Source organism: Streptomyces sp. NPDC107575 (assembly GCF_055657265.1).
The window spans coordinates 844,869-960,211 of the sequence record NZ_JBVKBG010000003.1; the positions used below are offsets into that span (position 1 = coordinate 844,869).

Sequence of the window (115,343 nt, forward strand, 5' to 3'; positions counted from 1 at the left end):
CGGCCCTCGCCCTGTCCGAGCGGCCCGGCCCCGAGTATCTGCTCGGCCTGTGGGGCTGCGCGACCGCGGCCCTCTCGCAGGGCGACACGGAGGCGGGCCTGAAGGTGGCGGGGATGTTCCGCGATCTGACCCAGCCGGACCCGTCACCGGCCCAGGTGATGGCGGTGGCCTACCTGGAGAGCACCTCGCTGTGTCTGATGGGACGGCTCCCGGAGGCCGCCGAGGTCATCGACGCGGCACCCGATCTGCGCGGATACACCGGCCCCTACGACTCCGCCTGGTGTCTGACGACGGCCGGACGCGCACTCGTGCACGTCCTGTCCGGCGAGTTCACGGAGGCCGCCGTGGTGGCGCGCAGGCTGGAGGAGGAGTGCGGCCGGCGGGGCGAGCGGTGGTCGCACACCTGGGCCAGCTGGGCGGCGGCCCTCGCCGCCAACGGCCAGGGGCGCCCCGACGAGGCGGCGCGGCAGGCGCTGGCCACCATCGCGGGCAAGTCCCGGTTCCGCGACCGGGTCGGCGTCGCGCTGGCGGTCGACGCCCTGGCCTCCTCGCTGAGCACGCTCGGCACGTCCCACCGCGCCGCCCGGCTGCTCGGCATCGGCCAGCGCATGTGGGAGAGCCTCGGCCGTCCCCAGCTGGGCTCACCCGAACTGGTGGCCGCCCGTAACAGCACCGAGCGCCGCATCCGGGAGTCCGTCGGCGACAGCGCGTACGAGTCGCAGTACGCGGCGGGCCTGGAGATGGACACCGCGGACGGCATCGCCTACAGCCTGGCCACGGAAGCCGGTGTCGACACCGGCTGACCGGGCCCCGCGCCGCTACGCTCGCCCGCATGATCACAGGCGCGCACACGATCCTCTACTCCACCGACGCGGACGCCGACCGGGCCTTCTTCCGCGACGTGCTCGGCTTTCCGCACGTCGACGCCGGCGGCGGCTGGCTGATCTTCGCGGCGCCGCCCTCCGAGATCGCGATGCACCCGACGGAGGGCGCGCCCAAGCACGAGCTGACGCTGATGTGCGACGACGTGGACCGCACGATCGCCGAACTGACCGCCAAGGGCGTCGAGTTCACGTCCCCCGTCCAGGACCTGCGCTGGGGCCGCCTCACCTCCCTGCGCCTGCCGGGCGGCGGCGAACTGGGCCTGTACGAGCCCCTGCACCGAACGGCACACGACTCCTAGGCGCTCGCGCCCCGGCAGCGGAAGTCCGCACTTCAGCCCCGCGCGGGGTCCGGCGGCGGAAGTCCGCACTTCAAGCCGCGCGCGAGGTCCGGCAGCGGAAGTCCGCACTTCAAGCCCCGCCGGCGATTGAGGCGCGGGGTCCGGGGCAGAGCCCCGAGTCGTAGGACCGGCTCAGCTGGGCGTCCGCGAGGCCGCAGCCAACAACTCGCCCACCTCATCCGTGCACAAGGTCAACGCCGCGCCCACCGTGCCGAGCACATCCCGCTCCCCCGCCGAATACATCCCGTCCGCGAGAGCAATCCGCGCCCCCTGCAACAGGATCGACTCCCGCCCCGCCGGAGCGAGATGCTGCGCCAGCGGATCGAGCGCCTCGTGCAGCTCTATGGCGAGCCCGGCCCCCGCCCCGCACTGCTCGGCGATCCGCCCCGCGTCGGTGACCAACGCCTCCACGAGCGCGGCGAGTTGTTCCTCGGAGGTGTCCTCGAACCCGGCGTCCCGCAGCGTACCCACCGCGCATTCGAGCGCCAGCGGAGACGTTCCGCCGCCCGCGAGCACCGCCAGCACGACCGTGTGCACGGCGTCCCGCAGCATCGCCGAGAAGCGGTGCGTGGTCGGATGGTCGAGCGCGTCCGTGCCGAACCGCCCCTCGCAGGCGGCGCATTCGACGACCGGGCCGTCCTGCCCGCGCGGCACGACGGGAACACCGAGCAGCACAAGGCGGCGTTTGCCGGTCCGCCGTTGGTAGTTGCGATCGCCGCCGCAGCCGGGACAGAAGAACTCGCCGTCACCCACGGTGGTCCATATGGTGTGCACCCCGAACACCCGCGAGAGCCCGGTCAGTCCCATGCGTCCATGATTCGGCAGCACGTCGCACACCTCCCGTCGTGGCGCCGCATCATCGCGGCGTTGGCGTGATGTTAGCCACATTGTTGATGCGGCGTCAGTACCTTGGTCACGCCGAGGTCACGGAACTTGTCGTTCCTGGCCTGGATGCGACGCGGCCCCGGGCACCCACAAAAGGTGCACGGGGCCGGGAAACCGCAGCTCAACTGCCTCAGCGGCTGGCTCGGTTGACCGCGGAGACGACCGCCTTCAGCGAGGCACGTGTCGTGTTCGCATCGGTGCCGATGCCCCACAGAACCTTGTCCTCGATGGCGACCTCGATGTACGAGGCGGCGACCGCGGAGGCGCCCTCGCTCATCGTGTGCTCCTGGTAGTCCAGGAGCCGGGCGTCGATGCCGATGCCCTGCAGGGCGTGGAAGAACGCGGAGATCGGTCCGTTGCCGGTGCCCACCAGCACCTGCTCGACGCCGTCCACCTCGGCCTCGACGGTCAGCGTGTCCACGCCGTCCGTGTCGGTCGTGGTCTGGCCCGTCTTGACCTGGATGCGGCCCCACGGGTTGGACGGGTTGGGCAGGTACTCGTCCTGGAAGACGGCCCAGATGTCCTTGGGCGTGACCTCGCCGCCCTCGGCGTCCGTCTTCTGCTGGATGACCTTGGAGAACTCGACCTGCATACGGCGCGGCAGGTCCAGGTTGTGGCCGTCCTTCAGGACGTACGCGATGCCGCCCTTGCCGGACTGCGAGTTGACCCGGATGACGGCCTCGTAGGAGCGGCCGACGTCCTTCGGGTCGATCGGCAGGTACGGGACGGCCCACTCGATGTCGTCGACGGTGACGCCCTTGGCCTTGGCGTCGGCCTCCATGGCGTCGAAGCCCTTCTTGATGGCGTCCTGGTGGGAGCCGGAGAAGGACGTGTAGACCAGGTCGCCCACGTACGGGTGGCGCGGGTGGACCTCCATCTGGTTGCAGTACTCCCACGTACGACGGATCTCGTCGATGTCGGAGAAGTCGATCTGCGGGTCGACGCCCTGCGAGAACAGGTTCATGCCCAGCGTGACCAGGTCGACGTTGCCGGTGCGCTCGCCCTGACCGAACAGACAGCCCTCGACGCGGTCGCCGCCCGCCATGACGCCCAGCTCGGCGGCGGCGACGGCGGTGCCGCGGTCGTTGTGCGGGTGGATGGACAGGCAGACGTACTCGCGGCGCGACAGGTTGCGGGACATCCACTCGAAGCGGTCCGCGTGCGTGGACGGCGTCGAGCGCTCCACCGTGGCCGGCAGGTTGAGGATGATCTCGCGGTCCGGGCCCGGCTGGTAGACGTCCATGACGGCCTCGCAGACCTCCAGGGCGAACTCCAGCTCGGTGTCCGTGAAGATCTCGGGGCTGTACTGGTAGCCGAACTTGGTCTCCGGGCCCAGCAGCTTCTCCGCGTACTTCATGACCAGGCGGGTGCCGTCGACGGCGATCTGCTTGATCTCTTCCTTGGAGCCGCGGAAGACGACGCGGCGGAAGACCGGCGCCGTGGCGTTGTACAGGTGGACCGTGGCGTTCTTGGCGCCCTTCAGGGACTCCACGGTCCGCTCGATCAGGTCCTCACGGGCCTGGGTCAGTACGGAGATCGTGACGTCGTCCGGGATGGCGTCCGGGTCCTCGACGATCGAGCGTACGAAGTCGAAGTCCGTCTGCCCCGAGGCGGGGAAGCCGACCTCGATCTCCTTGTAGCCCATCTTGACCAGCAGGTCGAACATCGCCCGCTTGCGGGCCGGGGACATCGGGTCGATCAGCGCCTGGTTGCCGTCGCGCAGGTCCGTGGAGAGCCAGCGGGGGGCGGTGGTGATCCGCTTGCCGGGCCACGTGCGGTCCGGGATGTCGACCTGGTCGTACTGGCCGTACTTGTGGATCGGCATGGAACTGGGCTGCTGGCGGTTTGCCATGATGCGTGGGCTCCTCGGAGGTGGCCTTGAAGGCGGCCGACGGCGCAACACCAAACTCCGCGGGGAGGGAGCCGGCCTTGTCTACAGGCCCTCGCCGCGGCAGCTAAGGAGAAGCAGCCCGAAACGCATGATGCAGTGCACCTTAGTCGAGTCTCGTCGTTCGCGAAGGCCCGTATCAGTATGCGGGACCGTGGACAGGTAACGGGTAAGAGGTGATCAATACCTCTATTTCGCTAATCATGGTGGCAGGTAGTGACAGCGGCATGACCCGGTGCCACATTGCCTCGCATGACCGCCAACCAAACGGGGAACCCAGCGGGGTTCGAGCCCGTTTTCTGCACCATCGTGCCGCCCCACGTCCTCGACAAGGCAGCTCAGAGCGAGGACTCCGCGATCGCCGCCAGGGCCCGCCGCTCCCTGGAGCGCGACGCCTTCGAGCGCACGCACCGCCGGATGACGACCGTCATCGGCGCGCCCTCCGTCGCCCCGCCCGCGGGCCTGGAGGGCCAGAAGCCGCACCGCACCATCTACGACGCCCGGCACCGCACGGAGCTGCCGGGGCGGAAGGTGCGCGGCGAGGGGGACAAGCCGGGCAAGGACGCGACCGTCAACCGCGCGTACGCGGGGCTCGGCGCGACGTTCGAGCTGTACCTGGAGAAGTTCTCCCGCCACTCGATCGACGGCAACGGTCTGCCGCTGAACGCGACGGTGCACTACTCCGAGGACTACAACAACGCCTTCTGGAACGGCGAGCAGATGGTGTTCGGCGACGGTGACGGCGAGATCTTCCTCGACTTCACCATCCCCGTCGACGTCATCGGCCACGAGCTGACCCACGGCGTCACGCAGTACACGGCGAACCTGACGTACTTCGGCCAGCCCGGCGCGCTCAACGAGTCGATGTCGGACGTCTTCGGCTCGCTGATCAAGCAGTACACGCTGGGCCAGACCGCCTCCGAGGCCGACTGGCTGATCGGCGCGGGCCTGCTCGCCCCGCGTGTCACGGGGGTCGCCCTGCGTTCCATGAAGGCGCCCGGCACCGCGTACGACGACGACGTGCTCGGCAAGGACCCGCAGCCCGCCGACATGGAGCACTTCGTGAGGACGGGCCGTGACAACGGCGGCGTGCACATCAACTCCGGCATCCCCAACCACGCGTTCTACATCCTGGCCGAGTCGCTCGGCGGGCACGCGTGGGAGCGGGCGGGCCAGATCTGGTTCGACACGCTCACCGGCGGCGAGCTGAAGCACGACTGCCTCTTCGCCGACTTCGCCAAGGCGACGGTGAAGGCGGCGCAGGCCCGCTACGGCGGCGGCGAGGAGTACCAGTCGGTGCTCAAGGCCTGGGAACAGGTCGGCGTTCCTACCCAGTAGGCACGGCTTGGAGTAGACAGGGACCCATGCGTATTCACGTAGCGCGCACGGGCGGATTCGCCGGCATCGACCGGCACGCCGAGGTGGACACGGCGGGCCGGTCCGATGCCCACGAGTGGCACGACCTGGCCGAGAAGGCGGTGGCCTCCGGACGGAGCACGCCGCCGATAGGGGTGCCCGACGGCTTCAGCTACACGATCACGGTGGACGGGGAGACGGTGTACTGCGCGGACCCCCGGCTCACGGACGAACAGCGCAGGCTCATCACCCGGGTACTGAAGGAAGGGGCGTAACAAGCCCCGGCCGCACGGGCGTTGACTTCCTACCGGCGGGTACGGATGATCGCGCCCATGACAGCGACCGAGGCACCGCTCCCCGCTTTCCCGCCCGGTTTCCTGTGGGGCGTCTCCACATCGGCCCACCAGATCGAGGGCGCCGTCGACGGGCGCACACCCTCGGTCTGGGACGCGTTCGGCGCCGAGCCGGGCCGGATCAAGGACGGCTCGACGGCGGCGGTGGCCTGCGACCACGTGGCCCGCTACCGGGAGGACGTGGCGCTCGTCCGTGACCTGGGCGTGGACGCGTACCGCTTCTCCGTCTCGTGGCCCCGGGTGCTCGCCCCGGGCGGCCTGGACTTCTACGACCGGCTCGTCGACGAGCTGTGCGCGCAGGGCGTGCGGCCCGTCCCCACGCTCTTCCACTGGGACCTGCCGCTCTCCCTCCAGGAGGCGGGCGGCTGGCTGGAGCGGGACACCGCGTCCCGGTTCGCCGAGTACGCGGCGACGGTCGCGGCCCGGCTCGGCGACCGCGTCAGCAAGTGGATCACCCTCAACGAACCCGCGGAGCACACCCTGCTCGGGCACGCGCTCGGCGAGCACGCCCCCGGCAAGAAGCTGCTCTTCGACGCGCTGCCCGTGGCCCACCACCAGCTCCTCGCCCACGGCCTCGCGGCGCGGGCGCTGCGCGCGGCGGGCGCCCGCGACATCGGGATCGCCAACTCGCACGGCCCGACCTGGCCCGCCTCCGCCGACCCCGCCGACACCGGGGCCGCCGACCTGTACGACGTGATCCTCAACCGGCTCTTCTCGGACCCGCTGCTGCTGGGCCGGTACCCGGACGGGTTCGGGGAGCTGATGCCCGGCGCCGACGTGGCCGCCGACCTGAAGGTGATCTCCGAGGACACCCTCGACTGGTACGGGATCAACTTCTACCAGCCGACGAAGGTGGGCGCGCCCGGCGCCGCCGACGTGGACTTCTCCGGCATCACCCTCCCCGCCGAACTCCCCTTCTCCGTAAGGGATATCGAAGGCTGCCCGACGACGGACTTCGGCTGGTCCGTGGTGCCCGACGCGCTCACCGAGCTCCTCGTGGACTTCCGCGAGCGCTACGGCGACCGGCTGCCGCCGCTCGTGATCACGGAGAACGGCTGCGCGTACGAGGGGCTCGACGACCAGGACCGCATCGCGTACCTGGACGGCCACATCCGGGCGGTGCACCGGGCCGTCACGGCCGGCGTCGACGTGCGCGGCTACTTCGTCTGGTCGCTGCTCGACAACTTCGAATGGGCGGAGGGCTACTCGAAGCGCTTCGGGCTCGTGCACGTCGACTACGCGACGCAGAAGCGCACGCCCAAGGCGTCGTACGGCTGGCTGCAAGGCGCCCTGCGGGCCCGCCGGGCATGACGGACCTCGCCCTTCAGGAGCCCTCCGGGCGGGTCGGACGCGGCTGGACGGCGGCCCTTTCGCTGGCCAACGGGGCGATCTGGGTGGGCTGGTACGGGCCGCTGCAGATCCTCCTCGCCCGGCAGTCCGAGCACTTCGCGCCGGGCACGGGCCTGTCGAAGGAGTCGCTGCTCGCCTGGGTGACGGGCGTCGGCGCGGTGGTGTCCCTGGCGGCGAATCCGCTCTTCGGCGCCCTCTCGGACCGCACGGTGTCGCGGTACGGGCGGCGCACGCCGTGGATCGTGGCGGGCGCGGCGGGCGGCGCCCTGTCGCTGCTGCTGCTCGGGGGCGCGGGCGCGGTGTGGGTGCTGTTCGCGGGCTGGTGCCTGGTGCAGCTGGCCCTGAACGCGGCGTTCGCGGCGGTCACGGCGGCCGTCCCCGACCGGGTGCCGCGGCGGCAGCGGGGCGCGGTGGGCGGCTGGCTGGGGGCGGCGCAGATCCTGGGCGTGGTCGTCGGCACGGGGCTCGCGACGGTGGCGGGCGGGGTCGGCGCCGGGTACGCGGCCTGCGCCGCCTTCACGCTCCTCGGCGTGGCCCCGTACGTGCTGCGCCACCCGGACCTGCGGCTCGCGCCGGCCGACCGTCCGCCGTGGTCGTGGCGCCGGTTCGCCGCGGGGTTCTGGCTGAGCCCGCGGCGCCACCCGGACCTCGGCTGGGCGTGGCTGACCCGCTTCCTGATCAACCTGGGAAACGCGCTGGTCCTGCTCTACCTCTACTACTACCTGCGCGACCGGCTGCACCTCGACGACCCGGACTCGGGGGTCCTCGTGCTGACCGCGGTGAACGGGGTGACGCTGCTCGCCACCGTCGTGGTGGGCGGCGCCTGGTCGGACCGGGTGGGCCGGCGCAAACCGTTCGTGCTGTGGTCGGGCGTACTGATGGCGGCGGCGACCGGGATGCTCGCCGGGTGGCAGACCTGGACCGGCGCGATCGTCGCGGCGGCCGTCCTCGGCGTCGGCTTCGGCGTGTTCACCTCGGTCGACTTCGCGCTGATGACCGACGTCCTGCCGAAGGCGCTCGACCGCGGCAAGGACCTCGGTGTCATCAACATCGCCAACTCCCTCCCCCAGGTCGCCGCCCCCGCGCTCGCCGCCCCACTGGTGAACCAGCTGGGCGGGTACCGGGTGCTGTACCTGGTGGCGGCGGGGGTGGGGCTCGCGGGGGCGCTGCTGGTGCGGCGGATCAAGGGAGTGGCCTGAGGCGCCGCCCCCGCTACAGCACCCCGGCGTCCCGTGCCGTCCACACCGACGGGTGGATCGGGCGGAAGCCCAGCTCGTGCCGGATGCGGCCCGTCGACATCACGGAGTGCCAGGGGTCCGGGGCCTCCTTCTCGTACACCTCCGGAGGCACCGGGAGGCCGCCGAGCTGGAAGAGGTCGACCGTGGTCACCGGGGCGTCGTCGGCGATGTTGTAGACGCCGGACGCCCCGGCCGCGTACAGCAGGCGCCGCAGGCCCTGGGCCACATCGGCGTGGTGGCCCATGTGGAGGCGCTGCATCGCGGGCCAGGACGGCGCCCACTCGAGCGCGTTGTCGATGTGCGGGTCGCCGTCGCCGTACACGAAGGGCAGCCGCCCGATCCGCAGGTCGTCGAGCCCGTCCATGGCGCCGAGCGCCCGCTCCGCCTCCCACTTGGACTGCGGGTAGGCGCCCCACAGGTGCCCGCCCGGCCGCGTCTCGTCGTCCTCCACCAACGGCCTGCCGCGTCCCGCGCCGTACACGAGACCCGTGCTGACCTGCACGAACCGTCGTACGCCCGAGGCCGCCGCGGCCCGGCCGAGCTCGATCGCGGCGTCCCGGTTGACCGCCCGCGCCTCCTCGTCCGGCACCCCGCGGAACGCGGCGGCCACGTTCACCACGGAGTCCACTCCGGCCGTCGCCTTGCCCAGCGCGTCGACGTCCCGCAGATCGCCGACGATCACCTCGGCGCCGAGCTCCGCGAAGCGCTCGCCGCGCGCCTCGTCCCGTACGAGCACCCGCACCCGGTCGCCCTCCGGCGCGCCCCGCAGCAGCCGGGGCACGAAGCGCCGCCCGACCTGTCCCGTCGCACCCGTCACCAGTGTCAGCATGGCCGCCTCCTCGATAGCGATGTCGTAGCCATGCCTGAAGCCTGTGGCGGCGACGGCCGCGGCGGGAGAGACGCGTTCATCCAGGGACCGGCACTCCCTGGATACGCACTGGATCGCGGCCCGGTGCCGGGCGATCCTGAAGAGGTGAACCGATCCGAGCTCGCCGACTTCCTGCGCCGCTGCCGCACCCGGCTGAACCCGTCCGACGTGGGGCTGACGGCGGGGCCGCGGCGCCGCACTCCGGGCCTGCGCCGCGAGGAGGTGGCGCAGCTCGCCGGGATGTCCACGGACTACTACACGCGGCTCGAACAGCGTCGGGGCTCGCACCCCTCGCGGCAGATGCTCACCGCGCTGGCCCGCGCGCTGCGCCTGACCGACGCCGAGCGCGACCACCTGTTCCATCTGGCGGGAGAGGAGCCGCCGCGGCCGGGCGGCTCATCGGCGCATGTCCGGCCGGGGCTGCTGCTGATCCTGGACCGGCTGCACGATCTGCCGGCGAGCGTGATGAGCGACTGGGGCGAGATGCTCGCGCAGAACGCGATGTCGGTGGCGCTGACCGGCGACCACACGGGGGCCAATCTGATCCGCCGCTGGTTCACGGACCCGGCGGGCCGCACCCTGGCGCCGGCCGAGAAGCACGCGGAGCACAGCCGGGCCCACGTGGCGAGCCTGCGGGCGGTCAGCGCGGCCCGCCCGAAGGACCCGGGACCTGCCGCGCTCGTCGCCGAGCTGCGGGCCGCGTCGAAGGAGTTCGAGGAGCTGTGGGCCTCGCACGAGGTGGTGGTGCGCCGCCCGTCGCCGAAGCGGTTCCTGCATCCCGTGGTCGGCGCCCTCGACCTGGACTGCGAGGTCCTGGTCGGCGACGGGCACAGCCAGCAGCTCGTCGTGCACTCGGCGCGGCCGGGCACGGAGACGTACGAACGCCTTGAACTGCTGCGGGTGATAGGGCTCCAGGACCTCAGCCCCGCAGGAGGGTGATCAGAAGCCGAGCTTGCGCAGCTGGCGCGGGTCGCGCTGCCAGTCCTTGGCGACCTTGACGTGCAGGTCCAGGTAGACCGGCGTGCCGAGGAGCGCCTCGATCTGCTTGCGGGACTTGATGCCGACGTCCTTGAGGCGCTTGCCCTTCGGGCCGATGATGATGCCCTTCTGGCTGGGCCGCTCGATGTAGACGAACGCGTGGATGTCGAGGAGCGGCTTGTCCTTCGGCCGGTCCTCGCGCGGCAGCATCTCCTCCACCACGACGGCGATGGAGTGCGGCAGCTCGTCCCGCACGCCCTCAAGGGCGGCCTCGCGGATCAGCTCCGCGACCATGACCTGCTCGGGCTCGTCCGTGAGGTCGCCCTCCGGGTAGAGCATCGGCCCCTCGGGCAGCATCGGGATCAGCAGATCGGCCAGCAGGTCGACCTGCTTCTCGCCGACCGCCGACACCGGCACGATCTCCGCCCACTCGATGCCCAGCTCCTTGCCGAGCTGGTCGATGGCGATGAGCTGCTCGGCGAGCGCCTTGCTGTCGACGAGGTCCGTCTTGGTGACGATGGCGACCTTCGGCGTCTTCTTGATCGACGCGAGTTCCTTGGCGATGAACTTGTCACCGGGGCCGAGCTTCTGGTCGGCGGGCAGGCAGAAGCCGATCACGTCGACCTCGGCCCACGTGGTGCGCACCACGTCGTTGAGTCGCTCGCCCAGCAGGGTGCGCGGCTTGTGCAGGCCGGGGGTGTCCACCAGGATCAGCTGCGCGTCCTCGCGGTGCACGATGCCGCGCACGGTGTGCCGCGTGGTCTGCGGCTGGTCGGCGGTGATGGCCACCTTCTTGCCGACCAGAGCGTTCGTGAGAGTGGACTTGCCCGCGTTGGGGCGGCCGACGAAGCAGGCGAAGCCGGCGCGGTGCGCGGGCTCCGAGGAATTCGACGACTGGGACTGCTGGGTACGAGCGCTCATGGCGCCCATTGTCCCCGATGGCGGGGGTGCCGCAGCACAGTGAGGCCCCGGTAACCGCCCGGCAACAAGAAACACGGCGGAAACCCGCGAGTGCGGTTCCGGAAACGCGGACCCGTGACGCTGATCCGCATGCCTGCCACGACCGTGCCCCTCGCCGCCCCCGCACTCGATACCGGCGACACCGCCTGGCTGCTCGCCGCCACCGCGCTCGTCCTGCTCATGACACCGGGGCTCGCGCTCTTCTACGGCGGCATGGTCCGCACGAAGAGCGTCCTCAACATGCTGATGATGAGCTTCGTGTCGATCGCCCTCGTGACGGTGGTGTGGCTGGTCGCGGGCTACTCGCTCGCCTTCGGGGACGACGCCTTCGCGGGCCTGATCGGCGGCCTCCAGCACGCGGGCATGGCCGGCATCGGCCCGTCCGACGTCACCGGCACGGTTCCCACCTTCCTCTTCACGACCTTCCAGCTGACCTTCGCGATCCTCACCGCGGCGCTGATCAGCGGGGCGGTCGCGGACCGTACGAAGTTCGGGGCGTGGCTGGTCTTCGTACCCGTGTGGGCGCTGCTCGTATACGTTCCCGTGGCGCACTGGGTGTGGGGCCCGGGCGGCTGGATCAGCACGCACCTGGGCGCGCTCGACTTCGCGGGCGGCCTCGTCGTGGAGATCGCGTCCGGCGCCTCCGGTCTCGCCCTCTGCCTGGTCCTCGGCCCGCGCATCGGCTTCAAGAAGGACGCGATGCGCCCGCACAACCTGCCGATGGTGGTCATGGGCGCGGGCCTGCTGTGGTTCGGCTGGCTGGGCTTCAACGGCGGCTCGGCGCTCGGCGCGAACGGCATCGCCGCGGCGTCCCTCTTCAACACCCTGATCGCGGGCTGCACGGGCCTGCTGGGCTGGCTGTTCGTCGAGCAGAAGCGGGACGGGCACCCGACGACGTTCGGCGCGGCCTCGGGCGCGGTGGCCGGACTGGTCGCGATCACCCCGGCCTGCGGGGTCGTGGGCGTGCCGGGCGCGGCCGTCGTCGGGCTCGCGGCGGGTGTCGTCTGCTCGTACGCCGTCGCCTGGAAGCTGCGTTTCCACTACGACGACTCCCTCGACGTCGTCGGCGTGCACTTCATCGGCGGCGTGATCGGCACGGTCCTCATCGGCCTCTTCGCGACGTCCGCGATGACCGGCTCCGCGGCCAAGGAGGGCCTCTTCTACGGCGGCGGGTTCGGGCAGCTCGGCAAGCAGCTGCTCGCGGTGCTCGTGGTCGCGGCCTACACCTTCCTCGTCACGTACGGGATCGGGAAGGCCATCGACCGGCTGATGGGCTTCCGCGCCTCGGCCGACGAGGAGACGACCGGGCTCGACCAGACGGCGCACGCGGAGAGTGCGTACGATCACGGCGTCCTGAGTGCCGCCCCCGTCTCCCGAAAGGTCGCGCCATGAAGCTGATCACCGCGGTCGTGAAGCCGTTCCGCCTCGACGAGGTCAAGACCGCGCTGCGCGAGCTGGGCGTGGACGGCCTGACCGTGACCGAGGCGAGCGGCTACGGCCGTCAGCGCGGGCACACGGAGGTGTACCGGGGCGCGGAGTACCAGGTCGACCTGGTGCCGAAGGCGCGGATCGAGGTCGTCGTCGAGGACGCGGACCTGGAACCGGCGATGGAGGCGATCGTGCGGGCCGCACGGACCGGGAAGATCGGCGACGGCAAGGTGTGGGCGGTGCCGGTGGACACGATCATCCGCGTCCGCACGGGCGACCGGGGCCCGGACGCGATCTGACCCGATCAAGCCCCTGCGGCGATTGAGCAGCGGGGTCCGGGGCAGAGCCCCGAATCTTTCGCCCCGGCGGGGTTGACGTCTCGGGGCTCTGCCCCGGACCCCGCGCCTCAATCGCCGGCGGGGCTCAAGTGGCCCGGTTCAGAGACCCGCCTTCGCGCCGCAGACCGGCCAGGCGCTCGGGCCCTGGTCGGCGAGGACCTTGTTGGCGACGGACATCTGCTCCTGCGGAGTGGCCTGGTGAGCAGCGGACGCGTACTGCGTACCGCCGTACGCGGCCCACGTCGACGGCGTGAACTGCAGACCGCCGGAGAACCCGTTCCCCGTGTTCGCGGCCCAGTTCCCACTGGCCTCGCACTGGGCGACGGCCTGCCACTGGGACGCCGACGCCCCGGTGGCGGCCGAGGCGCTGCCGGTACCGGCGAGCACCAGCATCCCGCTGGCCCCTGCCAGGACCGCGGCGGTGCCGAGACGGCGGGTACGGGACATACGGGCGGCGGGACGACGAAGCACGGCGGAGAACACGAAGCAGAACCTTTGTTTGGGGACGTGGTGAGTCGCCCGGTGCGGCGGCCGGTCGGTCGGCTGCCGCAGCGGGCGACCTCTCCACCGTGAGCCACGCCGAGCCCCCGTCCCAGGGGCCGCCCGACCCACCGGCCCACCCTTCGGTCCCCGCCCGGAACCCCGTCCCACCGGGCCCTGCGCCCCGGGCCGAACGTCCCGCCGACCGCTCCCGGAGCCCCCGCGCCCGCACGCACGACGCCCGCCGCCCCCGGGCCCTCGGACCCGGGTGTGCGGCGGGCGTGAGCGTGCTCACAGAGCCTTGCCGGACACGGCTCTTCAGCCGGCCGCCAGCGACTCCTTCACCGTGCCGTCGCCCCCGGCCAGGAACACCGGCGTACCGGCCCCGCCCAGGTCACGTACGGCCGCGAGGTCCTCGGCCGGCAGCTCGTCGGACGCGGAGACGACGGCCGCCGCCTCCAGGGACTGCGCACCGGACGCCACCGCCATGGCGACGGCCGTCTGCAGCGCGCTCAGCTTCAGGGAGTCGAGGGCGACGGTGCCCGCGACGTAGGTGCGCCCCGTCTCGTCCCGCACGGCCGCGCCCTCGGGCACGCCGTTGCGGGCCCGCGTGGAGCGGGCCAGGGTGACGATCTTGCGGTCCTCGGGGCCGAGGTCGGTGCTCTCAGTCATGGGGTGAGCATAGGGAAGACGCCCACCAGGGTCTTCACCCGGCCACCGGGTACATCGCCCCGCGCCGCCCCGCCGGCGAGGCCAGCCACTCCAGCTTCGCCGCGGTGTCCGCCTCGGCAAGCGGCGTGTGCAGCACGACGGTCAGGTCCGGCCGCGCGGGGATCTTCATGGCGGTCGACTCCAGGTGAAGGAGCCCGGCCACGGGATGCGTCAGCTCCTTGCGGACCTGCCCCTGCGCCTTGATGTCACGGCGCTCCCACAGCTCGACGAACTCCGGGCTCACCGCCTTCAGTTCGGCGACCACCTCGCGGAACCCCTCGTCGTCGGGGCTCTCCGAGCAGGCGGCACGGAACTGGGCGACGACCGTCGCCGCGTTCTGCTCCCAACTCTCGCTGCGGGCGCGGTAGAGGGAGTCGGTGAAGAAGTCGATGACGCAGTTCTGCCGGTTCTCAGGACGCATCGCGAGGACGATCGACGCCGCGTCGTTGTACATCACGCAGTTGTAGTACGCGTCCATGATGTGCGCGGGGAACGGCATCCAGGCGTCGATGAGCCGCTGCAGCCCGTCGCACATCTGCTGATCGCCCGGCTCCACCTCGTACGCGGGCGGGTTGAGCCCCGCGAGTACGTACAGGTGGCGACGCTCGGAGCTGCTCATCTTCAGGACCCGCGCCACGGAGTCGAGCACCTGCGGCGACACCGAGATGTCCCTGCCCTGCTCCAGCCACTGGTACCAGGAGGCACCGACGCCCGCGAGCACCGCGACCTCCTCGCGGCGCAGACCCGGCGTGCGCCTGCGGGCACCCCCGTCGGGCAGCCCCGCCTCGGCGGGCGAGACCCGCGCCCGCCGGCTCATCAGGAACTCCCGCAACTCGCTGAGCCGGTGCTTCTTGAGCGCTGCGCTCTCGGCCACGTACGACTCCCCCCGTTGTCTGGTGGTGCGACCACCAGCATAAGTTCCCACTCTCCACGGTTATTCCGGTCGTACGAGGCTCTTGGCCATGGCGATCGACACCGCAACCTCCACGGCTCCCCTGCCCCAACCACCCACCGCGCCCCGCCTCTCGGCCCGCGACAAGCTCGTCCTCTTCGTGCTCTGCGCCGCCCAGTTCATGGTGGCGCTCGACTTCTCCGTGCTGAACGTGGCGCTGCCGGTGCTCGGTCCCGACCTCGGCATGAGCACCTCCGCGCTGCAGTGGGCGGTCACCGCGTTCGCCCTGCCGTCCGGCGGCTTCCTGCTCCTCTTCGGACGGATCGGCGACCTGTACGGGAGGCGCCGGATCTTCCTGACCGGACTCGCCCTGTTCGGCGCGGCCTCACTGCTCGCGACGTTCGCCTGGGACCCGGCGTCCTTCCTCGCGGGCCGCGCGCTGCAGGGCGTGGGCGCGGCGGCGATCGTGCCCACCGGCATGTCACTGCTGACCACGACGTTCCCGGAGGGCCCGCAGCGCGACCGTGCCCTCGGCATCTCCGGAACGCTGCTCTCCCTCGGCTTCACCGTCGGCATGGTGCTCGGCGGCGTCCTGACCGACACGCTCGGCTGGCGCTCCACCATGGGCCTGCTGACGGTCTTCGCGCTGATCGTGCTGGTGCTCGCCCCCGGACTGCTGCCCGAGTCCCGCACCCCGGACCAGCCGCGCCTCGACGTCCCCGGCGCCGTCACGGTCACCGGCGGCCTGCTCGCCCTGATCTACGCGCTGTCCACGGCGGCGGAGGTCGGCTTCGGCCGCGCCGACGTCCTCGTCACGCTGGTCGCGGGCCTCGCCCTGCTCGCCGCGTTCGGCCGCATCGAGTCCCGCACCGCCCAGCCGCTGGTCTCACTGCCGATGCTGCGCCGCCGCACCATCGCGTGGGGCAACGTGGGCGGCCTGATCACCTTCTCCATGATGACGACGGTCGTCTTCGTCCTGACCCTCTACCTCCAGGACGTACTGCACCTCTCGGCGTTCCGGACCGGACTCGTCTTCGGCGTCCAGGGCGTCCTGTCGGCGGTCGCGGGCGCGTACGTCCCGAAGGTCGTCGGCCGCTTCGGCGCCCGCCGCACCCTGGTCGGCTCGCTCGTCGGACAGGGCGTGCTCGTCGCCGCGCTCCTGGGCATCGGCACCGGCGGCGTCTCGGTGTGGCTCGCGACGGCCGCCGTCTCGCTGGCCAGCATGTGCCACCTCGGCGCGATCATCTCGTACGGCCTCACCGTCACCTCCGGCGTCCCGGACGCGGAACAGGGCCTCGCCACTGGCCTGGTCACCTCGACCCAGCAGGTCGGCATGACGGTCGGCATCCCGCTCCTCGGCGTCCTCGCGACGACGTCCACGGACCTGCTGACCGGAGTGCACACGGTGATCGCCCTGGACGCGGCGCTCGTCCTGGTGGCGGCGGCGCTGGTCGCGCTGGGGCTGCGGACGAAGCGGGCCTAGGACGTGCCTAGGACCGGTCGAGGCGCAGCCGCTCGGCCTTCGGCAGGCCCGCCACCACCAGGTCGTAGGAATCCTCGATGAGCTCCCGGACCACCCGGTCCGGGAGTTCGTCGGGCCGGTCCACGGTCACCGTGTTCCAGTGCCGCTTGTTCATGTGCCAGCCGGGCACGATGACGCCCTCGTACTCGCCGCGCAGCCGCAGCGCGTCCTCGGGGTCGCACTTGAGGTTGATGGTCAGCGGGCTTCCGTCCAGGTGCGAGAGCGCGAACATCTTGCCGAGCACCTTGAAGACCGACGTCTCCGGATTGAACGGGAAGTCCTCCACCGCCGCGTTGAACGACAGGCAGAACGACCGCAGCTCCTGAGGTGTCACCCGGCGACCTCCTCCTTGTCCTCGCCGACCGGCTCCGAGAGCACGGTCACGATCTTGTTCCGGCGGCCCGCCGCGGCCTCCGCCGTCAGCCGCAGCTCCCGCCCGTCGGGCAGCGTGACCAGCGACGAGGCCCCGGCGATCGGCACCCGGCCAAGAGCCTTGGCGAGCAGCCCGCCCACCGTCTCCACGTCCTCGTCGTCGAACTCCTCGATGCCGTACAGCTCACCGAGATCCCCGATGTCGAGGCGGGACGTCACCCGGAACCGCTCGTCGCCCAGCTCCTCCACGGAGGACACCTCGCGGTCGTACTCGTCGGTGATCTCGCCGACGATCTCCTCGAGGATGTCCTCGATGGTGACGATGCCCGCCGTGCCGCCGTACTCGTCGATCACGACGGCGACGTGCGTGCGCAACTGCTGCATCTCGCGCAGCAGATCGCCCGCGTTCTTGGTGTCCGGCACGAAGGTCGCGGGCCGCATCGCGGTGGACACCAGCTCGGCCTCGGCGTCGCGATTGATGTGCGTCTTGCGCGAAAGGTCCTTCAGGTAGACGACGCCGACGACGTCGTCCTCGCTCTCCCCGACCACCGGGATCCGGGAGAAGCCCGACCTGAGCGCGAGCGTGAGGGCCTGCCGGATGGTCTTGTACCGCTCGATGACGACGAGGTCGGTGCGCGGCACCATCACCTCCCGCACGAGGGTGTCGCCCAGCTCGAAGACGGAGTGCACCATGCGGCGCTCCTCGTCCTCGATGAGGGACTCCTTCTCGGCGAGGTCGACCAGCGCCCGCAGCTCCGCCTCGGAGGCGAACGGGCCGCGCCGGAAACCCTTGCCGGGCGTCAGCGCGTTACCGATCAGGATCAGGAGCGGCGGGATCGGCCCCATGATCCGGGCGAGCGGCAGCAGCACGTACGCCGCCGCCGTCGCGGTGTTCAGCGGGTGCTGCCGGCCGATGGTGCGCGGCGACACCCCGACCGCCACGTACGACACCAGCACCATCACGCCGATGGCGACCAGCAACGCCTGCCAGGTCTCCCGGAACTCCTCCAGGCACGCGTACGTGACGAGCGCGGCCGCGGCCATCTCGCAGGCGACGCGCACCAGGAGCGCCACGTTCAGATAGCGCGTCGGGTCGGCGGCCACCTGCGAGAGCTTGGCGCTGCCGCGCCGCCCGGACCGGACGGCCTCCTCGGCGCGGAAGCTCGACACCCGGGCGAGACCGGCCTCGGCGCAGGCGGCGAGCCAGGCGATCACGACCAGCGCGACGGCCCCGGCGATCAGCGAGAAACTCATGACACGGTCGGCGCCGGCGACGGCCCCGTCAGTCCCTTCTCCGCACGCCAGCCGTCCACGATGCCCGCCTGGAGACCGAACATCTCGGCCTTCTCGTCGGGCTCCTCGTGGTCGTAACCGAGCAGGTGCAGCACCCCGTGCACGGTCAGGAGCTGGAGCTCCTCGTTCATGGAGTGCTGCGTGGGCGCGTCCTCACCCTGCTTCTTGGCGACCTCCGGGCACAGCACGATGTCGCCGAGCAGACCCTGCGGGGCCTCCTCCTCGTCCTTCATCGGCGGCCGCAGCTCGTCCATCGGGAACGACATCACGTCCGTCGGCCCCGGCAGGTCCATCCACTGCACGTGCAGCTGCTCCATGGCGTCGGCGTCCACGACGATCACGGACAGCTCGGACAGGGGGTGGATCCGCATCCGGCCGAGCGCGTAGCGGGCGATGTCGAGGATCGCCTGCTCATCGACCTCGGTTCCGGACTCGTTGTTGACGTCGATCGACATGGCGCTGTTGTTCTACTTCCCTCTGGGGCGGCTCTTGCGGGAGCCGTTCTCCGTACCGTGCTCGGTGTCGTACTTCTCGTACGCGTCGACGATACGGCCGACGAGCTTGTGCCGGACGACATCCTGCGAGCTGAGCCGCGAGAAGTGCACGTCGTCGACGCCGTCCAGGATGTCCTGCACCTGCCGCAGACCGCTCTTCGTGCCGCCCGGCAGGTCGACCTGCGTCACGTCACCGGTGATGACGATCTTCGAGTCGAAGCCGAGGCGGGTGAGAAACATCTTCATCTGCTCGGGGCTGGTGTTCTGCGCCTCGTCGAGAATGATGAATGCATCATTCAACGTCCTTCCACGCATGTATGCCAGCGGTGCCACCTCGATGGTTCCCGCCGCCATCAGCCGCGGGATCGAGTCCGGGTCGAGCATGTCGTGCAGGGCGTCGTACAGCGGGCGCAGGTACGGGTCGATCTTCTCGTAGAGCGTGCCGGGCAGGAAGCCGAGGCGCTCCCCCGCCTCCACCGCGGGGCGGGTCAGGATGATGCGGTTGACCTGCTTGGACTGGAGGGCCTGGACCGCCTTGGCCATCGCGAGGTACGTCTTTCCGGTACCGGCGGGGCCGATGCCGAAGACGATCGTGTGCTTGTCGATCGCGTCGACGTAGCGCTTCTGGTTCAGCGTCTTGGGGCGGATGGTGCGGCCGCGCGACGACAGGATGTTCTGCGTGAGCACCTCGGCCGGGGTCTCCTGGCCGTCACCCCCGCCGTTCTGCGTCGTCTTCAGCATGGCGATGGAGCGCTCCACGGCGTCCTCTGTCATCGGTGCCCCCGTCCTCAGTACCAGCATCATCTCGTCGAACAGGCGCTGGATGAGGGCGACTTCCCCCGGCTCTCCCGTCGCGCTGATCTCATTGCCCCGGACGTGGATGTCGGCCTCCGGGAAGGCCTTCTCGATCACTCGCAGCAGCGCGTCCCCGGATCCCAGCACCTCGACCATGGGGTGCTTCGGCGGAACGGTGAACTGTGCGCGGGCGCTGGATGGTGTCTGCGTCATGAGCCGGGCCGATGGCCCTTGCTTCCTCCCCGTACGGGACTTTCTCTGCGGGTTTTTCTGCGGTGTTGTCCTGCACCGTCAAGGGTACGGCGCGGGTACGACATCGCCGAGTGGGTTTGGGGTACGGCTGTCAGGCGTCGAGCCGGATGTAGCGGCGGGTGCCGCGTGGGCGGAAGCCGACGCGCTCGTACACGCGCCGGGAGTCGTTCCCGCCGTACTCCAGCCATACGGAGGCGGCGCCGCGCTCGTGCAGCAGCACGCGGGCCAGTTCGGCGGTGACGGCGGCCGCGATGCCGGTGCCCCGGTGGGCGGGGCGGGTGCCGACGCCGGCCAGTTCGGCGGTGCCCTCGGCGGGCGCGCTGCACTGGGCTCCGCCCGCGACGGTGCCGTCCTCGGCCCGCACGAGGCGGACGGCGCCGCCGTCCTCCTCGGTGCGCCGCAGCCGCGCGGCCCCTTCGGGGGACGACCGGAACTCGCCGCTGAACGCCTCGGCGAGCGCGGCGTCGAGCGCGAGATAGTCGGCGTCGTCGGCCGGGGTCTCGACCGCGGGCCGCGGGGGCACGACCAGCGTGTCCTTCGTGCACACGAGGTACGTGTGCTCGGCCTCGGGCGTGAACCCGGCGGCGTCGAGCGCCGCCGCGGCCTCGGGAGCGGCGTCCGGCACGAATTCCAGACGCGGTACGAGTCCCCGCTCCCGGAATCCGGCGACCAGGGCGCGCACGTCGGCGGCGGTGGGTGCGGCGCCGGGCAGCGGTGTCGCGTAGTTGACGTACGGGCTGGTGGTGGTCGGATCGAACCCGAGCACGAAGCCGGCCGTCTCCACGGTCTCGGCACGGCGGCGCAGGTGGGCGACGGTGAAGCGCTGGACGTCGATGTCCATGGTGATGGTGGTGTCCTCACGTGAAAGAAGCGCACGGCTGACTGGTGACGTGTGCGTGGGGCCGCCGTGAGGAGTGAGTCCCCGGAGTCGAGGGGGCTCAGCGCGGACGACGGCCGCTGCGGGTCGCCGAGATCATGGGCTTCAGTCCCTGGAAATCCGAAGGTGGTGGGCCGCCGGTTGGCGCCGTCGGCCAATTTCGCACGCACACCACTCCACGGCCAACCCATTTACGCTCCCGCGCTGAGTTACCCGTCCGAACCCGACCGCCGCCACCGCAGCCTCGACGGGAGCCTCCGCCCGGGACCACTCCCGAGGAGGCCCAAGCCCCCGGAGGGGGCGGGCGGGTGGGAGATGGGCGGGCAACGGGCAGAGGGGCCGGACCAGGCCGGACGTCGGACCGGGCCGGGCCGGAGGCATGAGGCTGGGCAGCAGCGCACCGGGCCAGACCGGGGCACCGGACCGGGCGGAGGGGCCCGCCCCGTAGTGGCACCGGACCCGCAGCGGCATCGGCCCCCGCCGCGGCGGCAGCCGACCCCTGCCCCTTACGCCGAGCGGCCGAAGCCGATGGTGGGGACTGCGCGGCGCAGGGGCCAGGCGCGGGAGGTTTCCGGGAGGACCGGGTCCAGGAAGGTGTAGCGGTCCAGGGCGCAGGTGTTCTGGTGGTCGTTCGAGCGGGCCTCCTTCCACCAGGCCGCGATCTCCGACCACCCCGGCGCCGACAGAGAGCCGCCGAACTCCTGGACGGAGAGGGCCGCGGTGAGGCCGGCGAAGGCGAGGCGGTCGGCGAGCGGCCAGCCCGCGAGCGTCGCCGTGACGAACCCGGCCACGAAGACGTCTCCGGCCCCGGTCGGGTCGAGCGCCTCGACCTCGATCGCCGGGACGGAGGCCGTCTCGCCGGTCCGCCCGTCCACCGCGTACGCGCCTTCGGCGCCGAGCGTCACCACGGCCACCGGCACGTGTTCGGTGAGCGCGTGCGCCGCGGCGCGGGGACAGGACGTACGGGTGTAGCGCATCGCCTCCTGCGCGTTCGGCAGGAACGCCTCGCAGTGCCGCAGCCCGGGCAGCGCCGCGAGGTCCCAGCGGCCGGTGTCGTCCCAGCCGACGTCGGCGAAGATCTTCGTCCCGGAGCGCGCGGCCGCCGCGACCCACGGCTCGTCGGCGCCTGGCACGAGCGAGGCGACGGCGGCCCTGGCGTGCGGCGGGCAGTCCGGCGCGGGCTCGACGGGCGGCGGCTCGTGCCCGTGGCTGACCATCGTGCGTTCGCCCTCGTACGCCATGGACACGGTGACGGGCGAGTGCCAGCCCGGCACGGTCCGCGCGTAGCTGAGGTCGATGCCCTCGCCGTGTTCGAGCGCGTCCCAGCAGTACTCGCCGTAGTGGTCGTCGCCGAAGGCCGCGGCGAGCGAGGTGCGCAGGCCGAGCCGCGCGAGCGCCGTCGCCATGTTCGCGATGCCGCCGGGGCTCGACCCCATGCCGCGCGCCCACGACTCCGTCCCCCGCACGGGCGCGCTGTCGAGGCCGGTGAAGATGATGTCGAGGAAGACCGTGCCGGTGAGATAGACGTCGTAGGGCGGGTCGGCCGTCGTGCGCAGCGCCGCGAGGGGGTCCGTTCTGGGTCGTGTGGAGGTCACGTCGCGCTCCCTGAGTGGTACGGGTCCGGACAGTGTGCACGACCGGTCCCCGTACCACGGCGGACGACATCAACCTGTCACGAAGCCGCCGCTCCGGCCTCCGGCGCCGCGGCGGGCCGCGCGGCCGCGGCCGCGCGCACCCGGTCGTTGCGCCCGCCGCCGCGCACGAGCAGCACGCTCAGCGCGGCCAGGAACCCGATCACGGTCAGCCCGACGAGTCCGCCCTTGGTCGACCCGGTGGTGTCCTCGATGATCCCGAACGCGGTGGGGGCGACGAACCCGCCCAGGTTTCCGATGGAGTTGATGAGCGCGATCCCTGGCGCCGCGGCCCGCGCGTCGAGGTAGCTCTGCGGGATCGTCCAGAAGATCGGCGAGGCCGGCTTGAACCCCATCGCCGCGACGCAGAGCGCGCCGAGCCCCACCCACGGCGACACGAACACGGCGAGCAGTGTTCCGGCGCCCCCGATGAGCAGCAGCGCGAACAGTACGGGCCGCCGTTTGCCGATCCGGTCGGAGAGCCGCCCGGAGACGTACAGGGCGAGCAGGGCGAAGAGCCAGGGGACGGCGGTGACCAGGCCGACCTGGAACTCGCTGAGTCCGCCGATGTCGCCGACGATCGAGGGCAGCCAGAACGTGACCGCGTACAGCGCGACGTTGATCGCGAAGTAGATCCACAGGAAGAGCAGCATCTGGGGGTCGGCGAGCAGCTTCCACCGGGAGACCTTCGCGGTGCCGCGGCCGTTCTCGCGTGCGCGCTGTTCGGCGTCGATGACGGCGACGAGTCCGTCCTTCTCCTCCTGGGTGAGCCATGTCGCGCTCTCGACGCTGGAGTCGAGGAAGCGGAAGACGACGAAGCCGAGGACGACCGAGGCGACGCCTTCGATGAAGAACATCCACTGCCAGCCCGAGTGCCCCCAGATGCCGTGCATTTCGAGCAGCGCGCCGGAGATCGGCCCGACGATGACGGTGGCGGTGCCGGACCCCATGAGGAAGATGGAGGTGGCCCGGCCGCGGTGCGAGTCGGGCAGCCAGCGCGAGAAGTAGTAGATGACGGCGGGGAAGAACCCGGCCTCCGCGACGCCGAGCAGGAAGCGCAGCGCGTAGAACATCTCCGCGCTGTTCACGAACGCCATGGCGGTGGCGACGACGCCCCAGCTGATCATGATGCGGGTGAGCCAGACCTTGGCCCCGTAGCGCTCCATGAGCATGTTGCTGGGGACTTCGAAGATGGCGTACGCGATGAAGAAGATGCCGGCGCCGAGCCCGAAGGCGGCGGCGGAAAGCCCTACGTCGGCCCGGAGTTGGTCCTGGGCGAAGCCCAGGTTGACCCGGTCCATGTAGTTGGCGACGAACATGACGAAGAAGAGCGGGACGACCCGCCTGAATATCTTGCGGACGGCCGACTGAACTGCTGCGGACACGAGCGACTCCGGTCGTGGGGCAGGCGGGGGACGAGGAGAGCTGTCTTCATATGTAGATGTCCATGGATGCAGATGGAGATTAGATACGCGGACAGGCCGCGTCAATGGGTGTCCAGCAATGGCTGTTCACGGCCCTACTACGATCGGCACATGCCGGAGAGCCCGAACAGCGAGCCGCAGCGCGGAGTGCGCGAAGTGAAGTCGGCCGCCCGCACCGTCGATCTGCTCGACGTGCTCGCCGCCCGCGGCGACCGCCCGGCCCGCCTCCAGGAGCTCGCCGACGAACTCGCCGTGCCGCGCAGCTCCATGTACGCGCTGCTCCAGACGCTCATCGAGCGCGGCTGGGTGCGCACGGACGTGACGGGCTCGCTGTACGGCATCGGCATCCGCGCGCTGCTGACCGGCACCAGCTACCTGGACACGGATCCGTACGTGCGCTCCGTGCGCCCGTTCCTCGACGAGGCGTCGGACGCGCTCGGCGAGACGATCCACCTGGGGCGGCTCGACGGTTTCGACGTGGCGTACCTGGCGACCCGCGAGTCGCACGAATACCTGCGCACGATCAGCCGCGTGGGCCGCAGACTGCCCGCGCACATCGGCGCGCTCGGCAAGGCGCTGCTCGCCGAACGCCCGGACGACGAGCTGCCGCCCGGCCCGTACGAGCCGACCACCCGGCGCACGCACACCACGCGCGAGGCGCTCGCGGCCGACCTCGCGGCGATCCGCGAGCGCGGCCACTCGGTCGACCGCGAGGAGGGCGTCGACGGCATCGTCGGCTTCGGCTTCGCGCTGCGCTACGCGACCCCGGCGCACGACGCGATCAGCTGCTCGGTGCCGGTGGTGCGGCTGACGCCGGAGCACGAGAAGCGGATCGTGGCGGTCATGGACGAGACCCGCGCGAAGATCGAGGCGACGGCCCACAGGGGGACATCCGGGGTCCCCGACTGGCGCTGAGAAGCACCTGACAAGCACCCGAGAAGCCCCTGAAGAACGCCACTTCTGCCCGGCGAAACACACCCCAAACCAAATGTGTCGCGCGTCACAGGGTCCCGCCTTCATGTGCCCCTCCTGGACTTGATACAAATTGGCCGCGCCCACGTCCCCGGTTCGGTCCCGTTCGCAAAGACGTCGCGCTCCCAACTCCCCTGCCGTAGCACCCCCTTGCCCAAAACAGCGTCCAAGGCAAGGGGCCGTTCATAGGAACGCCCGTGTCCTCGCGTACGTCCCGGCCCGCGCTCATAGCCCTCTTCACGGCCGGATACCTCGCCGCCTATCTCCTGCCCACCGTTGTCGGCCGAGTCGCCGACAGCCTGCGGCTCTCCCCCACTCAGGCCGGTCTCGTCGGCAGCGCCCTGCTGCTGAGCTCGGCCACCGCGGGCCTCACGCTCGCGGCCCGCGTCGAACGGGTCGGCGCCCGCCGCGCCGCCCGCACCGGACTGCTCCTCGCCACCGTCGGCTACGCCACCGCGGCCCTCGCCACCGCCACCCCGCTGGTCGTCGCGGGTGCGATGATCGGCGGCTTCGGCTCGGGCACGGCGACGGCGGTCGCCGCCACCGGGATCGCCGCCCAGAAGGACCCGCACCGCGCCTCCACGCTCGGCCTGCTGAGCGTCTCCGCGCTCGCGGGCGCCCTGTACCTGACCATCCCGCGGATCAGCGAGGGGCACGGCCTGCCGTTCGCCGCGCTCGCCGCGACCGCGCTCGCCGTGTGGCCCGCGACGAGCCGGCTCGAAGGACCCGCGACCCCGGACAACTGCGCCGCACCGGCCCCCAAGTCACCGCTCCCCCACGCCCGTTCGGGCCTGCTGCTCGCCGCGACGCTGGTCTGCTGGTCGATGGCGCAGAACGCGCTGTGGGGCGTCAGCAGCCGCATCGGCACCGAACAGGCAGGCCTTTCCGAGGTCACGGTCGGCTCGGTCTTCGCGGTGGGGCTCGGCGTCGGTCTGCTCGGGGTGATCGGCGCGGGCGCGGTCGGCGTCCGCCTCGGCCGCGCGCTGCCCATCGGGGCCGGCACGGCGACGATCGCCTGCTGCGTCGTGCTCAGCGCCCGCGCGGACGGCCTCGGCTCCTTCGCCGCGGGCGAGATCGCCTGGAACACCCTCTACCCGGTGGTCCTGTCCTACGTCCTCGGCCTCGCGGCCTCCCTCGACCCGCGCGGCCGCTGGGCGGTCCTCATCGGCTCGGCGTCCTCGCTGGGCACGGCGTGCGGGCCGCTGGCCGGCAGCGCGCTGGCCGAGTCGGCGGGCTTCCCCGTCATGGGCGCGGTGCTCGCCGCGGCCCTGCTGCTGCTCGCGGTGCCGCTGACCGCGGTGGCCGTGCACACCGGTGGCCGTCCGCTGTTCGCGGGGGCGGCACGGCGCCACAGCGGTGCCCCGGTCGGCGCGATCGTGCCGCCGTCCGGTGTGCTGGAGCAGCCGGTGGTCGAGCTGTTCGACCTCGAGACGACCGTCGAGACGCCCGTGTACACGGAGTTCACTGCGGTGGGCCCCGACGGCGTCGAGCCGGAGCCCCTCGCACAGGATCAGCCGGAGATGTCGTCCAGTTCGTACGCCTCGACCTCGGCGATGTAGCGCGCCCGGAGCGCTTCCTCCTCCTCGCTGCCGTCGAGGAAGGAGGCCACGAACGAGTTGCGGGCCAGTTCCCGCACTCGTTCGTGGTCGAGGCCGAGCGCCTCGTGGACGGCGTGGAAGGTGTCTCCGACGTAGCCGCCGAAGTAGGACGGGTCGTCGGAGTTCACGGTGCACAGCAGCCCCGCGTCCATCATCTTCACCAGCGGGTGGTCCTCCAGCATGTCGATGGCGCGCAGCCGCACGTTCGACAGCGGGCACAGCGTGAGCGGGATCCGGTCCCGTACGAGCCGGGTCACGAGCTCCGGGTCCTCCAGGGACCGCAGTCCGTGGTCGACGCGCTCGACGCCGAGGAGGTCCAGGGCCTCCCACACGTAGGACGGGTCGCCCTCCTCGCCCGCGTGCGCGACCTTGCGCAGGCCCAGCGCGTCGGCCGCCGCGTACACCTCGCGGAACTTGGACGCGGGGTTGCCGACCTCGGCGGAGTCGAGCCCGACGCCGACGATCCGGTCGAGGTACGGCTTCGCGGCCTCCAGGGTCTCCATCGCCGACTCGGCCGAATGGTCCCGCAGGAAGCACATGATGAGCTTCGTCGAGATCCCGTGCCGCTCCTCGCTGCGCGCGAGCGCCCGGTGCAGCCCCTCGACGACGGTCCCCATCGCCACGCCCCGCGCCGCGTGCGCCTGCGGGTCGAAGAAGATCTCGGCGTGCCGCACGCCCTGCTCGGCAGCGCGCGCGAGATAGGCGTCGGCGAGCGCCTCGAAGTCGTCCTCGGTGACGAGGACCGCCATCAGCGAGTAGTAGAGATCGAGGAAGGACTGCAGGTCGGCGAAGAGATACGCCTTCCGCAGTGCCTCGGTGTCGGCGTACGGCAGGGTGATGCCGTTGCGGCGGGCGAGTTCGAAGGCGAGCTCGGGTTCGAGGGTGCCTTCGATGTGCAGATGGAGCTCGGCCTTGGGGATGCGCGCGAGTGGTGCGAGTGACATCCGACCAGCGTACGCAGGGGTCGGTCCTTCGGCTCAGCGACGCTTCGGTACGGGGACGCGGTCCAGGTCGCGGGCGACCGTCAGCTCGCCCTCGAACCCGGCTGCGCGGGCCTGCCGGGCGAACTCCTGCGGGTCGGTGTAGCGCTGGCTGAAGTGCGTGAGGACGAGGTGCCGGACACCGACGTCGCGTGCGACGCGGGCGGCCTGGGACGCGGTCAAGTGGCCGTGATCGGTGGCCAGTTGCTCGTCCTGGTCCAGGAAGGTGGACTCGATGACGAGCAGGTCGCACCCTTCGGCGAGGGCGTGGACCCCGTCGCAGAGCCGGGTGTCCATCACGAACGCGACGCGCTGACCCCGCCGTACCTCGCTCACCTCGTCGAGGGCGACCCCGTTCAGGACCCCCTCCTTCTGCAGCCGGCCCACGTCGGGCCCCTTGATGCCGTGCGCGGCGAGCCGCTCGGGCAGCATGCGGCGCCCGTCGGGCTCCACGAGCCGGTAGCCGTACGACTCGACGGGGTGCGAAAGGCGACGGGCCTCCAGGCGGTACGCGGGGGTGTCGGCGAGCACCGCGCCCTCCCCGTCGACCGGTTCCTCCGCGATGTCGACGGTCTCCCGGTACGCGGTGGAGTACCGCAGCCGGTCGAAGAACCGCTGCCCGGACGCCGGGTAGTGGGCGGTCACGGGGTGCGGCACCCGGTCGAGGTTGATCCGCTGGATGACGCCCGCGAGGCCGAGGGAGTGGTCCCCGTGGAAGTGCGTGACGCAGATCCGGTTCAGGTCGTGCGCGGCCAGACCGGCGCGCAGCATCTGCCGCTGGGTGCCCTCGCCGGGATCGAAGAGGATGCCCTCGCTGTCCCAGCGGAGCAGGTAGCCGTTGTGGTTGCGGTGCCGGGTCGGCACCTGGCTCGCGGTGCCGAGCACGACGAATTCACGGACGGACATGAGGAATCGACTATCCGGGGGGCCACTGGAGGCCGCGGCCGCCGAGGACATGGGCGTGCGCGTGGAAGACGGTCTGGCCCGCGCCGCTGCCGGTGTTGAACACGATCCGGTAGCTGTCCAGCTTCTCGTCCTTGGCGACCTCGCCGGCCTCGCGCAGCACGTCGGCGGCGACGGCCGGTTCGGCGGCGGCGAGGGAGGCGGCGTCGGGGTGGTGGACGCGCGGGATGACCAGGACGTGGGTGGGGGCCTGGGGGTTGATGTCCCGGAACGCGACGGTGGACTCCGTCTCCCGGACCAGGGTGGCGGGGACGTCCCCGTTGGCGATCTTGCAGAACAGGCAGTCATCCATGCCCGCATCGTACCGATCACCCAACCGGCGTTACGGCCTCGGGGCTCCGCCCCGGACCCCGCGCCTCAATCGCCGGCGGAGCTTGATCTATCAAGCCCCTGCGGCGATTGAGCAGCGGGGTCCGGGGCGGAGCCCCGTGAGCGCAACCACTACTCCGTAGACGCTCGCGGCAGCGTCGGCGCAGCCTTCGCCGGGTTCTCCGCAAGCGCCGCCAACGCGATACGGATCGCCTCGTCGAGTTGCGGGTCACGCCCCACCGCCGCGTCCTGCGGGGTGAGGACCACCTCCACGTCCGGATCCACCCCGTGGTTCTCCAGGCCCCAGCCGTAACCCTCCATCCAGGTCGCATACTTCGGCTGCGTGACCAGCGTCCCGTCCACCAGCCGGTACCGGCTGTCGATCCCGATGACGCCGCCCCACGTCCGTACGCCCACCACCGGACCGATACCGAGCGCCTTGATCGCCGCGTTCACGATGTCGCCGTCCGAGCCGGAGAACTCGTTGGCCACCGCGACGACGGGCCCGCGCGGCGCGTCCATCGGATACGTGAAGGGGCGGCTGCCGCGCGGCAGGTCCCAGCCCACGACGCGGCGCGCCAGCTTCTCCACGACGAGCTGCGACGTGTGCCCGCCCCGGTTCTCCCTGACGTCGACGACCAGACCCTCCCGCGCGACCTCCACGCTCAGGTCCCGGTGGATCTGCGCCCAGCCCGGCGCCTGCATGTCGGGGACGTGCAGATAGCCGAGCCGTCCCTCCGAGTGCTCGTGGACGTACGCCCGCCGGTCCGCGACCCACGCGTGGTACCGCAGCGGTTCCTCGTCGTCGAGCGGCACGACGATCACATGGCGGGGGTCGCCGCCCCCGGCGGGCGAGACCGTCAGCTCCACCGGTTTGTCGGCCGTGCCGACCAGCAGCGGCGCGGGCCCGGTCACCGGATCGACCGGCCGCCCGCCCACCGCCACGATCGTGTCCCCGGCACGCACCGCGACGCCGGGCGCGGTGAGCGGGGAGCGGGCGCGCGGGTCGGAGGTCTCGGACGGCAGCACCCGGTCGACGACCCAACCGCCGTCCTCGTGCCGGGAGATGTCGGCGCCGAGCAGCCCCTGGCGGCGCGCGGCGGAGCCCCGCCCGCCCCTCGGCGTCACATACGCGTGCGAGGTCCCGAGCTCACCCTGCACCTCCCACAGCAGGTCGACCAGGTCGTCGTGCGTGGCGACCCGGTCGAGCACCGGCCGGTACCGCTCCAACACCCCGTCCCAGTCGACGCCGTTCATGTCGGCGCGCCAGAAGTTGTCCCGCATGAGGCGCCCGGCCTCGTCGTACATCTGCCGCCACTCGGCCGCCGGGTCGACGATCTGGCTGACCCGGGACAGGTCGACGGTGATGTTCGTGTCGCTGTCGTCGTCGTGGGCCGGACGCCGGTCGCTCGGGACCACCTTCAGGACCTCGCCGGTCCACAGCAGCACCCGCTTGCCGTCGCCCGTGACCTCGAAGTGGTCGGCGTCGGCGCCGATCTCCTCGATGCGCTGCTGGACCAGGTCGTAGCGCTCCAGGCGGGTCTTGGGCTCCGGCGCGTCGAGACCGGCGCGGGAGTCGCCGAGCACGCCGCGCACCGGGTGCCGCAGCCACAGCACGCCGTCCTTGGCGGTCCGCAGCCGGGAGTAGCGCGCCGCCTCCACGGGGAACGGCACGATGCGGTCGAGCAGTCCCTCCAGGTCGACGCGGGTCGCGGGCGCGCCCTCGCTGTCGGGCGTCTCGTCCTTGTCGGGGGCGTCGAAGGGACGGCCGTGGCGCTGCGGCCCGAACGGCGAGGGCGTCGTCGCGGCGAGCGTGATCAGGTGCGGCCGCGAGCCGCTGAGGAACGCGAGGTCGAAGGCGTGCTCGTCGTAGACCGGGTCGAAGGAGCGCGCCGACAGGAACGCCAGGTGCTTGCCGTCGAGCGTGAACGCGGGCGCGTAGTCCCGGAACCGCAGCGGCGTCGCCTCGCTGACCGACAGGTCGGTGGTGTTGGCGAGCTTGAGCTGGCGCAGGTCGTGCGGCCCCGGGTGCGACCAGGCGAGCCACGCCGAGTCCGGGGAGAACGCGAGTCCTGTGGCGTTCCCGTCCTCGCTGCGGTCCACTTCGCGTACGTCGCCGCTGTCGCGCTCGACGAGCAGGATCCGGCCGTCGTGGGAGGCCACGGCGACCCGGCCGCCGTCCGGCGCCACCGTCAGGGCGAGCACCCGGCCGAGGCGTCCGGCGCCGAGCCTGCGCGGGGTGGCGCCCGGCGCGGCGCCGGTGGCGGGCGCGAACTCCAGGGCGTCGTCGCCCTCGGCGTCCGTCACCCACACGACGTGTTCCTCGCCGTCGACGCGGAAGGTGTGCGGGAGCCGGGCCCGTACGCCGGGCTCGGCGGCGAGCGCCCGGGCGGGGCCCGCGCGGTGGGTCACCCAGTGCACGGCGCCGCGTACGTTGACGGCGCTGCCGCGTCCTGTGTGGTCGGGGGACGCGGCGCCGAACCAGTTCGCGGCGTCGACGGGCCGCGGCTGCATGTCGACGCGCTGCCCTCCGAGGCGTACGTCGAGCCGGCGCGGCTCCACGCCCTCGTCGAGGCCTTCGACGATCCACAGTTCACCGGCGCTCGCATACACGACGCGTGCGCCGTCGGTGGCCGCGTGCCGTGCGTAGAAGCTGTCCACGGCGGTGTGCCGCCGCAGGTCGGAGCCGTCGGGGAGGGAGGAGTACAGCGCGCCGACGCCCTCGTGGTCGCTGAGGAACGCGACGCGCTCCCCCACCCACATCGGGCACTCGATGTTCCCGTCGAGCTCGGCGTGCAGGCGCGCGAAGTCCCCGTCGCCGTCCCGGTCGATCCACAGCTTGCCCGCGGTGCCGCCCCGGTACCGCTTCCACCAGGCGGCCTCCCGGCCCATCGGCGCGGACAGCAGCAGCACTTGGGCGCCGGGGCCGTGCGCGACGCCGCCCACGGGACCGTACGGCAGGGTCTCGGCGGGGCCGCCGTCCAGCGGCACCGCCCGCGCCCAGCTGCGGCGCAGCGAGGCCTGGCCGTGCGTGGTGGTGGCGAGCACCCGCCCGTCGGTGGTCCAGCCGCGGACGTTCGTCGTCCAACTCCCCCAGTACGTCAGGCGCTTGGCGGAGCCGCCGGCCACCGGGGCGATGTGCACCTCCGGCGCTCCGTCGCGGCGCGAGGTCCAGGCGACCGTCTCGCCGTCCGGGGAGAGCCGGGGGTGTGCGACGGGCATGTTGTCGGCGCTGACCCGCCAGGCGCGGCCACCGTCGAGGGGCGCGGCCCAGACGTCGTCCTCGGCGGTGAAGACCACCAACTCGCCTTGCAGGTGCGGGAACCGGAGGTACGCAGGAGTCGTCACCCGGCCCAGCCTAAATTTGGCCGCGTGCCACGTCAGCCCGTCTGATCACTTGTGGTGGAAAGTCGGCGTCACTTGTTCTGCCACTTGCCCTGTCACTTGCCCTGGAAAGTCGGCGGCGGCGCCGTCACCGTGACGGTCTCGGTGACCGTGCTCGTGGAGCCCGGCTGCGGTTCCTGCGGCTTCGGCTCCTGCGGCTTCGGGTCCTCCGAGGGCGCCGGCTGCTGCGACTCCTGCGGGGCCGAAGGGCCGTCGGTCGCCGCGCAGTTGCCGAGCACCGCGTAGCTGAACCACACCTTGCCGTCGATGCGCGCGATGGTCTTCCCGCGCACGCACTTGCCGGAGACGACCCCGTACACCCACCCCTGCACGGTGATGTCCTTGCCGTCCTTGGTCTTGCCCCGGCAGTCGACCTTCACCTCGCTGGGCGCCGACTCGCCGGAGGGCGTGGGCCCGCTGTACACGGCCGTGCAGCTCAGCCAGGCGACCTTGCCGTGCTGCCGGTTCAGCTCATTGGTGGCCTGCTGGTCGGTGGTGACCGCGACCGCGGACGGGTTGAGGTCGCCCTCGATCGGCTGGCACGCGACGCCCGTGGCGACGACGGCAGCGACGAGGACCAGCCCGCCGAACCCCCTCGATCCCCGCATGCACGGCAGAATGCCAGTGGACGTACAGCGTCGGTAGTGCGGTTGCGGCCACTGTCGGCACAACTTGGGGGCGGGTGTCTAACCCCAGCGTCCCGTACGCCCCAGCAGCAACGCCACCGCCGCCGTTCCGGCCGTCGAGGTGCGCAGGACGCTCCGCCCGAGCCGCATCGGCAGCGCCCCGGCCTCCTCGAACACCGCCAACTCCTCGGGCGACACGCCGCCTTCGGGGCCGACGACGAGCACGATCTCGCCGCTGTCCGGGAGTTCGGCCGAGGCCAGCGCCCCGCTCGAGGCGTCCCGGTCCTCGTGCAGCACCGCCGCGAAGTCCGCCCCGGCGAGCAGCGCGGCGACCTCCTTCGTCGTCGCGGCCTCCTCGACGACCGGAAAACGCACCCGCCGCGACTGCTTCCCGGCCTCGCGCGCGGTGGCCTGCCACTTGCCGAGCGCCTTGAGCCCGCGGTCGCCGCGCCACTGCGTGATGCACCGGGACGCGGCCCACGGCACGATCGCGTCGACGCCGGTCTCGGTCATGGTCTCCACGGCGAGCTCGCCCCGGTCGCCCTTGGGCAGCGCCTGTACGACGGTGATCCGGGGCCGCTCCTCGGCCTCCACGTGCACGGGGCCCGCGTCGACCTGGAGCCGGTCCTTGCCCTCGCTGCCGGTGACGACGGCCTCGCACCACGAGCCGAGCCCGTCGGTGAGGGTCACGGTCTCGCCGGCCCGCAGCCGCTTCACGGAGACGGCGTGCCGCCCCTCGGGCCCGTCGAGCACATATGCGCGGTCGCCGGGGACGTCCCCCTCGACGACGAACACGGGAGCGGTCATCAGGCGGCACCCCGCTGCGTCAACGCGGCCTTCGCGGCGTCGAGTTCGGCGGCGAGGACCTCCACGAGCTGCCCGGCGGGAAGCTCCCGCGCGAGCCGGTGCCCCTGCCCCGCCCACAGCGCCATGCCCTGCGGGTCACCGGCCTTGGCCGCGGCCTTGCGCAGCGGCGACGTCATGTGGTGGACCTGCGGGTACGCGGCGGGGGCGTACGGGCCGTGCTCGCGCATGAACCGGTTGACGAGGCCGCGTGCGGGGCGGCCGGAGAAGGCGCGCGTCAGCTCGGTCCTGTTGAACAGCGGGTTGGTCATGGCCTGCTTGTGCGGCTCCGGCGCGCCGGACTCCGGCGTGACCAGGAATGCGGTGCCGAGCTGTGCGAGGTCGGCGCCGGCCGCGAGCACCGCGGCGATCTGCGTGCCGCGCATGATGCCGCCTGCGGCGATGATCGGCAGCTGCACGGCCTCGCGGACCTGCGCGATCAGCGACAGCAGTCCGATGCCGCTGCCGTCGGCCTCGGGGTTGTCCCGGTGCGTTCCCTGATGCCCGCCTGCCTCGATGCCCTGTACGCAGACCAGGTCGGCGCCGGCCTCCTGCGCGGCCTGCGCCTCCTCCACGGTCGTGACGGTGACGCCGACCTTCGTGCCGACGCGCTGCAGGGCCTGGACGACCGCGAGACGGGGGCAGCCGAAGGTGAAGGTGACCAGGGGGACGGGGTCGTCGACGAGGATGGCGAGCTTGGCGTCGTAGCCGTCGTCACTGCAGCTGTCGGTCTCGCCGAGCGGGGTGCGGTACCAGGTGGCCTCGCCGGACAGCTGGTTGCGGTAGACCTCGACGGTGGCCGGGTCCGCGTGTTCGGTCTGCGGCATGAAGAGGTTCACGCCGAAGGGGCGGCCGGTGAGCGCCCGCACCTGTTTGATCTCCTGGTACATCCCGTCGGCCGTCTTGTACCCGGCGGCGAGGAAGCCGAGCCCACCGGCCTCGGTCACGGCGGCGACCAGGGCGGGCCGGGAGGCGCCGCCCGCCATGGGGGCCTGCACGATCGGGAGGGGGCAGAGATCGGTCAGTGCGGAGGACATGCCCGCATCGTGCCACGTCCCCTCCGGGGTGCCGAATCGACCCGGGCCCCGTCCGCACACGTCACGGGGCTCCGCCCCGGACCCCGCGCCTCAATCGCCGGCGGGGCTTATTTGAAGCCCCTGCGGCGATTGAGCAGCGGGGTCCGGGGCGGAGCCCCGAGGCCGTGACGCCGGTGCGGCGATCAGCGACCGTTGAACGCGTCCTTCAGGCGGGAGAAAAGACCCTGCTGGCCCGGCTGGAACTGGCCCGTGGGCCGCTCCTCGCCGCGCAGCTTGGCCAGCTCGCGCAGCACCCGCTCCTGCTCCGGGTCCAACTTCTGCGGCGTCATGACCTCGACATGCACGATGAGGTCACCACGACCGCCGCCCCGCAGATGCGTGACACCGCGCCCGTGCAGCGGAACCGACTGGCCGGACTGGGTGCCGGGCCGGATGTCGATCTCCTCCGTGCCGTCGAGCGTCTCCAGCGGCACCTTCGTGCCGAGGGCCGCCGCCGTCATCGGGATGGTGACGGTGCAGTGCAGATCGTCGCCGCGCCGCTGGAACGTCGGGTGCGGCAGCTCGTGGATCTCCACGTACAGGTCACCGGCGGGGCCGCCACCGGGGCCGACCTCGCCCTCGCCCGCGAGCTGGATCCGCGTGCCGTTGTCCACACCGGCCGGGATCTTCACCGTGAGCGTGCGACGGGACCGGATCCGGCCGTCGCCCGCGCACTCGGGGCACGGCGTCGGGACGACCGTGCCGAAGCCCTGACACTGCGGGCACGGCCGCGAGGTCATGACCTGGCCGAGGAAGGACCGCGTCACCTGCGAGACCTCGCCGCGCCCGCGACACATGTCGCAGGTCTGCGCCGAGGTGCCGGGCGCGGCGCCCTCACCGCTGCAGGTCGTGCAGACCACAGCCGTGTCGACCTGAATGTCCTTGGTGGTGCCGAAGGCCGCCTCGTCCAGCTCGACCTCGAGCCGGATCATGGCGTCCTGACCACGGCGCGTGCGGGACCGGGGCCCCCGCTGCGACGCCGTGCCGAAGAAGGCATCCATGATGTCCGAGAAGTTCCCGAACCCGCCGGCGCCGAAGCCACCGGCCCCGCCGCCTCCGCCGGCCTGCGACAGGGGGTCGCCCCCGAGGTCGTAGACCTGCTTCTTCTGCGGGTCGGAGAGCACCTCGTAGGCGGCGTTGATCTCCTTGAAGCGCTCCTGAGTCTTCGGGTCCGGATTCACGTCCGGGTGAAGCTCACGCGCCAGCCTTCGGAAGGCCTTCTTGATTTCGTCCTGGGAAGCGTCGCGGCGCACGCCGAGTACGGCGTAGTAGTCCGTGGCCACTTACGACTCCGCCAGGATCTGTCCGACGTAACGTGCCACTGCGCGTACTGCTCCCATCGTTCCCGGGTAATCCATGCGGGTCGGGCCGACCACGCCGAGCTTGGCCACTGCCTCGCCGCCCGAACCGTAGCCGACCGACACGACGGACGTGGAGTTGAGTCCCTCATGGGCGTTCTCGTGACCGATCCGTACGGCCATGCCCGAATCTCCCAGCTCGCCAAGGAGCTTGAGGAGCACGACCTGCTCCTCCAAGGCTTCCAGAACGGGCCGGATGGTGAGGGGAAAATCATGTCCGAAGCGAGTGAGATTGGCGGTACCGCCGATCATCAGCCGCTCCTCGGTCTCCTCGACGAGTGTCTCCAGAAGCGTGGAGAGCACCGTGGAGACCGTGCCCCGGTCCTCCTGCTCGAAGGCCTCGGGCAGGTCCTGCACCAGCTGCGGCACGTCGGCGAACCTGCGGCCCGCGACACGGCTGTTCAGCCGGGCCCGCAGGTCCGCGAGGGAGGTCTCGCCGAACGGCGCCGGGCAGTCGATCATCCGCTGCTCCACGCGCCCGGTGTCCGTGATCAGTACGAGCATCAGACGGGCGGGCGCGAGCGACAGCAGCTCGACATGGCGCACGGTGGACCGGGTCAGGGACGGGTACTGGACGATCGCCACCTGCCGCGTGAGCTGCGCGAGCAGCCGCACGGTGCGTCCGACGACGTCGTCGAGATCGACGGCGCCGTCCAGGAAGTTCTGGATGGCGCGCCGCTCGGGCGCGGCCATCGGCTTCACGGCGGTGAGCTTGTCGACGAACAGGCGGTAGCCCTTGTCGGTGGGGATGCGCCCGGCACTGGTGTGCGGCTGGGCGATGAATCCCTCGTCCTCCAGGGCAGCCATGTCGTTGCGCACGGTCGCCGGCGAGACCCCGAGCTTGTGCCGCTCGGTGAGCGCCTTGGAGCCGACGGGCTCCTCGGTGCCGACGTAGTCCTGGACGATGGCGCGCAGCACTTCGAGCCTGCGTTCATTGAGCATCGGCGCACACCTCCAGAAACAGCCGTTGCGTTCGTCGCTTGCGATCTTCCTGCTTTGGCACTCCCTGTCGGCGAGTGCCAATCGTCCCCGGCTCAGTGTACGGCCGGTGGGTACGGGCCCGGCAAGGGCGCTAGCGTCGAGGTATGGAGCTTGCGCATCGGATCGACTGGGCCTCGGCGGGCTGGGAGGGGCTGGCGCCGAACGTGGGGCGGGTGCGGTTGCCCGGATGGGACTGCACGACCGGTCTCGTGGTCGGTGAAGACGCGGCGCTCTTGATCGACACGGGATCCTCACTCCGTGAAGGGGCCCGGCTGCGCGCCGACGCCCGCGCGCTCCTCGGGCCGCACCGGAGAGTGACGCATGTCGCGCTGACCCACCCCCATTTCGACCATGTGCTCGGCACCGCCGCGTTCGCGGGGGTCGAGGTGTACGGGGCGGTGGGCGTCGACGTCCTCTTCGAGCACGGTGCCGAGGGGCTGCGCGCCGACGCCGTGCGGCACGGGGTCGCCCCGGAGGAGGCGGCCGAGGCGGTCGACATCCTCGTCACGCCGCCGCACCGGGTGTGCGGCGAGTGGACGCTCGACCTGGGTGGCCTGACGGTGCTGCTGGCGAACATCGGTCCCGCGCACAGCGGCCACGACCTGGCGGTGCTGGTTCCTGGTACGCCGGAGATCGTCTTCTGCGGCGACCTGGTGGAGGAGTCCGGCGAACCGCAGGCGGGGCCGGACGCGGCTCCCCACCACTGGCCGGCGGCGCTCGACCGGCTCCTCGACCTCGGTGGCGAGGACGCGGTGTACGTGCCGGGGCACGGTTCGGTGGTGAATGCGGAGTTCGTCCGCGCGCAACGTGCCACATTGGCGACGCGTTTCGGCGTGTCGTAGCCGGGGACCTGGGACTTCTCTTATCGTCCCTCGAATGCGCCAGTACTCTGCCGACCTGACTCCCCCGTGGAAGCGGAACAAGCCGACCCCCGAGGTGCCGGCCGAACCGGACCTCGTCGTCGAGGAGGTCACCACGGGGTTCTGCGGAGCGGTGATCCGGGTGGAGAAGACGGCGCAGGGGCCGACGGTCACCCTGGAGGACCGCTTCGGCAAGCTCCGCGTGTTCCCGATGGAGCCGCGCGGCTTCATGATCGACGGCAAGGTCGTCACCCTCGTACGTCCCTCTGCGCCCGCCCCGACGCGACCGGCCCGCAGCGCGTCCGGTTCGGTGGCGGTGCCCGGTGCCCGCGCCCGGGTGGCCCGCGCGGGCCGCATCTACGTGGAGGGCAAGCACGACGCCGAGCTCATCGAGCGGGTCTGGGGCCACGACCTGCGCATCGAGGGCGTGGCGGTGGAGTTCCTCGAGGGCGTCGACGACCTCCCCGCGGTCGTCTCCGAGTTCGCGCCGGGGCCGGACGCGCGGCTCGGGGTGCTGGTGGACCACCTGGTGCAGGGCTCGAAGGAGTGGCGGATCGCCCAGTCGGTGACGAGTGAGCACGCGCTGGTCGTGGGTCACCCGTACATCGACATCTGGGAGGCGGTGAAGCCCTCGTCGGTGGGCATCGAGGCGTGGCCCCGCGTCCCGCGCGGGCAGGACTGGAAGACGGGGGTGTGCCGGGCGCTCGGCTGGCGGGTGGCGAACACGGGGGAGGCGTGGCAGCACATCCTGTCGCGGGTCCACTCCTACAAGGACCTGGAACCGGCGCTCCTGGGCCGCGTCGAAGAACTGATCGACTTCGTGACGGCCCCGGCGTAAGCCACCGCCGCACCGGCGTTGCACCCTGGGGCTCCGCCCCAGACCCCGCGCCTCAATCGCCGGCGGGGCTTGATTTGTCGGCACTGACCGACGCCGTACCGCCTTGGGCAATCTGCCGCCTTGGGCGGCAGGGTGGGCAAGGCGGCGCACGGTGCCGCGCAACAGGTACTACGGGCGCCGACCCCGGCACGGCGAAAGACCCCGGTACCGCGCAACACAGTCGACGGACCACACCACGACACGGCGAGAAAGCCCCGGTGCCCCGCAACACAGACGACGGCCCGAGGTCAGTCGACCAGGTCGCGGACCACCGCATCCGCCAGCAGGCGCCCTCGCAGCGTCAGGACCGCGCGGCCCGCCGCGAACGGTTCCCGTTCCAGGAGGCCATCCGCCAGCGACCTCTCCGCCGCCGCCAGGCCGTCCCGCCTGAGCAGCGACAACGGGCAACCCTCCCGCAGCCGCAGCTCCAGCAGGATCCGCTCGACCCGGCGGTCCTCCTCCGCCAGCGCCTCACGCCCGGCCCCGGGCGAACGCCCCTCCGCGAGCGCCGCCGCGTACGCGCCGGGGTGCTTGACGTTCCACCACCGCACACCACCGACGTGCGAGTGCGCCCCGGGACCCGCCCCCCACCAGTCGGCCCCCCGCCAGTACAGCTCGTTGTGGAGGCACCGCCCCGCCTCGGACGTCGCCCAGTTCGACACCTCGTACCAGTCGAATCCGGCCGCCCCGAGCACCTCGTCGGCGATCAGGTAGCGGTCCGCGTGCACGTCGTCGTCGGTCATCGGCACCTCGCCGCGCCGGATCCGCCGCGCCAGTTGCGTGCCCTCCTCGACGATCAGCGCGTACGCCGACACATGGTCGGGCCCCGCCCCGAGCGCCGCGTCCAGCGTGGCCCGCCAGTCGTCGTCCGTCTCCCCCGGCGTGCCGTAGATCAGGTCCAGGTTCACGTGGTCGAAGCCCGCCGCCCGCGCCTCCGCGACACAGGCCTCGGGCCGCCCCGGCGTATGCGTACGGTCGAGGACCTTCAGCACGTGCTGCCGGGCGCTCTGCATGCCGAACGAGATCCGGTTGAAGCCGCCCTCCCGCAGCGTCTCCAGGTACGCCGGGTCCACCGACTCCGGGTTCGCCTCGGTCGTGATCTCCGCGTCGTCCGCGAGCCCGAACTCGTCGCGGATCGACCCCAGCATCCGTACGAGATCGGCGGCCGGGAGCAGCGTCGGCGTACCGCCGCCGACGAAGACCGTGCGCACCTGGCGCGGGTCGTCGCCGAGGACCTTGCGCGCGAGGCGCACCTCGTCGACCAGCGTCTCCGCGTAGTTGTCGCGGGACGCGAGCACGCCGCCCGTGCCGCGCAGCTCGGTGGCCGTGTACGTGTTGAAGTCGCAGTAGCCGCAGCGCGTGGCGCAGTACGGGACGTGCAGATAGAAGCCGAGGGGCCGGGACCCGGCTCCGGCGAGGGCGGACGCGGGCAGCGAGCCGTCGTCGGGCACGGGCTCACCGTCGGGAAGTGCGGAAGGCATGTCCCCCATTGTCCCGCCTCGCGGAGACTCCGGAACGCACCGACCGTCCCGCCTCACTGCGCCTGGAGCACCAGCAGCGCCAGATCGTCGTCCGGCGGGCTGTCCCCGAAGGCGTGCACGAGACGCCTGATCCGCTCGGCGAGCAGCTGCGCCGTCAGGCCCGCGCACCCGGCGAGCGCCTGCGCGAGCCCGTCGCCGTCGTCGAACTGGAGGGCCCCGCGGCGCCGCTCCGTCACCCCGTCGGTGACGCCGAGGAGCGTGTCCCCGGTGCCCATCACGAACGTTTCGCTCGTGTAGTCCGGGTCGTCGACGACGCCGAGCAGCACCTGCGGCGTGGCCGCGGCGACGACCTCCCCGCCGGGCCGCATCAGCAGCGGCAGCGGATGCCCGGCGGAGGCGATGGTGCAGAGCACGCCGTCCTCGGTGGGCGTCAGCTCGCCGTAGAGGAGCGAGAGGAAGCGGGAGGTGGAGCCCTCCGGCGGCACGCCCCGCCCGTCGGCCGCGGCGAGCGCGCGGGCCGCGGCGTCCGAGGCCTCGGTCGCGTCGTCGAGCAGCAGCCTGTTCAGCCGGTCGAGGACCTGCGCCACCTGGTACTCCTCGCGCGCCAGGAGCCGCAGCCACGGGCGTACGAGGCCGATGACGACGGCGGCCTCGGGGCCCTTGCCCTGGACGTCGCCGAGCGCGAAGCACCAGCGTCCGTCGCCGGCCGGGAACACGTCGTAGAAGTCGCCGCCGGGGCCGCCCGCCTCCTTCGGCTCGTACACGAGGGCGGTCTTGACGCCGGGGATCTCGGCCATGGACGTGGGCAGCAGTCCGCTCTGCAGGATGCGGCTGATGGTGGCCTGCCGGGTGAAGCGTCGGGCCGCGCTGACGGCGAGGGCGACGCGCCGGCTGAAGTCCTCGACGAGCCCGGTGATCTCGTCGGGGAAGCGGTGCCGTCCGGCCCGCCCGATCAGCAGGATGCCGAGGGCGCGGCCGCCGGCGGAGAGCCGGTAGGCGAGCGCCGAGCCCGAGTCCTCCGTGCCGGCGCCGCCCTGCGCGTCGAAGGGCCAGGGCACGGGGACGGCGCCGGAGAGCCGGTCGGGCAGCCGAGGGGGCTCCTTCTCCAGGAGTCCGCGCAGCTCCTCGGTCCGCTGTTCATGGGTGTGCCAGACGCGGGCGAGCCGGGGCAGCTGCATCGGGCCCGCGCCCAGCACGTCGTGCTCGACGACGCCCGGCAGGCCGCGCCCCTCCTCCTCGTAGAACCAGATGGCGCACCAGTCGGCGAGCCGCGGGACGAGGAGCTGGCCGACGAGCGCGGCGACCATGTCCTCGTCGAGCTGGCCCGCGAGCAGGTCGGAGGCCTCGGCGAGGAAGGAGAGCGCGCCGCGGTTGATCCAGTCCTGGTCCTGGGGGGCGCGCCGGGACGCGGGGGCGAGTATCTCCGCGGCGCGCAAGCCCCTTTGCAGGCTGCGCACGCGGGCCGGAGTGTCGGGAATCTCGGCGGCGGCCGTCGGGGCGTCGGCGGGGATACGGGCCCAGACGGTCTTGGTGCCGTGCCCGTAGGTGATGCCCCACAACTCGGCGAGGGAGGCGACGAGTTGGAGCCCGCGGCCGTACTCGGGGGTCTCCGGGGAGCGGAAGGCCCGGTCGTTGCGGACGGCGCGGGCCGGGTGCCGGTCGGTGACCTCGAGGACGAGTCCGGCGGTGGCGCCGCCGTCGGGGGCGGGGCCCTCCAGTCGGCACAGCAGGTCGACGCCGGTGCCCGCGTGCACGACGGCGTTGGTGACGAGTTCGCTGAGCACGACGGTCGCGTCGTCCATGAGGCGGCCGTCGAGGGTCAGGGACACCGCCAGCTCGGGCAGTTCGGTCCAGTCGGCGAACGCGGCCCGCAGGAAACGGCGGGCGGCGGCGGGCGCGAGCGGGTTTCCCGGCAGCGACGTGCGCGCGACGATGGGCTCCCCGGCCGGGTGGTCCGGCACGTCCGGGGGGCCGAGGACGCTGTCCCGCTGGATCGGAATGGAACCCACGTTTCGGCTCCTGAGTAGTTGTGGCAAAGACGCCTCAGGCGACACCGACAGAGTGACAGACTGACCACGCCCATAAGCGCGGAGTTACCTAAGTAGGCCGCTATGAGTGAGAACAGTGGTATGCGTGCACCTCAGAAGGGCTACGGTGACGAAGCCATCCGCCCGAGCGATCTCCGGCCGTTGTTGGCCGCGCTGACGGCTGCCCGGGACGGCACGTTCACGCATGTGCCGTCCACCGCGGACGGGTTGGTCGGGGAACTCGGCGCGACATTCAATCAGCTCGCGGACCGCAGTCTGCATTTCAATTCCGAACTCGCGCGCGTGCGCAGAGAGATCACCCGGCACGGCCGCCTCGACGAGCGTCTCGACGCCAGTCCGGGGCAGGGCGCCTGGGTGACGCGGGTCGGCGACGTGAACACCATCGTCGACGCGCTCGTCGCGCCGACCGCGAACGCCACGCGGGTGCTGGAGGCGGTGGCGGGCGGCGATCTGACCCAGCGCGTGGACCTGCACGACGGCTCGCGTCAACTCCGGGGCGATCTGCGGCGGTTGGGGCGTTCGGTCAACAAGATGGTGGACCAGCTCTCCCTGTTCACCGGCGAGGTAACCCGGGTGGCCCGCGAGGTGGGCACCGAGGGCCGGCTCGGCGGCCGCGCCAAGGTGACGGGCCTGTCCGGGAGCTGGCGCGATGTGACCGAGGCGGTCAACACCATGGCGTCGCGGCTGACGGCGCAGGTGCGGGACATCGCGCTCGTGACGACGGCGGTGGCGCAGGGCGACCTCACGCGCACGGTGACGATCGAGGCGACGGGCGAGCTGCTCGAGCTGAAGCTGACCGTGAACACGATGGTCGACCAGCTCTCCGCGTTCGCCGACGAGGTGACGCGGGTGGCCCGCGAGGTCGGCACCGAGGGCCAGTTGGGCGGCCGCGCCCAGGTCCGCGGCGTATCGGGGGTGTGGAAGGACCTCACCGACAACGTCAACTTCATGGCGTCGAACCTGACCTCCCAGGTCCGCAACATCGCCCAGGTGACGACCGCCGTGGCCGACGGCGACCTGAGCCAGAAGATCACGGTCGACGCGCAGGGCGAGATCCTGGAGCTGAAGTCGACGATCAACACCATGGTCGACCAGCTCTCCGCCTTCGCCGACGAGGTCACCCGCGTCGCCCGCGAGGTCGGCACCGAGGGCCAGTTGGGCGGCCGCGCCCAGGTCCGCGGCGTCTCCGGCGTCTGGAAGGACCTCACCGACAACGTCAACTTCATGGCCGACAACCTGACCTCGCAGGTGCGCAACATCGCGCTCGTGTCGACGGCGGTGGCGCAGGGCGACCTCGGCAAGAAGATCACCGTCGAGGCGAAGGGCGAGATCCTCGAACTCAAGTCGACGATCAACACGATGGTCGACCAGCTCTCCGCCTTCGCCGACGAGGTCACCCGCGTCGCCCGCGAAGTCGGCACGGAAGGCAACCTCGGCGGGCAGGCGCAGGTCCGGGGTGTGTCCGGGGTCTGGAAGGACCTCACCGACAACGTCAACTTCATGGCGTCGAACCTGACCTCCCAGGTCCGCAACATCGCCCAGGTGACGACCGCCGTGGCGCAGGGCGACCTGTCGAAGATGATCTCGGTCGACGCGCGCGGCGAGATCCTGGAGCTGAAGGACACCGTCAACACGATGGTGGAGCAGCTGCGCGGCTTCGCCGACGAGGTGACCCGGGTGGCCCGCGAGGTCGGCACCGACGGCCGCCTCGGCGGGCGTGCAACCGTCCACGGCGTGTCGGGCGTCTGGAAGGACCTCACCGACAACGTCAACTACATGGCGGACAACCTGACCTCCCAAGTACGCAACATCGCGCAGGTCGCCACGGCCGTGGCCCAGGGCGACCTCTCCAAGAAGATCGACGTCGACGCGCGCGGCGAGATCCTCGAACTCAAGACGACCATCAACACGATGGTCGACACGCTCTCCTCGTTCTCCTCCGAGGTGACCCGCGTGGCCCGCGAGGTGGGCTCCCAGGGCCAGCTGGGCGGCCAGGCCCGGGTCGAGGGCGTGTACGGCACGTGGAAGCGCCTGACGACGAACGTGAACGAGCTGGCGCTGAATCTGACCACGCAGGTCCGCGCCATCGCCGAGGTCGCCTCCGCGGTCACCCAGGGCGACATGTCGCGCTCGATCACGGTCGACGCGCAGGGCGAGGTCGCCGAGCTCAAGGACAACATCAACCTGATGGTGGCCAACCTCCGCGAGACGACCCGCGCGAAGGACTGGCTGGAGTCGAACCTGGCGCGCCTCGCCGCCCTGATGCAGGGCCACCGCGACCTGATGGAGGTCGCCGACCTGATCCTGCGCGAGCTGACCCCGCTGGTGAACGCCCAGTACGGGGCCTTCTTCCTGGCGGAGGAGGACGAGGACGGCACGCGGCAGCCGACCGCCGTACCGACCAAGGGGCTCGCGTACATCGCGGGGTACGGCTCGGGCTCCGCCTCGGTCATCGACACGGGCGGGATGCCGGTGCACGGCCTCGTACGGCAGGCGGCGCTGGAGAAGAAGCGGATCCTGGTGGAGGAGGTGCCGCCGGACTACATCAACATCAACAGCGGGCTCGGCGAGGCGGCGCCCGCGTCCGTCGTGATCATCCCGATCCTCTTCGAGGACAAGCTCCTCGGCGTGATCGAGCTCGCGTCGTTCTCCCGCTTCTCCGACGTCCACCTCGCGTTCTTCGACCAGTTCGTGAACACCATCGGCGTCGCCATCAACACCATCATCGCCAACTCCCGTACGGAATCGCTGCTCGGCGAGTCCCAGCGGCTCGCCATTCAGCTCCAGGAGCGCTCGAACGAACTCCAGCGCCAGCAGGCCGAGTTGCAGCGGTCGAACGCTCAACTGGAGGAGAAGGCGGCCCTGTTGGCGACTTCATCGCAGTACAAGTCGGAGTTCCTGGCGAACATGTCGCACGAGCTGCGCACCCCGCTCAACTCGCTGCTCATCCTCGCCCGGCTGCTCTCCGACAACCCCGACGGTCATCTCAACGACCAGGAGGTCCAGTTCGCGACGACGATCCACCGCTCCGGCTCCGACCTGCTCCAGCTCATCACCGACATCCTCGACCTGTCGAAGATCGAGGCCGGCCGGATGGACGTACGCCCCAAGAAGCTCCCCCTCATCAAGGTCCTCGACTACGTCCACGCGACGTTCCGGCCCCTCACCCTCGACCGCGGCCTCGCCTTCGAGGTGTCGGTCGGCGAGGACGTGCCGCGCGAGATGTTCTCGGACGAGCAGCGGCTCCAGCAGATCCTGCGCAACCTCCTGTCGAACGCGATCAAGTTCACCGCGCAGGGCCGGGTCGAGCTGCGGGTCCGCCGGGTCAAGAGCCCCGAGGGGACGCAGCTGGGCGACAGCGACGACCTGCTGGCCTTCGCCGTCACCGACACCGGGATCGGCATCCAGCGCGACAAACTGGCCGTCGTCTTCGAGGCGTTCCAGCAGGCCGACGGCACGACGAACCGCAAGTACGGCGGCACGGGCCTCGGCCTGTCCATCAGCCGGGAGATCTCCGCGCTGCTCGGCGGCCACATCGTCGCGGAGAGCGAGCCCGGCGAGGGCTCCACCTTCACGCTGTACGTCCCCGTGCGCTGCCCGGGACACGAGCCGCCGCCCGGCCAGGAGCAGGAGCCGCCGGCCCTCCCGCAGGCGTCCCCCGTGCCCGAACAGGGCGCCCCCACGGACGCGTACACGGCCTCGCAGCCACCGGAACAGGAGGACAACTGGCCGGCGACGACGAAGCTGGAGCAGTGGAAGACGGGCAGGCCGGGCCAGGTCCTGCCGGGCCGCCGCGTCCTGATCGTCGACGACGACATCCGCAATGTCTTCGCGCTCACCCATGTGCTCGGCCGCGTCGGCATGCCGGTCCTGTACGCGGAGAACGGCCGCGAGGGCATCGAGACCCTGGAGAGCCACCCCGACGTCGAACTCGTCCTGATGGACATCATGATGCCCGAGATGGACGGCTACGAGACGATCTCCGTCATCCGTGGCACGCCGAGGTGGGCCGGCCTGCCCATCGTGGCGCTCACCGCCAAGGCCATGCCCGGCGACCGCGAGAAATCGATCGCCAAGGGCGCGAACGACTACGTACCGAAACCGGTGGACGTCGACCAGTTGCTGAACGTCGTGTGCGAGCTGCTGGCCCCCGAGGAGGCGGAGTCTCCCGCCACCGAGGTCTCCGGTATCCCGGCGACCACTGAGTGAGGCACCGTCAACATGACCACTGCAGAGTCCACTTCAGCGGATCGGGCCAGCATCCTCCTCGTCGACGACATGGAGGACAACCTGACCGCCCTCGAAGCCGTCCTGGGGCCGCTCAACGAGCCGCTGGTCAGGGCCCGTTCGGGCGAGGAGGCGATGAAGGCGCTGCTGCGCAGGCAGTTCGCCGTCGTCCTCCTGGACATCCGGATGCCCGGCATGGACGGCTTCGAGACGGCGACGAACATCAAGCGTCTCGACCAGACGAAGGACGTCCCGATCATCTTCCTGACCGGCACGGAGGCCGACACCGGCTACGCCTTCCGCGGCTACGCGACCGGCGCGGCCGACTATCTGACCAAGCCCTTCGACCCGTGGGTGCTGCGCGCGAAGGTCACCGTCTTCCTCGACCTGCACCGCAAGAACCGCCAGCTGCAGCGCCTCCTGACACGCGAGCACCGGCAGCTGGACGACCTCGCGGCCCGCATGGCGACGATGGAGCGCCGCCTGGCGGTGAACGAGAACCCCGATGTGCGCGAACTCCGCCACGACATCGGGGAGATGAAGGAGACGCTGCGGCTGATGCGCCGGGGGTAGGCGCTTGCCCAACCGCGGCGTCTCCCCGGGGCGTCAGCCCTCGCGGCTGCCGGAGTACATCTCGTCGAGCAGCTCCTTGTACTCGCGCTCGACGACCGGGCGCTTCAGCTTCAGGCTGGGCGTCAGCTCGCCGTGCTCGATGTCGAGGTCGCGCGGCAGGAGCTTGAACTTCTTGATGGTCTGCCAGCGCTGCAGGCCCTCGTTGAGCTCCTTCACGTAGCCCTCGATGAGCTGCACCGTCTGCGGCGCCGCGACGACCTCGGCGTAGGAGGCGCCGCTGAGGTCGTTCTCCTTGGCCCACTCCAGGATCGACGGCTCGTCGAGCGAGATGAGCGCCGTGCAGAAGTTCCGGTCCGCGCCGTGCACCAGGATGTTGGAGACGTACGGGCACACGGCCTTGAACTGGCCCTCGACCTCGGCGGGCGCGATGTACTTGCCGCCGGACGTCTTGATGAGGTCCTTCTTGCGGTCGGTGATCCGCAGGTAGCCGTCGTTGGACAGCTCGCCGATGTCGCCGGTGTGGAACCAGCCGTCGGACTCCAGGACCTCGGCCGTCTTGTCGGGGAGGCCGTGGTAGCCCTCCATGATGCCGGGGCCGCGCAGCAGGATCTCGCCGTCGTCCGCGATCCGCACCTCGGTGCCGGGGAGCGGCTTGCCGACGGTGCCGGTGCGGTACGCCTCACCGGGGTTCACGAAGGAGGCGGCGGAGGACTCGGTGAGCCCGTAGCCCTCCAGGATGTGCACGCCCGCGCCGGCGAAGAAGTAGCCGATCTCGGGAGCGAGCGCGGCGGACCCGGAGACGCAGGCCCGCAGCCGGCCGCCGAAGGCCTCGCGCAGCTTGCCGTAGACGAGCCGGTCGGCGGCCTTGTGCTTGGAGGCGAGCTTGAACGGCACCGAGGCGACGCCCGTACGCCGGAAGTTGTCCTGGCTGACCTTCGCGTACTCGCGCGCGACCCCGGCCGCCCACTGGAAGATCTTGTACTTGGCGCTGCCGCCGGCCCGCGCCTTCGCGGCGACGCCGTTGTAGACCTTCTCGAAGATGCGCGGCACGGCGGCCATGTACGTCGGCTGCACGACCGGCAGATTCTCGATGATCTTGTCGACGCGGCCGTCGACGGCGGTGACGTGCCCGACCTCGATCTGGCCGGAGGTCAGCACCTTGCCGAAGACGTGCGCGAGCGGCAGCCACAGGTACTGCACGTCCTCGCCGCTGACGAGGCCGGTCGCCGCGATGGCCTTCGCCATGTACGACCAGTTGTCGTGCGGGAGGCGGACGCCCTTGGGGCGGCCCGTGGTGCCGGAGGTGTAGATGAGCGTGGCGAGCTGGTCCTTGGTGATCGCCCCGACGCGCTCGGTGACGACGTCCGGGTTCTTCTCCAGGTACGCGGCGCCGCGCGCCTCCAGGTCCTCCAGGGTGAGCACCCAGCCGTCGGGGTCGGCGGCGTCCGGCTCGACGCCGGTCGCGTCGACCACCACGACGTGCCGCAGCTCGGGCAGCTCGGAGCGGCGGGCCCGCGCCTTGGCGAGCTGCGCGGCGTCCTCCGCGACCATCACCTTGGACTCGGAGTCGGACAGGATGAACGCCGACTCGTCCTCGTTGGTCTGCGGGTACACGGTCGTGGTCGCCGCGCCCGCGCACATGATGCCGAGGTCCGCGAGTATCCACTCGACGCGGGTCGAGGAGGCGAGCGCCACCCGCTCCTGCGGGCCCACGCCCAGCTCGACCAGGCCGGCGGCGATGGCGTAGACGCGCTGCGCGGCCTGCGCCCAGCTCAGCGACTTCCACTCGTCGGGGCCCGTGCCCGTGGCCGAGGGCACCGGATAGCGGTAGGCCTCGGCGTCCGGTGTCGCCGTCACGCGCTCCAGGAAGAGGTTCGCCACGGAGGGCGGACGGTTCTCGATCAAGGTCTGTGTGTCGCTCACGACGTCCTCCGGGCCCGCGGCAGCGCGGCTTGTTTCAGCGGCTTGTTTAACTGGTGAGTAACCATTGGGCAGTGATCAGGGTAAGGGTCACCCGGCCGCCGCGTAAGGGGCTCCGGCCTCCGACTTCACCCGACTGCGTGCTTCGTCCTCACCCCTCACAGGGCTTACACAAAAGCAGGGCCCGGCGGCGCGAACGCCTGCCGGACCCTGTGTGCTCAGTGGCTCACTTCTTGCTCTTGGAGCCGCCGCCGTCGTCACTGGAGAGCACCGAGATGAAGGCTTCCTGCGGCACCTCGACGGAGCCGACCATCTTCATCCGCTTCTTGCCCTCCTTCTGCTTCTCCAGAAGCTTGCGCTTACGGGAGATGTCACCGCCGTAGCACTTGGCGAGGACGTCCTTGCGGATGGCGCGGATGGTCTCGCGGGAGATGACGCGGGATCCGATGGCCGCCTGGACGGGGATCTCGAAGGCCTGCCGCGGAATGAGCTCCCGCAGCTTGGCCACCAGGCGCACGCCGTACGCGTACGCGGCGTCCTTGTGCGTGACGGCGGAGAACGCGTCGACGCGGTCGCCGTTCAGCAGGATGTCGACCTTCACCAGGTCGGAGGCCTGCTCGCCGGTGGGCTCGTAGTCCAGGGACGCGTAACCGCGGGTCTTGGACTTCAGCTGGTCGAAGAAGTCGAAGACGATCTCGGCGAGGGGGAGGGTGTAGCGGATCTCCACCCGGTCCTCGGAGAGGTAGTCCATGCCGAGGAGGGTGCCGCGGCGGGTCTGGCAGAGCTCCATGATCGCGCCGATGAACTCGCTGGGCGCGAGGAGCGTGGCGCGCACGACGGGCTCGTAGACCTTGTCGATCTTGCCCTCGGGGAACTCGCTCGGGTTGGTGACCTGGTGCTCGGTGCCGTCCTCCATGTCCACGCGGTAGACCACGTTGGGGGCGGTGGCGATGAGGTCGAGCCCGAACTCGCGCTCGAGCCGCTCACGGATCACGTCGAGGTGCAGCAGCCCCAGGAAGCCGACGCGGAAGCCGAAGCCGAGCGCGGCCGAGGTCTCCGGCTCGTAGACAAGCGCGGCATCGTTGAGCTGCAGCTTGTCGAGGGCCTCGCGCAGGTCCGGGTACTCCGAGCCGTCCAGCGGATACAGGCCCGAGAAGACCATCGGCTTCGGGTCCTTGTAACCGCCGAGGGGCTCGGTCGCGCCCTTGTTCAGCGAGGTGATCGTGTCACCGACCTTGGACTGACGGACGTCCTTCACGCCGGTGATGATGTAGCCCACCTCGCCGACGCCGATGCCGTCGGCCGGGGTCATCTCGGGGGACGACACACCGATCTCGAGCAGCTCGTGCGTGGCGCCGGTCGACATCATCCGGATTCGCTCACGCTTGTTGAGCTGGCCGTCGACGACACGGACGTACGTGACGACGCCGCGGTAGGAGTCGTAGACCGAGTCGAAGATCATCGCGCGGGCGGGGGCGTCGGCGACGCCGACCGGGGCCGGGACCTCGTGGACGACCTTGTCGAGCAGCGCCTCGACACCCATGCCGGTCTTCGCGGAGACCTTCAGCACGTCCTCGGGCTCACAGCCGATGAGGTTGGCGAGCTCCTCCGAGAACTTCTCCGGCTGGGCGGCCGGCAGGTCGATCTTGTTGAGCACCGGAACGATCTTGAGGTCGTTCTCCATCGCCAGGTAGAGGTTGGCGAGGGTCTGCGCCTCGATGCCCTGCGCCGCGTCGACCAGCAGGATCGTGCCCTCGCAGGCCGCGAGCGAGCGCGAGACCTCGTACGTGAAGTCCACGTGGCCCGGCGTGTCGATCATGTTGAGGATGTGGGTACTGCCCTTGTCGGGCCCCTCGGTCGGGGCCCAGGGCAGCCGCACCGCCTGGGACTTGATCGTGATGCCGCGCTCTCGCTCGATGTCCATCCGGTCGAGGTACTGAGCACGCATCTGCCGCTGCTCGACCACACCGGTCAGCTGGAGCATCCGGTCGGCGAGCGTGGACTTGCCGTGGTCGATGTGCGCGATGATGCAGAAGTTGCGAATCAGAGCCGGGTCGGTGCGGCTCGGCTCGGGCACATTTTTAGGGATCGCGGGCACGCAGGGTCCTGTCTCTTGAGGCCTTCTGCCTCAGGTCGGCCTCGGTTGGGATCAATACGTAGCCTCCATGGTCCCATGAGCGGGGGGCTGCGCTCGGTTTGGGCCGCCTGGAGGACGGCTGATACCGTGGGCAGCTGTGTCTCATGCCCTCTCAGCGCGAGGCACGCACTCAGTGACAATCACCGGTACGGGTCCTTCACCGGATCCGTGCCTGAACCTGAAAAGGCTCATTTCGTGGCGAACATCAAGTCCCAGATCAAGCGGATCAAGACCAACGAGAAGGCTCGGCTGCGCAACAAGGCCGTGAAGTCCTCCCTCAAGACCTCGATCCGCAAGGCCCGCGAGGCCGCTGCCTCCGGTGACGTCCAGAAGGCCGTCGAGGCCCAGCGCGCTGCCGCGCGTCAGCTCGACAAGGCCGTCTCCAAGGGCGTCATCCACAAGAACCAGGCCGCCAACAAGAAGTCGGCGCTTGCTTCGAAGGTCGCGTCCATCCAGGCCTGAACCTGACCTGACCTGATCGACCGTCGGTGGGACCCGGGCGGGCCCTCTCTTCCGCCCCCGACCGACACCCAGAGCCCGCACGCGATCTGCGTTCGCCACGCGGGTGCGGGCTCACACACAGCTTGACCCGAAGCCTCGCCCTTCCCCAGGGCGGGGCTTCGGTGCGTTCTGGCCCGTTGGGCGCCTCATCCCAGCCCGTCCGGGCGCCCATCTCCAGCCCGTCCGGACGCCCATCTCCAGCCCGTCCGGGCGCTCATCTCCAGCCCGTCCGGCGATTGAGGACACGGCCGAAGGCCGCAGGGGGTCTGGGGGCGCAGCCCCCAGGGATGGGACGGGTAGGGGCGGCGGGGGCGACCTTCTATCGCCCGCGCGCCCGGGCAGCCCGCGCCACGGTCACGACAGCCTTCTCCAACGCATACTCGGGATCGTCCCCGGCCCCCTTGACCCCGGCATCCGCCTCGGCAACCGCCCGCAACGCGACAGCGACCCCGTCCGGCGTCCATCCCCGCATCTGCTGCCGCACCCGATCGATCTTCCACGGCGGCATCCCCAACTCCCGCGCAAGATCCGCCGGCCGCCCCCCACGCGCCGACGACAACTTCCCGATCGCCCGCACCCCCTGCGCCAACGCCGACGTGATCAGCACCGGCGCCACCCCGGTCGACAGCGACCACCGCAACGCCTCGAGCGCCTCGGCCACCCGCCCCTCCACGGCCCGATCGGCGACGGTGAAGCTGGACGCCTCGGCCCGCCCCGTGTAGTACCGCCCGACGACGGCCTCGTCGATGGTCCCCTCGACATCGGCGGCGAGCTGCGACACGGCGGACGCCAGCTCCCGCAGATCGCTCCCGATCGCGTCGACGAGCGCCTGCGACGCCTCACCGGTCGCAGACCGCCCGAGCGCCCGGAACTCGGCCCGCACGAACGCCAGCCGATCCGCCGGCTTCGTCATCTTGGGGCAGGCGACCTCCCTGGCCCCGGCCTTGCGGGCCGCGTCAAGGAGCCCCTTCCCCTTGGCGCCGCCGGCGTGCAGCAGCACCAGCGTGATCTCCTCGGCGGGCGAGCCGATGTACGCCTTGACGTCCTTGACCGTGTCCGCCGACAGGTCTTGCGCATTGCGTACGACGACGACCTTGCGCTCGGCGAACAGCGAGGGACTGGTCAGCTCTGCCAGCGTCCCCGGCTGGAGCTGATCGGGGGTGAGGTCCCGTACGTCGGTGTCCGCGTCCGCGGCGCGCGCGGCCGCCACGATCTGCTGCACCGCGCGGTCGAGCAGCAGCTCCTCCTGCCCCACCGCGACGGTGAGGGGAGCGAGCGGTTCGTCGTTTGCACTCTTCCTGGCCATCGCGCCCAAGCATCCCACGCGCCACTGACAACAAGGGGCCTACGGGACGGGGGCGGGTTCGGGGACCGGCCGGAGGCGGGCCGCGCCGATGGGAGCCCTACGGCTCCTCGCGCCACCCGTCCCACTCGCCGGCGAACCCGTCCAGCTCCTCGGCGGCCAGCCGCCCCGCCGCGTCCTCGACGACCACCAGCCACTGCGCGTCCTCGGCGTCGTCCTCACCGGCCAGCGCGTCCCGTACGAGCTGAGGCTCCTCGGTCACCCCGAAGCGCTCCCTGAGGGCCTCCGCGACCTCCTCCGCGGCATCGCGGTCGGGCAGCACCAGTACGTGTCTCACATCGCTCACACCACCATTTTCCGCACGTCGTAGGCGCCGCGCCGCACGGGGTCAGCCCTTGGGCACGACCTGGATGTCGAGGTCGATGCGGACGCTGGAGCCGACGACGGCGATGCCCTTCGCCAGCATGGTCTGCCAGCTCACGGTGAAGTCGTCACGGTGCAGCTCCGTGCTCGCGCGGCAGGCGGCCCTGGTCTCGCCCTCCATGCCGGTGCCCACGCCCAGGTACTCGGCGTCCAGCGTGACCGTCCTGGTCACGCCGTGCAGCGAGAGCGCCCCGGTGATCGCCCAGCGGCTGCCGCCCTTGTGCACGAAGCGGTCGCTGTAGAACTCCAGCGTCGGGAAGCGCTCGACGTCGAGGAAGTCCGCGGACCTGAGGTGGTCGTCGCGCATCTTCACGTTCGTGTCGATGGACGAGGCGTCGATGACGACGTGCATCGCGGAGTCCTCGGGCCGCTCGGCCACCCGCAGCACCCCCGCGAACGTGTTGAACCGCCCGTAGACCCGCGCCATCCCGATGTGCCGCGCCGTGAACCCGACCGAGGAGTGCGTCGGCTCGACCTCCCAGTCCCCCGGCGTCGGCAGCGGCGGCGGCGCGGAGACCTGGAGCGTCACGTCACCGAGCGCCGCCTGCTCGCCCTCGGCCACGGTGACCCCGCCGCGGAACGGCGCGTACCCCTCGGCCGAGACGGCGATCCGGTACTCCCCCGCGGGCACCGTCGCCACGAACGAGCCGAACGGGTCGACGCCCCCGCTCACCACCTTGCGCCCCATCGCGTCGTTCACCGAGAATTCGGCGCCGCGCACCGGCTCGCTCACGGCGTCGATGATCCGGCCGCTCAGCACCCCCGCACCCGGCGGCATCGCCGTCCCCGCGAGGGAACTCGAACCTACTGACCGGTTAGTACGGTTTCTCCGCCGACGACCGAACATGCCCTACCCACCCCAGAACGCCTGGACAACTACCTGATCTTCTGCATTCGACAAGCATTCGATCATCGTGGGCAGTTTCGAGGCAACATGCGCCCACATGGCAAGAACTCGCCCATGTACCCGCGACGACCGTGCTAAGGGAACACCCGGAGCGCGTCCCCACCTCCTCCCACGACCGCGACCGCCCCGTCCCGGTCCGTCCTGAGCACGGCCGCACCGCGCGCCCGCAGCGCCGCCAGCGTGCTGGGCGCCGGGTGGCCGTACGGGTTGTCGCGGCCCACCGAGATCAGCGCGACCCGGGGCGCGGCCCTGCGCAGCAGCTCCGGATCTTGATACGCCGAGCCGTGATGGGCCACTTTGAGCACGTCGACCGGGGGCAGCCGGGCCCCACCGGGCGTTCTCAACAGGGCGCGCTGCGCGGGCGGTTCGAGGTCGCCGAGGAGCAGCAGCGTCATGCCCGCGACGCGGACGAGCAGGGTCACGCTCGCGTCGTTCGGCCCGTCCGGCGTCGGGACCGGGTCCGGCGGGGGCCACAGCACCTGCCAGTCGAGCGGTCCCGCCCTGCGCCGCTCCCCGGCCGCCGCACTCACCACCGGGACCCCGCGCCGCGCGGCCTCCTTCCGCACGAAGGCCACTTGGTCCCGCGGCTCCGCGAACCCCGTCGTCTCGATCTGCCCTACGGCCCTCCCCCGCAGCACCCCCGCGAGCCCGGCCACATGGTCCGCGTGGAAGTGCGTGAGCACCACCGCCGGGACCCGGGTGACGCCCAGCGAACGCAGACACCGGTCGACGAGCAGCGGGTCGGGCCCCGCGTCCACCACCACCCCGGACCCCGCCCCCGCCGCGAGCACCAGCGCGTCGCCCTGCCCCACGTCGCACATGGCCAGCCGCCAGCCGGCCGGCGGCCACCCGGTGACACCCCGCACGAGCGGCGCGGGCCGCGTGATCACCAGGACGAGCAGCAGCGCGCAGACCCCGCAGATCCAGGGCGAGCGGAGCACTCTGCGCCCGGCGAGCACGAGGACCGCCGTGCCGAGCGCGAGCAGCGCCCCGCCGCGCCAGCCGCCCGGCCAGTCCATCCCACTGCCGGGAAGTGCGGCCCCGGCCCTGGCGAGATCCGCGATCCACCCTGTCGGCCAACCGGCGCACCAGGCCAGCGACTTCGCCACCGGCATCGCGAGCGGCGCCGTCGCCAGCGCCGCGAACCCGAGCACGGTCGCGGGCGCGACCGCGAACTCCGCCAGCAGATTGCACGGCACCGCCACCAGACTCACCCGCGCCGCAAGCACCGCGACCACCGGGGCACACACCGCCTGCGCGGCAGCGGCGGCCCCCAGCGCCTCGGCGAGCCGCCCCGGCACCCCGCGCCGACGCAGCGCCGCGCCCCACCGCGGGGCCAGCGTCAGGAGCGCGCCCGTGGCGAGCACCGACAGCAGGAACCCGTAACTCCGCGCCAGCCACGGGTCGTACAGCACGAGCAGCAGCACCGCCGTGGCCAGCGCGGGGATCAGGGATCTGCGCCGCCCGGTCACCACGGCGAGCAGCGCGATCAGCCCGCACGACGCCGCCCGCAGCACGCTCGGCTCGGGCCGGCACACCACCACGAAGCCGAGCGTGAGCGCCCCGCCGAGCACCGCGGTCGTCCGCAACGACAGCCCGACCCGGGACGCGAGTCCGCGCCGCTCCACGAGCTGGGCGGTGCCGGGCGGGCCGATCAACAGGGCGAGCAGAATGGTGAAGTTGGCCCCGCTGACCGCCATGAGGTGCAACAGGTCCGTCTCCTCGAAGGCGGCGTGCAACTCTGGTGTCACGCGTGCCGTGTCGCCCACGACGAGCCCCGGCAGCAGTGCGCGCGCGTCCGCGTCGAGCCCGTCCGTGGCCTCGCGCAGCCCCGCCCGCAGCGCCCCGGCCAGTCGCTGCGAGCGGCTCGGCACCCCCACGACCCGCGCACGCTCCCCGCTCCCGACCCGCAGCACCGCCGCGACCCGGCCCCCGGCCACCATCGGGGGCGCGAGGCTCCCCCGCACCCGCAACCGGGTACTCGGCAGCACCGAAAGCCACGAACTGCCGTGCACCTGAGCCGACTTACCGGTATCGGGCAGGGAATCGGCGCCCCGGCCCCCTCCGCCCACCACGACCAGCACGGGCGTCCGCGTCCGCGCCACGCCCCCGTCCGGCCCCGTCACCCGCACCACGTCCGCCTCCACCAGGACCGACGTCGGCGCCGCGTGGTCCCCGCGGATTCTCGGCCGGGTGAGCCGCGGGTCCGAGGTCACCTCCAACTCGGCCTCCACTCGGGCGAATCGCGACCCCAGCTCGGGCACGGGTCCGCGCCGCAGATCGGCCCCGTGCAGACCGGCGGAGGCCGCGGACGCGGCGACGCACAGGAGCAGCGCCGCCACCGACGGCCCCCGCCAGACCGGATCCCCGTCCCCGGCCCCACCACGCCGCGCCACCAACAGCCCCGCCCCAGCGACCGCGCACACCACCGCCACCAGCCCCGCCCACCACGGCGAACCGGTCACCGTCAGTGCCGCGGTGCCCCACGCCGCGAGCGCTGGCGGCACCAACCGCAGGTCCAGCGGCCCCTCTTGACGCGGATGCGCGTCACCGAGCCGCCCCGTCGCGGACGGCACACCCCGGTCGTCGTTCACGGCCGCACGAGATTCTGCAGATCCTCGAAGCGGCGGTCACCGATGCCGTTGACCTCCCGGAGTTCGTCGACGGAACGGAAACCTCCGTGCTCCGTGCGGTAGTCGACGATGTGCTGCGCCAGCACGGGGCCGACGCCCGGCAGGGTGTCGAGCTGTTCCAGCGTGGCCGTGTTGAGCCCGACAGGCCCCGCGGGCGCCGACGCTCCCGCGGCTCCGCCGGGCGGCGCGGCTGCGGCCGCCGTCGCCGGCTCGCCCACCAGGATCTGCTCTCCGTCCACGAGGAGCCGCGCCCTGTTGAGCCCGTCCATGTCCGCACCGGGGCGCACCCCGCCGGCCGCCCGCAGCGCGTCCGCGACCCGGGCCCCGGCGGGCAGCCGACGGAGCCCCGGCCTTCGCACCTTTCCGCCGACGTCCACGACGACCTTGGCGGCGCCGGTCGCCACGGCCCCCGGCCCCGAAGCGGCCGGGGAGACACCACCTCCCGGCGGCTCCACGGCTCGCGGCGCCGCGGCCCGCACCGTCTCGGGCGCCCGCACCGGCTGCGTACGCCCCGCCCAGAAGTGCTGCACGGCGAAGAGCCCCACCACCGCGACCAGGACGGCCAGCGCCACGGCCCCTCGCCGCTCGACCCCGCACCGCGCCTGCACCCACAACGGCAACCGGTCCCGCACGGCGAGCACGGCACGCTGCCGCCTCGGGGGCGCCGGATCCGACAACGACGGAGACGACACGGAACCGGCCGCAACCGAATCCTCCGGTTCCGACACCACCGCCTCCGGAGCCGCAGGCACCACCACCCCCGGCGGCGCGAACAACGCCTCCGCCCGCACCCGCGTCCGCTCCGCCTCGACGCGCCTGCGCCGCCGCACCACGTGCCGCTGCCGGGCCCGGCTGTCGGATGTGCGGCCGCGCCCCGGCCCGCTGGATGCGTACGTCGTCCGTGTCCGTGATCGAAGTTCCATGACACGAGACGGTAGGCAGCACGCCACCCGCAAGTGGATCTTGCTCAATTCCCGGGGACAACCCACCAGTTGTGGAAAACCCCGTCACCCACACGACCGACCGACGCCAGGGCTCGCACGGCCGACGCCGGGGCTCCCATGGCCGACACCGGCACCGGCACCGGCACCGGCCCCCCTACGTCCGAGGCGAGACCACAGCCCCCAGCAGCCCCGGTCCCGTGTGCGCCCCGATCACCGCCCCCACCTCGCTGACATGCAGCTCGGCCAGGCCCGGCAACTGCTCGCGCAGCCACCCCGCGAGCGCCTCCGCCCGCTCCGGCGCGGCCAGGTGGTGCACGGCCACGTCCACCTGCGCGCTGCCCGCCCGCTCGGCCACGATCTCCTGCAGCCGCGCGATCGCCTTCGACGACGTGCGGACCTTCTCCAGGAGCTCGATACGGCCGCCGTCGAGCTGAAGCAGCGGCTTCACCGCGAGCGCGGACCCGAACAGCGCCTGCGCGGCGCCGATCCGGCCGCCCCTGCGCAGATAGTCGAGGGTGTCGACGTAGAAGTACGCCGAGGTGCCCGAGGCCCGCTTCTCCGCCGCGGTCACCGCCTCGTCGACGGTGCCTCCCGCATCGGCCGTCTCCGCCGCCGCGAGCGCGCAGAAGCCGAGGGCCATGGCCACCATCCCGGTGTCCACGACGCGCACCGGGACCGGGGCCTCGCGGGCGGCCAGCACCGCGGCGTCGTAGGTCCCGGAGATCTCGGCGGACAGGTGCAGCGAGACGATGGCGGTGGCACCGGACTCGGCCACCTTGCGGTAGGTCTCGGCGAACAGCTCCGGGCTCGGTCTCGACGTCGTCACCGACCGGCGCTTCTGCAGCGCCTCCGCGACCGAGCGGGCGGAGATCTCCGTGCCCTCCTCGAGCGCCCGGTCACCCAGGACCACGGTCAACGGCACCGCCGTGATGCCGTGGCGCTCCATCGTCCGCTGCGGCAGGTAGGCCGTTGAATCGGTGACGATCGCGACATGGCGGGACATGCACCGGAGATTACCTGCCGCGGCCGGTGCTCGGCAGCCCGGCCCCTACCCTCCGGCACCGGTTCAAGTCGTGCTCTCCGGACGGGGTTTCTTCTCCCACGGGTACACAGGGCGTACACCTGGCGGAGTGATCGCGGCCCGGTTGCGCTCTCTGTCCCGCTCCTGCGCGGGGCCGGGAGCGGGCCCCGTCGGCTCCTGCGTGGATTCATGGGTCCAGTGCCGCAGCGCCCCGGCCTCCAGGTCGATCTGTGAACTCAGCGCGTCCAGGTCGTCGCTCGCGAACCGGCCGGCCCGGTCGCGGGCCGCGTGCCGCAGCGCGTCGGCGGACCCCGTGATCTGCTCCGTACGCGTCCTGAGCTCCGGCAGCACCCGCGCCACCTGCCCCTTGTCGGGCTCGCTCTCCAGGCGCTTGAGCTCGGCGTCCACCTCGTGCCCGTGCGCACTCAGGCGCTCGAAGAGGCCGAGGGACTCCTTGAGCGAGGGGTCCTCGGACACGCGCGCGTGCAGCGCGTCCTGCGTGGCGCGCATGGAGGTGCGCAGCTTGAGCCGCAGCTGTGCCACCTCGGCCGCCGTACCGGGCTGCGCGAAGCTCTTGGCGCGCAGCGTGGTGTCCTCGACGGCCCGCCGCGCCTGCTCGACCTTGCGGTCCACTCCGCGCTTGGCGGCGCCGACCGCCTTCACCGTCACGTACCCGCCGAACGCCAGGAAGGCGACGAAGATCAGCGCAATGATCACTAGCACGGTTTCCATAGCGCTCTCTCCTCCAGGTCGCCCGGCTCGATCGCCCCGCCCCACCGTTCTCTCCACCGTAAACGGAGCGGGCAGGCCGAGGGTTCCAGCGGAACCCCCAACCTGCCCGTAGGGAACAACCCCGAGGCCGCTACGCGGGGACGATGTTCACCAGCTTCGGCGCCCGCACGATGACCTTGCGGATGCCGGCGCCGTCCAGCGCGGCGACGACCCTCTCGTCGGCCAGGGCGATCTTCTCCAGCTCCTCGTCGGAGATCGCCGGGGAGACCTCCAGGCGGGCCTTGACCTTGCCCTTGATCTGGACGACGCAGGTCACGGCCTCGTCGACCACGTACTCGGGGTCGGCGACCGGGAAGTCCTGGTGGACGACGGAGTCGCTGTGACCCAGCTTGCGCCACAGCTCCTCGGCGACGTGCGGGGCCAGCGACGCGACCAGCAGCACCAGGCGCTCGGCCACGGAGCGCGGCAGCGAGCCTCCCGCGTACGACTTCACCAGGTGGTTGTTCAGCTCGGTGACCTTGGCGATCGCGGTGTTGAACCGCATGCCCTCCAGGTCGCCGCGCACCCCGTCGATCGCCTTGTGCAGCGCGCGCAGCGTGGCCACGTCGATGTCGGCCTCGGGCACGTCCACGACGGTGGCCTCGCCGGTCGTCTCGTCGACGATGTTGCGCCACAGGCGCTGCAGCAGCCGGAACTGGCCGACGACCGCGCGCGTGTCCCACGGCCGGGAGACGTCCAGCGGGCCCATCGCCATCTCGTACAGGCGCAGGGTGTCCGCGCCGTACTCGGCGCAGATCTCGTCCGGCGTGACGGCGTTCTTCAGGGACTTGCCCATCTTGCCCAGCAGGCGGGAGACCTTCTCGCCCTGGTAGTAGTACGCGCCGTCGCGCTCCTCCACCTCGGCGGCCGGTACGGCGATCCCGCGCGCGTCCCGGTAGACGTACGCCTGGATCATGCCCTGGTTGTACAGCTTGTGGAACGGCTCGGCCGACGAGATGTGGCCCAGGTCGAACAGCACCTTCGACCAGAAGCGCGCGTACAGCAGGTGCAGCACGGCGTGCTCGGCGCCGCCCACGTACAGGTCGACGCCGCCGGTGGGCATGCCCTCGCGGGGGCCCATCCAGTACTGCTCGATCTCGGGGTCGACCAGCTTCTCGTCGTTGTTCGGGTCCAGGTAGCGCAGCTCGTACCAGCACGAGCCCGCCCAGTTGGGCATGGTGTTGGTCTCGCGGCGGAACTTGCGCGGGCCACGGCCGTCGCCCAGGTCCAGCGTGACGTTGACCCAGTCCTCGTTGCGCGACAGCGGCGTCTCGGGCCGGGTGTCGGCGTCGTCCGGGTCGAAGGTGCGCGGGCTGTAGTCCTCGACCTCGGGCAGCTCCAGCGGCAGCATCGACTCGGGCAGCGCGTGGGCGATGCCGTCCTCGTCGTAGGCGATCGGGAAGGGCTCGCCCCAGTAGCGCTGGCGGCTGAACAGCCAGTCGCGCAGCCGGAAGTTGACCGTGCCGGAGCCGATGCCCTTGCGCTCCAGCCACTCGGTCATGCGGGCCTTGGCATCGGCGACGCCCAGGCCGTCCAGGGAGATGTCCTCGCCGGCGGAGTTGACCAGCTTGGCGTCACCCGCGACGAACGCGTCGTCCCAGGTCGCCGGGTCGGTCCCGCGGTCGTCCGACGGCTCGACGACGCACCGCATGGGCAGCTCGAAAGCACGCGCGAACGCGAAGTCGCGGCTGTCGTGCGCCGGGACGGCCATGATCGCGCCGGTGCCGTAGCCCATCAGCACGTAGTCGGCGATGAAGACGGGAACCTGCTCGCCGCTGACCGGGTTGGTCGCGAACGCGCCGGTGAAGACGCCGGTCTTGTCCTTGGCCTCGGCCTGGCGCTCGACGTCGGACTTCGAGGCGGCCTGCTTGCGGTAGGCGGCGACGGCCTCGGCGGGCGTCGCGTGACCGCCCGTCCACACGTCGTGGGTGCCCTCCGGCCAGGCGGCCGGGGTGATCTTCTCGACCAGGTCGTGCTCGGGGGCCAGCACCATGTAGGTGGCGCCGAACAGGGTGTCCTGACGGGTGGAGAAGACGGTGATCTTCTCCTCGCCGGAGCCGTCGGCGTCCGGTACGGCGAAGTCGATCCGCGCACCCTCGGAGCGGCCGATCCAGTTGCGCTGCTGCAGCTTGATCGCCTCGGGCCAGTCCAGGCCGTCCAGGTCGTCGATCAGGCGGTCCGCGTAGGCCGTGATGCGCATGTTCCACTGGCGCAGCTTCGACTTGAACACGGGGAAGTTGCCGCGCTCGGAGCGGCCGTCGGCGGTGACCTCCTCGTTGGCCAGGACGGTGCCCAGGCCCGGCGCCCAGTTCACGGGCGCGTCGGAGGCGTACGCCAGGCGGTAGTCGCCCAGGATGTCGGCGCGCTCGCGCTCGCTCAGCGAAGACCAGTCGCCGCCGCCGGGAACGGCGCGCTCACCGGTCTCGAACTGCTTGACCAGGTCGGCGATCGGACGGGCCTTCTGCGCCTCGTCGTCGTACCAGGAGTTGAAGATCTGCAGGAAGATCCACTGCGTCCACTTGTAGTACTCCGGGTCGATCGTGGCGAACGACCGGCGCTTGTCGTGGCCCAGGCCCAGGCGGCGCAGCTGCGCCTTCATGTTGACCATGTTGGCCTCGGTCGACGCGCGCGGGTGGGTGCCCGTCTGCACGGCGTACTGCTCGGCCGGCAGGCCGAAGGCGTCGAAGCCCAGGGTGTGCAGCACGTTGTGGCCGGTCATGCGCTGGAAGCGCGCGAAGACGTCCGTGGCGATGTAGCCCAGCGGGTGGCCGACGTGCAGGCCCGCACCGGAGGGGTACGGGAACATGTCCATGATGAACTTCTTGGGGCGCGACGCGACCTGCGGGTCGCCCGCCAGGTCGCCGCTCGGGTTGGGCGCCTCGTACGTGCCGTCGGCGTCCCAGAAGTCCTGCCAGCGTGCCTCGATGTCGGCGGCCATGGCCGCCGTGTAGCGGTGCGGCGCGACCGCCGCCTCGGAAGCGGCGGCGGTGTTCGTCTCGCTCATGATCCTCAAAGCTCCATCGATCGTCTCTGCCGGCGGCCAGTGCCTGGGAAATGAAAAAGCCCCTCGCACAGGAGGGGACGCCGCGCCGATTCCGACCTCACGCCCTGAGGGCGGGTCGGGACTGATCAGCGCGGCTCACTAAGCAGAAGGCGTACGGCACGCATGGCGTCAGGGTACCGCAGCGCTCGCCCGCCCCGCGACGGGCTTCCCCGCGGCCCACCGCACCCCAGGGATTACTCGGCGTACCGCCACTATCAGGACAACGCAGCGAGCAAACATCTCGTAGATAACAGCGAGATAACTCAAACCTCGTACTGCCCGGTATGCCTCGATCTAGAGTGCGGGCCGTGGGACCACCGTGCCGAACCGTTCGGAGTCACCCCCATGAACCCTCGAACCCCTCACTCCCTGAACTCCCTTCGTACGCCGATGAGTTCACGCACCCCTGGCTCCGGCCGTCGCAGGAGAACAGGGCTGCTCATCGCGGGAGTCCTCCTCCTGCTGCCCGTACTGGTGTCCACCGGGGGCGACGCCGTGCGGGCGACGCTGGACTTCGGCGCGGGCGTGCTCTCGCTGGTCTCCCTGACCTCGTCCGTCGTCTGGGGCCTGGTCGCCTCCGACCGGGTCTTCCTCACCTCGCGGCAGCGGCTGCTCGCACAGGCCGTGCACCGGATCACCGCGGTCTCCTCGCTGGTCTTCCTGCTGCTGCACATCAGCGTGAAGCTCGCGCTCTCGCACGTGACGCTGCTCGGCGCGCTGATCCCGTTCTCCGGGGGCTTCAGCGGCAGCGCGGGCCTGATCGGCCTGGGCGTGACCGCGGGACTCCTCATGATCACCACGGGTGTCACGGGCGCGCTGCGCAGCTCCATGGCCTCCCCCGCCCGGCTCGCCGCCCGCTGGCGCGCGACCCACATGCTCGCCTACCCGGCCTGGTGCTTCGCCCTCATGCACGGCCTGTACTCGGGCCGGCCCGCGAAGGCGTACGTGACCGTCCTGTACTGCCTGGCCCTGGTCGCGGTCGCCGGCGCGATCGCCCTGCGGGCCTCGCCGCAGGCCGTGCGGCGCAAGGTGGCGGTGCGCATCCTCGAATTCCTGGACGCGGGTCCACGCGCGAGCGGCACCAGGCGCGCCGGATCACCTCTCCCGCAGCCCCGCCCCGAGCCCGCCCCGCGGCCCACCTTCCAGCCCGCTCCCCCGATGCCGACCGCGGCACCCGGACCGGCACCGGCACCACCCCCGTCCGACATCGGCTTCGCGGCCGCCTACCGCGCGGTGTCGTCCCTCCCCCGCTCCGAGCTGCCCACCCAATCCGTCCCGTACGTGGAGCAGTACGCGGAACCCATGGCCTCCGCGCCCACCGAGCGCTGGCCCGCCCCCTCCCCGCCCCCACCGGCCGAGGCCCCGCCGTCCCTGTACGACCCGACGTACGACACCCCCTACGGAGGCGTCCCCGGCTACCCCGCGTCCTACGGGGACAGCACGAATCACGGCGCTCACGAAGACCTCTACACGGAAGCGCCCGATCCCACCGAACCGCTCCCCGGCCCCTACCAAGCACCCGCTTCCGGCGAGCCCTGGACCACGCCCTACGGAGGCACGCAGTGAACACCGCACTGCCCGACGTCCCGGAAGTCCGGGTCGTCGGTCTTCCCCAGCTCACTTCGGGTTTCGACCTCGTGGAGCGGCTCGACCTCGACATGCACCTCAAGGTGCACGGACCGCTGGAGCCCATGGCGGGCGAGCAACTCGCGCAGCTGGCCCAGGCGATATCCCTGCGCGGCCGCGGCGGAGCGGGCTTCCCCTTCGCCAAGAAGCTCCGCGCGGTCGCCGAGTCGGCGATCCGGCGCGGGGTGCGCCCGGTGGTCGTCGTCAACGGCAGCGAGGACGAGCCCGCCTGCCGCAAGGACACCGTGCTGATCAACCGGGCCCCGCACCTGATCCTGGACGGCGCCCTGCTCGTCGCGGAGGCGATCGGCGCCCGCACCCTCGTGATCGGTGTGACCCGCGACAGCACCGAGGCGTCGATACAGGCGGCCCTCGCCGAGCGCGGCCTGTCGAACCGCCGTAATTCGCCACTACGCGCGCGGGTGCAGCGCAATCCGGTGCGCATGGTCACCGGCGAGTCCTCCGCCCTGATCCGCTCGGCGGACGGCGGCCCGCCGATGCCGCCCGGCCGCAAGGTCCGCGCCTCCGACTCCGGTGTCGGAGGCGCCCCCACGCTCCTGTCGAACGCGGAGACCTTCGCCCAACTCGCCGTCGCCGCCCGCACGGGGGCCGAGCGCTACTGCCGCACGGGCCTGCACGACGAGCCCGGCACGGTCCTGCTGACGCTCTCCGGGGCGGTCGCACGCCCGATGGTCCTGGAGGTTCCGTCGGGCGTCCCGCTGCGCTACGTGCTCCAGCTCGCGGGCGCTCCCCCGCTTCCCCAGGGCGTGCTCACGGGCGGCTATCACGGCAAGTGGCTCGACGGGGTCGGCGCGCAGGACGCGATCGTCTCCCGCGCCTCCCTGGAGGCCTCGGGCGGCGCGCTCGGCGCCGGGGCGATCCTGCCGATCGGCCCGGACACCTGCCCGCTCGGCGAGGCCCTGAAGGTGGCGCAGTGGCTGGCCTCGGAGAGCGCGGGCCAGTGCGGCCCCTGCTACCTGGGGCTGCCCGCGGCGGCGCGCGGCCTGGAGGACGTGCTGAACGGCGGCGGCCCGGCCGCCCTGGAAGCGCTGCGCGAGGTCACGCGCGCGGTGAAGCGGCGCGGGGCGTGCAAGCACCCGGACGGCTCGGCGGCGTTCATCGAGTCGACGATCTCGGCGTTCACGGACGACCTGGCCGCGCACGTCCTGGGCGCCGGCTGCGGCCGCCCGGTGCTCGGCGTGCTGCCGCTGCACGCCGAGGCGCCGGCGAGCTCGACGCCCACCGGGAAGCGGCTCGCGGTCGACTGGACGCTGTGCCGGGGGCACGGCCTGTGCGCGGACATCGTGCCGGAGCTGCTGCAGCTGGGCCCCGACGGCTTCCCGACGGTCGCGGAGGCCGCGGTGCCCGCCTACTCGGAGGCGAACGCGGTACGGGCCGTGCGCCGCTGCCCCGCGCTGGCGCTGCGCATCGAGGAGGACGCGTCGGCGGCCCCACTGGACCGGCGGCCCGCGCGCCCCGCGCTCCCGCCCGGACGCAGCCGGGCCCGGCGGTAGCGGCCCCGGGCACACACGAAGGCGGGCCATCCGAATCGGATGGCCCGCCTTCACATTCCTGTGGAGCTAAGGAGAATCGAACTCCTGACCTCCTGCATGCCATGCAGGCGCTCTACCAACTGAGCTATAGCCCCGTGCTTTGGTCCTCCGGGGCTTCCCTGTCGGTCTCCCCGGCGGCGTCGCCAACATTACACGGTCACCGGGGTGCATCACCAAATCGTTTCCCTTCCGCCCCCTTCTGTATGGAAAAGTCGCCGTTGACGACTACTAGTGTTGCCTCGCGTGACTGTGCTCGCCCTGCCCCGCACCCGCCACGCACCGACAGCGCTGGGAGCCTGCCTGCTCTCGTTCGCGGCCTTCGTGATCGCCCAGCGCGCGGCCGACGTCTCGATGATCGATCTGATGGTCTACCGGGCGGAGGGCTGGACGGTCCGCACGGGCGGCGACCTGTACGCACTGCGCGCGACCTACGCCGAGCTGCCGACCACCTACCCGCCGTTCGCCGCGCTGCTGTTCCTGCCGCTGACCTTCGTCGACGTGGTGACCATGAAGGTCGCCGGGACCGCCCTGAACCTCGCCCTCCTCTTCGGCCTCGTGCACCTCTCCCTGCGCCTCGTGCGACGCCACGCGCGCGTGGAGCACGCCCTGTGGGTGGCGGCCGTCGCCGTGTGGTGCGAGCCGGTGTGGACGACGCTGCGCTACGGGCAGGTCAATCTGCTGCTCGCCGTGCTTGTCCTGTGGGACCTCACGCGCCGGCCGGGGCACCGCTGGGCGGGCGTCGGGATCGGTGTCGCGGCGGCGATCAAGCTGACGCCCGCGCTGTTCGCCGTCTTCCTGTTGTGCACCGGGCTCGCGCAGTTGGCCCGGGGCGGGGCCTGGCGTCCGTGGGTGCGCGGGGCGTGCGTCGCGGTGGGCTCGTTCGTCGGCGTGACCGTGCTCACGGCCCTCGTCCTGCCGCGCGACTCCCGGCACTTCTGGACGCGGACGGTCTTCGAGTCGGACCGCCCCGGCCACGCGGAGGAGACCGGCAACCAGTCGCTGCGCGGCGTACTGGCCCGCCTGCTGCACACCGGGGACCCCGGCGCGTGGTGGGCCCTTGCCGCCGCCCTCACGGCCCTCGTTGGGCTCACGGTGGCGGTCGCGGCGGCGCTGCGCGGGCGGCGGGCCCAGGCGGCGCTGGCGTGCGCGACGACGGCGCTCCTGATCAGCCCGGTCTCGTGGTCCCACCACTGGGTCTGGTGCGTGCCGTTGGCGCTGCTCGTGTGGGAGTCGGGCCGTCAGAAGGCCGCGCTCGCCCTGGCCTTGCTGTTCTGCACGTACGCGCTGTGGTGGGTGCCGCACACCGACGGGAGGCCCGAACTCCACCAGAACGCAGGGGAATCGATGCTTTCCGCGCTCTACGTAGGAGTGGGCTGCGCCTTCCTGGCGTACTCGGCGGTCAGGCTCTGGCGAACGAATAGAAGCGCTTGAGCGTGCAGTGCTCGTCCAGGAGCCGGCCGTAGATCGGCTCGCCCTCCAGTTCCCGATACGTCTCGATCGGGTCGCCTTTTATGATCAGCGCCCGCGCGCATTCCTCGCACCAGTACTGGTAGTCGGGGTTCAGCGGCTCCATGTCGCGCACGATGGGCGTGCCGCTGCCGCACCAGTCGCACTTCCTCCTGTGTGCACCCATGTGTTCCGCTCAGCTCCAGCTGTGGCCGCAGGCCGTGCACACGTACGAGATCCCGCCGTTGTCGCCGAGCATCTGGGCGACGTGGAAGGAGCCGCAGGACGGACAGTTGAGGGACGGGGCTTCCGCTGAACCGGCGGGGGGCTCGGCGGATATCACTGTCATGCCGAGGAAGCGATCGGCTTCCTCGTTGATGCTCAAGGGCATCGCGCACTCCCTCCCCAGCGGGCCGCCATCGTCGGTCGGACACAGCCCCGTTCCGGCCGTCCGATTCTGCCACGGCGGAAGCGACCCGGTCAGCGACGCCCGCGTACCAGTCCGGACACGACGTTCCCCGAGGTATACGCCCCGGGCACCGCCGACGCCTCAAATCTGCCGCAAAATCGGCAACGAAAAATCCCGCCCCTGACGGGACGGGATCTTTGATTCCTGTGGAGCTAAGGAGAATCGAACTCCTGACCTCCTGCATGCCATGCAGGCGCTCTACCAACTGAGCTATAGCCCCTCGCGTTCTTCCCCCTCCGGTGTTTCCCCCGGCGGGCCGAACAAGAAGAACTTTAGCCTGCGACCTGCCGGAAAGTGAAATCCGGCCCCTGCGGCCCGCGGGGCCGGTCCCGGCAGGGTCCTAGTCGTCGTCGCCGAGGACCGGTTCCGGCAGCGTGCCCGCGTTGTGCTCGAGGAGGCGCCAGCCGCGGGCGCCCTCACCGAGGACGGACCAGCAGCAGTTCGACAGGCCGCCGAGACCCTCCCAGTGGTGGGCCTCCAGGCCGAGCAGCCGGCCGATGGTGGTGCGGATCGTGCCGCCGTGGCTGACCACGACGAGCAGCCCGTCGTCGGGCAGCTTGTCCGCGTGCCGCAGCACGACGGGCGCGGCCCGGTCGGCGACCTCGGTCTCCAGCTCGCCGCCGCCGCGCCGCACGGGCTCGCCGCGCTTCCACGCCGCGTACTGCTCGCCGTAGCGGGCGATGATCTCCTCGTGCGTGAGGCCCTGCCACTCGCCCGCGTACGTCTCCCGCAGGCTCTCGTCGTACGTGGCCTCGAGGCCGGTCAGCGCCGTCAGTTCGGCGGCCGTGGCCGCCGCGCGCTGGAGGTCGGACGCGACGATCGCGTCCGGCTTCAGGGAGGCGAGCAGCCGGGCGGCACGCCGGGCCTGGGCGACACCGGTCTCGGTGAGCCCGATGTCCGTGGTGCCCTGGAAGCGGCGCTCCAGGTTCCAGGAGGTCTGGCCGTGCCGCCACAGGACGACGCGCCGCCCCCGAGAGGCGCTGGTCACAGCACCTCCTCCGCCTCGGCCGCGGCCTCCCGCTCCTTGGCGTGCTCCTCGCCCTTGCCGCGGGTGGCCTTGGCCTCCTCGGGCAGGTCGATCTCGGGGCAGTCCTTCCACAGCCGCTCCAGGGCGTAGAAGACACGCTCCTCGCTGTGCTGGACGTGGACGACGATGTCGACGTAGTCGAGCAGGATCCAGCGGGCGTCGCGGTCGCCCTCACGGCGCACCGGCTTGGCGCCGAGCTCCTTGTTGAGCTTCTCCTCGATCTCGTCGACGATCGACTTGACCTGGCGGTCGTTGGGCGCCGACGCGAGCAGGAAGGCGTCCGTGATGGACAGCACATCGCTGACGTCGTAGGCGATGATGTCGTGCGCGAGCTTGTCCGCTGCCGCCTGTGCGGCGGCGTTGATGAGCTCGATGGAACGGTCAGTGGCGGTCACTACAAGGCTTTCCGTCGGCGGTCTGAATCCCCCGAGCGATCCCTCAGGGGGGTACCCCAAGGGTCTCACGGTCCACCGACACGCCTCACGGTCACCGGCCGGTGTAGTCCTGGCCGAGCACCACGGACACGTCCGCGTTCCTCGCCGCCCTGCCCTTCGTCACGGACGACGTCGGCAGGCCCAGGGTCTTGGCGACCTCCACGGCGTCCTTCTTGTGCGCGGCGTCCGCGTACGTGACCCGGGAGCTCGCGATCGCCGTTCCGGTGCCGCCGGAGACGAACGTGTAGCCGCCGTTGACCAGCGCGACGCGGGCCTTCTCGGTGCGGGCCTTGTCGCCGGTGGCGTTCTCGATGCCGACGCGCGGGGAGTCTCCGCTGGAGGGGGACTTCACGGTGCCGCCGAGCACGTTCTCGACCACGGAGTCGGCGGTGGCGCGGGAGATGGCGCCGCCGCGCTGCACCGGCAGGACCTCGCTCTTGTAGTCGCCCTCCTTGGCCCGGTCGGCGAGCTTGGCGAGGAAGGCGCCGAGGTCCTTCTCGGTCAGCGAGGGGTCGAGGATCTGGGCGAGTGTCTGGACCGTGGTCGTCGCGGCCTGCGGGTCGGACGACAGCTTGCGCAGGACGCCCTGCATGACCTGCCCGAACCGTTCCAGCTGGGCGGTCTGCGGCTCGCCCTTGCCGCGGTACGTCGCGTACGCCACGGCCGCCGGGCCGCTGAGGGTCTGGTCCGCGCCCTTGTGGACGAGCACGGTGCCCTTCTTCTCGGGGTCGGGCACGCTCGTGTTCGTCGTCACGTCGATGTTGCCGACGAGCTCGACGAGGTTGTTGAGGTACGGGGTGTCGAGCCGCCAGGTGCCCTGGATGTCGGTGCCGAGCAGGGTGTCGAGGCCGTCGCTGGTGCCGGAGGAGCCGTCCTCGTCGACGGACTTGGCGAGCGTGGTGCTGGTGCCGTCCTCGTCCGACAGGGCGAGGGAGTTCGGCAGCAGGACGCTGGTGGCCCGCTTCGTGGTCGTGTTGTTCACGAGCAGCGCCGTGGACGTGCCGCCGCCCTTGGTGTTGTGCAGGTGGACGACGATGACGTCACGGTTCTGCGGACCGGTCGCGGCGGCCGCGCCCGTCTTCGCCGCGTCCTTCGACAGGAACGGCAGCTTGTCCTGGGACCAGAGGTAGCCGGCGCCGCCGACCAGGCACAGGGCGAGGACGACGACGAGGGCGATGCCCCGGTTGCGGCCGCGACGCCGCGCCTCCTCGCGCCGCTCGGTGCGCGACTCGGTGAACTTCAGCCAGTCGATGACGTCTTCGGACTCCTCGTCCGGCTCCTCGACGAACTCGAACTGCTCGGTGCGGTAGTCGGGCTCGGGCCGCTGGTTCTGCGGCGGCGCGGGCGGCGGGGCCTGCTGCGGGATGTACGCCGTGGCCTGCGGGGCCTGTTGGGGCTGCTGGTACTGCTGGCCCTGGTTCTGTGCCCCGCCGTAGGGGTCGTACGAAGGGGCCTGGTGGGGCTGCTGGGGCTGGGGCCCGGTCGGCTGCTGCTGCCCGCCCGCGTACGAGTCGTAACCGTATCCGTACGGGGAGTTCTGCTCGTACGACGGCGCCTGCTGGACCGGCCGGTAGACCGGTCGGCCGGACTCGTCATATCCGACCAGCTCGTAATTCTGCTGGTCGTAACCGTCGTATCGGTCGTTCACCGATGCCCCTCTCGGCGGTGCAGGGTTCAGTCGCCCCGGTACAGCTGGCGCTTGTCGATATACCGCACCACACCGTCCGGCACCATGTACCAGATGGGGTCGCCCTTGGCGACCCTGTCGCGGCAGTCCGTGGACGAGATGGCGAGGGCGGGAACCTCGACGAACGAGACGCCGCCCTCCGGCAGACCCGGGTCGGCGAGCGTGTGGCCCGGCCGCGTGACCCCGATGAAGTGTGCCAGGGAGAACAGCTCGTCGGTGTAACGCCAGGTGAGGATCTGGCCGAGAGCGTCGGCACCCGTGATGAAGAAGAGGTCGGCCTCGGGGTTGAGCTGCCGCAGATCCCGCAGGGTGTCCGTCGTGTACGTCGGACCGCCGCGGTCGATGTCGATGCGGCTCACCGAGAACTGCGGGTTCTCGGCGGTCGCGATGACCGTCATCAGATAGCGGTCCTCGGCCGGCGAGACCCGCTTGTCGCTCTTCTGCCAGGGCTGCCCGGTGGGTACGAACACCACCTCGTCGAGGTCGAACTGCGCGGCGACCTCACTGGCCGCCACCAGGTGTCCGTGGTGGATCGGGTCGAACGTTCCGCCCATGACGCCGAGGCGTCGCTTGGCGGGTGAGACCCACTCGTGATCCGGGCCGCCGGCCGGGTTGTTGACCGGGCCGGTAGGCATGTCCTGCGCTCCCATGCGCCCAGAGCCTACTGGCCCGTCCCCAGTGGTCCCGTCCGGGCTCAGCGGTCGCGGTTGAACCGGGTGGTGATCCACAGCAGCAGGATCAGGATGATGAAGGCCGCACCGCCCGTCACGAGGGGGCTGAGGCTTTCGTGGTTGCCGCCGTTCTCGCCCTCGGCAGCGAGAGTGGCGAGCTGGGCAGCGGTGCTGTGGAGGCTCATCTTCAGCAGGACCTATCCGGTGTGGGATCGGGATAAAGACTTCTGACCCATCGTAAGCGGTGGGGTCAGTCGTCGCTCTTGTAGCCCCGCAACAGGAACCAGGCGAGGAAGACGGCGCCCAGCACGCCCACGATCAGCACGCCTCGCAACAGGTTTCCGGCGCCCTGTTCCGCGGCTGCGCTGATGACGTGATCGATGTGCTCCATGACGGTTCGCTCCTTCGGTGTGCTGCCCCGTCACGGTATATCCGCCTAGTGTGGACTCCACCTTGGGGGCACACCGGAAACGGCGAGACTCGTCGCACACACGGAACATGGGGGAAGTCGGATGCCCGACGAACCGAACGAGCAGCACGAGAACGTACCCAGCAGGCAGCGCAGGCGCTTCCCGGGGATCTCCTCGCGGGCGTACGAGCACCCCGCGGACCGCTCGGCGCTCGTCGCGCTGCGCAAGCTCAGCGGGTTCGACACGGTCTTCAAGGCACTGAGCGGCCTGCTGCCCGAGCGCAGCCTGCGCCTGCTGTTCCTGTCGGACTCGGTGCGGGTCTCCGACGAGCAGTTCGCGCACCTCAACACGATGCTGCGGGACGCCTGTTACATCCTGGACCTGGAGAAGGTCCCGCCGATGTACGTGAATCAGGACCCGCAGCCGAACGCGATGTGCATCGGCCTCGACGAGCCGATCATCGTCGTCACCACGGGACTCGTGGAGCTCCTCGACGAGGAGGAGATGCGGGCCGTCGTCGGCCACGAGGTGGGCCACGCGCTGTCCGGCCACTCGGTGTACCGGACGATCCTGCTGTTCCTGACGTCGCTTGCGCTGCGCGTCGCGTGGATCCCGCTCGGCAACCTCGCGATCATGGCGATCGTGACGGCGCTGCGCGAGTGGTTCCGCAAGTCCGAACTCTCCGCGGACCGCGCCGGGTTGCTGGTCGGTCAGGACCTCCAGGCCTCCATGCGCGGCCTGATGAAGATCGCTGGCGGCAACCACCTGCACCAGATGAACGTGGACGCGTTCCTCAAGCAGGCCGAGGAGTACGAGGCCGGGGGCGATCTGCGCGACTCCGTGCTGAAGATCCTGAACGTGATGCCGCGCTCGCACCCGTTCACCACGGTGCGCGCCGCCGAGCTGAAGAAGTGGGCGGCGAGCCGCGACTACCAGCGCCTGATGGACGGTCACTACCCGCGCCGCAGCGAGGACAAGGACACCTCGGTGGCGGACTCGTGGCGCGAGTCGGCCTCGCACTACACGGACTCCGTGAAGACGTCGAAGGACCCGCTGATGAAGCTGGTCAGCGACATCGCGGGCGGTGCGGGCGACCTGGGCGGCCGGGTGCGGCGCGGCTTCGGAAACTTCGGCGGCAACGGCGGGGGCAACACCGGGAACCACGGCACCCCCGAGGACGACGAGGGCCGCGAGAACTGACCGGCTACACCTTCGGCTGGGCGTCCGGTGCGAGCGCGCCGCACAGCGCGGTCGCACTGTCCGTCGCGTACGGGTCGGTGCCGGCCGGGCCGCCCTTCTTGGCGCTCTGGCCCGCGAGCAGCGGGTGCAGATACCCGGCGGCGTCGGAGGAGCAGGCCTGCGGGCCCGCCTGGACGTAGGAGACGACCAGCTCGGTCTGGTGGTTGCGCAGGTCCTGGCGGTCGAAGCGGAAGTGCATGGAGCGGCGGACGGTGAACAGGGACGCCTGGGGCTTCTTGTCGCCGTCGGCCGCCTTCGCGTTCTTGTCGGCGGGTCGCAGCGCGTAGACGAAGGTGTGGTCCGAGGTCACTTCGAGGGTGTTCGCGTCGGTCTCGGCCACGTGCAGCGCGCCGCGGACCCGGATGCGGGAGTCGGCGAGCGCGGCCTGCGAGGGGTCGAAGCGGACGAGCCAGCCGGTGGCGGCGTGCCGCCCGTCGGTGACCGGCCTGTTGACGCTCTGGTCGAACTGCGGGAGCTGCTGCGGGTCGATCAGCATCCGCACCGGGCGCACGGCGCCGCGCGTGAGCACGTCCGGGTCGAGCGAGGAGTCGACGAGGTAGTCCTTGGCCGTGGTCAGCGCGGTGACGACCTGGCTGTCGGAGAAGTGCGCGGTGGCCTTGGGGTCCTGCGGGAGGTCGATGGCGCGGGCGGCGCGCTTGAAGCGGGCGGCGGGGCTGTGCTCGTACAGCTCGTTCACGGACTCGGCGCCGGGCACGCGGCCCGTCGGGGCGAGGGGTATGACGGTCATCCGCAGCGGTTCGGTGTTCCGGGCCATCGGCGTCGTCCGGTACGGGCTGCGGACGCCCATGTAGACCGCGGTGCCGAAGGCGACCACGATCAGGACGACGAGGATGACGGCCTGCCGGGTGAGGCCCCGGCGCAGCACGGGCAGGCGGCGGACGGCCGGCGAGTGGTCGCCGATGCGCTCCTGCGCGGAGAACTCCTGGAGCCGGGCAGCCTTGACGAACGATTCGTCGAACACGACGGATCGGTACTCTTCCTCGCTGCCGCCACTACCGGGACCGCTGTCCGGCGTCCCCTCCGGTGGGTCTCCTGGCCCGCTCATACCTTCAGGGTAGGTCTCCGCGACGCCAGGTAAACGCCCTGGTGCGCGGTCAACTTCCAAGGCCCCCGCGCGAGCGCCCCGAGCGCCCCCTCACGGGGTCCGCGGGACCGCGGAGACGGCAGGCTGGGAGTAGTCCGCGGAGGCGGAGGGAGAGCCCGGAACGTTCTTCTCCAGTTCGGTCGTCGCGGGCGGCGGGACCTCGTCCTGGCTGCCGGACGACGCGCCCCGGTAGACGGCCGTGAAGGCGAGGGCGACCATGCCGATGCCCATCAGCAGGGCGAGCGCCCAGGCGACGGGCCTGCGCCAGCGGACGCTGCCCGCAGGGCGGCCCTCGCGGTCGAGCTCCTCCTCGTACAGTTCGTCCGACTCGTCCCCGTAGCAGCCGAATTCGCCGTCGTCGGCGCGGCCGTACCCGTCCGCCTCGTCGTAGAACTCGTCGTCGGGCGCGGGGCGGATGCGGGCCCTGCGGGACTCGGCCTCCTGGGCCTCGGCGCGCGCCTGCGCAGCGGCGAGCAGCCGCTCGACCGCGGTGGGCTCATGGACCTCGGCAGCCTTGACGAAGTCCTCGTCGAAGACCACGGAGGCGAACTCTTCGTCCCAGCCCCCGCGGTCGTGGTCGTCGTCGGGCTCCCAGCCGTCCGGGAACGGCGAGCCCCCCACGTCCTCCGGCACCCGTCCAGCGTAGACCGAAGGGGTCAATTTGGGCAGACGGTGCGGGAATTCATCGTGTGTGGCCGTCGCCCGTGACGATGTACTTCGTGCTCGTCAGCTCGGGCAGGCCCATGGGGCCGCGGGCGTGCAGCTTCTGCGTGGAGATGCCGATCTCGGCGCCGAAGCCGAACTGGCCGCCGTCGGTGAACCGCGTCGAGGCGTTGACGGCGACGGTCGTGGAGTCGACGAGCTGCGTGAAGCGGCGGGCCGCCTGCTGCGAGGTGGTCACGATGGCCTCGGTGTGCCCGGAGGACCACAGGCGGATGTGCTCGATCGCCCGGTCCATGTCGTCGACGACCGCGGCCGCGATGTCGTAACTGAGGTACTCGGTCTCCCAGTCGTCGTGGTGCGCCTCGACGACCTCCGCCTTCGACTGCGGGGCGTACGCGAGGATCCGCTGGTCCCCGTGCACGGTGACGCCCGCCTCCGCGAGCGCGTCCAGGGCGCGCGGCACGAACGCGTCGGCGATGTCCTTGTGGACGAGGAGCGTCTCGGCGGCGTTGCACACCGAGACGCGGTGCGCCTTGGAGTTGACCAGGATGTCGACCGCCATGTCGAGGTCGGCGTCGGCGTCCACGTAGACGTGGCAGTTGCCGGTGCCCGTCTCGATGACGGGGACGGTCGAGTTCTCCACGACGTTCTTGATCAGCGAGGCGCCGCCGCGCGGGATCAGCACGTCGACCAGGCCGCGGGCGCGCATCAGCTCGGTCACCGAGTCGCGGCTCTCGCCGGGGACGAGCTGGATCGCGTCGGCGGGCAGACCCGCGCCGCCGACGGCGTCGCGCAGCACGCGGACGAGCGCGGTGTTCGACTCGTACGCCGAGGAACTGCCGCGCAGCAGTACCGCGTTGCCCGACTTGAGGCAGAGGGCGGCGGCGTCGACCGTGACGTTCGGACGGGCCTCGTAGATGATGCCGACGACGCCGAGCGGGACGCGGACCTGGCGCAGGTCGATGCCGTTCGGGAGCGTGTTGCCGCGGACGACGGTGCCGATCGGGTCGGGCAGGGCGATGACGTCGCGCACGTCGGAGGCGATGGCCCGCACGCGCTCCGGGGTGAGCGTGAGCCGGTCGATGATCGCCTCGGGGGTGCCGGCCTCGCGGGCCTTGGCGATGTCCTTGGCGTTGGCCTCGACGATCTCGGCGGTGCGCACTTCCAGGGCGTCGGCGATGGCGCCGAGGGCGTCGTCCTTCTCGGCGCGCGGCAGGGCGGCGAGGTCGTGGGCGGCGGACCGTGCGCGGTACGCGGTCTGGGTGACCGGGGTCATCGAGTCGTACGGGTTCAGCGGCAGCGACGTCATGCTCCGCAGGGTATCGGGGGCGTGGTGCACGTCCACCTTGTGTTTCGGGGGGTGAGACATGGCTGAAATGCGGCCTTGGCCACAGGGGGTGAGGTTTCCGCCTCGGGAGGGTCACATGTACTGCTGCGCGCAGTTCCCCGCGCCCCTTTTGCCTAGAACGGGTGCACGCCGACCGGAGTGGCCGGCAAGGGGCCGTAGCCCTCGGCGATGCGGTGGTGGTAGGTCTGGCGGTCGATGACCTCCAGGCCGACGATTTCCCAGGGCGGGAGCTGGGACGTGCGGCGGTGTTCGCCCCACAGGCGCAGCGCCACCGCGGCCGCGTCGTGCAGGTCGCGGGCCTCTTCCCAGTAGCGGATCTCGGCGTGGTCCACCGCGTAGCGGCTCGTCAGCAGGAAGGGGTGGTCGTGCGCGAGCTGTTCGAGGCCGCGGCGCACCTCCGCGAGCGGGGCCTCGGCGCCGGAGACGCTGAGCGTGACGTGCCACAGGCGGGGCCCCTCCTCGGCACTCCCCTCAGCGGCTTCCCCCGCGGTCTCCTCGTCGTACGCGTCTCCCGCGGCCACGCTCGTCAGCGCCCGCTCCGCCGACCCTCGGGGCCCCTTGGACGCGGCCCCCGGGCGCGCTCGTCTCACGACGGCCTCCTCTGCGCAATGGTCGTGCGGACCTTCCCTGGATGAACTCCCTGCCTCAAGAGTTGAGCAGGACACGGAGCTTCTTGGGGCGGTTTTGGGGAAGGTCCCCCACGGGTGGCAGGCTTTCGGCCTTTCACACAGGGGATTTCGAAGGCGCGCGGCCCGTTTCAAGCCTGGAGGATGACCAGGTCGTCCCTGTGTACGACTTCCCGCTCGTAGGCGGGACCGAGGTCGCGGGCCAGCTCGCGCGTGGAGCGGCCGATCAGCTGCGGGATCTCCTTGGCGTCGAAGTTGACGAGCCCGCGGGCGACCGCGCGCCCCCGCTCGTCGCGCAGCTCGACCGGGTCGCCCGCGCCGAATTCGCCCTCCACGGCCGCGATCCCGGCGGGCAGCAGCGATTTGCGCCGCTCGACCACGGCCCGGACGGCGCCGTCGTCGAGGGTGATCGCGCCCTGCGGCGTCGAGGCGTGCTGCAGCCACAGCAGGCGGTCGGCGCTGCGGCGGCCCGTGGAGTGGAAGTACGTGCCGGTGTCGCGGGCGGCGAGGGCGTCGGCGGCGTGCGTGGCGCTCGTCAGCACCACCGGGATGCCGGCGGCCGCGGCGATCGAGGCGGCCTCGACCTTGGTGACCATGCCGCCGGTGCCGACGCCCGCCTTCCCGGCCGAGCCGATCTTGACGTGCGCTATGTCGGCGGGGCCGCGCACCTCGGCGATGCGGGAGCTGCCGGGCTTGCTGGGGTCGCCGTCGTAGAGGCCGTCGACGTCGGAGAGCAGGACGAGGAGGTCCGCGTGGACGAGGTGGGCGACGAGGGCCGCGAGCCGGTCGTTGTCCCCGAAACGGATCTCGTCCGTGGCCACCGTGTCGTTCTCGTTGACGATGGGGAAGGAGCCCATCGCCAGGAGCTGGTCGAGGGTCCGCGAGGCGTTGCGGTGGTGGGCGCGGCGGGCCATGTCGTCGCTGGTCAGGAGGACCTGGCCGACGCGGACGCCGTAGCGCGCGAAGGAGGCGGTGTAGCGGGCGACCAGGAGGCCCTGACCGACGCTCGCCGCGGCCTGCTGGCGGGCGAGGTCCTTGGGGCGACGGGTCAGGCCCAGCGGGGCGAGTCCGGCGGCGATGGCACCGGAGGAGACCAGGACGATCTCCTTCTCTCCCCCGCTGCGCTGCTTCGCCAGTACGTCGACGAGCGCGTCGACGCGGTCCGCGTCCAGGCCCCCCGCCGCCGTCGTGAGTGACGACGATCCGACCTTGACGACGATCCGGCGGGCATCCGCCACGCCCTGCCGTGACGTCCCCGACGCTGCCCCAGTTGTTGCCCCTGACATGCCTGGCAATGTACGTGACCTGCCCCTTCGGCCGCTCTTGGGTTTCGAGGTACGGACAGGGCCGTGGACGCCCGGTAATCAAGAAAGGGAGTTGGTCCCCGCGCATTCACGCCATTTGCCCGTGTTTCTGCTGCTTACGGCCCTGGAGGATTGCTAGGGGGCCACAGAAAGTCATACGGTCAGTGGTCAGCATTTCCGCGAGGTGGACCTCCCCCACGGTCCCCCCACCCTCCGAGACCCCCTGCCAGGAGCCCAGCCCGTGCCCTCCGCCGGACGTGCCTCGCGCCGCCTCGTGCAGCTTTCCGCGCTGTTCACGATGTTCGCGCTCTATGTGGCCCAGCTCGTCAGCGCGCTCGTTCCATACGTACCCGTCTTCGTCGCCGCGAGCGCGGCCGGACTCGCCCTCGACACCTACCTGCAGTACAAGCAGCCGGGGCTGCTCTCGCTGCTCGGCAAGATCCGCTTCGACGTGACGGTGCGGCAACTGCTGCGCGACATGCTGATCTTCGTCGGCCTGCTGCGCATCAGCGGCATCAACCCGCTCGACGAGCAGGCGCCGCTGCTGGTCATGGTGCTGGCGATGTACCTGCTGCACTTCGCCTGCCAGGCGGCCGCGGTGCTGGTGCGCCGCACCCGTACGCTGCCGATCGTCACGCGCAACATCGACGCGTCCGCGCTGAACCTGTGCAAGTCGCCGCCGAGGCTCCTCGCCCGGCGCGCGGCCCACCGCCTGCTGACCTTCGCGATCCCCTCCACGCTCGGCCTGGTGATCACGGCCGCGACGACCAACGCGGTGTGGGGCGTCATCGGCATCGGCGTCTCGATCGCCCTGTTCCTCGTCGGCACGGTCTTCCTCGGCACGTGGCTGCTGCCGAAGAAGCGTCCGGTGAGCGACGCCAAGGTCATGGAGTGGCTCGACGCGTGGCTGGCCGAGTACCGGCCGACCGTCGGCATGTACTTCTCCGGCGGCACCACCTCCGCGTACCAGGCGAACATGTGGCTCTCCACGCTCGCCGACGTCGACGGCAAGCCGCTGCTCGTGCTGCGCGAGCGCTTCATGGTGAACAAGATCGACGCCACCGACGTGCCGATCATCTGCTTCCCGAAGGTCGCCACGATGTTCTCCCTGGAGAACTCGACGCTGAAGATGCTGCTGCACCCGGCGAACGCCGCGAAGACCTCGCAGGTCCTGCGCATCCCCACGATCAAGCACGCCTTCATCAACCACGGCGAGTCCGACAAGCTGTCGTCCTGCAACCCGTACGCCAAGGCGTACGACGAGGTGTGGGTGGCGGGCCCCGCGGCGCGCGACCGCTACCAGCTCGCCGACGTCGGCGTCGACGACAAGGACGTCGTGGAGGTGGGCCGCCCGCAGCTGGCGCCCATCCAGCTGGCGTCCGGCCCGGCCACCGGCGAGTACACGACGGTCCTGTACGCCCCCACCTGGGAGGGCTGGGACGGCAATCCGGGCAACACCTCGGTGATCCTCGCCGGCGAGAACATCGTCCGGCAGCTGCTCGACGACCCCAAGGTCCGGCTCATCTACAAGCCGCACCCGATGACCGGTTCGCAGGTCCCCGCCGCCGGTGAGGCCAACAAGCGGATCATGGCGATGATCCAGGAGGCCAACACGCGTCGCTCCGGCGCGCGTCCGGGTCCCGAGGCCGCCGTCGAGCTGGAGCGGCGCTTCGAGGCGCTGAACGAGCTGACCTCCACCAAGTTCCCCAAGGGCACCGACGAGCAGGAGCGGATGCTGCTCCAGGGCGAGCCGGACGGGAACCGGGCCGCCGCGGTGGCCGAGGCGACGGCGGCGTGGGAGGAGGCGTACTGGGCGTCCTTCCCCGAGTGGGAGCACCTGATCATCACGCAGGCGCGGCCCGCGATCTTCACGTGCTTCAACGCGGCCGACGTCCTCATCTCCGATGTCTCCTCGGTCGTCTCCGACTGGCTGAGCAGCGAGAAGCCGTACGCGGTGGCCAACACGTCCGGCCTCACGGAGGACGAGTTCCGCACCGGTTTCCCGACGGTGCGTGCGGCGACGGTGCTCGCGCCCGAGGCGACCGAGATCCCCGGCCTGCTCGCGGTCGTCCGCGGCGAGGCGGAGGACACGCACGCCGAGGCCCGGGTGGCCCTGAAGGAGCACCTCCTCGGGCCGTCGGACCCGCCCTCCATCGACCGTTTCAACGCGGCGGTGCGGGCGCTGTGCGCGAAGGCGGACGAGCGGCGGGCGCGGATGGCGGCGCGCGGCGAGGACGAGATTCCGTCGACCCGCGAGGACTCCGTCGAGGAGCAGGTGGCGGAGGTGTCGGAGGCGGAGCCCGAGGACACGGTCACTGCGTAGCGCCTGACCCGTACGCACGTGGGGCCCGGGAGACCACCTCCCGGGCCCTTCGGCGTACGCCCTGCCGGCGTGACGGCCTCGGGGCTCCTCCCCGGGCCCGCGAGGTCCGCGTACGCCCTGGCGGCGTGACGCGCTCGGGGCTCCTCCCGGGGCTGGCTTTGCCGAACCGGCGTTACGCCCTCGGGGCTCCGCCCCGGCCCCCGCGCCTCAAACGCCGGCGGGGCTCCAAAAGATCGGGGCTCCGCGTGCGTCGCCCCGGAACGGGGCCTGATCGGCCCACCCCACCCGTCGCAGGGCTCGAGCACCGCACCCGCTGCAGGGCTTGAGTAACCCACTCGCTGCGAGGGCTCAAGCGCCCCACCGCCGCACGGTCTCGAGTGCCCAACCCGCCGCAAGGTCTTGTTCCACCGACACCGGCGCTACGGCCCGTGCCACCGCCCATCTCCCACCCACCGCCCCCTCCAGGGGCGTCGGCCTCACGGCGAGACGCACCCTGCCTGCGGCCAACCACCACCAAGCCCGCCCCCTCACCCATTGCAGCGCCACCGCCTTGGGCCCCCACCCGCGGCACCGAGGCCCGCCACTGCCCAGGGCAATCTGCCCCGCCCGTCTCCCGACCGGCGACAGCGAAGACCGCGCCCGCCTTGAGCAACCCCGCCCCAGGCCCAACTCCCCACCCGCAACACCGAGAGCCGACACCGCCTCGGGCAACCCGCCCTGGCCCGCCTCCCCACCGCGACAGCAAGAGCCGACACCGCCTCGAGCAACCCACCCTGGTCTGGCTCCCGCCCTGCCACGCCGAGGGGCCACCCGTCTCGGGCAATCTCCCTCAGCCCCGGCTTCCCACCCGGAACACCGAGGTTCGCCGCCCACCCTGAGCACCCGTCCCGCCCTGGCTCCCCACCCGGAACGCCGAGGACCGCCCCCGCCTCGGGCAGCCCACCCCCAGCCCGGCTCCCCACCGGCGACAGCGAAGAACGCCACCGCCTCAGGCGTCTCCCCCAGGCCCAACTCCCCACCCGCCATGCCGAGGATCGCCACCGCCTCAGGCAGCCCAACCCAGCCCGGCTCCCACCTCGCGACGCCGATGGCCACCCCGCCTCGGACAATCTGCCTCAGGCCCGGCTCCCCACCCGGGACGGCGAGGTCCGCCCCCGCCTCGGACAATCTGCCCCAGGCCCAGCTCCCCACCCGGGACGGCGAGGGCCGCCCCCGCCTTGGGCAATCTGCCGCCTGGGGCGGCAGGGTAGGCAAGGCGGCGCCACGATGCCGCGCAACAGAGGCCGCGGGGCCCGGCCCCGCCGACCTGGCGAACGACGGCGCCGCGCAACGCAGACGGCTGGCCCCGGAGGGCCGAAGCCCCCGGAGGGGGCGGGCGGTGGGAGATGGGCGCAGGACGTGCAGTGCCCGGGCGCCCGAGGGGGGGCGACTGGTGGGAGACGTGAGCAAGAGGTGCCGTACCCGGCAACCGGACGGGCCGGTGGTGGGAGATGCGCCCAAGACGCGCAGTACCCGACAGCCCGAGGGGGGCGGCTGATAGGAGACAGGAGCAACACAACACGGCAGTACCCGGACCCGGCAGCGGAGAGGACGGCCGATAGGAGGTGAGCGCAAGACCTGCAACACCGGCAGACCGTTACGCCTGCCACCACCTCCGCACCGTCGCCCCCCCAACAACAAAGCGGGCCGCACCCGAAGGTGCGGCCCGCCCCATCGCCCGATGGTTAGAACGGGTTGAAGTCGTCGAACTCCTGCTGGGACTCGTCCCGCTCCGCCTGGCGGTCGCGGCGGCGCTGCGCGGCCGGGCGGGGCGCCTCCATGCGGTGGTCCTCGCCACGGCGACCGAGCATCTCGGCACCCGCCATCATCGTCGGCTCCCAGTCGAAGACGACCGCGTTGTCCTCGGGACCGATCGCGACACCGTCGCCGTGCTTGGCGCCCGCCTTCATCAGCTCGTCCTCGACACCGAGCCGGCTGAGCCGGTCCGCGAGGTAGCCGACGGCCTCGTCGTTGTTGAAGTCGGTCTGCCGCACCCAGCGCTCCGGCTTCTCGCCGCGGACGCGGAACAGCGGCTCGCCGTCGGCGTCCTCGCGCTTGACGGTGAAGCCCGCGTCGTCCACGGCCTTGGGCCGGATGACGATCCGGGTCGCCTCGTCCTTCGGCTTCGCGGCCCGCGCCTCGCCCACCAGCTCGGCGAGCGCGTACGACAGCTCCTTGAGGCCCTTGTGGGCGACGGCCGACACCTCGAAGACGCGGTAGCCGCGCTCCTCCAGGTCGGGCCGCACCATGTCGGCGAGGTCCTGGCCGTCGGGCACGTCGATCTTGTTCAACACCACGAGGCGCGGGCGGTTCTCCAGGCCCGCGCCGTACTCCTTCAGCTCCGCCTCGATGACGTCCAGGTCGGACACCGGGTCGCGGTCGGACTCGAGCGTCGCCGTGTCGAGTACGTGCACGAGCACGCTGCAGCGCTCCACGTGCCGCAGGAACTCCAGGCCGAGGCCCTTGCCCTGGCTGGCGCCGGGGATGAGGCCCGGCACGTCGGCGATCGTGTAGACGGTCGCGCCGGCCGTCACCACGCCCAGGTTCGGGACCAGCGTCGTGAACGGGTAGTCCGCGATCTTCGGCTTGGCGGCGGAGAGCACCGAGATCAGCGAGGACTTGCCGGCGCTCGGGTAGCCGACGAGCGCCACGTCCGCGACGGTCTTCAGCTCCAGGAGGACGTCGCCCTCGTCGCCCGGCACACCGAGCAGCGCGAAGCCGGGCGCCTTGCGGCGGGCCGAGGCGAGGGCCGCGTTGCCGAGGCCGCCGCGGCCGCCCTGCGCGGCGATGTAGGTGGTGCCCTGGCCGACGAGGTCGGCGAGCACATTGCCCTGCTTGTCGAGGACCACCGTGCCGTCGGGCACCGGCAGGACCAGGTCCTGGCCGTCCTTGCCCGAGCGGTTGTCGCCCGCGCCGGGCGCGCCGTTCGTCGCCTTGCGGTGCGGCGAGTGGTGATAGTCGAGCAGCGTCGTGACGTCCTGGTCGACGACCAGGATCACGTCACCGCCACGGCCGCCGTTGCCGCCGTCCGGGCCGCCGAGCGGCTTGAACTTCTCACGGTGGACGGAGGCACAGCCGTGGCCCCCGCTACCCGCGGCGACATGAAGTTCGACGCGGTCCACGAAGGTGGTCATGGTTCAGTGCCTCCAGAAACGTACGGAAATGTCTCTACTTCAACACGCGAAAGGCGGACCCGCTTCCCCGGTGGGGAAGTGAGGTCCGCCTCGCGAAAAAATCCAGGTCAGAAAGCCCTCAGGCGTTTCAGACGACCGGGACGATGTTCACGACCTTACGGCCACGGTGGGTACCGAACTCCACCGCGCCGGCGTCGAGCGCGAACAGCGTGTCGTCCTTGCCGCGGCCGACGCCGTTGCCCGGGTGGAAGTGGGTGCCGCGCTGGCGGACCAGGATCTCACCGGCGTTGACGGCCTGACCGCCGAAGCGCTTCACGCCGAGCCGCTGAGCATTGGAATCGCGCCCGTTCCGAGTGGACGATGCGCCCTTCTTGTGTGCCATCTTGTCTCAGTCCCTTACTTCGCAGCCGTGGGGATACCGGTGACCTTGATCGCCGTGTACTGCTGGCGGTGACCCTGGCGACGGCGGTAGCCGGTCTTGTTCTTGTAGCGAAGGATGTCGATCTTCGCGCCCTTGTGGTGGTCCACGACCTCGGCCTGGACCTTGATGCCGGCCAGCACCCACGGGTCGCTGGTCACGGCTTCGCCGTCGACAACGAGCAGCGTAGAGAGCTCTACGGCGTCGCCAACCTTGGCGGTGGAAATCTTGTCAACCTCAACGATGTCGCCGACAGCAACCTTGTGCTGGCGACCACCGCTGCGCACGATGGCGTACACGCGGATCTCTCTCTCGCTCGGAACGGAACCCCCGCAGTCCAGCCGCACGAGGCGGCCTCTCCCGGATTTCACGAGGAACTCCGGGAGGAAAAAGGTTTACGGGAGTGCGGCGTATCGATGGACACGCCGACGGTCAAGGTTACGGGTCGCCCCACGGAAGGGCAAACCGGCCCCTGCCCTCGGGGCTCAGGTGGTCTTGACCTCACCGTCCTGCGGCAGCGTCTTGACGCCCTTGCACAGGTTCGTGTTGTCCGAGACCCCCGGGTACGCGACGCCCCACACCTTGTTGAAGTGCGTGCGGTACGTGTCGTGCACGGAGTCGTCGTCGATCTTGACGTACGCCTCGTCGTTCTCGCGCAGCGCCGGGTTCGAGGCGTTCTGCGAGCCGGTGAAGGTGATCTTGTTGCGCGCGCCGTCGTACACGCCGTCGATCGCCACGTACTTGGTGTGGATGATGTACGGCGTCGTCGGCGAGGTCCGCGGGTCGTTGTAACAGCGCACCGGCGGGGCGCCGGAGGCGTGCATCGACTTCCAGGTGCCGCTGTCGGACGTCGCGTACTCGATCTGGACCGTACAGCCCGCCTTCTTCAGCGAGACCAGCTTGTCGGCGATGGCCTGCCGGGTGATCTGGAAGATCGCGGCGCGCACGATCGTCCGCTTCATGGTGCCGGTCGCCGCGTCCTTGTAGGTGCAGGAGACGTTGTTGAGCACCGAGTGCAGCGTGTCCGTGGAGTTCGTGGTGCCGGCCCGCGGAAAGAAGTACGCCTTGTAGCGGCCGTTGCTGACCGTGCGGTAGTCCCAGTTCGCCCAGTCCTTGACGACCATGTCGTCGAAGTAGTCCGAGTACGCGCCGTAGAGGACCCGGTTGTTGGGCAGCTGGAGCGCGTCGTTGAAGAACTTGGTGCTCGCGGACGGCGTGGAGTTCGCCGTGGTCTGCACGACGACGTTCGTGGCGCCCTCCACGGCCGAGAACAGCCAGAACTTGTTGTGCATGATCGACTTCCCGAACTTCGGGTCGCCGAGGCAGGACTTGTTCGTGGGGCACAGCTGCACGAAGGACGGGTTGGCGCGGCTGGTGCCGAAGAGCGCGACCAGCTGCGAGTAGACCGTGTTGTCCGGCCGGTCCGTCTTGCTGGTCGAGTCGAGCAGGATCTGCACGCGCACACCGCGGTCCCTGGCCCGCTTCAGCGCGTCGACGATCGTCTGCTCCCACACGTGGAACACCGCGACCTTGATGGTCGATCCCGGCAGCGCCGCGTCGGTCAGCTCGACGAGCCGGGTACGGATGGCGTACTGCTGCTGGGGCGTGCCCAGTGGGTCGTTGAAGATCGGCCCCTCGGTCCAGGTCCGTGCCTCGTCCGCCTGCGCGGTTCCCCCGGCCGACACCGCCTGCACCCCGGCCGCGGAGAGCACGGTGGCCAGGGCCACCATCTGCCGTCCGCCCTTGGCCGGCTTCTCGGCACGGTGTCTGCCCGTGCCTCTGAGACGCACGTGCGCCATCGCATTCCCTCCCCTGACACGAGTACGCGTCTCCCCAACGCCCACCCGAGTCCTTCACTTGTATGACTGCATGAGTTTTACAGGCAGTTGGCCGTGCTCCAAGAGGCGGGGTGCAAACAAGTGGTCTTCGCGGTCCCCCGTGCACGCCGCACACGACGACGCCCCCGCACAGCGCTGCTGTGCGGGGGCGTCGCTGCCCTGTACGGGCGGTGCCTCAGGCCTCGTCGGCCGCGGCCGAGACGGACGGCAGCGACTGCTGCTCGGCCGCCGCGGTCTTCTTCGCGGTCGTCTTCTTGGCCGTCGTCTTCTTGGCGGCGGTCTTCTTGGCGGTCGCGGTGGTCTTCTTCGCCGCGGTCGCCTTCTTGGCCGTCGCCTTCTTGGCGGCGGTCTTCTTGGCCGCCGTCTTCTTGGCGGGCGCCTCGTCCTCGGCCGTGTCGGCCGCGGCCGCCTCGGTCGTGGCCTTCTTGGCGGCCGTCTTCTTGGTGGCGGCCTTCTTCGCCGTCGCCTTCTTGGCCGTCTTGCGGGCGGCCTTCTTGGCGGCGGGCGCCTCCTCGGCCTCCACAGGCGCGGCGTCCTGGGCGGGCGCCTCGTCCGCGGCCGACGGGACGACCACGACGGTCGGGTCCCCGGCGGTGGTCGGGGCGGTCGCCTTGCGGACGGCGCGACGGCGCGGGCGGGCCGGGGCCGCGGCCTCGGTCACCTCCGCCTTCGGCGCCTCGGGCTCGGCGGCCTTCGGCTCCTCGATGGGCTCGGCCTTGACCGGCTCCGTGACGGTCACCGCGGCGGCCTCCTCGGAGGACGCCTTCGGGGAACCGGCGGGAGCGGACGCCTTGCGCGTGGCACGGCGGCGCGGGCGCGGCGCGGGGGCCTCGTCCTGCACCGGCTCGGGCGCGACGGCCTCGGCCGGCTCGGCGGCCTTCGGCTCAGCGGCCTGCGGCTCCTCGACGACCGGTTCGGGCGCCGGAGCCTCGGCCTCGGCGGCCCTGCGCTCAGCGGCCCGCTCGGCCTTCGACTTCCTGCCGGACCGCGCCGGCTTCTCGGCCTCCGCCTGCGGGGCGCCGGCCGGGGCCGACACACGGCGCGTGGCGCGGCGACGCGAGCGGCCGCGGCTGCCCGCTGCGGCCTCCGCCTCGGCGGCGCTGGAGTACAGCTCCTCGTCCGGGACGAACTCCGGCTCCGGCAGCGCTGCGGGGGCCGCGACCTCCGCGGCGACCTCGGCCTCGGTCTCCGTCTCGGGCTCGGTCTGCTCCGCGGCCGGGGCTGCCTCGTTGACGTGCGACTCGTGCTGGTGCTCGCCGTTGCCGCCGCGACCGCGCTTCTTGCGCTTGCCGCCGCCACCGCCGGAGGCGGGCTGCTCCATGTGCACGATGACGCCGCGGCCGTTGCAGTGCACGCAGGTCTCGGAGAAGGACTCCAGAAGGCCCTGGCCGACGCGCTTGCGGGTCATCTGGACCAGGCCGAGCGAGGTCACCTCGGCGACCTGGTGCTTGGTGCGGTCCCTGCCCAGGCATTCGAGCAGGCGCCGCAGGACCAGGTCCCGGTTGGACTCCAGGACCATGTCGATGAAGTCGATGACGACGATGCCGCCCAGGTCGCGCAGCCGCAGCTGGCGCACGATCTCCTCGGCCGCCTCCAGGTTGTTCCTGGTCACGGTCTCTTCGAGGTTGCCGCCCTGGCCGGTGAACTTACCGGTGTTGACGTCGACCACGATCATGGCCTCGGTCTTGTCGATCACCAGGGAGCCGCCGGAGGGCAGCCACACCTTGCGGTCGAGTGCCTTGGCGAGCTGCTCGTCGATCCGGTACGTCGCGAAGACGTCGACCTCGGACGTCCACTTGGAAAGACGGTCGGAGAGGTCGGGCGCCACGTGGTTGACGTAGCCGTGGATGGTGTCCCACGCCTCGTCACCGCTGACGATGACCTTGGAGAAGTCCTCGTTGAAGATGTCGCGCACGACGCGGACGGTCATGTCCGGCTCGCCGTACAGCAGGCTCGGCGACGAGGTCGAGATCTGCTTGGACTTCTTCTGGATGTCCTCCCACTGGGCCTGCAGACGCTCGACGTCGCGGCGCAGCTCGTCCTCGCTCGCGCCCTCGGCGGCGGTGCGCACGATGACGCCCGCGTCCTCGGGGACGATCTTCTTGAGGATGGTCTTCAGGCGCGCGCGCTCGGTGTCGGGCAGCTTGCGGCTGATGCCGGTCATCGAGCCCTCGGGCACGTAGACCAGGTAGCGGCCGGGCAGCGAGACCTGGCTGGTCAGGCGGGCGCCCTTGTGGCCGATCGGGTCCTTGGTGACCTGCACGAGCACGGACTGGCCGGACTTGAGGGCGGTCTCGATGCGGCGCGGCCCGTTGGCCATGCCGAGCGCCTCGAAGTTGACCTCACCGGCGTAGAGCACCGCGTTGCGGCCCTTGCCGATGTCGATGAAGGCGGCCTCCATCGACGGCAGCACGTTCTGGACCTTGCCCAGGTAGACGTTGCCGACGTACGAGGTCGACTGCTCCTTGTTGACGTAGTGCTCGACGAGGATGTCGTCCTCGAGCACGCCGATCTGGGTGCGCTCGCCGTGCTGGCGGACCACCATGACGCGCTCGACGGCCTCGCGGCGCGCCAGGAACTCGGCCTCGGTGATGATCGGGACGCGGCGGCGACCCTGCTCACGGCCCTCGCGGCGGCGCTGCTTCTTGGCCTCCAGACGCGTGGAGCCCTTGATGGACTGCACCTCGTCCGAGGACGTGGACTTCTCTTCCTTCTTGCGCGGCTCGCGGACCTTCACGACCGTGCGCTCCGGGTCGTCGGTCGGCTGCTCGCCGTCCGAGGAGCTGTCCCCGGCGCGACGGCGCCGGCGACGGCGGCGACGGCTGCTGCTGGAGCCGCCGGAACCGGCGGACTCGTCGCGCTGCTCGTCGTCCTCCGCGTGCTCGTCGTCGGACTCCGCGGCGGCCGGCTCGGCGTCCTCGTCGGAGGCGCCGGACTCCTGCTCGTTCTCGGAGTCGTTGTCGACGTCGCCGGACTCGCCGCGGCGACGGCGACGGCCGCCCCGACGGCGGCGGCGGGCCGGGCGGTCCCCGTGCTCGTCCTGCTCGTCGCTCTCGCCGTTCTCCTCGGACCGCTGGTCCTGGGCCTCGGTCTCGGCGGCGGCCTCGGGGACCTCGGTCTCCTTGGGCGCCTCTGCGGCGGCGGGCTGCTCGTCGGAGGCGCGACGGCGGCGACGGTTGCGGCGCGGCCCCTGGTCCTCCTCGACGACCGCGGGGGCCTGCTCGGGCTCGGGCTGCTTCTCGACGGCGGCCTCGGCCGCGGCAGCGGCGGCGGCCCGCTCCGGCGTCTGGAACATCGGCTCGGTGAAGACGGGGGCCTGGAACGTGGCGACGGAGGCGCGCTTCGGGCGCGTCTCGTCGTCCTGCGCGTCCCGGCCGGCCCGCGCCGGCTTCGATCCGGACCTGGCGGACTTCGTGGCCTTGGTGGCCTTCGGCTCGGCGAAACCGCCGGCCGCCTTGCGGGTGGCACGGCGCCTGCGGCGCGGCGACTCGTCCTCGGCGCTCTCGGCGCTCTCGGTGTTCTCCGCGGCCTCGGCCTCGGGCGCCTTCTCGGCGGCGATGGCGTCGGAGACCTCGGGGGGACCGGCGGGCGCGCTCGGCGCGGAGGCGCCACGGGTGGCGCGGCGGCGGTTGCGGCGCGGGCCCGTGCCCTCGTCGGCGACCGGCTCCGGCTCGGCGGCGGGCGCCGCGGGCGCGGCCTCGGCCTGCGGCTCCTCGGCGGGGGCGGCCTCGGCGGCCGGGGCGTCCGGGGTCGACACGGTGCGGGTGGCGCGGCGACGGCCGCGGCGCGGGGCCGCGGGCTCCTCGACGGCGGCCGGCTCCGGCTCAGGGGCGGGCTCGGCGACCGGCTCGGCGGGCTCCGCCACCACGGTCGTCGGCTCGGCGGCCTGCGCGGGTGCACCGGCGGGCGCGGAGGCGCGTCGGGTCGCGCGGCGGCGCGGGCGGGCGGCGGGCGCCGGGGCCTCGGCGGCCGGGGAAGTCTCGGGGGTCTCGACGGGCGCCTCTTCGGCGGCCGGAGTCGGGGTGGCGGTGGCCGGTATGGCCACTGCGGCGTCCTCGGTGGCCTCGCCGGTCGCGGCGACCGGCGGGCCCGCGGGGCGCGAGGCGGCCCGGCGCCGACGGCGCGGGGGCAGGGTGTCGCTGGGGCTGTCCAGCTCAGGGTTGGTGGCTTCGGTCTCGGGCATGCGGGTGGATCTCCCGTCGGGCCTCCGGGCGCCGCGCCTGATCCGTGACCGGTGACGTCTGCGGCTCACGCGCATCGAGTCGAGCGCGGTGCCGCCGGTCCGGGGCGCGGGCGCCGCACGGAGGCTCTTTATGTCTGTTCTCGCCGGTTCCGGTACGCGATGTACGTACGGCCTGGCGAAAGTCCTTGGGTGGGTGCGCTGCCCGACCCAGATGGCTCCCGAGTACGAGGGCGGCGCTACGACGACCGCCTTACGCGGGACCTTCCACGGCAGGCGCCGTCGCGGTGGCAGTGCCGGCGGCCGCCTTTTGTGGGGCGGCCCGGTCTGCCTCGCGGTCGAGCGCGAGCGGGTCGGTCACCGTGCCTGTCTCTTCGTCGAAAAGCCCCTGCGCCAGCCTGGTCACCGCTGCGGGGACCGGCGGCGCCAGGTCGGCCACGGCGCGGAGACCGGACAGGACGTCGTCGGGTCGTACGGCAGGCGTCACGTGCCGAACAACCAGCCGCAGTATCGCACAGGCCGCCTCGCTGGGCCTATCAGCCGGACCAGCCGAAACGTCGGAGACCTCGATCGCGTCCAGAGCGACGACGGCCTCGCGGGCGTCGAACGTCCGGATCCCGCTCTTTGTCTTCCTCTGTACCTCGACGGTCTCCGCGGCGCGGAACGCCTCCGCGGCGCGCGCGGCCTCCTCGACGCTCACGCCGTCGAGCCGCAGCTCCCACACGGAGGCGGTGAGCCGGTCGGCGAGGCCCGAGGTGCGGGCCTCCACGGCGTCCACGATGTCGAGGCCCGTGGGCATCGACTCGTCGAGGAGCTGCCTGAGCTTCTCGGGGTCGCGCGGCGCGGTGAGCGCGATCTCCAGGTACTCGGCCTCACTGCCCGTGCCGGTGGGTGCGGCATTGGCGTAGGACACCTTCGGGTGCGGTGTGAACCCCGCCGAGTACGCCATGGGCACCTCGGCGCGGCGCAGCGCACGCTCGAAAGCACGCTGGAAGTCACGGTGGCTGGTGAACCGGAGGCGGCCGCGCTTGGTGTAGCGCAGACGGATGCGCTGCACCGCGGGTGCGGGCGGCGGGCCTACGGGCTGTCGCTTGCCCAGTGTCCTAGTCCTTAATGAATGCGGTCTTCGTGAGATCGGTCGTACTGCTGTCAAGACTACGTCCCTGCGGGCCGCCCGGTTCCCGCCGGTCGCTGACCTGCGGCTCAGGCCGCGGCGCCGGGCCGAAGAGCAACCGTCGCACGTCGGCCCGTGCCTGCCGGGCCGCGGCGCGCACGCTCGCGGCCACCCGCCCGACGGGCCGCAGCACGTAGTCGCGCACGACGTGCCCGACCGGGGTGAGCACGGTGCGGTACACCCAGCGCAGCGGATCGACGATCAGCCACCGCAGCGCCCGGCCGACGGCACGGGACACGTACCCGGCGATCCGCCACGCGAAGCACAGCGCGTGCCAGATCTCGCGCAGTACGACGCCGAGCGCGCGGCCGACCGGGGCGAGCACGTACGTCCACAGGGCGACCAGCGGCACGACGACCAACACCCGTACCAGCCAGGCGAGTCCGCGTCCGAGCGGCGCCAACACGTAGTCCCGCAGGGCCCGTCCGACGGGCGCGAGGACATGGACGTACAGCCACACCGCGGGGACGACCAGCAACACCCGTCCGAGCCAGGCGAGTCCACGCCCGATCGGCGCGAGCACGTACCGCCACAGCATCTGGAACGGCCACACGAGCAGCGCGTACAGCACCCAGCCGATCGCCCGCGCGAGCGGCAGCAGCAGCCACCGGCCGACGAAGCGGCCGACCGCCGCGAGCGCGTCCCACACGAGCCGCAGGGGCACCACGACGACGACCATCACGATCCGCAGCGGCAGCCGGACGGCCGTCACGAGGCAGCCCTCGGCGGCGGGATCGGGGCGCTTCTCCATGTCCATGTCTCTCCAGACGCGCGGGAGGCCGCCGCGGATGCAACCCTGCATGGCCGATCCGGTCCCTTACGTCGTATGTTCGGGGCAGTCCGCAATATCGCGGTTGTGCCTTTAGGGGGAGGAATCACGCATGATCACACTCACCAAGGAAGACGGCCCCGCCGACCTGGACGGGGTTACCCACCTGTCCATCGGGGTGTCCTGGGACCCCACCGCGGGCAGCAGCGGGGGCGTCCTCGGCGCGCTCCGCCGCAAGCAGGGCACGGACCTCGACCTGATCGCCATCGCGATGCAGGGCGCTGATCCGGTGCGCCTCGCGGGGCTCGACTCGCTGGACCCGATGGGCAACGGCTCGCTCGTCCACAGCGGCGACAACCAGACCGGCAAGGGCGACGGCGACGACGAGACCGTCACGGTCGAGTTCTCCCGGCTCCCGCAGCAGATCACGTCGATCGTGTTCGTGGCGGCCGCGTACAAGAAGGGCAGCTCGTTCCAGAAGGCCCGCAACATCAGCTTCAAGGTCTACGACGCGACGGGCGGCAGCTCGCAGCAGGTCGCCGACATCTGGCCGAGCCTGATGACCAACGACAACGGCTGCGCGGTCGCCAAGGCCATGCGCGTGGGCAGCTCCTGGAAGCTGGAGGTGATCAACACGCCTGGCAAGATCAAGCAGGGCGACGAGCACGCCCTGATGCGTTTCGCCGCCAGCAAGTAGGCCCGCAAGCAGGCCCGCGCGAGGCGAAGGGGCGGCCGGTCACGAACCGGCCGCCCCTTCGTCGTGCGTGTGCGTCCTACTTGACGACCGTCAGCGGCAGCAGCTTCTTGCCCGTCGGGCCCATCTGGATCTCGGTGTCCATCGCCGGGCAGACGCCGCAGTCGAAGCACGGGGTCCAGCGGCAGTCGTCGACCTCGGTCTCGTCGAGCGCGTCCTGCCAGTCCTCCCAGAGCCAGTCCTTGTCGAGACCGGAGTCCAGGTGGTCCCAGGGCAGGACCTCCTCGTACGTGCGCTCGCGCGTCGTGTACCAGTCGACGTCCACGCCGTACTCGGGCAGCGTCTTGGCGGCGCAGGCCATCCAGCGGTCGTAGCTGAAGTACTCGCGCCAGCCGTCGAAGCGGCCGCCGTCCTCGTAGACGGCGCGGATGACGGAGCCGATGCGGCGGTCGCCGCGGGAGAGCAGGCCCTCGACGATGCCGGGCTTGCCGTCGTGGTAGCGGAAGCCGATGGAGCGGCCGTACTTCTTGTCGCCGCGGATCTTGTCGCGGAGCTTGGCCAGGCGCTCGTCCGTCTCCGTGGAGCTGAGCTGCGGCGCCCACTGGAACGGCGTGTGCGGCTTCGGGACGAACCCGCCGATCGACACCGTGCAGCGGATGTCGTTGCCCGCGACCTCGCGGCCCTTCGCGATGACGTTGGCCGCCATGTCGGCGATCTGCAGGACGTCCTCGTCGGTCTCGGTGGGCAGGCCGAGCATGAAGTACAGCTTCACCTGCCGCCAGCCGTTGCCGTACGCGGTCGCGACCGTACGGATCAGGTCCTCTTCCGAGACCATCTTGTTGATGACCTTGCGCATGCGCTCGGAGCCGCCCTCGGGGGCGAACGTCAGACCCGAGCGGCGGCCGTTGCGCGTCAGCTCGTTGGCGAGGTCGATGTTGAAGGCGTCCACGCGGGTCGACGGGAGGGACAGACCGATCTTGTCCTCCTCGTACCGGTCCGCCAGGCCCTTCGCGACCTCACCGATCTCGGAGTGGTCCGCCGAGGACAGCGAGAGCAGGCCGACCTCCTCGAAGCCGGTCGCCTTGAGGCCCTTGTCGACCATCTCGCCGATGCCGGTGATGCTTCGCTCCCGCACGGGGCGCGTGATCATGCCGGCCTGGCAGAAACGGCAGCCGCGGGTGCAGCCGCGGAAGATCTCGACGGACATCCGCTCGTGGACCGTCTCCGCGAGCGGCACGAGGGGCTGCTTCGGGTACGGCCACTCGTCGAGGTCCATGACGGTGTGCTTGGACACCCGCCACGGCACACCGCTGCGGTTGGGCACGACGCGGCCGATGCGGCCGTCCGGCAGGTACTCGACGTCGTAGAAGCCCGGGATGTAGACGCTGCCGGTCTTCGCGAGGCGGAGCAGGACCTCCTCGCGCCCGCCGGGACGGCCCTCGGCCTTCCACTGGCGGATGATCTCGGTCATGTCGAGCACGGCCTGCTCGCCGTCGCCGATGATCGCGGCGTCGATGAAGTCCGCGATCGGCTCGGGGTTGAACGCCGCGTGGCCGCCCGCGAGGACGATCGGGTCCTCGACGGTGCGGTCCTTGGACTCCAGCGGGATGCCGGCCAGGTCGAGCGCGGTCAGCATGTTCGTGTAGCCGAGCTCGGTGGAGAAGCTGAGCCCGAAGACGTCGAAGGCCTTCACCGGGCGGTGCGAGTCGACCGTGAACTGCGGGACCTCGTGCTTGCGCATGAGCTCCTCGAGGTCCGGCCACACGCTGTAGGTGCGCTCCGCGAGCACGCCCTGGCGCTCGTTGAGCACCTCGTAGAGGATCATGACGCCCTGGTTGGGCAGACCGACCTCGTACGCGTCCGGGTACATGAGCGCCCAGCGGACGTCGCACTCCTCCCACGGCTTGACCGTGGAGTTCAGCTCACCGCCGACGTACTGGATCGGCTTCTGCACATGCGGCAGCAAGGCTTCGAGCTGCGGAAAGACAGACTCCACCGGCGAGGCGGCGGGTTCGGCAGACATAACCGTTGACCTTCGTGAGCTGACAGGGGTGACCATCAAGCCTAACCCGCCGAAAGGTCGGGTTCCGCCGCCCGCTCCCAGACCTCCGGCAGCTCCCGCTCCCGGTCCGCCGCGGACGCCTGTTCCTGGCCGTACAGCAGGCCCCAAGTGAAGGCGGTCTCCCCCGCCGCGTGCGCCTGGATCGCCAGGTCGCGCAGGGCTTCGCGGGCGACGACGGAGTCCTGGTGGTCGCCGAGCAGGGACTGTACGTCCTTCATCCGCTTGGCGAACTTCTTGGCCTGCTTGCCGAGCGCGGGCACGGCCGTCTCCCCCGCGTACCGGGCGCGCTTGGCCGCCTTTCGGGCCTCGTGCAGTGCGAGGTCCCGGTCCGTGCCGGGCGGCAGCGACAGGGCGCGCTCGATGCGGGTGGCGAGCCGGGCATGGTCCTTGAGGGCGGCCTTGGCGAAAACCGGCGCGGCGGGCTTGGCGGCCCGCGGCAGGAGCGGCGGCTCGGCGAGCAGTGCGTCGAGGGCCCTCAGGAGGTCCAGGTAGCGCTTGCCGTCGAGCACGGCGACCGTGTGCCGGCGCGAGCCGTGGCGGCGGGCGACGGCCCAGATGCGCAGGCGGCCGCGGACGGGGCCGAGGAGCAGGGTGCGGGGCAGGGCGTCCATCCGGCCGGTGATCCGCTCGGTGAGCACCTCGCGGTCCCGGTCGATGCCCAGCTCGCCCGCGAGCCACTTCAGCTCCTCGCCGACGGGCTCGGTGACGGCCGGGTCGAGGACCTTCTTGTACGTCTTGAACGCGCTGCGGATCCGGCGGGTGGCCACGCGCATCTGGTGCACGGAGTCCGGCAGGTCGCGGCGTACGGCGGGGTCGAGCTCGACGAGGGCGTCGCGCTGGGCGCGCAGGTGGGCGAGGACGTGGTCGCCCGCGGTGTCGCCCGTGGCGGGCGCCTCGTGTTCCGTGCGGCGGGCGGCCCCGGTCTCCTCCAGGGCGCGGGCCAGCTTGGAGGCGGAGCCGGAGCGTTCGACGCCGGCCTTGCGCAGGCGCTTCTCGACCTTGCCGAGGAAGGCGGGGTCGGCGCCGTCCGCGAGTTCGACCTCGATCTCGGTCCAGGCGGTGGTGCGCTCCCCGTCGGCGCGCTCGGCGCGGACGGCGTCGACGCACACCTCGGCGAGGAGCGAACCGTCGGCGCCGGTCAGGTGGGAGACGTCCCGCGAGGAGCGGAGCCGGACGACGGGGATCAGCTCGTCGCCGCGGACCCGGGAGCGGACGAGGCCCGCGAGGGCGCGCGGCAGGTTGGCGGAGGGCGGGGCCTGCACCTCGTCGCGGACGCCCTCGCTCAGGGCGACCGGGAGTTTCAGGTGCCAGCCGGCGTCGTCACCGCCGGTGCGGCGGCGCAGCGTGATCTTGTCGGTGGCGAGGCGCTGGTCCTCGGTGTCGTAGTAGACGGCGTCGAGTTCTACGACGCCCTTGTCCACGACGGCCGATACGCCGGGGACCTTGTGCAGGTCGGGCAGCCGGAAGTGGTCGGTCGGGGCGTCGTACTTTCGCTCGATCTCGCGCTTTGTCTCCGCCATAACCTGAATTTAGGCGTCTGCGGCGACGGGGCCAAGGTCTCGGGGCTCCGCCCCGCACCCCGCTGCTCAATCGCCGCAGGGGCTCGATCAACCGAACCAGCGCGTCGGCGGCACCCGCTCCCACGCCACGGGGCTCCGCCCCGGACCCCGCGCCTCAATCGCCGGCGGGGCTTGATATTGCCGACCGAGCCTTGGGCAATCTGCCGCCTTGGGCGGCAGGGTGGGCAAGGCGGCCCCCGGCGCAGGCCGCACCCGCATCAGAGCCGCCCCCGTCGCAGACAGCTGGAGACTCAGGCCGACATCGGCCTCTGCACCTTGATCGATTGGAGCAGGCCCACCGCCACCCACACCGCGAACATCGATGAGCCGCCGTACGAGACGAACGGGAGCGGGAGGCCCGCCACCGGCATGATGCCGAGGGTCATGCCGACGTTCTCGAAGGCCTGGAAGGCGAACCAGGCGATGATGCCCGCCGCGACGATCGTGCCGTACAGCTCCGTCGTCCCGCGCGCGATCTTGCACGCCCGCCACAGCACCACACCGAGCAGCAGCAGGATCAGCCCCGCCCCCAGGAAGCCGAGCTCCTCACCGGCCACCGTGAACACGAAGTCCGTCTGCTGCTCCGGCACGAACTGGCCCGTGGTCTGCGAGCCGTGGAAGAGGCCCGCGCCCGACAGCCCGCCCGAACCGATCGCGATGCGCGCCTGGTTGGTGTTGTAGCCGACGCCCGCCGGGTCGAGCGCCGGATTGGCGAAGGCCGCGAACCGGGCGATCTGGTAGTCGTCCAGGACCCCGAGCTTCCACACGGCGACGGCGCCCGCCGCGCCGACGCCGATCAGGCCGAGCACCCACCGGTTCGAGGCGCCCGACGCGAGCAGCACGCCGAGCACGATCATCACCATGACCATGACGGACCCGAGGTCCGGCATCAGCATGACGATCAGCATCGGGACGGCGGCGAGGCCGAGGGCCTGCAGCACCGTGCGGTGGTCGGGGTGTTCGCGGTCCCCCGCGTCGACACGGGTCGCCAGGATCATCGCCATGCCCAGGATGATCGTGATCTTCACGAACTCGGAGGGCTGGAGGGAGAAGCCGCCGCCGACGACGATCCAGGCGTGCGCCCCGTTCACGGTCGCGCCGAGCGGCGTGAGCACGAGGAGGACCAGGAAGACGGAGATCCCGTACAGGATCGGCACGGCCGTGCGCAGCGTCCGGTGCCCGAGCCAGACCGTGCCCGCCATCAGCGCGACGCCGATACCGGTGTTCAGCAGGTGCCGGAACAGGAAGTAGTACGGGTCGCCCTGGTTGAGCTCGGTCCTGTTGCGGGTCGCCGAGTAGACGAGCGCGGCGCCGATGAAGGACAGCGCGATCGCCGAGAGCAGCATCGGCCAGTCGAGCCTGCGCACCACCGAGTCGCGGGCCATGAGCCGCGTCATGGTGGAGCGCTGCGGCCCGTAGCCCGAGACGGAGAAGCCGTTGCCGGTCACCGGTCAGTCCCTCCTGCTGTTTCCGTACGAGGAGGTGGGCAGCGTCGCCGCCAGCTCCTGCTGGTCGGGCGTGGTGTCCCTGCCCGGCTGGAACGGCTTGATCTCCGGGGCGTCGATCGAACCGTCCTTCTCGATCTTCGGCAGGCTCTTCTCCGGCTCGGGCAGCAGCGCCTTCTTCTTGTTGATGCCGCCCTTGCTGTCGACGCCGTAGAGCGCGTCGTAGATCTTGCGGACGGCGGGGCCCGAGGCTCCGGAACCCGTACCACCCTGGGCGATCGTCATGACGACCGAGTAGTCCTTCGTGTACGTCGCGAACCACGACGTCGTCTGCTTGCCGTAGACCTCGGCGGTGCCGGTCTTGGCGTGCATCGGGATCTTGTCCTGCGGCCAGCCGCCGAAGCGCCAGGCGGCGGTGCCCCGCGTCGCCACGCCCGCGAGGGCCTGGTCGATGTGGCGCTGGGTCTGCTTCGTCATGGGCAGCTTCCCCTGCGACTTGGGCGCGATCTCGCTGACCTGCTTGCCGTCGGGGCTGATCACGGCCTTGCCGACCGCGGGCTGGTAGAGAGTGCCGCCGTTGGAGATGGCCCCGTAGATCCGGGCCATCTGGATCGGGGTGACGAGCGTGTCGCCCTGTCCGATGGAGTAGTTGACCTCGTCACCGGCGCGCATCACATTGCCCTGGCGGCAGTTCTCCCAGTTGAGGCGCTCGACGTAGGAGCCGTCCTTCTTGCCGCCCTTGCACCAGGCGTCCTTGTTGGCCTTCCAGTACTCCTGCTTCCACTTCCGGTCGGGGACCCGGCCGTTGACCTCGTTGGGCAGGTCGATGCCGGTCTCCTTGCCGAGACCGAACTGGTGGGCCGTCTTGTAGAAGGAGTCGTCGGTGTTGACGCCGCCCTTGGGGTGGATGCCGCCGAGCTTCTGCCACTCCTTGTGGGCGAGGCCGTAGAAGACGGTGTCACAGGAGACCTCGAGGGCACGGCCGAGGCTGATCGGGCCGAAGTTCTCCGACTCGAAGTTCTTGAAGACCTGGCTGCCGATCGAGTACGAGCTGGTGCACGGGTAGCGGCCGTTGAACGGGTACCCGGCGTTGACCGCCGCGGTGCTGGAGATGACCTTGAAGATCGAGCCGGGCGCCGACTGGCCCTGGATCGCCCGGTTGAGCAGCGGGTAGTTGGACTGCTTGCCGGTGAGCTTGTCGTAGTCCTTGCCGGAGATGCCGCCGACCCAGGCGTTCGGGTCGTACGTCGGGTTGGAGGCCATGGCGACGACGCGGCCGGTCTTGGCCTCCATCACGACGACGGAGCCGGAGTCGGCCTTGTAGTTCTCGCCGGTGTTCTTGTCGAACTCGTGCCGGGCGGCCTTCATCGCCGCGTCCAGCTCCTTCTCGGCGACGGACTGCACGCGGGCGTCTATCGACGTGACGACGTTGGCGCCGGGCTCGGCCTTGTCGCTCTCGGCGCGGCCGATGACGCGGCCGAGGTTGTCGACCTCGTAGCGGGTGACGCCGGCCTTGCCGCGCAGATCCTTGTCGTACGTGCGCTCGAGCCCACTGCGGCCGACCTGGTCGGATCGCAGGTACGGCGAGTCGGAGTTCTTGGCCTTCTCGATCTCCGCGTCGGTGACCGGGGAGAGATAGCCGAGGACCTGCGCGGTGTTGGAGCCGCCGGGTCCCGCGTAGCGGCGCACGGCGGTGGGCTCCGCGGTGATGCCGGGGAAGTCCTCGCTGCGCTCGCGGATCTGCAGGGCCTGCTTGGGCGTGGCCTCGTCGGTGATCGGGATCGGCTGGTACGGCGAGCCGTTCCAGCAGGGCTGCGGCGTCTTCGCGTCGCAGAGCCTGACCTTCTCCTGGATGGTCTTGGGCTGCATCCCGAGGACCTTGGCGAGCTTGGTGAGGACGGCCTTGCCCTCGTCGTCCATCTTCATCAGGTCGGTGCGGGAGGCGGAGACGACGAGCCGCGTCTCGTTGTCGGCGAGCGGGATGCCGCGCGCGTCGAGGATCGAGCCGCGGGTGGCGGGCGTGACGACCTGCTGGACGTGGTTCCCGGAGGCCTCCTTGGCGTACTCGTCGCCGTTGCGGATCTGGAGGTACCAGAGGCGGCCGCCGAGGGTGAGCAGGAGGGAGAGGACGAGGATCTGGAGGATGATGAGGCGGATCTGGACGCGCGGGGTCCGGCCCGTCTCGGGGATGTTGGTCACGGTGGCGTGCTCCCCCTCTCAGTACGAGGACGTGTACGAGTACGAGTAGGTGTACACGCCGAAGCTGTGCGTGCCTGCGCTGTCGTCGGTCAACTGCCGTGCGCTCACAGGCGCTTGACCCCCTTGATGCGGCCCGCGCGGGAGGCGCGCGCCTTGACCGACCTCATGCGCAGGCCGCCGCCACGCTGGCCGCCGATGCTCAGGCCCGTGCCGCCGCCGGAGAGCCAGCCGGAGGAGACGTCGGCGGCCTTGGCGGAGCCGCCGGAGGAGTCGCCGAGCGGATCGTTCTCCGCGCGTCTGGCGAGCCACATCACGCCCGGCACCACGAAGGGCGCGAGCAGCAGGTCGTAGAGCGCCGCGGTGAAGATGAGGCTGCCGAGGCCGACGTCGCGGGCTGCGGTGTCGCCGACGAGCGCGCCCACGCCCGCGTACAGCAGGGTCGTGCCGATGGCGGCGCCGACGACCACGAGCATGGGGCCTGCCGCCGAACGCAGCTGGCCGCTCTCGGGCTTGGCGAGGCCCGCCAGATAGCCGATGACGCAGAGCACGAGGGCGTAGCGGCCCGCGGCGTGGTCGGCGGGCGGCGCGAGGTCCGCGAGCAGTCCGGCGCCGAAGCCGACGAAGGCGCCGCCCACGTGTCCGTACACGAGGGCGAGGCCGAGGACGGTCAGGAGCATCAGGTCGGGGACGGCGCCGGGCAGTTGCAGCCGGGCCAGGATGCAGACCTGGAGGACGAGGGCCACGACGACAAGGACCGTGGAGAGCAGCATCCGGTTGAAGCGCATGATTCCTTGCTCCTCCTGCTACTGCTGCTGGTCTGCGTTGTTGTTGCCGGCGGCGTTCTCGCCGTTGCCGTCGCCGTTGCCCCCGGCGTTCGCGCCCGGGGTGGCCGTCACGGTGACGGTGGGCGTCGGCTTGGGCTTGGCGGGTTTCTTCGGCAGCACCGTGTCGCGCGGGTCGGTGCGCGGCGCCTGGACGACGACCCCGACGATGTCGAGCTTGGTGAACCCGACGTACGGCTTCACGTAGACGGTGCGGGTCAGGTCGCCGCCGGAGGGGTCGACGCGGACGACGCGGCCGACCGGGACGCCGGGCACGAACGGCTTGTCGGCCTGCGAGCCGAAGGTGACCAGGCGCTCGCCCTTCTTCACCTTGGCCTTGCCGTTGAGGAGCTGGACGCGCAGCGGGCGGTCGCCCTGGCCGGACGCGAAGCCGAGCTCGTCCGACTTCTCCATGCGGGTGCCGACGGTGAAGTCCGGGTCGTTGGCCAGCAGCACCGTCGCGGTGTTCGGGCCGACGGTGGTCACACGGCCGACGAGACCGTCGCCGTTGAGCACCGTCATGTCGCGCTCGAGGCCGTCGTTCGCGCCTGCGTCGATGGTCACGGTCCAGGAGAAGCCCTGGGCCGAGCCGATCGCGATGACCTGGGCGCCCTTGATGCCGTACTGGCCCGCGCCCGCCGTCTTCAGCATGGCGTCGAGCTGGCGGACCTTGCTGCGGTTGCGGTCGCCGCTGCCGAGCTTGGCCTTCAACGCGGCGTTCTCGTGCTCCAGTTCACCGATGCGGTTGTGCCGCTTGTCGGAGTCGCGGACCGCGCTTATGGCGTTGCCGATCGGGTCGACCGCGCCCGACACCCCGTTCTCCACGGGGCCGAAGACCGTCGCGGCGGCGTGCCGGGCACCGTCGACAGGCGAGTCCTCGCCGCCGCGGATGTCCACCGTGATCAGTGCGAACGCGATGGCGATCAGCAGCACCAGGAGCAGCCGGCTCTCTCGTGTGTCCCTCACGTGCGGCGGCCGTGCCTTCCTCATCGGAATGTGGGTGGTTCTTACGCCTTGCCTATATATCAACGATCCGCCGTACGAAGTGGCAGGCACTCGTACGGCGGACGTTTTCGATTCACATCATCTGCGCGGCGAGGCGTCCAGAACCTGCTGGAGCGCCTCGAACTCCTCGACGCACTTGCCGGAACCGAGCGCCACGCTGTCGAGCGGGTCCTCGGCGATGTGGATCGGCATGCCGGTCTCGCGGCGCAGCCGCTCGTCGAGGCCGCGCAACAGGGCGCCGCCACCGGTGAGAACGATGCCGCGGTCCATTACGTCACCGGACAGCTCGGGCGGGCACTTGTCGAGGGTGGTCTTCACGGCGTCGACGATCGCGTTGACCGGTTCCTCGATCGCCTTGCGGACTTCCGCCGCCGAGATGACGACGGTCTTGGGCAGCCCCGACACCAGGTCGCGGCCGCGGATCTCGGTGTGTTCGTCGGAGTCGAGGTCGTACGCGGAGCCGATCGTGATCTTGATCTGTTCGGCGGTGCGCTCACCGAGGAGGAGCGAGTACTCCTTCTTGATGTGCTGGATGATCGCGTTGTCCAGCTCGTCGCCCGCGACGCGGATGGACTGCGCCGTGACGATTCCGCCGAGCGAGATCACCGCGACCTCGGTGGTGCCGCCGCCGATGTCGACCACCATGTTGCCCGTGGCCTCGTGGACCGGGAGCCCGGAACCGATGGCCGCAGCCATGGGCTCCTCGATGATGTGCACCTGGCGGGCACCGGCCTGCGAGGAGGCCTCGATGACCGCGCGGCGCTCGACGCCGGTGATGCCGGAGGGCACACAGACGACGACACGGGGCCGGGCGAGGTAGCGCCGCTTGTGCACCTTCAGGATGAAGTAGCGGAGCATGCGCTCGGTGATCTCGAAGTCGGCGATCACGCCGTCCTTCAGCGGGCGGACGGCCACGATGTTGCCCGGCGTGCGCCCGATCATCTTCTTGGCTTCGGCACCGACCGCGAGGATGCCGCCGGTGTTGGTGTTGATCGCGACCACGGACGGCTCATTGAGCACGATCCCTCGACCCCTGACGTACACCAGCGTGTTGGCGGTCCCGAGGTCGACAGCCATGTCACGGCCGATGAACGACATTGAGTTCCCCATCAGGATTCGTCTGGCCTTCCCAAGTGGAGCGTTTGATGGCTTGTCAGGAGGCGAGAGGGTGGACGCGGTGTGGCGTGGAGGCTCCATCGTAGTCTCGCCTGCACGATCACGGCGCGAGGGTCTTCGCCATTGTCAGCACGGGAGCCCCCGCCCCGCTAATGCAGACGTCCCGACGGAGGAGTGCGTTCCCCCAATCGGGCCGCATATGCAAAAGAGCGGCCCGAATTCTCGGGCCGCTCCTGGTCAGTGGCGCTCCGTGACTGACGCTGCATCAGAAAACGAACTCGCCGGTCTCATGGAGCGGACACCGGGTGTCTCACGGGAGTGGATCGAAGTCCGGAATACGAGAAGCCCCGGACAACCGACCCGTTCGCCCCGTTACGAGAAATCGGGGAAGAAAAGCTTCAGCTCGCGCTCCGCGGACTCCTCGGAGTCGGAGGCGTGGATGAGGTTCTCGCGAACAATGGTGCCGAAGTCGCCGCGGATCGAACCGGGGGCGGCCGCGATCGGGTCCGTGGGACCGGCCAGCTGGCGCACGCCCTCGATCACACGCTCGCCCTCGACGACCAGGGCGACGATCGGGCCCGAGGACATGAAGTCGACCAGCGGCTCGTAGAACGGCTTGCCCTTGTGCTCGCCGTAGTGCGCCTCCAGCGTCTCCTGGCTCAGGCTGCGCAGTTCGAGCGCGCTGATCGTCCAGCCGGCCTTGCGCTCGATGCGGCCGATGATCTCGCCGATCAGGCCGCGGCGAACGGTGTCGGGCTTGAGCAGGACGAGCGTGCGCTGGGTCATTCGCGGGACTCCTTGTAGGCCTAGGTGTGCGGTGACGCCCGAGGTTACAGGGCGTGACCACCGCCCCGGCAGGCGGGCGGGCGGCTCAGGCCTGCTCGGCCTGCGCCGCCCAGCGGGCCTTCGCCTCGTCGACCTTGCGGCCGAAGTGCACCGAGGCCCACCACAGACCCGCGAAGCAGGCGCCGAGGAAGAACATCACCGGGACGAAGAAGCCACTGATGATCAGGGCGATCTGCAGCGCCCAGCCGAGCTGTACGCCGCCGGGCCGCGTCACCATGCCGCACAGCAGCACGCTGAGCAGCATCGCGACGCCGCTCACCGTCCACACGAGCGTGGCCGACAGGTCCGGGTCCTTCATGGCGACGAGCCCGGCGAAGCCGATGACGAAGAACTCGGCGAGCAGCGTCGAGGAACAGAGAATACGCACGGCGGTCAGCCCTTCCCCAGGAGCAGCCGGGCCTCGCCGACCGTGATGACGGAACCGGTGACGAGCACTCCCCCGCCCGCGTACTCGCCCTCTTCCTCGGCGAGCGTGATCGCGGCCTCGAGGGCGTCGTCGAGGCGGGGTTCGACCTGGACGCGCTCGTCCCCGAAGACCTCCACCGCGATGCCCGCCAGTTCGTCGGCGTCCATGGCGCGATGGCTGGAATTCTGCGTGACGACGACCTCCGCGAAGATCGGCTCGAAGGCCTCCAGGAGCCCCCGTACGTTCTTGTCGCCACTGGCGCCGACGACACCGATGAGGCGGCTGAAGTCGAAGACCTCGCCGATCGCCTCGGCGGTGACGCGGGCGCCCGCCGGGTTGTGCGCGGCGTCGAGGACGACCGTCGGCGAGCGGCGCACGACCTCCAGGCGGCCCGGCGAGGTGGCCGAGGCGAACGCCGTGCGGATCGTGTCGATGTCGAGCGGGCGCGCGTGCTCCGAGCCGATGCCGAAGAACGCCTCGACGGCGGAGAGCGCCACCGCGGCGTTGTGCGCCTGGTGCGCGCCGTGCAGCGGAAGGAAGATGTCCTCGTACTCGCCGCCGAGCCCGCGCAGCGTCACCAACTGGCCGCCGACGGCGACCTCGCGGCGGACGACGCCGAACTCCAGGCCCTCGCGGGCCACGGTCGCGTCCGCCTCCACGGCCTTCTTCAGGATCACCTGCGCCGCGTCCACCGGCTGCTGCGCCATGATCACGGAGGCGTCCTGCTTGATGATCCCGGACTTCTCGCCGGCGATCTCGCCGGGCGTCTCACCGAGCCGGTCGGTGTGGTCCAGGTCGATGGGGGTGATGACCGCGACCGATCCGTCGATCACGTTCGTCGCGTCCCAGCTGCCGCCCATGCCGACCTCGACGACCGCCACGTCGACGGGGGCGTCGGCGAAGGCCGCGTAGGCCATGCCGGTCAGCACCTCGAAGAAGGAGAGGCGGTACTCCTGCTGCGCGTCGACCATCTCGACGTACGGCTTGATGTCGTCGTACGTCTCGATGAAGCGCTCGTGGTCGATCGGGGCGCCGTCCAGGCTGATGCGCTCGGTGATCGACTGGACGTGCGGCGAGGTGTACCGGCCGGTGCGCAGGTCGAAGGCCGTGAGCAGGGCCTCGATCATGCGGGCCGTGGACGTCTTGCCGTTCGTCCCCGTGATGTGGATCGAGGGGTACGCCTTCTGCGGCTCGCCCAGCACGTCCATCAGCGCCGCGATGCGCGACACGGACGGCTCCAGCTTCGTCTCGCCCCAGCGCGTGGCGAGCTCGGCCTCCACCACCCGCAGCGCCTTCTCCACCTCGGGGTCCTGCGGGCGGGCCGGGATCCCGTCGCCCTGCGGCGGGGCCGACTGGGTGCGCAGGGTGCGGCTGCCCGCCTCGATCACCGCGAGGTCGGGGTCGCGGGTGGTCTCTTCGCCGACGATCTCTTCGAACTGATCGGCGTCGTCGGGGTTGTCGGGCAATCCGTGGTCGCTGCTGTCGCGCGGGGGGAGGTCACTCACACACGCCAGTCTACGGAGGTCCACCGACAGCGCGCCCGACGCCACCCGACGTCCCGGTTCGGGACCTTCGACCTGTCCGTTTCGGGACCTTGGTCCCTCCGGAACGGCCCACCGCCCGGCAAACTTGCTGATCATGGACATAGGCATCGATCTCGGCACCGCCAACACCCTTCTCTACGTGCGCGGTCAGGGCATCGTGCTGAACGAACCCTCGGTCGTCGCCGTGAAGGCGGCCGGGAAGCCGAACGGCAAGTCGGGGAAGGGCGGCGGGCGCGGCGACGTGCTCGCCGTGGGCAGCGAGGCGAAGGAGACCATCGGGCGCACACCGGGCTCGATCACCGCGATCCGGCCGCTGCGGGACGGCGTGATCAGCGACTACGAGGCGGCCGAGGCGATGATCCGGCACTTCGTCCGCAAGGCGGTCCCGGGGCGCCGCCCCCGTACCCGCATGGTGGTGTGCGTGCCGAGCGGGGTCACGCCCGTGGAGCGGCGGGCCATCGAGCACGCGGCGCAACGGGCCGGGGCGAGGACCGTGCACCTGATCGAGGAGCCGATGGCGGCGGCGATCGGGGCGGGGCTCCCGGTCGCGGATCCGCGCGGGTCCATGGTCGTCGACATCGGCGGCGGCACGAGCGAGGTGGCCGTCATCTCCCTTGGCGGCGTGGTCACTTCGCAGTCACTGCGGGTCGGCGGCGACCGCTTCGACGAGGCGATCACGGACTACGTGCGCAAGGAGCACGGGCTGCTGATCGGCGAGCGCACGGCCGAGGACATCAAGGTCGCGATCGGCTCGGCGTGGCCGGTGCCCGGTGAGGAGGCGTTCGAGATGCGGGCGTTCACCGTGCGGGGACGGGAGAAGGTGGCGGGCCTGCCGAAGACGGTCGAGCTGACGGTGCGCGAGGTGCGGGCGGCCCTTGACGAGCCCGTGGAGGCGGTCATCGCCGCGGTGAAGGCGACGCTTGAGGAGTGTCCTCCGGAGCTGTCGGGGGACGTGATGGAGCACGGGATCGTGCTGACCGGCGGGGGCGCGCTGCTGCCGGGGCTCGACCTGCGGATCGCCTCCGGCACGGGGATCCCGGTGTTCGTCGCGGACGACCCGCTGGACAGCGTGGCGCTGGGGTGCGGAAAGTGCGTGGACGACTTCGACGGCTTGCAGCGGATGCTGGCGGCGTAACCGGGTCTGTCTGGTGGGTGCGGTGTTGCTGTGGTCGCGTTCTTCTGCGCAGTTCCCCGCGCCCCTAAAAGCACCTGCCTACGTCCTTGCCGGGAAGGTTGCTTCGACCTCGTAGGTGGCCGAGTCGGTCCGGCCTGCTCTGAATGTGCCGCCCAGGGAGAGGACTCGCTCCTCCATGCCGGCCGTGCCGGTGCCCGCCGAGACCGGGGCCAGGGCGGGGGCGTCCGTCGGCAGCGGGTTGGCGACCGTGACGTGGAGGCGGTTCGCCGCGACCGCGACCGTGACGGTCACCGGGCGGCCCGGGGCGTGCTTCGCGGCGTTCGTGAGGCACTCCTGGACGACGCGGTAGACGGCGGCCTGGCGCAGCGGGGACTGGGCGCGGGCGGCGGCGTCCACGTCGACGGAGACCTCGCTGCCGGCCGCCGCGCTCTCCTCGGCGAGCCGGGGCAGCGCGTCGAGGCCGGGGGTCGGCGTGCCGCCCCCGCTGCCGCGGCGCACGACGATCTCGTTGAGCAGCAGATGGGCCCGCCGCGCCGTCTCGGACAGCTCGTCGAAGTCCGACTCCCAGCGCTCGCCGCGGGCCCGCCGCGACAGCACCTCCGCCCGCACCGACAGCATCGTCAGCTCGCGGCCCACGAAGTCGTGCACGTCGCCCGCGACGTCGGAGCGCTCCTGCTGCACGGCCTGGAGCAGCGCGGTCTCGGCGCCCTTGGCCTCCAGGGCGCGAACGAGGTCGATGCGGCGCGCGGCGATGCCGACGCCGGTGGCGAGCACCCCGATGGGCACGGCGAGGGCGAGGAACTGGCTGACGCTCTCGCCGCCCCGGTGCGCGGGCCATTCGAAGAGCGCGTACGCGGCGCAGGCCCAGAGGAGGTAGAGGCAGCAGGCGAGGACGCCGGAGTTGCGGCCCCGGTAGCGGGCCACGGAGTACAGGGCGAACTGGATCAGGGTCACATCGTGCAGCCAGCCGAGGAAGACCATCCCGACGGCGAACGACAGCCAGGGCCCCCACGGCCCGCGCCGGCGCGACAGCAGCGTCGCGGCGCCGAGGGCGAGCACGAGCGTGGCGGACGTCCCGTTGAGCGCGTTGTCCGCCCTGGCGAGGCCCGGGATGTCCAGGCCCATCAGGGCGAAGCAGCCGGCGGCCGTGACGAGGTCGACGGCGTGCGGGGTGCCGCGCCAGCGCTCCAGGTGCGACCAGAGGCGACCGAGACGCCGACCCGCGACGGTCGTCGCCGCGCCGCTCGTCGCCGGCCCGTCGGCCTCGTCGTGCATGGAGCTCCGTCCCTCCGTGACTGCGCGCCCGGTACGTCCCTTTAATACCTCGGCCGGGCACGTCCGGGCATCTCGTACCGCCCGCCCGGAACGCGGCAGGGCCCCCGGAACCCTGCGGTTCCGGGGGCCCTCGGGCACGTACGGTCAGGCCTGCGGCAGCCGGTCCAACTGCGCCTGGATCCGGGCGATGTCCTCGTCCGCCTTGGCGAGGCGGCCCTTGATCTTGTCGACCACGTGGTCCGGGGCCTTGGCGAGGAACGCCTCGTTGCCCAGCTTGCCCTCGGAGGCCGCCTTGTCCTTCTCGGCGGTGGCGAGGTCCTTGGCGAGGCGCTTGCGCTCGGCCGCCACGTCGATCGCGCCGGACAGGTCGAGCGCCACCTCGGCGCCCGCGACCGGCAGCGTGGCGGTGGCCGTGAAGCCCTCGCCCTCCGGCTGCAGCTTCAGCAGCTGGCGGATGGCCGGCTCGTGCGCGGCGAGCGACGTGCCGTCCAGGGAGAGGCGGGCCGGGACGCGCTGGCCCGCCTTGAGGCCCTGGTCGCCCTTGAAGCGGCGGACCTCGGTGACGACCTGCTGGAGCGTCGCGATCTCCTGCTCGGCGGCCTCGTCGCGGAAGCCGCTGTCCTTCGGCCAGTCGGTGATCACGATGGACTCGCCGCCCGTGAGCGTCGTCCACAGCGTCTCCGTGACGAACGGGACGACCGGGTGCAGCAGGCGCAGCATGACGTCCAGGACCTCGCCGAGGACCCGGCCCGACACCTTCGCCGGCTCGCCGCCCGCCATGAACGTCGTCTTCGACAGCTCGACGTACCAGTCGAAGACCTCGTCCCACGCGAAGTGGTAGAGCGAGTCGGAGAGCTTCGCGAACTGGTAGTCGTCGTAGAACGCGTCGACCTCGGCGACCGTCTTGTTCAGGCGGGAGAGGATCCAGCGGTCCGTCGCCGTCATCTCGGACGGCTCCGGCAGCGGGCCCTCGACCGTCGCGCCGTTCATGAGCGCGAAGCGCGTCGCGTTCCAGATCTTGTTGGCGAAGTTCCGGGACGCCTGGACCCAGTCCTCGCCGATCGGGACGTCGATGCCCGGGTTGGCGCCGCGGGCGAGCGTGAAGCGCAGCGCGTCGGAGCCGTAGGTGTCCATCCAGTCCAGCGGGTTGACCGCGTTGCCGAAGGACTTCGACATCTTCTTGCCGTGCTCGTCGCGGACCATGCCGTGGAAGGCGATGGTCTTGAAGGGAACCTCGCCGTCCATCGCGTACAGGCCGAACATCATCATCCGGGCGACCCAGAAGAACATCAGGTCGTAGCCGGTGACCAGGGCCGAGTTCGGATAGAACTTGGCCAGGTCCTCGGTCTGCTCCGGCCAGCCCAGCGTGGAGAAGGGCCACAGGCCGGAGGAGAACCAGGTGTCGAGGACGTCGGTGTCCTGGTGCCAGCCCTCGCCGCTCGGCGGCTGCTCGTCGGGGCCGACGCACACGGTCTCCCCGTTCGGACCGTGCCAGACGGGGATGCGGTGGCCCCACCACAGCTGGCGCGAGATGCACCAGTCGTTGAGGTTGTCGACCCAGTCGAAGTAGCGCTGCGACAGGTCGGCGGGGTGGATGTTCACCCGGCCGTCGCGGACCGCGTCGCCGGCGGACTTGGCGAGCGTCTCGACCTTGACCCACCACTGCAGCGAGAGCCGCGGCTCCAGCGTCGTCTTGCACCGCGAGCAGTGCCCGACCGAGTGCGTGTACGGGCGCTTCTCGGCGACGATCCGGCCCTCGGCCCGCAGCGCGGCGACGATCGCGGAGCGCGCCTCGAAGCGGTCGAGCCCCTCGAAGGGACCGTGCGCGGTGATGACGCCGCGCTCGTCCAGGACCTCAAGGGCCTCGAGGTCGTGGCGCTGGCCGATCGCGAAGTCGTTCGGGTCGTGGGCAGGCGTCACCTTGACGGCGCCCGTGCCGAACTCCGGGTCGACGTGCGTGTCCGCGACGACGGGGATCGTGCGGCCGGTCAGCGGCAGCTTGATCCGCTTGCCGACGAGGTGCGCGTACCGCTCGTCGTCCGGGTGGACGGCGACCGCGGTGTCGCCCAGCATCGTCTCCGCGCGCGTGGTCGCGACGACGATGGTGTCCTCGCCCTCGCCGTACTTCATGGAGACGAGCTCGCCGTCGTCGTCCTGGTAGTCGACCTCGATGTCCGAGATGGCCGTCAGACAGCGCGGGCACCAGTTGCTGATGCGCTCGGCGCGGTAGATCAGGCCGTCGTCGAACATCTTCTTGAAGACGGTCTGGACGGCGCGGGACAGGCCCTCGTCCATGGTGAAGCGGTCGCGGCTCCACGCCACACCGTTACCGAGGCGGCGCATCTGACCGGCGATCTGGCCGCCGGACTCGGCCTTCCACTGCCAGACCCGCTCGACGAACGCCTCCCGGCCCAGGTCGTGACGGGACAGGCCCTCCTTGGCGAGCTCGCGCTCCACCACGTTCTGCGTGGCGATGCCCGCGTGGTCCATGCCGGGCTGCCACAGCGTCTCGAAGCCCTGCATGCGCTTGCGGCGGGTCAGGGCGTCGATCAGCGTGTGCTCGAAGGCGTGGCCGAGGTGCAGCGAGCCCGTGACGTTCGGCGGCGGGATGACGATCGTGTACGGCGGCTTCTCGCTCTTGGGATCGGCATCGAAGTAACCGCGCTCTACCCAGCGCTCGTACAGCGGCGCCTCTACTTCGGCCGGCGCGTACTGGGTCGGCAGTTCGGAGGTGGGCACTGGCGTCTGCTGCTGAGAGTTCTCGGTCACGGGGCCAGTTTAGAGGGGTTACAAGCTCGTACTGAAACCGAATCCGGTGGAACGGATCGCACCCACGTACGTCAGGATGTCGGCAGCACATAAGCAACGGGAGGGAACGCCAGCAATGAGCCACAACCAGCCGGGCCCGTACGGGAACCAGCCGCCGCAGCAGCCGGGTCCGTACGGTCAGCAGCCCCAGCAGCCGGGCCCCTACGGCCAGCCGCAGCAGCCGGGCCCGTACGGCCAGCCGCAGCAGGCGCCGCAGCCCGGCTACGGTTACCCGCAGCAGCCGCCGCAGCAGGCGCCCCAGGGCGTTCCCCCGCAGCAGCCCCCGGGCGCCCCGTACGGCCAGCCGCAGGCGCCCGGCGGTTACGGCCAGCCCCAGCAGCCGGGCCCCTACGGTCAGCCGCAGCAGGCGCCGTACGGCCAGTACCCGCAGCAGCCGCCCGCCGGCGGTGGCGGCAGCAAGAAGGTGCTGGGCATCGTGATCGGCGCGGTCGTCGTGGTGGCGGCGCTCGGGGTGGGTGGCTACTTCATCTTCGGTGGCGGGGACAGCGGCAGCGGCTCGTCCGTGGCGGACGACGGCGCGCACAAGCTGACGACGCCGGCCACGGTCCTCGGCGAGTACCAGAAGAGCAGCTCCAACGCCTCCAGCAGCGGCACCTTCAGCGACAGCGACCTCGCGGAGGCCAAGAAGTGGGGCGTGACCGACCCCAAGAGCGTGAGCGCCAGCTACAAGGCGGGCTCCGGCACCTCGGTCAAGGCGATCAACTTCGGTGGCGTCTACGGCACGATCGAGGACCCGGAGAAGGTCGTCGACTCGATGTTCACCGAGATGGAGAAGAAGTCCAAGGAGGACGCCGGTACCGCGAGCGGCGCCAAGGTCTCCTTCGAGGGCTCGCCCCAGGCGTTCACGCCGGCCGGCTTCAAGAACGGCGTCATGAAGTGCCAGAACGCCAAGTACGAGATGCCCGGCGGCAGTTCCTCCACCGCGGGCGTGCCGTCGAGCTTCAAGATGCCGATGTGCATCTGGGGTGACCACAGCACGGTCACGTACATCGTGTACTCCGACAGCGGCGCCATCATCTCCAAGAAGGAGCAGCCGCTGAGCGAGGCCGCCGACACGACGGCGAAGCTCCGCGACGAGGTGCGCGTCAAGTCCTGACGCTCGCACCCCCACGGCACGAGAAGGGCCCCGGTCGGATCTCCGACCGGGGCCCTTCTCGTGCCGACTGGCGTTCCGCTACGCCGACTTCTGCTCGCCGCTGCCGCCGCCACGGGCGTCGCGCGGGATCAGCGTCGGGTTCACGTTCGAGTGGACGGCGTCCGCGGTGATGACGACGCGGGCCACGTCCTTGCGGGACGGCACCTCGTACATCACCGACTGGAGGACCTCCTCCATGATGGCGCGCAGCCCGCGCGCTCCGGTGCGGCGCAGGATCGCCTGGTCGGCGATGGCCTCGAGCGCCTCGCGCTCGAAGTCCAGCTCCACACCGTCGAGTTCGAAGAGTCGCTGGTACTGCTTGACCAGAGCGTTCTTCGGCTCGACGAGGATCTGGAGCAGCGCCTCACGGTCGAGGTTCTGGACCGCGGTGATGACCGGGAGACGGCCGATGAACTCGGGGATCATCCCGAACTTCACCAGGTCCTCCGGCATGACCTCCTGGAACTGGTCCTTCTCCTCCAGCTCGCGCTTGGAGTGCAGGGTCGCGCCGAAGCCGATGCCCTTGGCGCCGGCCCGCGACTCGATGATCTTCTCCAGACCGGCGAACGCGCCGCCCACGATGAACAGCACGTTCGTCGTGTCGATCTGGATGAACTCCTGGTGCGGGTGCTTGCGGCCGCCCTGCGGCGGGACCGAGGCGCTGGTGCCCTCGAGGATCTTGAGGAGCGCCTGCTGCACGCCCTCACCGCTCACATCACGGGTGATCGACGGGTTCTCCGACTTGCGGGCGACCTTGTCGATCTCGTCGATGTAGATGATCCCGGTCTCGGCCTTCTTGACGTCGTAGTCGGCCGCCTGGATCAGCTTCAGCAGAATGTTCTCGACGTCCTCGCCGACGTAGCCCGCCTCCGTCAGCGCCGTCGCGTCGGCGATGGCGAACGGGACGTTGAGCATGCGGGCCAGTGTCTGCGCGAGGAGCGTCTTGCCGGAACCGGTCGGGCCGAGGAGAAGGATGTTGGACTTCGCGAGTTCGATCGCGTCGTCCCGCCCGTTCGCCCCGCCGTTCTCGCCGGCCTGGACGCGCTTGTAGTGGTTGTACACCGCGACGGACAGGGCCTTCTTGGCGGCTTCCTGTCCTACGACATAGCTTTCGAGGAACTCGTAGATCTCGCGCGGCTTGGGAAGCTCTTCCCAGCGCACTTCGCTCGTCTCCGCGAGCTCTTCCTCGATGATCTCGTTGCAGAGGTCGATGCACTCGTCGCAGATGTACACACCGGGGCCTGCGATGAGCTTCTTGACCTGCTTCTGGCTCTTTCCGCAGAACGAGCACTTGAGCAGATCGCCGCCGTCACCGATGCGTGCCACGAGGTGCTTCCCCTTCGCCTGGGAGACGCTCGCACAAGCGGCTCCTGGTGCCTGTATCCGACGGTACCTTGCCGGGCCCCCCGTTCGGGCCCCCCTTGGCACGGTTCACTTTGACGGGAACCGTGCCAAGGGGACGGCAGACGATACAGCGCTGACTACGCGATCGCCTCGTTGTTCATCTTGCGCGTCGAGACGACCTGGTCGACCAGACCGTACGCGAGCGCGTCCTCGGCCGTGAGGATCTTGTCGCGCTCGATGTCGTCGCGGATCTTCTCGATCGGCGTCGTCGAGTGCTTGGCCAGCATGTCTTCCAGCTGAGCACGCATGCGCATGATCTCGTTGGCCGCGATCTCCAGGTCGGAGAGCTGCTCACGGCCGGTGCCGCCCGAGGGCTGGTGGATCAGCACGCGCGCGTTGGTCAGCGCCATGCGCTTGCCGGGCGTACCGGCGGCCAGCAGGACGGCGGCCGCGGAGGCGGCCTGGCCCATGCAGACCGTCTGGATGTCCGGCTTCACGAACTGCATCGTGTCGTAGATGGCCGTGAGGGCCGTGAACGAGCCGCCGGGGCTGTTGATGTAGATGGAGATGTCGCGGTCCGGGTCCATCGACTCCAGGCACAGCAGCTGCGCCATGACGTCGTTGGCCGACGCGTCGTCGATCTGCACGCCGAGGAAGATGATGCGCTCCTCGAAGAGCTTCGCGTACGGGTCGTACTCGCGCACGCCCTGCGAGGTGCGCTCGACGAAGCGCGGCACCACGTAGCGGTTGTCGACCTGGGGGCCCTGGTACAGGCCGCTGCCGGGGAAGTTGTTCATGGTCGGTGTTCCGTCCTGGTGAGGGTGGGCTTGGCTGGCTGTGCCGACGTGATCGCGAGGATCAGGCGCCGGTGCCGCCGCCGCCCGGAACGCCCGTAGCGGCAGTGATGATCTCGTCGATGAGGCCGTACTCCTTGGCCTCCTCGGTGGTGAACCAGCGGTCGCGGTCACCGTCACGGATGATCGTCTCGACGGTCTGGCCGGAGTGGCGCGCGGTGATCTCGGCCATGCGCTTCTTCGTGCGCAGCAGGTACTCGGCCTGGATCTTCACGTCCGACGCGGTACCGCCGATGCCCGCGGAGCCCTGGTGCATCAGGATGTCGGTGTGCGGCAGCGCGAAGCGCTTGCCGGCCGAGCCGCCGGTCAGCAGGAACTGGCCCATGGAGGCGGCCATGCCCATGCCGATGGTGACGACGTCGTTCGGGATGTACTGCATGGTGTCGTAGATCGCCATGCCCGCCGTCACCGAACCGCCGGGGCTGTTGATGTACAGGAAGATGTCCTTGTCCGGGTCGGCGGCAAGGAGCAGCATCTGTGCGGTGATCTTGTTCGCGATGTCGTCGTCGACCTGCTGGCCGAGGAAGACGATGCGCTCGCCGAGCAGCCGGTTGTAGACATGGTCGCCGAGGCCACCACCGATGGACGGCTCGCCTGCGGCGGAAGGCATCAGATTCGTCACGTATCCACCTGCTCGTCTCTGACGGCTACGCGCCGTCTCGCGTCTTTAGCTGGGTCGGGGGCCGTGCTCGGACGCCCCTGCCCTTCTCTTCATGGACCCTAACGCGCGGCCCCCTCCGGGGAATCCCGCGGATGGAACTGTTCGCTGTGAGCGCAGGTACGGCGCCGTGGGGGCACGTGGCACCGAGGCCCCCGGAACCGCGTCGGTTCCGGGGGCCTCGGTCACACGTTCCGAGCGGGGCGGTTACGCCTCGTTCTTCTCCTCGGCGGAGTCGGTGGACTCGGCGGCGGCCTCGGCGGCCTCCTCCGTCTCCTCCTCGTCGTCCGACAGGTCGACGACCTCGCCGTTGGTGTCCTTGACCGTGGCGGCCTCGACGACCGTGGCAAGGGCCTTTCCGCGGGCGACCTCGCCGACGAGCATCGGGACCTGGCCACCCTCGACGACGGCCTGGGCGAACTGGTCGGGGGACATGCCGGAGGAGGCGGCGCGGCGCATGAGGTGCTCGGTGAGCTCCTCCTGGCTGACGTTCAGCTTCTCCTTGTTGACGAGCTCGTCGAGGACGAACTGCGTCTTGATGCCCTTGACGGCCTGCTCGCTCGTCTC

General features: G+C 71.2%; 95 protein-coding genes, 2 tRNA genes and 1 pseudogene (2 of these 98 cut by a window edge). 25 read left to right on the forward strand and 73 right to left on the reverse strand.

Translation table 11 applies throughout. The features are described 5' to 3' along the window. Positions 1-803 carry the end of an ATP-binding protein gene (locus tag ACZ7L4_RS17105; protein ID WP_472103269.1) on the forward strand. Its footprint begins 1,276 nt before the window's first position, so the window shows 803 of its 2,079 coding nt (coding positions 1,277-2,079); its start codon lies beyond the left edge, outside the window; it ends in the stop codon at positions 801-803. 29 nt (positions 804-832) lie between these two features. After that, the gene (locus ACZ7L4_RS17110) at positions 833-1,183 is read left to right on the forward strand and encodes a VOC family protein (RefSeq protein ID WP_472103271.1); all 351 of its coding nucleotides are present in this window, start codon (positions 833-835) and stop codon (positions 1,181-1,183) included. 171 nt (positions 1,184-1,354) lie between these two features. On the opposite strand, the gene ACZ7L4_RS17115 is transcribed toward ACZ7L4_RS17110, so the two are convergent. Together ACZ7L4_RS17115 and leuA are read right to left on the reverse strand one after the other, a co-directional pair. Continuing rightward, entirely contained in the window at positions 1,355-2,050 is a 696-nt protein-coding gene (locus ACZ7L4_RS17115) for a tellurite resistance TerB family protein (RefSeq protein ID WP_472103273.1), read from the reverse strand. Positions 2,051-2,237: 187 nt separating this feature from the next. After that, entirely contained in the window at positions 2,238-3,959 is a 1,722-nt protein-coding gene (gene leuA, locus ACZ7L4_RS17120; RefSeq protein WP_472103275.1) for a 2-isopropylmalate synthase, read from the reverse strand. 288 nt (positions 3,960-4,247) lie between these two features. Between leuA and ACZ7L4_RS17125 the strand changes: the two genes are divergently transcribed. The 4 genes from ACZ7L4_RS17125 to ACZ7L4_RS17140 are packed head-to-tail and all read left to right on the forward strand — an operon-like array spanning position 4,248 to position 8,253. Further along, positions 4,248-5,333 (forward strand): M4 family metallopeptidase, encoded by a 1,086-nt coding sequence (locus ACZ7L4_RS17125; RefSeq protein ID WP_472103277.1) that lies wholly within the window; start codon positions 4,248-4,250, stop codon positions 5,331-5,333. Positions 5,334-5,359: 26 nt separating this feature from the next. Then, positions 5,360-5,626, forward strand: a complete 267-nt coding sequence (locus ACZ7L4_RS17130) for a protealysin inhibitor emfourin (protein ID WP_472103279.1) — start codon at positions 5,360-5,362, stop codon at positions 5,624-5,626. Between the two features lie 57 nt (positions 5,627-5,683). Then, positions 5,684-7,015, forward strand: a complete 1,332-nt coding sequence (locus ACZ7L4_RS17135) for a GH1 family beta-glucosidase (RefSeq protein WP_472103281.1) — start codon at positions 5,684-5,686, stop codon at positions 7,013-7,015. Then, on the forward strand, positions 7,012-8,253 hold the full coding sequence (locus tag ACZ7L4_RS17140; protein WP_472103283.1) for an MFS transporter: 1,242 nt from the start codon (positions 7,012-7,014) through the stop codon (positions 8,251-8,253). Before ACZ7L4_RS17135 ends, ACZ7L4_RS17140 begins: the two co-directional genes overlap by 4 nt. A 13-nt stretch (positions 8,254-8,266) precedes the next feature. Here ACZ7L4_RS17140 and ACZ7L4_RS17145 read toward each other — a convergent pair whose 3' ends face one another. Beyond that, positions 8,267-9,121 carry an NAD-dependent epimerase/dehydratase family protein gene (locus ACZ7L4_RS17145; RefSeq protein ID WP_472103285.1) on the reverse strand — a complete coding sequence of 285 codons (855 nt, stop codon included), beginning with the start codon at positions 9,119-9,121 and terminating at the stop codon, positions 8,267-8,269. 144 nt (positions 9,122-9,265) lie between these two features. On the opposite strand from ACZ7L4_RS17145, the gene ACZ7L4_RS17150 reads away from it, so the two are divergent. Then, positions 9,266-10,099 carry a helix-turn-helix transcriptional regulator gene (locus ACZ7L4_RS17150; RefSeq protein ID WP_472103287.1) on the forward strand — a complete coding sequence of 278 codons (834 nt, stop codon included), beginning with the start codon at positions 9,266-9,268 and terminating at the stop codon, positions 10,097-10,099. Here ACZ7L4_RS17150 and era read toward each other — a convergent pair whose 3' ends face one another. After that, positions 10,100-11,068: a GTPase Era gene (gene era / locus ACZ7L4_RS17155; protein WP_472103289.1), complete on the reverse strand. Its 969-nt coding sequence runs from the start codon at positions 11,066-11,068 to the stop codon at positions 10,100-10,102. 120 nt (positions 11,069-11,188) lie between these two features. Here era and ACZ7L4_RS17160 point away from each other — a divergent pair, with 120 nt between their 5' ends. Together ACZ7L4_RS17160 and ACZ7L4_RS17165 are read left to right on the forward strand one after the other, a co-directional pair. Continuing rightward, positions 11,189-12,490 carry an ammonium transporter gene (locus ACZ7L4_RS17160; RefSeq protein ID WP_472103291.1) on the forward strand — a complete coding sequence of 434 codons (1,302 nt, stop codon included), beginning with the start codon at positions 11,189-11,191 and terminating at the stop codon, positions 12,488-12,490. Further along, complete coding sequence (locus tag ACZ7L4_RS17165) at positions 12,487-12,825, forward strand: P-II family nitrogen regulator (protein ID WP_472103293.1); 339 nt, start codon at positions 12,487-12,489, stop codon at positions 12,823-12,825. The genes ACZ7L4_RS17160 and ACZ7L4_RS17165 overlap by 4 nt, the downstream gene beginning before the upstream one ends. Positions 12,826-12,981: 156 nt before the next feature. Here the strand turns inward: ACZ7L4_RS17165 and ACZ7L4_RS17170 are convergent. The 3 genes and pseudogenes from ACZ7L4_RS17170 to ACZ7L4_RS17180 all read right to left on the reverse strand — a co-directional run. Beyond that, positions 12,982-13,311: pseudogene (locus ACZ7L4_RS17170) on the reverse strand (transglycosylase family protein); the annotation flags it as partial. A gap of 351 nt (positions 13,312-13,662) precedes the next feature. Continuing rightward, positions 13,663-14,016 (reverse strand): cytidine deaminase, encoded by a 354-nt coding sequence (locus ACZ7L4_RS17175; protein ID WP_472103295.1) that lies wholly within the window; start codon positions 14,014-14,016, stop codon positions 13,663-13,665. 34 nt (positions 14,017-14,050) lie between these two features. Further along, a complete protein-coding gene (locus tag ACZ7L4_RS17180) occupies positions 14,051-14,872 on the reverse strand; it encodes a helix-turn-helix transcriptional regulator (protein WP_472104044.1) in 822 nt (273 codons plus the stop codon). Positions 14,873-15,017: 145 nt separating this feature from the next. Here ACZ7L4_RS17180 and ACZ7L4_RS17185 point away from each other — a divergent pair, with 145 nt between their 5' ends. After that, on the forward strand, positions 15,018-16,430 hold the full coding sequence (locus ACZ7L4_RS17185) for an MFS transporter (RefSeq protein ID WP_472103297.1): 1,413 nt from the start codon (positions 15,018-15,020) through the stop codon (positions 16,428-16,430). Between the two features lie 7 nt (positions 16,431-16,437). On the opposite strand, the gene ACZ7L4_RS17190 is transcribed toward ACZ7L4_RS17185, so the two are convergent. From ACZ7L4_RS17190 to ACZ7L4_RS17220, 7 genes are all read right to left on the reverse strand, one after another. Beyond that, entirely contained in the window at positions 16,438-16,803 is a 366-nt protein-coding gene (locus ACZ7L4_RS17190) for an MmcQ/YjbR family DNA-binding protein (RefSeq protein WP_472103299.1), read from the reverse strand. Further along, complete coding sequence (locus ACZ7L4_RS17195; protein WP_472103301.1) at positions 16,800-18,095, reverse strand: hemolysin family protein; 1,296 nt, start codon at positions 18,093-18,095, stop codon at positions 16,800-16,802. The genes ACZ7L4_RS17190 and ACZ7L4_RS17195 overlap by 4 nt, the downstream gene beginning before the upstream one ends. Further along, the gene (ybeY, locus tag ACZ7L4_RS17200; RefSeq protein WP_385756994.1) at positions 18,092-18,589 is read right to left on the reverse strand and encodes an rRNA maturation RNase YbeY; all 498 of its coding nucleotides are present in this window, start codon (positions 18,587-18,589) and stop codon (positions 18,092-18,094) included. Before ybeY ends, ACZ7L4_RS17195 begins: the two co-directional genes overlap by 4 nt. Before the next feature lie 12 nt (positions 18,590-18,601). Beyond that, a complete protein-coding gene (locus tag ACZ7L4_RS17205) occupies positions 18,602-19,636 on the reverse strand; it encodes a PhoH family protein (protein WP_450809496.1) in 1,035 nt (344 codons plus the stop codon). A gap of 130 nt (positions 19,637-19,766) precedes the next feature. Then, on the reverse strand, positions 19,767-20,516 hold the full coding sequence (locus ACZ7L4_RS17210) for a GNAT family N-acetyltransferase (RefSeq protein WP_472103303.1): 750 nt from the start codon (positions 20,514-20,516) through the stop codon (positions 19,767-19,769). A gap of 542 nt (positions 20,517-21,058) precedes the next feature. Then, positions 21,059-22,147, reverse strand: coding sequence for a carbohydrate kinase family protein (locus tag ACZ7L4_RS17215; protein ID WP_472103305.1), 1,089 nt, complete (start codon positions 22,145-22,147; stop codon positions 21,059-21,061). Positions 22,148-22,224: 77 nt separating this feature from the next. Continuing rightward, positions 22,225-23,568, reverse strand: a complete 1,344-nt coding sequence (locus ACZ7L4_RS17220; protein WP_472103307.1) for an MFS transporter — start codon at positions 23,566-23,568, stop codon at positions 22,225-22,227. 150 nt (positions 23,569-23,718) lie between these two features. Here ACZ7L4_RS17220 and ACZ7L4_RS17225 point away from each other — a divergent pair, with 150 nt between their 5' ends. Together ACZ7L4_RS17225 and ACZ7L4_RS17230 are read left to right on the forward strand one after the other, a co-directional pair. Then, positions 23,719-24,522, forward strand: coding sequence for an IclR family transcriptional regulator (locus ACZ7L4_RS17225; protein ID WP_472103309.1), 804 nt, complete (start codon positions 23,719-23,721; stop codon positions 24,520-24,522). 254 nt (positions 24,523-24,776) lie between these two features. After that, the gene (locus tag ACZ7L4_RS17230; RefSeq protein WP_472103311.1) at positions 24,777-26,138 is read left to right on the forward strand and encodes an MFS transporter; all 1,362 of its coding nucleotides are present in this window, start codon (positions 24,777-24,779) and stop codon (positions 26,136-26,138) included. On the opposite strand, the gene ACZ7L4_RS17235 is transcribed toward ACZ7L4_RS17230, so the two are convergent. The 9 genes from ACZ7L4_RS17235 to hrcA all read right to left on the reverse strand — a co-directional run bounded on the left by ACZ7L4_RS17235 (position 26,090) and on the right by hrcA (position 36,658). Beyond that, positions 26,090-27,121: an adenosine deaminase gene (locus ACZ7L4_RS17235; RefSeq protein ID WP_472103313.1), complete on the reverse strand. Its 1,032-nt coding sequence runs from the start codon at positions 27,119-27,121 to the stop codon at positions 26,090-26,092. The genes ACZ7L4_RS17230 and ACZ7L4_RS17235 overlap by 49 nt on opposite strands. 33 nt (positions 27,122-27,154) lie before the next feature. Beyond that, positions 27,155-28,063, reverse strand: coding sequence for a ribonuclease Z (locus ACZ7L4_RS17240; protein ID WP_472103315.1), 909 nt, complete (start codon positions 28,061-28,063; stop codon positions 27,155-27,157). 10 nt (positions 28,064-28,073) lie between these two features. Then, positions 28,074-28,412 carry a histidine triad nucleotide-binding protein gene (locus tag ACZ7L4_RS17245; RefSeq protein WP_472103317.1) on the reverse strand — a complete coding sequence of 113 codons (339 nt, stop codon included), beginning with the start codon at positions 28,410-28,412 and terminating at the stop codon, positions 28,074-28,076. 149 nt (positions 28,413-28,561) lie between these two features. Continuing rightward, on the reverse strand, positions 28,562-31,777 hold the full coding sequence (locus ACZ7L4_RS17250; RefSeq protein ID WP_472103319.1) for a S41 family peptidase: 3,216 nt from the start codon (positions 31,775-31,777) through the stop codon (positions 28,562-28,564). Between the two features lie 92 nt (positions 31,778-31,869). After that, on the reverse strand, positions 31,870-32,421 hold the full coding sequence (locus tag ACZ7L4_RS17255) for a hypothetical protein (protein WP_472103321.1): 552 nt from the start codon (positions 32,419-32,421) through the stop codon (positions 31,870-31,872). A 78-nt stretch (positions 32,422-32,499) separates the two neighbouring features. Beyond that, positions 32,500-33,246 (reverse strand): 16S rRNA (uracil(1498)-N(3))-methyltransferase, encoded by a 747-nt coding sequence (locus tag ACZ7L4_RS17260; protein ID WP_472103323.1) that lies wholly within the window; start codon positions 33,244-33,246, stop codon positions 32,500-32,502. Continuing rightward, entirely contained in the window at positions 33,246-34,319 is a 1,074-nt protein-coding gene (locus ACZ7L4_RS17265; protein WP_472103325.1) for a nitronate monooxygenase, read from the reverse strand. Before ACZ7L4_RS17265 ends, ACZ7L4_RS17260 begins: the two co-directional genes overlap by 1 nt. Positions 34,320-34,501: 182 nt before the next feature. Further along, positions 34,502-35,641 carry a molecular chaperone DnaJ gene (dnaJ, locus tag ACZ7L4_RS17270; protein ID WP_385757015.1) on the reverse strand — a complete coding sequence of 380 codons (1,140 nt, stop codon included), beginning with the start codon at positions 35,639-35,641 and terminating at the stop codon, positions 34,502-34,504. After that, a complete protein-coding gene (hrcA, locus tag ACZ7L4_RS17275) occupies positions 35,642-36,658 on the reverse strand; it encodes a heat-inducible transcriptional repressor HrcA (RefSeq protein WP_385757017.1) in 1,017 nt (338 codons plus the stop codon). It lies immediately after the preceding gene. Positions 36,659-36,801: 143 nt separating this feature from the next. Between hrcA and ACZ7L4_RS17280 the strand changes: the two genes are divergently transcribed. Together ACZ7L4_RS17280 and ACZ7L4_RS17285 are read left to right on the forward strand one after the other, a co-directional pair. Beyond that, positions 36,802-37,539: an MBL fold metallo-hydrolase gene (locus ACZ7L4_RS17280; protein WP_472103328.1), complete on the forward strand. Its 738-nt coding sequence runs from the start codon at positions 36,802-36,804 to the stop codon at positions 37,537-37,539. Between the two features lie 34 nt (positions 37,540-37,573). Continuing rightward, positions 37,574-38,395: a DUF3097 domain-containing protein gene (locus tag ACZ7L4_RS17285; protein WP_472103330.1), complete on the forward strand. Its 822-nt coding sequence runs from the start codon at positions 37,574-37,576 to the stop codon at positions 38,393-38,395. A gap of 287 nt (positions 38,396-38,682) precedes the next feature. Here the strand turns inward: ACZ7L4_RS17285 and hemW are convergent, their stop codons facing one another. After that, positions 38,683-39,915 carry a radical SAM family heme chaperone HemW gene (gene hemW, locus ACZ7L4_RS17290; protein WP_472103332.1) on the reverse strand — a complete coding sequence of 411 codons (1,233 nt, stop codon included), beginning with the start codon at positions 39,913-39,915 and terminating at the stop codon, positions 38,683-38,685. Positions 39,916-39,968: 53 nt separating this feature from the next. Then, positions 39,969-41,924 carry a SpoIIE family protein phosphatase gene (locus ACZ7L4_RS17295; RefSeq protein WP_472103334.1) on the reverse strand — a complete coding sequence of 652 codons (1,956 nt, stop codon included), beginning with the start codon at positions 41,922-41,924 and terminating at the stop codon, positions 39,969-39,971. Between the two features lie 102 nt (positions 41,925-42,026). On the opposite strand from ACZ7L4_RS17295, the gene ACZ7L4_RS17300 reads away from it, so the two are divergent. Next, positions 42,027-46,172, forward strand: a complete 4,146-nt coding sequence (locus tag ACZ7L4_RS17300) for a HAMP domain-containing protein (protein WP_472103336.1) — start codon at positions 42,027-42,029, stop codon at positions 46,170-46,172. 12 nt (positions 46,173-46,184) lie between these two features. Then, a complete protein-coding gene (locus ACZ7L4_RS17305; RefSeq protein ID WP_472103338.1) occupies positions 46,185-46,763 on the forward strand; it encodes a response regulator in 579 nt (192 codons plus the stop codon). Positions 46,764-46,796: 33 nt separating this feature from the next. Here the strand turns inward: ACZ7L4_RS17305 and ACZ7L4_RS17310 are convergent, their stop codons facing one another. Next, on the reverse strand, positions 46,797-48,686 hold the full coding sequence (locus ACZ7L4_RS17310; protein WP_472103340.1) for an AMP-dependent synthetase/ligase: 1,890 nt from the start codon (positions 48,684-48,686) through the stop codon (positions 46,797-46,799). A gap of 223 nt (positions 48,687-48,909) precedes the next feature. Beyond that, entirely contained in the window at positions 48,910-50,781 is a 1,872-nt protein-coding gene (gene lepA, locus ACZ7L4_RS17315; protein WP_472103342.1) for a translation elongation factor 4, read from the reverse strand. A gap of 234 nt (positions 50,782-51,015) precedes the next feature. On the opposite strand from lepA, the gene rpsT reads away from it, so the two are divergent. Further along, a complete protein-coding gene (rpsT, locus tag ACZ7L4_RS17320; RefSeq protein WP_385757032.1) occupies positions 51,016-51,282 on the forward strand; it encodes a 30S ribosomal protein S20 in 267 nt (88 codons plus the stop codon). Between the two features lie 358 nt (positions 51,283-51,640). Here rpsT and holA read toward each other — a convergent pair whose 3' ends face one another. The 8 genes from holA to leuS all read right to left on the reverse strand — a co-directional run bounded on the left by holA (position 51,641) and on the right by leuS (position 62,327). Then, a complete protein-coding gene (holA, locus tag ACZ7L4_RS17325; RefSeq protein WP_450809477.1) occupies positions 51,641-52,627 on the reverse strand; it encodes a DNA polymerase III subunit delta in 987 nt (328 codons plus the stop codon). A 97-nt stretch (positions 52,628-52,724) separates the two neighbouring features. After that, positions 52,725-52,970 (reverse strand): hypothetical protein, encoded by a 246-nt coding sequence (locus ACZ7L4_RS17330; protein ID WP_472103345.1) that lies wholly within the window; start codon positions 52,968-52,970, stop codon positions 52,725-52,727. 42 nt (positions 52,971-53,012) lie between these two features. After that, positions 53,013-53,894: a YceI family protein gene (locus ACZ7L4_RS17335; RefSeq protein WP_472103347.1), complete on the reverse strand. Its 882-nt coding sequence runs from the start codon at positions 53,892-53,894 to the stop codon at positions 53,013-53,015. A 134-nt stretch (positions 53,895-54,028) separates the two neighbouring features. Beyond that, positions 54,029-56,548, reverse strand: a complete 2,520-nt coding sequence (locus tag ACZ7L4_RS17340) for a ComEC/Rec2 family competence protein (protein ID WP_472103349.1) — start codon at positions 56,546-56,548, stop codon at positions 54,029-54,031. Continuing rightward, on the reverse strand, positions 56,545-57,510 hold the full coding sequence (locus tag ACZ7L4_RS17345; RefSeq protein WP_472103351.1) for a ComEA family DNA-binding protein: 966 nt from the start codon (positions 57,508-57,510) through the stop codon (positions 56,545-56,547). The genes ACZ7L4_RS17340 and ACZ7L4_RS17345 overlap by 4 nt, the downstream gene beginning before the upstream one ends. Before the next feature lie 175 nt (positions 57,511-57,685). Next, positions 57,686-58,534 carry a DegV family protein gene (locus tag ACZ7L4_RS17350; RefSeq protein ID WP_472103352.1) on the reverse strand — a complete coding sequence of 283 codons (849 nt, stop codon included), beginning with the start codon at positions 58,532-58,534 and terminating at the stop codon, positions 57,686-57,688. 63 nt (positions 58,535-58,597) lie between these two features. After that, positions 58,598-59,284 (reverse strand): hypothetical protein, encoded by a 687-nt coding sequence (locus ACZ7L4_RS17355; RefSeq protein WP_472103354.1) that lies wholly within the window; start codon positions 59,282-59,284, stop codon positions 58,598-58,600. A gap of 130 nt (positions 59,285-59,414) precedes the next feature. Further along, the gene (gene leuS / locus ACZ7L4_RS17360) at positions 59,415-62,327 is read right to left on the reverse strand and encodes a leucine--tRNA ligase (RefSeq protein WP_472103356.1); all 2,913 of its coding nucleotides are present in this window, start codon (positions 62,325-62,327) and stop codon (positions 59,415-59,417) included. A gap of 429 nt (positions 62,328-62,756) precedes the next feature. On the opposite strand from leuS, the gene ACZ7L4_RS17365 reads away from it, so the two are divergent. Together ACZ7L4_RS17365 and ACZ7L4_RS17370 are read left to right on the forward strand one after the other, a co-directional pair. Then, entirely contained in the window at positions 62,757-63,932 is a 1,176-nt protein-coding gene (locus tag ACZ7L4_RS17365; protein ID WP_472103358.1) for a cytochrome b/b6 domain-containing protein, read from the forward strand. Beyond that, the gene (locus ACZ7L4_RS17370; RefSeq protein ID WP_472103360.1) at positions 63,929-65,506 is read left to right on the forward strand and encodes an NADH-ubiquinone oxidoreductase-F iron-sulfur binding region domain-containing protein; all 1,578 of its coding nucleotides are present in this window, start codon (positions 63,929-63,931) and stop codon (positions 65,504-65,506) included. Before ACZ7L4_RS17365 ends, ACZ7L4_RS17370 begins: the two co-directional genes overlap by 4 nt. A gap of 61 nt (positions 65,507-65,567) precedes the next feature. Here the strand turns inward: ACZ7L4_RS17370 and ACZ7L4_RS17375 are convergent. Further along, a tRNA-Ala gene (locus ACZ7L4_RS17375) sits at positions 65,568-65,640 on the reverse strand. A gap of 148 nt (positions 65,641-65,788) precedes the next feature. On the opposite strand from ACZ7L4_RS17375, the gene ACZ7L4_RS17380 reads away from it, so the two are divergent. Further along, complete coding sequence (locus ACZ7L4_RS17380; RefSeq protein WP_472103362.1) at positions 65,789-66,976, forward strand: glycosyltransferase 87 family protein; 1,188 nt, start codon at positions 65,789-65,791, stop codon at positions 66,974-66,976. On the opposite strand, the gene ACZ7L4_RS17385 is transcribed toward ACZ7L4_RS17380, so the two are convergent. The 9 genes from ACZ7L4_RS17385 to ACZ7L4_RS17425 all read right to left on the reverse strand — a co-directional run bounded on the left by ACZ7L4_RS17385 (position 66,945) and on the right by ACZ7L4_RS17425 (position 71,670). Beyond that, a complete protein-coding gene (locus ACZ7L4_RS17385; protein ID WP_266719727.1) occupies positions 66,945-67,178 on the reverse strand; it encodes a hypothetical protein in 234 nt (77 codons plus the stop codon). The genes ACZ7L4_RS17380 and ACZ7L4_RS17385 overlap by 32 nt on opposite strands. Positions 67,179-67,187: 9 nt before the next feature. After that, positions 67,188-67,382: a hypothetical protein gene (locus ACZ7L4_RS17390; RefSeq protein WP_472103364.1), complete on the reverse strand. Its 195-nt coding sequence runs from the start codon at positions 67,380-67,382 to the stop codon at positions 67,188-67,190. Between the two features lie 225 nt (positions 67,383-67,607). Then, positions 67,608-67,680: transfer RNA gene (locus tag ACZ7L4_RS17395), tRNA-Ala, on the reverse strand. A 120-nt stretch (positions 67,681-67,800) separates the two neighbouring features. Further along, positions 67,801-68,448 carry a histidine phosphatase family protein gene (locus ACZ7L4_RS17400; protein ID WP_472103366.1) on the reverse strand — a complete coding sequence of 216 codons (648 nt, stop codon included), beginning with the start codon at positions 68,446-68,448 and terminating at the stop codon, positions 67,801-67,803. Then, positions 68,445-68,882, reverse strand: a complete 438-nt coding sequence (gene rsfS, locus ACZ7L4_RS17405) for a ribosome silencing factor (RefSeq protein ID WP_472103368.1) — start codon at positions 68,880-68,882, stop codon at positions 68,445-68,447. Before rsfS ends, ACZ7L4_RS17400 begins: the two co-directional genes overlap by 4 nt. A 91-nt stretch (positions 68,883-68,973) precedes the next feature. Further along, positions 68,974-70,569, reverse strand: a complete 1,596-nt coding sequence (locus ACZ7L4_RS17410) for an LCP family protein (protein WP_472103370.1) — start codon at positions 70,567-70,569, stop codon at positions 68,974-68,976. A 26-nt stretch (positions 70,570-70,595) separates the two neighbouring features. Beyond that, positions 70,596-71,258 carry a nicotinate-nucleotide adenylyltransferase gene (gene nadD / locus ACZ7L4_RS17415; protein WP_450816879.1) on the reverse strand — a complete coding sequence of 221 codons (663 nt, stop codon included), beginning with the start codon at positions 71,256-71,258 and terminating at the stop codon, positions 70,596-70,598. 44 nt (positions 71,259-71,302) lie between these two features. Beyond that, entirely contained in the window at positions 71,303-71,464 is a 162-nt protein-coding gene (locus tag ACZ7L4_RS17420) for a hypothetical protein (RefSeq protein WP_327663392.1), read from the reverse strand. A gap of 65 nt (positions 71,465-71,529) precedes the next feature. Further along, positions 71,530-71,670, reverse strand: coding sequence for a hypothetical protein (locus ACZ7L4_RS17425; protein ID WP_450816877.1), 141 nt, complete (start codon positions 71,668-71,670; stop codon positions 71,530-71,532). Positions 71,671-71,791: 121 nt separating this feature from the next. Between ACZ7L4_RS17425 and ACZ7L4_RS17430 the strand changes: the two genes are divergently transcribed. Then, entirely contained in the window at positions 71,792-72,889 is a 1,098-nt protein-coding gene (locus ACZ7L4_RS17430; RefSeq protein WP_472103372.1) for a M48 family metallopeptidase, read from the forward strand. Between the two features lie 4 nt (positions 72,890-72,893). On the opposite strand, the gene ACZ7L4_RS17435 is transcribed toward ACZ7L4_RS17430, so the two are convergent. From ACZ7L4_RS17435 to proB, 5 genes are all read right to left on the reverse strand, one after another. Next, a complete protein-coding gene (locus tag ACZ7L4_RS17435; RefSeq protein WP_472103374.1) occupies positions 72,894-73,994 on the reverse strand; it encodes an SCO2583 family membrane protein in 1,101 nt (366 codons plus the stop codon). A 90-nt stretch (positions 73,995-74,084) separates the two neighbouring features. Continuing rightward, a complete protein-coding gene (locus ACZ7L4_RS17440; RefSeq protein WP_472103376.1) occupies positions 74,085-74,666 on the reverse strand; it encodes an SCO2584 family spore wall biosynthesis protein in 582 nt (193 codons plus the stop codon). Between the two features lie 49 nt (positions 74,667-74,715). Further along, a complete protein-coding gene (locus ACZ7L4_RS17445) occupies positions 74,716-76,005 on the reverse strand; it encodes a glutamate-5-semialdehyde dehydrogenase (RefSeq protein WP_472103377.1) in 1,290 nt (429 codons plus the stop codon). 152 nt (positions 76,006-76,157) lie between these two features. Further along, positions 76,158-76,634 (reverse strand): hypothetical protein, encoded by a 477-nt coding sequence (locus ACZ7L4_RS17450; protein WP_472103379.1) that lies wholly within the window; start codon positions 76,632-76,634, stop codon positions 76,158-76,160. A 167-nt stretch (positions 76,635-76,801) separates the two neighbouring features. Continuing rightward, positions 76,802-77,908, reverse strand: a complete 1,107-nt coding sequence (gene proB, locus ACZ7L4_RS17455; RefSeq protein WP_472103381.1) for a glutamate 5-kinase — start codon at positions 77,906-77,908, stop codon at positions 76,802-76,804. Between the two features lie 307 nt (positions 77,909-78,215). On the opposite strand from proB, the gene ACZ7L4_RS17460 reads away from it, so the two are divergent. Continuing rightward, positions 78,216-80,297 carry a hypothetical protein gene (locus tag ACZ7L4_RS17460; protein ID WP_472103383.1) on the forward strand — a complete coding sequence of 694 codons (2,082 nt, stop codon included), beginning with the start codon at positions 78,216-78,218 and terminating at the stop codon, positions 80,295-80,297. 1,724 nt (positions 80,298-82,021) lie between these two features. Here the strand turns inward: ACZ7L4_RS17460 and obgE are convergent. The 7 genes from obgE to ACZ7L4_RS17495 form a co-directional block, all read right to left on the reverse strand. Continuing rightward, on the reverse strand, positions 82,022-83,470 hold the full coding sequence (gene obgE / locus ACZ7L4_RS17465; protein ID WP_450816861.1) for a GTPase ObgE: 1,449 nt from the start codon (positions 83,468-83,470) through the stop codon (positions 82,022-82,024). 127 nt (positions 83,471-83,597) lie between these two features. Further along, the gene (gene rpmA, locus ACZ7L4_RS17470) at positions 83,598-83,852 is read right to left on the reverse strand and encodes a 50S ribosomal protein L27 (RefSeq protein ID WP_266719696.1); all 255 of its coding nucleotides are present in this window, start codon (positions 83,850-83,852) and stop codon (positions 83,598-83,600) included. A gap of 14 nt (positions 83,853-83,866) precedes the next feature. Next, a complete protein-coding gene (rplU, locus tag ACZ7L4_RS17475; protein ID WP_450816860.1) occupies positions 83,867-84,187 on the reverse strand; it encodes a 50S ribosomal protein L21 in 321 nt (106 codons plus the stop codon). A gap of 186 nt (positions 84,188-84,373) precedes the next feature. Beyond that, positions 84,374-85,687 carry a phospholipase D-like domain-containing protein gene (locus ACZ7L4_RS17480; protein WP_472103386.1) on the reverse strand — a complete coding sequence of 438 codons (1,314 nt, stop codon included), beginning with the start codon at positions 85,685-85,687 and terminating at the stop codon, positions 84,374-84,376. Positions 85,688-85,901: 214 nt separating this feature from the next. After that, positions 85,902-89,909 (reverse strand): Rne/Rng family ribonuclease, encoded by a 4,008-nt coding sequence (locus ACZ7L4_RS17485; protein WP_472103388.1) that lies wholly within the window; start codon positions 89,907-89,909, stop codon positions 85,902-85,904. 250 nt (positions 89,910-90,159) lie between these two features. Further along, positions 90,160-90,963: a TIGR03936 family radical SAM-associated protein gene (locus tag ACZ7L4_RS17490; RefSeq protein ID WP_472103390.1), complete on the reverse strand. Its 804-nt coding sequence runs from the start codon at positions 90,961-90,963 to the stop codon at positions 90,160-90,162. Between the two features lie 46 nt (positions 90,964-91,009). Next, positions 91,010-91,837: a hypothetical protein gene (locus ACZ7L4_RS17495; RefSeq protein WP_472103392.1), complete on the reverse strand. Its 828-nt coding sequence runs from the start codon at positions 91,835-91,837 to the stop codon at positions 91,010-91,012. Between the two features lie 124 nt (positions 91,838-91,961). Between ACZ7L4_RS17495 and ACZ7L4_RS17500 the strand changes: the two genes are divergently transcribed. Then, on the forward strand, positions 91,962-92,546 hold the full coding sequence (locus ACZ7L4_RS17500) for a TerD family protein (protein ID WP_399230724.1): 585 nt from the start codon (positions 91,962-91,964) through the stop codon (positions 92,544-92,546). A 76-nt stretch (positions 92,547-92,622) separates the two neighbouring features. On the opposite strand, the gene ACZ7L4_RS17505 is transcribed toward ACZ7L4_RS17500, so the two are convergent. The 10 genes from ACZ7L4_RS17505 to folC form a co-directional block, all read right to left on the reverse strand. Further along, a complete protein-coding gene (locus ACZ7L4_RS17505; protein WP_422407304.1) occupies positions 92,623-94,566 on the reverse strand; it encodes a TIGR03960 family B12-binding radical SAM protein in 1,944 nt (647 codons plus the stop codon). A 41-nt stretch (positions 94,567-94,607) separates the two neighbouring features. Then, complete coding sequence (locus ACZ7L4_RS17510) at positions 94,608-96,125, reverse strand: CYTH and CHAD domain-containing protein (RefSeq protein ID WP_472103394.1); 1,518 nt, start codon at positions 96,123-96,125, stop codon at positions 94,608-94,610. 290 nt (positions 96,126-96,415) lie between these two features. Further along, positions 96,416-97,612 carry a rod shape-determining protein RodA gene (rodA, locus tag ACZ7L4_RS17515; protein ID WP_450816847.1) on the reverse strand — a complete coding sequence of 399 codons (1,197 nt, stop codon included), beginning with the start codon at positions 97,610-97,612 and terminating at the stop codon, positions 96,416-96,418. A gap of 3 nt (positions 97,613-97,615) precedes the next feature. Further along, positions 97,616-99,808 carry a penicillin-binding protein 2 gene (gene mrdA, locus ACZ7L4_RS17520; RefSeq protein ID WP_472103396.1) on the reverse strand — a complete coding sequence of 731 codons (2,193 nt, stop codon included), beginning with the start codon at positions 99,806-99,808 and terminating at the stop codon, positions 97,616-97,618. 104 nt (positions 99,809-99,912) lie between these two features. Continuing rightward, positions 99,913-100,593, reverse strand: a complete 681-nt coding sequence (gene mreD / locus ACZ7L4_RS17525; RefSeq protein ID WP_472103398.1) for a rod shape-determining protein MreD — start codon at positions 100,591-100,593, stop codon at positions 99,913-99,915. Between the two features lie 18 nt (positions 100,594-100,611). Beyond that, entirely contained in the window at positions 100,612-101,595 is a 984-nt protein-coding gene (gene mreC, locus ACZ7L4_RS17530; protein WP_472103400.1) for a rod shape-determining protein MreC, read from the reverse strand. A gap of 117 nt (positions 101,596-101,712) precedes the next feature. Continuing rightward, on the reverse strand, positions 101,713-102,732 hold the full coding sequence (locus tag ACZ7L4_RS17535) for a rod shape-determining protein (RefSeq protein WP_266719674.1): 1,020 nt from the start codon (positions 102,730-102,732) through the stop codon (positions 101,713-101,715). Between the two features lie 390 nt (positions 102,733-103,122). Beyond that, complete coding sequence (ndk, locus tag ACZ7L4_RS17540) at positions 103,123-103,536, reverse strand: nucleoside-diphosphate kinase (protein ID WP_450816841.1); 414 nt, start codon at positions 103,534-103,536, stop codon at positions 103,123-103,125. An 85-nt stretch (positions 103,537-103,621) separates the two neighbouring features. After that, positions 103,622-103,963: a DUF4233 domain-containing protein gene (locus ACZ7L4_RS17545; protein WP_450816840.1), complete on the reverse strand. Its 342-nt coding sequence runs from the start codon at positions 103,961-103,963 to the stop codon at positions 103,622-103,624. A gap of 5 nt (positions 103,964-103,968) precedes the next feature. Then, positions 103,969-105,507 carry a bifunctional tetrahydrofolate synthase/dihydrofolate synthase gene (folC, locus tag ACZ7L4_RS17550; RefSeq protein ID WP_472103403.1) on the reverse strand — a complete coding sequence of 513 codons (1,539 nt, stop codon included), beginning with the start codon at positions 105,505-105,507 and terminating at the stop codon, positions 103,969-103,971. 133 nt (positions 105,508-105,640) lie between these two features. Here folC and ACZ7L4_RS17555 point away from each other — a divergent pair, with 133 nt between their 5' ends. After that, positions 105,641-106,681 (forward strand): rod shape-determining protein, encoded by a 1,041-nt coding sequence (locus ACZ7L4_RS17555; RefSeq protein ID WP_472103404.1) that lies wholly within the window; start codon positions 105,641-105,643, stop codon positions 106,679-106,681. A 78-nt stretch (positions 106,682-106,759) separates the two neighbouring features. On the opposite strand, the gene ACZ7L4_RS17560 is transcribed toward ACZ7L4_RS17555, so the two are convergent. Continuing rightward, a complete protein-coding gene (locus tag ACZ7L4_RS17560) occupies positions 106,760-107,956 on the reverse strand; it encodes a sensor histidine kinase (protein ID WP_472103405.1) in 1,197 nt (398 codons plus the stop codon). 144 nt (positions 107,957-108,100) lie between these two features. Next, on the reverse strand, positions 108,101-110,725 hold the full coding sequence (locus tag ACZ7L4_RS17565) for a valine--tRNA ligase (protein WP_472103407.1): 2,625 nt from the start codon (positions 110,723-110,725) through the stop codon (positions 108,101-108,103). Between the two features lie 115 nt (positions 110,726-110,840). Here ACZ7L4_RS17565 and ACZ7L4_RS17570 point away from each other — a divergent pair, with 115 nt between their 5' ends. Then, a complete protein-coding gene (locus tag ACZ7L4_RS17570; protein WP_472103409.1) occupies positions 110,841-111,881 on the forward strand; it encodes a hypothetical protein in 1,041 nt (346 codons plus the stop codon). A gap of 78 nt (positions 111,882-111,959) precedes the next feature. Here ACZ7L4_RS17570 and clpX read toward each other — a convergent pair whose 3' ends face one another. The 4 genes from clpX to tig all read right to left on the reverse strand — a co-directional run. Then, positions 111,960-113,246: an ATP-dependent Clp protease ATP-binding subunit ClpX gene (gene clpX / locus ACZ7L4_RS17575; RefSeq protein ID WP_385767265.1), complete on the reverse strand. Its 1,287-nt coding sequence runs from the start codon at positions 113,244-113,246 to the stop codon at positions 111,960-111,962. Between the two features lie 155 nt (positions 113,247-113,401). After that, positions 113,402-114,061: an ATP-dependent Clp protease proteolytic subunit gene (locus ACZ7L4_RS17580; RefSeq protein ID WP_266719658.1), complete on the reverse strand. Its 660-nt coding sequence runs from the start codon at positions 114,059-114,061 to the stop codon at positions 113,402-113,404. A 61-nt stretch (positions 114,062-114,122) separates the two neighbouring features. Then, positions 114,123-114,728 (reverse strand): ATP-dependent Clp protease proteolytic subunit, encoded by a 606-nt coding sequence (locus ACZ7L4_RS17585; RefSeq protein ID WP_422411426.1) that lies wholly within the window; start codon positions 114,726-114,728, stop codon positions 114,123-114,125. A gap of 255 nt (positions 114,729-114,983) precedes the next feature. Further along, a protein-coding gene (tig, locus tag ACZ7L4_RS17590) for a trigger factor (protein ID WP_472103411.1) crosses the window boundary here: on the reverse strand, positions 114,984-115,343 show its 3' portion. The gene runs 1,026 nt beyond the window's last position; only the last 360 of its 1,386 coding nucleotides appear in the window; the start codon falls outside the window, past its right edge; it ends in the stop codon at positions 114,984-114,986.

What these genes read in the sequence shown, in the direction of transcription:
- ybeY (WP_385756994.1), bottom strand. Translation starts at nt 18,589, where the DNA reads ATGTCGATCGACGTCAACAACGAGTCCGGAACCGAGGTCGATGAGCAG.
- ACZ7L4_RS17110 (WP_472103271.1), top strand. Translation starts at nt 833, where the DNA reads ATGATCACAGGCGCGCACACGATCCTCTACTCCACCGACGCGGACGCC.
- ACZ7L4_RS17390 (WP_472103364.1), bottom strand. Translation starts at nt 67,382, where the DNA reads ATGCCCTTGAGCATCAACGAGGAAGCCGATCGCTTCCTCGGCATGACA.
- leuS (WP_472103356.1), bottom strand. Translation starts at nt 62,327, where the DNA reads ATGAGCGAGACGAACACCGCCGCCGCTTCCGAGGCGGCGGTCGCGCCG.
- leuA (WP_472103275.1), bottom strand. Translation starts at nt 3,959, where the DNA reads ATGGCAAACCGCCAGCAGCCCAGTTCCATGCCGATCCACAAGTACGGC.
- ACZ7L4_RS17260 (WP_472103323.1), bottom strand. Translation starts at nt 33,246, where the DNA reads ATGACCGCTCCCGTGTTCGTCGTCGAGGGGGACGTCCCCGGCGACCGC.
- ACZ7L4_RS17145 (WP_472103285.1), bottom strand. Translation starts at nt 9,121, where the DNA reads ATGCTGACACTGGTGACGGGTGCGACGGGACAGGTCGGGCGGCGCTTC.
- ACZ7L4_RS17300 (WP_472103336.1), top strand. Translation starts at nt 42,027, where the DNA reads ATGAGTGAGAACAGTGGTATGCGTGCACCTCAGAAGGGCTACGGTGAC.
- ACZ7L4_RS17135 (WP_472103281.1), top strand. Translation starts at nt 5,684, where the DNA reads ATGACAGCGACCGAGGCACCGCTCCCCGCTTTCCCGCCCGGTTTCCTG.
- mreD (WP_472103398.1), bottom strand. Translation starts at nt 100,593, where the DNA reads ATGCGCTTCAACCGGATGCTGCTCTCCACGGTCCTTGTCGTCGTGGCC.
- ACZ7L4_RS17480 (WP_472103386.1), bottom strand. Translation starts at nt 85,687, where the DNA reads ATGGCGCACGTGCGTCTCAGAGGCACGGGCAGACACCGTGCCGAGAAG.
- ACZ7L4_RS17580 (WP_266719658.1), bottom strand. Translation starts at nt 114,061, where the DNA reads ATGAACAACTTCCCCGGCAGCGGCCTGTACCAGGGCCCCCAGGTCGAC.
- ACZ7L4_RS17265 (WP_472103325.1), bottom strand. Translation starts at nt 34,319, where the DNA reads ATGTCCTCCGCACTGACCGATCTCTGCCCCCTCCCGATCGTGCAGGCC.
- ACZ7L4_RS17205 (WP_450809496.1), bottom strand. Translation starts at nt 19,636, where the DNA reads ATGACGCAGACACCATCCAGCGCCCGCGCACAGTTCACCGTTCCGCCG.
- ACZ7L4_RS17535 (WP_266719674.1), bottom strand. Translation starts at nt 102,732, where the DNA reads ATGTCGTTCATCGGCCGTGACATGGCTGTCGACCTCGGGACCGCCAAC.
- hrcA (WP_385757017.1), bottom strand. Translation starts at nt 36,658, where the DNA reads ATGCTCAATGAACGCAGGCTCGAAGTGCTGCGCGCCATCGTCCAGGAC.
- ACZ7L4_RS17305 (WP_472103338.1), top strand. Translation starts at nt 46,185, where the DNA reads ATGACCACTGCAGAGTCCACTTCAGCGGATCGGGCCAGCATCCTCCTC.
- ACZ7L4_RS17570 (WP_472103409.1), top strand. Translation starts at nt 110,841, where the DNA reads ATGAGCCACAACCAGCCGGGCCCGTACGGGAACCAGCCGCCGCAGCAG.
- holA (WP_450809477.1), bottom strand. Translation starts at nt 52,627, where the DNA reads ATGGCCAGGAAGAGTGCAAACGACGAACCGCTCGCTCCCCTCACCGTC.
- ACZ7L4_RS17130 (WP_472103279.1), top strand. Translation starts at nt 5,360, where the DNA reads ATGCGTATTCACGTAGCGCGCACGGGCGGATTCGCCGGCATCGACCGG.
- ACZ7L4_RS17240 (WP_472103315.1), bottom strand. Translation starts at nt 28,063, where the DNA reads ATGTCCGTCCGTGAATTCGTCGTGCTCGGCACCGCGAGCCAGGTGCCG.
- ACZ7L4_RS17280 (WP_472103328.1), top strand. Translation starts at nt 36,802, where the DNA reads ATGGAGCTTGCGCATCGGATCGACTGGGCCTCGGCGGGCTGGGAGGGG.
- ACZ7L4_RS17165 (WP_472103293.1), top strand. Translation starts at nt 12,487, where the DNA reads ATGAAGCTGATCACCGCGGTCGTGAAGCCGTTCCGCCTCGACGAGGTC.
- ACZ7L4_RS17255 (WP_472103321.1), bottom strand. Translation starts at nt 32,421, where the DNA reads ATGCGGGGATCGAGGGGGTTCGGCGGGCTGGTCCTCGTCGCTGCCGTC.
- hemW (WP_472103332.1), bottom strand. Translation starts at nt 39,915, where the DNA reads ATGCCTTCCGCACTTCCCGACGGTGAGCCCGTGCCCGACGACGGCTCG.
- ACZ7L4_RS17555 (WP_472103404.1), top strand. Translation starts at nt 105,641, where the DNA reads ATGGACATAGGCATCGATCTCGGCACCGCCAACACCCTTCTCTACGTG.
- ACZ7L4_RS17185 (WP_472103297.1), top strand. Translation starts at nt 15,018, where the DNA reads ATGGCGATCGACACCGCAACCTCCACGGCTCCCCTGCCCCAACCACCC.
- ACZ7L4_RS17585 (WP_422411426.1), bottom strand. Translation starts at nt 114,728, where the DNA reads ATGCCTTCCGCCGCAGGCGAGCCGTCCATCGGTGGTGGCCTCGGCGAC.
- ACZ7L4_RS17445 (WP_472103377.1), bottom strand. Translation starts at nt 76,005, where the DNA reads ATGACGTCGCTGCCGCTGAACCCGTACGACTCGATGACCCCGGTCACC.
- ACZ7L4_RS17345 (WP_472103351.1), bottom strand. Translation starts at nt 57,510, where the DNA reads ATGGAACTTCGATCACGGACACGGACGACGTACGCATCCAGCGGGCCG.
- ACZ7L4_RS17210 (WP_472103303.1), bottom strand. Translation starts at nt 20,516, where the DNA reads ATGGACATCGACGTCCAGCGCTTCACCGTCGCCCACCTGCGCCGCCGT.
- ACZ7L4_RS17365 (WP_472103358.1), top strand. Translation starts at nt 62,757, where the DNA reads ATGAGTTCACGCACCCCTGGCTCCGGCCGTCGCAGGAGAACAGGGCTG.
- ACZ7L4_RS17510 (WP_472103394.1), bottom strand. Translation starts at nt 96,125, where the DNA reads ATGGCGGAGACAAAGCGCGAGATCGAGCGAAAGTACGACGCCCCGACC.
- ACZ7L4_RS17485 (WP_472103388.1), bottom strand. Translation starts at nt 89,909, where the DNA reads ATGCCCGAGACCGAAGCCACCAACCCTGAGCTGGACAGCCCCAGCGAC.
- ACZ7L4_RS17425 (WP_450816877.1), bottom strand. Translation starts at nt 71,670, where the DNA reads ATGGAGCACATCGATCACGTCATCAGCGCAGCCGCGGAACAGGGCGCC.
- ACZ7L4_RS17140 (WP_472103283.1), top strand. Translation starts at nt 7,012, where the DNA reads ATGACGGACCTCGCCCTTCAGGAGCCCTCCGGGCGGGTCGGACGCGGC.
- ACZ7L4_RS17160 (WP_472103291.1), top strand. Translation starts at nt 11,189, where the DNA reads ATGCCTGCCACGACCGTGCCCCTCGCCGCCCCCGCACTCGATACCGGC.
- ACZ7L4_RS17430 (WP_472103372.1), top strand. Translation starts at nt 71,792, where the DNA reads ATGCCCGACGAACCGAACGAGCAGCACGAGAACGTACCCAGCAGGCAG.
- ACZ7L4_RS17175 (WP_472103295.1), bottom strand. Translation starts at nt 14,016, where the DNA reads ATGACTGAGAGCACCGACCTCGGCCCCGAGGACCGCAAGATCGTCACC.
- ACZ7L4_RS17195 (WP_472103301.1), bottom strand. Translation starts at nt 18,095, where the DNA reads ATGAGTTTCTCGCTGATCGCCGGGGCCGTCGCGCTGGTCGTGATCGCC.
- ndk (WP_450816841.1), bottom strand. Translation starts at nt 103,536, where the DNA reads ATGACCCAGCGCACGCTCGTCCTGCTCAAGCCCGACACCGTTCGCCGC.
- rpmA (WP_266719696.1), bottom strand. Translation starts at nt 83,852, where the DNA reads ATGGCACACAAGAAGGGCGCATCGTCCACTCGGAACGGGCGCGATTCC.
- ACZ7L4_RS17500 (WP_399230724.1), top strand. Translation starts at nt 91,962, where the DNA reads ATGATCACACTCACCAAGGAAGACGGCCCCGCCGACCTGGACGGGGTT.
- ACZ7L4_RS17125 (WP_472103277.1), top strand. Translation starts at nt 4,248, where the DNA reads ATGACCGCCAACCAAACGGGGAACCCAGCGGGGTTCGAGCCCGTTTTC.
- ACZ7L4_RS17420 (WP_327663392.1), bottom strand. Translation starts at nt 71,464, where the DNA reads ATGAGCCTCCACAGCACCGCTGCCCAGCTCGCCACTCTCGCTGCCGAG.
- ACZ7L4_RS17245 (WP_472103317.1), bottom strand. Translation starts at nt 28,412, where the DNA reads ATGGATGACTGCCTGTTCTGCAAGATCGCCAACGGGGACGTCCCCGCC.
- ACZ7L4_RS17180 (WP_472104044.1), bottom strand. Translation starts at nt 14,872, where the DNA reads ATGAGCCGGCGGGCGCGGGTCTCGCCCGCCGAGGCGGGGCTGCCCGAC.
- ACZ7L4_RS17285 (WP_472103330.1), top strand. Translation starts at nt 37,574, where the DNA reads ATGCGCCAGTACTCTGCCGACCTGACTCCCCCGTGGAAGCGGAACAAG.
- ACZ7L4_RS17560 (WP_472103405.1), bottom strand. Translation starts at nt 107,956, where the DNA reads ATGCACGACGAGGCCGACGGGCCGGCGACGAGCGGCGCGGCGACGACC.
- ACZ7L4_RS17435 (WP_472103374.1), bottom strand. Translation starts at nt 73,994, where the DNA reads ATGAGCGGGCCAGGAGACCCACCGGAGGGGACGCCGGACAGCGGTCCC.
- ACZ7L4_RS17495 (WP_472103392.1), bottom strand. Translation starts at nt 91,837, where the DNA reads ATGGACATGGAGAAGCGCCCCGATCCCGCCGCCGAGGGCTGCCTCGTG.
- era (WP_472103289.1), bottom strand. Translation starts at nt 11,068, where the DNA reads ATGGGCGCCATGAGCGCTCGTACCCAGCAGTCCCAGTCGTCGAATTCC.
- ACZ7L4_RS17225 (WP_472103309.1), top strand. Translation starts at nt 23,719, where the DNA reads ATGCCGGAGAGCCCGAACAGCGAGCCGCAGCGCGGAGTGCGCGAAGTG.
- obgE (WP_450816861.1), bottom strand. Translation starts at nt 83,470, where the DNA reads ATGACCACCTTCGTGGACCGCGTCGAACTTCATGTCGCCGCGGGTAGC.
- ACZ7L4_RS17235 (WP_472103313.1), bottom strand. Translation starts at nt 27,121, where the DNA reads ATGTCACTCGCACCACTCGCGCGCATCCCCAAGGCCGAGCTCCATCTG.
- ACZ7L4_RS17350 (WP_472103352.1), bottom strand. Translation starts at nt 58,534, where the DNA reads ATGTCCCGCCATGTCGCGATCGTCACCGATTCAACGGCCTACCTGCCG.
- ACZ7L4_RS17335 (WP_472103347.1), bottom strand. Translation starts at nt 53,894, where the DNA reads ATGTTCGGTCGTCGGCGGAGAAACCGTACTAACCGGTCAGTAGGTTCG.
- ACZ7L4_RS17505 (WP_422407304.1), bottom strand. Translation starts at nt 94,566, where the DNA reads ATGTCTGCCGAACCCGCCGCCTCGCCGGTGGAGTCTGTCTTTCCGCAG.
- nadD (WP_450816879.1), bottom strand. Translation starts at nt 71,258, where the DNA reads ATGGGAGCGCAGGACATGCCTACCGGCCCGGTCAACAACCCGGCCGGC.
- ACZ7L4_RS17385 (WP_266719727.1), bottom strand. Translation starts at nt 67,178, where the DNA reads ATGGGTGCACACAGGAGGAAGTGCGACTGGTGCGGCAGCGGCACGCCC.
- ACZ7L4_RS17355 (WP_472103354.1), bottom strand. Translation starts at nt 59,284, where the DNA reads ATGGAAACCGTGCTAGTGATCATTGCGCTGATCTTCGTCGCCTTCCTG.